Below are 112,766 nucleotides of genomic sequence, written 5' to 3' on the forward strand. Positions count from 1 at the left end.
CTCGCTCGCGCGCCGGTTGGCGGTGGGGCTCCCGCCGGCCTCGGCCTAGGGTGGGGCCCCCCCCCCCACGCCCCCCACCCCCACGCCCATCCCCCCCGCCCTCACCACCGCCCACACCGCCGCTGCCTCCGCCCTCGAGAAGCACCACCTCGCCGGCACCCGTGCCAAGGTGTACCTCGCCCTGGACCGCTCCGCGTCCATGCGCCCGTACTACAAGGACGGCTCCGCCCAGGCCCTCGCCGAGCAGACGCTGGCCCTCGCCGCCCACCTCGACCCCGAGGCCACGGTGAAGGTCGTCTTCTTCTCGACCGAGCTGGACGGCACCGGCGACCTCACCCTCGGTGACTTCGAGGACAGGATCGACACGCTGCACGCGTCCCTCGGGCGGATGGGCCGCACCAGCTACCACGCGGCCGTCGAAGAGATCCTCGCCCTGCACGACAAGTCGGGCCCCGGCCCGGACACCCCCGCTCTGGTGGTGTTCCAGACGGATGGCGCCCCGGACGCGAAGACCCCGGCGACGCAGGCGCTCACCGCGGCCGCCACGTCCCACCCGGCGGTCTTCTTCTCCTTCGTCGCCTTCGGTGACCCGGAGAACAAGGCGTTCGACTACCTCCGCAAGTTGAAGACGCCGAACACCGCGCACTTCCTCGCCGGGGCGACGCCGAGAGAGCTCACGGACAACGAGCTCTACGAGGGCGTCCTGGCGTCCTGGCGCCCGTAGGCAGCTTCTGCCGCCGAGGGCGCGGGAGCCACACCCCCCGGGGGGGTGGGCGGGATGGGCCGGTGCCCTCCCGTCCACCCCCCGAAACGCGTGTGAGTCGATCACCGGGCGCCCAGTAGGATTTCGACCATGGCGGCCACTGGATCAGAGAAGCAGGGGGCGAAGACGTACTACGTCACGACCCCCATCTACTACGTCAACGACGCTCCTCACCTGGGCCACGCCTATACGACCGTCGCAGGCGACGTGCTCACCCGCTGGCACCGCCAGCGCGGTGAGAAGGTGTGGTACCTCACCGGCACGGACGAGCACGGTCAGAAGATCATGCGCACGGCCGAGGCGAACGGGGTCACCCCGCAGGCCTGGGCCGACAAGCTCGTCACGGAGGCGTGGAAGCCCCTGTGGGAGCACCTGGAGATCGCGAACGACGACTTCATCCGCACCACGCAGAAGCGGCACACCGACCGCGTCCAGGAGTTCGTGCAGGACCTGTACGACCGGGGCGAGATCTACAAGGGCGGCTACGAGGGCCCGTACTGCGTGGGCTGCGAGGAGTACAAGTCCCCCGACCAGCTGCTGGACGGCGAGGGTGAGTACGCGGGCCTGCAGATCTGCGCGGTCCACAAGAAGCCCGTGGAGATGCTGAAGGAGGAGAACTACTTCTTCAAGCTGAGCGAGTACGGCGAGAAACTGCTCGCCCACTACGAGGCCAACCCGGGCTTCATCCAGCCGGAGTCCGCGCGCAACGAGGTCGTGAACTTCGTCCGTCAGGGCCTGCAGGACCTGTCGATCTCCCGCTCCACGTTCGACTGGGGCGTGCCGGTCCCGTGGGACGACAAGCACGTCATCTACGTGTGGATCGACGCGCTGCTGAACTACGCGACGGCGGTCGGCTACAACGAGAACCCGGAGAAGTTCGAGTCGACGTTCCCCGCCGACGTGCACCTGGTCGGCAAGGACATCCTGCGCTTCCACGCGGTGATCTGGCCGGCCATGCTGATGGCGCAGGGCCTCCCCCTCCCTGGGAGGATCGCCGCCAACGGCTGGCTGATGGTCGGCGGCGAGAAGATGAGCAAGTCCAACCTGACCGGCATCAAGCCGCAGGACCTGACGTCGCACTTCGGCGTGGACGCGTACCGCTGGTACTTCCTGCGGGCCATCGCCTTCGGTCAGGACGGCTCCTTCTCCTGGGAGGACTTCTCCGCCCGCTACACCAGCGAGCTGGCCAACGACTACGGCAACCTCGCCTCCCGCGTGGCGGCCATGGTCGGCAAGTACTTCGGCGGCGAGCTGCCGGAGGCGACGGCGTCCGGCGAGGCCGAGAAGGCGATCCACGACGGCCTCGCCGAGGCGGTCGCACGGGCCGACCGGAGCATCGGCGACGAGCTGGACTTCCAGAGCGGCATCCTCGCCGTCTTCGACTTCGTGAAGCAGGTCAACGGCTACATCACGGAGCAGGAGCCCTGGAAGGTCGCCAAGGACACCTCCGACGAGGGCAAGGCCCGCCTGGCGACGATCCTGTACACGGCGGCGGAGTCGCTGCGCGCGGTGGCGGTCCTGCTGAACCCGGTCATGCCGGAGACGTCCCAGAAGCTGTGGGACTCCCTCGGCGCGGAGGCGGGCCTCGGCGCGCTCGCGGACCAGAAGGTCCAGGATTCCGGCACCTGGGGCCTGCTGCCCGTCGGCTCCACGGTCACGAAGGGCGCGGCGCTCTTCCCCCGCCTGGAGGAGAAGCCGACCGCGTAACACGCACGCCACAGCCGGGGCCCGGGAGGACGACATCCTTCTCCCGGGCCCCGCGCGTTTGCGAGGATCGACGGGACAGCGGCCGTCCGGCCGCCGACCACTCCCGGGGGGCCTCCATGGCACTGTTCGGCAACGCGCACACCGTCAATCCCGCGCAGGCGCAGCAGGACTACGCCCGTCTGCTGGGCCACGGGGAGCAGGTGCACGCCGCGTTCCTGCTGATCCGCGACACCATCCTGTTCACCGACCGCCGGCTGATCCTGATCGACAAGCAGGGCATCACCGGCAAGAAGACCGAGTACCACTCGATCCCGTACCGCAGCATCTCCCACTTCGCGGTGGAGACCGCCGGCCACTTCGACCTCGACGCCGAACTGAAGATCTGGATCTCCAGCTCCCCGACCCCGATCCAGAAGACCTTCACCAAGGGCGTCGACATCTACGAGGTGCAGGCCATCCTCACCCAGTTCGTGGCGCGGTAGCAGGACACGTCACTCGACGGACCGGCTCCCCGACGCGCACGCCACGAAGCCCGCCCACGCCTCCGGCGCGACGGCGAGCCGGGGGCCGATGCCCAGCACATACCTCTCCGCCATCGTGCACAGTCAGAGTTCACGAGCCGCGGCCATACTGGAGACGGTCGCCCGCGGGCTCCTGTCCTTCGCGCCGGACGTCACGAAGTACTGGTTCGAAGTGGTGGAAGTCGGCCTGGAGTCCACTCCGGCCAGGAAGAACTGGAGGAAGCTGATGCAGGACGTCGTCACCCACTTCCCGGGGCACGGGACGCTGTTCGAGGAGAAGTACCTGGAGGGGAAGGCCGAAGGCGAGGCGAGGGGCATCCTTCGTGTCCTGGAGGTGCGGGGCATTCCTGTGTCGGACGAAGTCCGTCAGCGCATCACCGACTGCACCGATCTCGACGTCCTCGGCGACTGGCTCGACCGCTCCGGCACGGTGGAGCGTGCCGAGGACCTGTTCGACGGCCGGGAACCGGCCGGATAAGGCCGGCGGCACAGCGGCAACGGCGAAGGGGCCCGGAAGCGGTGCACGCTTCCGGGCCCCTCGCACGGTCGGCGAGCCGGTGCCGTCTACTTCGGCTGCGGCTTGCGCACCGAGAGGTGCAGTTCCTTCAGCCGGGCCTCGTCCAGCTCCGTCGGGGCGCCCATCATCAGGTCCTGGGCGTTGCCGTTGAGCGGGAAGGCGATGGTCTCGCGGATGTTGGGCTCGTCGGCGAGGAGCATCACGATGCGGTCGACGCCGGGGGCGATGCCGCCGTGCGGCGGGGCGCCGAAGCGGAACGCGCGGAGCATGCCGGCGAACTGTTCCTCGACGGTCTCCCGGTCGTAGCCCGCGATCTCGAACGCCTTGAGCATGATCTCCGGCTCGTGGTTCCGGATCGCGCCGGAGGACAGCTCGACGCCGTTGCAGACGATGTCGTACTGCCAGCCCAGGATGTCCAGCGGGTCCTGCGTCTGCAGGGCCTCCATGCCGCCCTGCGGCATGGAGAACGGGTTGTGCGAGAAGTCGATCGTGCCGGTGTCCTCGTCCCGCTCGTACATCGGGAAGTCGACGATCCAGCAGAAGCGGAAGACGTTCTCCTCGAACTGTCCGGCCCGCTTGGCGGCCTCGACCCGGACCGCGCCCATGATCTTCGAGACCTCGTCGAACTCACCGGCGCCGAAGAACACCGCGTGGCCGGGGGCGAGGGCGAGCCGCTTGGTCAGCTCCGCGACGTTCGCCTCGGTGAGGAACTTGGCGATCGGGCCGGTCAGCGAGCCGTCCTCGCCGACGCGCACCCAGGCCAGGCCCTTGGCGCCCTGCGAGACCGCGTAGTCGCCGAGCTGGTCGAAGAACTTGCGGGGCTGGCCGGAGACGTCCGGCACGGCCAGCGCGCGCACGTGCTTGCCGGCGAACGCCTTGAACTCCGAGCCCTCGAAGACGTCGGTGATGTCGACGAGCTCCAGCTTGGCGCGCAGGTCCGGCTTGTCGGAGCCGTACTTCAGCATGGCCTCGCGGAACGGGATCCGCGGGAACGGGGACGTCACGTGACGGCCGTTGCCGAACTCCTCGAACAGCTCGGTCATGAGTTTCTCGATGGGCTGGAAGACGTCCTCCTGCTCGACGAAGCTCATCTCGACGTCGAGCTGGTAGAACTCGCCCGGCGAGCGGTCGGCGCGGGCGTCCTCGTCGCGGAAGCAGGGCGCGATCTGGAAGTAGCGGTCGAAGCCGGAGATCATCAGCAGCTGCTTGAACTGCTGCGGCGCCTGCGGCAGGGCGTAGAACTTGCCGGGGTGCAGGCGGGAGGGGACGACGAAGTCGCGCGCGCCCTCCGGGGAGGTGGCGCTCAGGATCGGCGTGGCCATCTCGTTGAAGCCGAGCGCGGTCATCTTCTGGCGGATGGCCGAGATGACCGACGTCCGCAGCAGGATGTTGCGGTGCATGCGCTCGCGGCGCAGGTCGAGGAAGCGGTACTCCAGGCGCCGCTCCTCGTTGACCCCGTCCTCGGCGTTGATGGTGAACGGCAGGGGGGCCGCGGCGCCCAGCACCTCGACCTCGCCGACCTCGACCTCGATCTCGCCGGTCGGCAGCTCGGGGTTGACGTTCTCGGTGCCGCGGGAGACGACCTTGCCGTCGACCCGGACGACCGTCTCCTTGGACAGCTTGTCCAGCGCCTCGTAGGCCTCCGTGCCCGGCCGGGCGACGAGCTGCGTGATGCCGTAGTGGTCGCGCAGATCGATGAAGAGGATGCCGCCCAGGTCGCGCCGATTGTGCAGCCAGCCACTCAGCCGGACGTCGCTGCCGACGTCAGAGGCGCGGAGCTCGCCGCAGGTGTGGGACCTGTACCGATGCATCGTCGTTCATCCAGTCTTCGCGGATCGGGGCTTTGTTTCACGTGAAACTCCCCCAAGCCTACCGGCCGGGCCAAGATCGGCTCCCCCCGATTACCACTCGCGCACGCGTGCGACAACAGTGGCATCGTTCGGCTGAATCTCCCTAAAGTGGGGCAATGCGCACTGGGGAGCCCCTGCCGTCCGTGGGCGATGTCCTCGCCGCTCTCGACACCGGCCGCTGGCACTGGGACACCGCCGCGGGCACGGTCACGGTCGACGCCGTGGCGGCTCGGCTGCTCGGTCTGCCCGCGGAGCAGGCAGTTCTCACGGAGGCCAGGGTGCGGGCCCGGCTGCACCCCGTCGACTGGAACGAGATCACCGGGGTGGTCCGGCTCGCCCTCGCCGAGGGCACCCTGGGCGAGGTCCGCATCCGGATCATGGGCGACCAGCGGCGCATGGACGGACAGGCACAGGTCCTGCGGGTGGTGCGCAGCCGCTTCCGGCCGTCCTTCGACCCCGAACGCAAGGCCTACGTCCTGACCGGAACCCTCCAGGAGGTCACCGATCCCACCCCGGGCACCTCCGCCGGGCGGAACGCGGTCACCGGCGAATGGCGGCGCTCGCGCGAGGCGTTCCTGCTGGACGCGGGCAGGGCTCTGGCCGAGGCGCGCTCCACGCAGGAAGTGCTGCGGGTCGCGGCGAACCTCTCCATGCCGGGCTTCTCCCCGGACGGGCTCGCGGTGTTCGGCGTCGAGGCCGACCGGCTCACGATCATCGGTCACCACGGACACGAGGCCGGCGACGACAACCCGTTCACCTTCATGCCGCTGGACACCGACTATCCGGCCACCGAGGTGCTCCGCACCGGCCGCGCCGTCTACCTGTCGTCCCCGGAGGAGTACAAGGAGCGCTATCCGCTGACCTGGCCGCTCGCCCAGCGCTTCGGCCGCCAGTCCTGGGCGTTCCTGCCGCTGACCGTGTCCGGCCGGACCATCGGCACGTGGATGGCGGCCTTCACCTACCCGGTCGCCTTCACCCCCGACGAACGGTCCGTGCTGACCACGGTGGCGCGGATGCTGGCCCAGGCGCTGTCCCGCGCGGGCACGGCCGAGAGCGAGCGGGCGCTGACCGACGGACTCCAGCAGTCGATGCTGCCCAGACTGGGGCCGCAGCGCATCCCGGGCATGCGCGTCGCCGCGCGCTACGTGCCCACCGGCGGCGGACTCCAGGTCGGCGGCGACTGGTACGACATGATCCCGCTGCCCGGGGGGAACCGGTTCGCCCTCGTCATCGGCGACGTGCAGGGGCACGACGTCCGGGCCGCGGGCCTCATGGGCCAGCTGCGGATCGCCCTGCGTGCCTACGCCTCCGAGGGGCACCCGCCCGACGCCGTCCTGGCCCGCGCCTCCCGCTTCCTGCACGGGATAGGCGACGGCGACCCGGACGAGCTGCGCTTCGCCACCTGCCTGTACGTGGAGGTCGACCCCAGCACCGGCGTCCTGGAGTTCGCCCGCGCCGGGCACCCCGACCCGGTGATCCGCATGGCCGACGCGACGGTCCTGTCCCGGCCCACCGCGGGCGGCCTGCCGCTGGGCATCGACCCGGACGCCGACTACCCCATCACCCGGCTCATCCTGGAACCCGGCGAGACCCTGCTGATCTGCACGGACGGCCTCATCGAGACCGGCGGTCACGACCTGGACACCGGCTGGCAGCGTCTGCGGACCGCTCTTGAGGGGCACCGGGGCAACCTGGAGGAACTGGCCGACGCCGTGGTCCAGGCCGTGCACGGCCCCCGCTCCCACCACACGACCGGCCCGCTCACCGACCGCCGCGAGGACGACATCGCCGTGCTGCTGCTGTGCCGCGCCGGCGAAGGATGCGGCTGCGGCGCAGACCGGGACCTCGTACGGCCCCCCGTGCGCCGGACGATGCTGACGGTGGCGCAGACCGAACCGGAACAGGTCTCGGTCGCCCGGCAGCAGCTGCGCGAGCTGCTGCACGACTGGTCCTCCCCGGACCAGCTCGACTCGGCGGTGCTCCTGCTGTCGGAGGTGCTCACCAACGTCCTGGTGCACACCGACGCCGACGCCCTGATGGTCGCGGAGGTCACCGGCGGCGGCGAGGGCCGCCGGGTCCGCATCGAGGTCACCGACACCGTCGACGACCTCCCCCACCTCCGCTCCCCCGGCGAGCTGGCCTCCTCCGGCCGCGGGCTGCTCCTCATCGAGATCCTGGCCGACGGCTGGGGGGTGGATCCGCGCGGTCGCGGCAAGAGCATCTGGTTCGAGCTCTACGAGACGGACGAGACGGAGGCGGCGACCGGGGCGACGGCCACCGCCGACGCCGAGCACACCGACGGCACCGACGAGCCGCGCCCCCCGGCCGCCGAGCCGGCCTGAACGCGGCCCGGGACGGACGAGCGCCGACGGCGGGCGGCTCGGCTCAGCCGGTCAGCGGCTGCCCCCGGCCCCGGGAGCCTGCCCCTGCGGAGGCAGGAAACGCAGCCGCCCGTCCGGCTCCGTCACCGGGGTGAAGCCGGCGTCCCGCAGCAGTTCCTCCTGCCGGGCCACGTAGCGCCGGTTGCGGGCGTACCCCACGGGGACGATCGCCGTCACCAGGGCCCAGCCGACGGCGATGACGAGGGCGCCCCGGAGGCCGACACCGAGCTGGATTCCCAGGCACACGGCCAGCACGGTGAGGCCGACGACGGAGACCACGGCCAGCTTCCCGGTGGTGTTCCCGGCGACCAGGTCGTACCCGATGCGGGCCCGGAGCAGCTCGACCTCGGCGGGCACCAGCGGCGGCAGCTCACCGCCGTCGGCGGCACGCGGATGGGCCGCCCGGTGGGCCGCCGCGCGTTCGCGGGCCTCCGGACGGGGGTCGGGCACGATCGAGATCGCGTAGCCGCTGCCCTGCGGCCCGGCGTCCCGCCGCACGTCCTCGTAGACGTAGCCGAACTGTTCGGCGAGAGCCGTGAGCTCCGAGAAGTGGCGCAGGGTGGCCCGGGCGGGCCGCACCTCGACGGGCTCCCCGCTCTCCATCCGCCGCAGCATCCTCCGCGCGTATCGCTTGTTCATTCAGCCCTCCCCGCGCCATGATCGCGCCGCCCCGGCCCGAGGGCACTGCCCGGAGCGGGCAGTCTTCCCGCGGCGTCGTTGCCCGGTGGGCCGCGCGGACCAGGACGTCCGAGCGCATGCCGGGCGCGACACCGCGCGGAACCAGCCACCGGGGCCAGGAAGCCGCGCCCCGGAGCCGAACGGGCCCGGCCCTCACCGTGCGGGTGGGGGCCGGGCCCGTCCGTGCGGGCTCGCAGGGACCTACAGCCCGCCCTCGCTCATCCCGTGGACCGCCGGGATGGTGCCGAGGCGGCCCTTCTGGAAGTCCTCGAAGGCCTCCTGGAGCTCCTGGCGGGTGTTCATGACGAACGGGCCGTAGTGGGCCATGGGCTCGCGGATCGGACGGCCGCCGAGGAGGACGACCTCCAGGTCCGGCGTGTTCGAGTCCTGCTGCTCGTCCGCGCGGACGGTCAGCGAGGAGCCGGTGCCGAAGACGGCGGTCTGGCCCACGTGGACGGGACGGCGCTCGGCGCCGACCGCGCCCTTGCCCGCCATGACGTACGCCAGGCCGTTGAAGTCCTCCCGCCACGGCAGGGTGACCTCGGCGCCCGGGACCAGAGTGGCGTGGATCATGGTGATCGGGGTGTGCGTGATGCCGGGGCCCTGGTGGCCGTCCAGCTCGCCCGCGATGACCCGCAGCAGCGCGCCGCCGTCCGGGGAGGTCAGCAGCTGGACGCTGCCGCCGCGGATGTCCTGGTAGCGCGGGGCCATCATCTTGTCCTTGGCCGGGAGGTTCACCCACAGCTGGAGCCCGTGGAAGAGGCCGCCCGAGACGACCAGGTGCTCCGGCGGCGCCTCGATGTGCAGCAGGCCCGCGCCGGCGGTCATCCACTGGGTGTCGCCGTTGGTGATGGTGCCGCCGCCCCCGTTGGAGTCCTGGTGGTCGAAGACACCGTCGATGATGTAGGTCACGGTCTCGAAGCCGCGGTGGGGGTGCCAGGGGGTGCCCTTGGGCTCGCCCGGCGCGTACTCCACCTCACCCATCTGGTCCATCATGATGAACGGGTCGAGATGGCGGTAGTTGATCCCGGCGAACGCCCGGCGGACCGGGAAGCCCTCACCCTCGAAACCGCTCGGCGCGGTCGTGACGGCGAGCACGGGACGTGCCACGGCGTCGTTCTGCACGGTCACACGGGGCAGCGTCAACGGGTTCTGGACGGTCACTGCGGGCATGGCGTACCTCCTCGGTTGCGGCCATTTTAGTTGAGCGTTGAACTTCCTGCCACCCCGAACGACGAGAGCCCGGAGGGCATTCCCTCCGGGCCACCAGGCGTGCGGGTCGACGGCGGCCGGCCGTCCGCGGGCAACGGCGTCAGCCGTCTGCGTATCAAGGGGCGTCAGCCGTACATCCGGCGCATCGCGAACTCGACCATCTGCTCCACGGCCTTCGCGTCGAACACCATCCGGTGCTCGCCCTCCATGTCGAGCACGAAGCCGTAGCCGGTGGGCAGCAGGTCGATCACCTCCGCCCCCGTGATCACGAAGTACTTGGACTCCTTGCCCGCGTACCGCCGCAGCTCCTTGAGCGAGGTGAACATCGGAATCACCGGCTGCTGGGTGTTGTGCAGGGCCAGGAAGCCGGGATTGTCGCCCCGCGGGCAGTAGACCTTGGACGTCGCGAAGATCTGCTGGAAGTCCTCGGCGGCCAGCTGACCGGTGGTGAAGGCGCGCACCGCGTCCGCGAGCGAGGGCGGGGACGGCTCCGGGTACAGCGGCGGCTGCTGCCCGTACCCGCCCGGCACGTGCTGCTGCGGCGGGACGTAACCCTGTTGCGCTCCGGCGCTCTGGTCGTAGCCGTACATGCCGCACAGACTACTGACCCGCGGGAGGGCTGAGTCACAGATGTCCGGATCGGGGTTGCTTCTTATTACCGACGGGTAGCATCATCGTAGCTACTTGTTGGTACGTGAACTAGCGCGAGGAGTCAGTGCCTCGCCGATCTCTCTCTAACGGAGCCGTCGCCATGGGGCACTACAAGTCGAATCTCCGCGACATCGAGTTCAACCTCTTCGAAGTACTCGGACGCGACAAGCTGTACGGCACGGGTCCCTTCGAGGAGATGGACGTCGACACCGCGAAAAGCATCCTCGAGGAGCTGAACCGCCTCTCGGAGAACGAGCTCGCCGAGTCCTTCGCCGACGCCGACCGCAACCCGCCGGTCTTCGACCCGGAGACCAGCACGGCCCCGGTCCCGGCGTCCTTCAAGAAGAGCTACCAGGCCTTCATGGACTCCGAGTACTGGCGCCTCGGCCTGCCCGAGGAGATCGGCGGCACGACGGCGCCCCGCTCCCTGATCTGGGCCTACGCCGAGCTCATCCTCGGTGCCAACCCGGCCGTGTGGATGTACTCCTCCGGCCCCGCCTTCGCCGGCATCCTCTTCGAGGAGGGCAACGAGGTCCAGAAGCACATCGCGAAGTTCGCCACCGAGAAGCAGTGGGGCTCCACGATGGTGCTCACCGAGCCGGACGCCGGCTCGGACGTGGGCGCCGGCCGCACCAAGGCCGTGCAGCAGGAGGACGGCTCCTGGCACATCGAGGGCGTGAAGCGCTTCATCACCTCCGGTGAGCACGACATGTCGGAGAACATCCTCCACTACGTGCTCGCCCGCCCCGAGGGCGCCGGCCCCGGCACCAAGGGCCTGTCCCTGTTCCTCGTCCCGAAGTACCTCTTCGACTTCGAGACCGGCGAGCTGGGCGAGCGCAACGGCGTCTACGCCACGAACGTCGAGCACAAGATGGGCCTGAAGGCGTCCAACACCTGCGAGATGACCTTCGGCGACAAGCACCCCGCCAAGGGCTGGCTGATCGGCGACAAGCACGACGGCATCCGCCAGATGTTCCGCATCATCGAGTTCGCCCGCATGATGGTCGGCACGAAGGCGATCTCCACGCTGTCGACGGGCTACCTCAACGCGCTGGAGTACGCCAAGGAGCGCGTCCAGGGTCCCGACCTGGCGAACTTCATGGACAAGACCGCGCCCAAGGTCACCATCACGCACCACCCCGACGTGCGCCGCTCGCTCATGACGCAGAAGGCGTACGCGGAGGGCATGCGCGCCCTGGTCATGTACACCGCCTCCGTCCAGGACGCCATCCAGGTCAAGGAGGCGAACGGCGAGGACGCCTCCACCGAGCACGCCCTCAACGACCTGCTCCTGCCGATCGTGAAGGGCTACGGCTCCGAGAAGGCCTACGAGCAGCTCGCCCAGTCGCTGCAGATCTTCGGCGGCTCCGGCTTCCTGCAGGAGTACCCGATCGAGCAGTACATCCGGGACGCCAAGATCGACACCCTGTACGAGGGCACCACCGCCATCCAGGGCCAGGACTACTTCTTCCGGAAGATCGTCCGCAACCAGGGCGCCGCCCTGAACTCGCTCGCCGAGGACATCAAGAAGTTCCTCGCCCTCGGCACCGGCGGCGAGGAGCTGGCCGGCGCCCGCGAGCACCTGGCCAAGGCGGCCGTGGAGCTGGAGGCCGTCGTCGGTCTGATGCTCACCGACCTCGCGGCCACCGAGCAGGACGTCAAGAACATCTACAAGGTGGGCCTGAACACCACCCGCCTGCTGATGGCCTCCGGCGATGTCGTCGTCGGCTACCTGCTGCTCAAGGGCGCGGCCGTCGCGGCCGAGAAGCTCCCGACGGCGAGCGCCAAGGACCAGGCGTTCTACACCGGCAAGATCGCCGCGGCGAAGTTCTTCGCGGCCAACGTCCTGCCCGGCGTGACCCTGGCCCGCAAGGTCGCCGAGGGCGTCGAGCTGGACCTGATGGAGCTGGACGAGGCCGCCTTCTAGGCACAGATCCGGCACCACCGCCGTACGGACCGTGCGAGGGTCCGCTCCCATGGGGGGCGGGCCCTCGTCCTCGTTAAGGTGAACCCATGAGCGAAACCGTCCGCCCCTCCTCCGCCGCCGCTCCCGCCACGAGCTCCACGGGAGCCACCGGGGCGTTCCACCGCGGCCACACCGACGACCTCATGTCCTTCCTGTCGGCCGCCCCCACGCCGTACCACGCGGTCGCCGAGTCCGCCGCGCGGCTGGAGAAGGCGGGCTTCCGGCAGGTGTCGGAGACGGACGCCTGGGACGCGGAGAACACCAAGGCTGGCGGCCGGTACGTGCTGCGCGGCGGCGCCATCGTCGCCTGGTACGTGCCGGAGGGCGCGACCACGCACACCCCCTTCCGGATCGTCGGCGCCCACACCGACTCCCCCAACCTGCGGGTGAAGCCGCAGCCCGACAGCGGGGCGCACGGCTGGCGCCAGGTCGCCGTGGAGATCTACGGCGGCCCACTGCTCAACTCCTGGCTGGACCGGGACCTGGGCCTCGCCGGACGGCTGTCCCTGCGCGACGGCACCACCCGGCTGGTCAACGTCGACCGGCCCCTGCTGCGCATCCCGCAGCTCGCCATCCACCTGGACCGCGCCGTCAACAGCGATGGGCTCAAGCTGGACAAGCAGCGGCACCTGCAGCCCGTGTGGGGCCTGGGCGACGACGTGCGCGACGGCGACCTCATCACGTTCCTCGGTGAGGCCGCCGGCGTCCCGTCGGGCCAGGTCACCGGCTGGGACCTGATGGTGCACCCGGTCGAGCCGCCCGCCTACCTCGGCCGCGACCAGGAACTGCTGGCCGGCCCCCGCATGGACAACCTGCTCTCCGTCCACGCCGGTACGGCCGCGCTGGCCGCGGTGGCCGGACACGCCGCGAACCCGCAGGCCGGCCGGCGCCGCCTGCCGTACATCCCCGTGTTCGCCGCCTTCGACCACGAGGAGAACGGCTCCCAGTCGGACACCGGCGCCGACGGCCCGCTGCTCGGCAACGTGCTCTCCCGCTCGGTGTTCGCGCGCGGCGGCTCCTACGAGGACTGGGCGCGCGCCCTCGCCGGCAGCGTCTGCCTGTCCTCCGACACCGGCCACGGCGTGCACCCCAACTACGCGGAGCGCCACGACCCCACGCACCACCCGCGGGTCGACGGCGGCCCCATCCTCAAGGTCAACGTCAACAACCGCTACGCCACGGACGGTTCGGGCCGCGCGGTGTTCGCCGCCGCCTGCGAGAAGGCGGGCGTGCCCTTCCAGTCGTTCGTCTCCAACAACGCCATGCCGTGCGGCACCACGATCGGCCCGATCACCGCCGCCCGCCACGGCATCAAGACGGTCGACATCGGCGTGGCCATCCTGTCCATGCACAGCGCCCGCGAACTGTGCGGCGCCCGCGACCCGTTCCTGCTGGCGAACGCCCTGGTGGCCTTCCTGGAGGGCTGACTGACGGAGGGTCGGCCGCCGCTCGACGGCATGAGCGGCGGCGGGCCGGGTACCCGGTGTCGACGACCGGAACGACCGGACGGGAAGGCGACACACTCATGGGTCTCGGTGGATGCATACTCCTCATTGCCGTGGGGGCGATCCTCACGTTCGCGACCGACTGGGACATGCAGGGTGTCAACCTTGACCTGGTCGGCGTCATCTTCATGATCGTCGGCCTGATCGGGGTGGCGACCTTCAGCAGCATCGCCCGGCGCCGCCGGGTCGTCGTGCCGCCCGCCACGCCGGTCGTCGACGACACCCGGCCGCCGCACCGCGACGGCTACAGCGACGGGTACGGGGTCTGACCGGGGCAGGCCGTCGGGGGCCCGGGTCAGTGCGGTCGCCGCGGCGGCTGCCTGCAGCGGCCGTCAGCCGTCGGGCCCACCGGCCGTCACGGCGCCCGGCCCGGTCCACTCGCAGCGCCCGTCACGGAGGCCGCACGACGGTGGTCACGAGGGGCGCGCTTCCCGGCCCCGCTCCCCGCGTGGCGCCGAACGGCCTACCCCGCGGCGTTCCGTCCCCGGGGGCGGGGAAGGGCTGGTGGCATGAGATTCCTGGTACGCGAGCGGCTGCTCGGCATCGGTGACGACTACTGGATCGAGGACGACCGGGGCAACAAGGTCTACCTCGTCGACGGCAAGGCGATGCGGCTGCGGGACACCTTCGAGCTGAAGGACACCCAGGGCCGGGTGCTCGTCGACATCCGCAAGAAGATGTTCGCCCTGCGCGACACCATGGTGATGGAACGCGGCGGCGAACCGCTGGCGACGATCCGCCGCAAGCGGCTGTCCCTGCTGCGCAACCACTACCGGGTCGCCCTGGCCGACGGCAGCGAACTGGACGTCAGCGGCAGGATCCTCGACCGGGAGTTCGCCGTGGAGTACGACGGCGAACTCCTCGCCGTGGTCTCCCGCCGGTGGCTGCACGTCCGGGAGACCTACGGCGTCGACGTCGTGCGCGAGGACGCCGACCCGGCGCTGCTGATCGCGGTGGCGGTGTGCGTCATCCACCTCGCGGACAAAGAGCGGGACGACTGACGCGACGCCCGCCGCAGGCACCGGGTGACGGACGCGGCGACCGCCACCGGCACCGGCTGACCGAAGCGGCGACCGCCACCGGCACCAGCTGACCGAAGCGGCGACCGCCACCGGCTCCGGTTGACCAACGCGGTGACGGCCGCGGCTCCCGGGCCGTCCTCAGCGCCGGGGTTCCGCCAGCCCCAGGACCCGGTCCTTCAGGGCGGGGAAGCGCGCGCGGGTGCCCGCCACCGCGGCCGGGTCGAAGTCCACGGTGAGGACCTGCTCCCCGGGCCCGGCCTCGGCGAGCACCTCGCCCCAGGGGTCCACCACGAGCGAGTGGCCCGCCTGCGGGATGCCGCCGTGCGTCCCGGCCGTGCCGCAGGCCAGGACGAACGCCTGGTTCTCCACCGCCCGCGCCCGCGCCAGCAGCGTCCAGTGGGAGCGGCGGCGCTCCGGCCAGCCCGCCGGGACGACGAGGGTCTCCGCGCCCTCGTCGACGAGGGCGCGGAAGAGTTCCGGGAAGCGCAGGTCGTAGCAGGTCGCGAGCCCGAGCACCGTGTCCGGCAGACGTACCGTCACGAGCGTGTCGCCCGCGCCCATCAGCACGGCCTCGCCCTTGTCGAACCCGAAGCGGTGGATCTTGCGGTAGGCGGCGGCCAGGTCGCCGGAGGGGGAGAAGACGAGCGAGGTGTTGTAGAGGACGCCCTCCCCGGCGCCGTCCTCGGCGGGCGCCCGCTCCGGGACGGACCCCGCGTGCAGCCACACGCCCGCGTCGCTCGCCGCCTTGGCCATCACCTCGCGGGTGGGCCCGTCGAGCGGTTCCGCCGCACTCGCGAACTCCTCGAACGCGAAGGCACCCGTGGTCCACAGCTCGGGCAGCACCACGAGATCGGCCCCGGCCTGTTCCCGCACCAGGGCGGCGGCCCGCTGCCGACGCGATTCGACCGATTCGCCCTCGTTCACGGCGATCTGGAGGAGAGAAGCGCGCACACTACCACCGTCCTGGCATTCGACCCGCGGCCACGGGCCTACGATCGTCACACCAAAGCACTGCCGGGGTGCCCCACAGCAGCGTAACTTGGGGGTCCCGCCGAGTGCAGCCACCGCCCACAGGCACCGCCGCCACAAAATGCCCGTGTACCGACCGCCGAGGGGTCCCAGTTCCGTGAGCCTGCATCCCGCCCTTCAGTCCTACGCCGACGCCTGGACGCACTCCATCGACGCGATATCCGAGCTGGTGCAGCCGCTCGTGGAGGCCGACTGGAACCGGCGGACGCCCTGCCCGGGCTGGTCGGTCCGTGATGTGGTGTCCCACGTCATCGGACTGGACACCGAGATGCTCGGCGACCCGCGTCCCATCCACACGCTGCCGCGCGACCTGTTCCACGTCACCAACGACCACCAGCGCTACATGGAGATGCAGGTCGACGTGCGCCGCCACCACACGGCGCCGGAGATGACGGCCGAGCTGGAGTACGTCGTCATCCGCCGCAACCGCCAGCTGCGCAACGAGTCCCGCGACCCCTCCACCCTGGTCCGCGGCCCGCTCGGCACCGAGCTCACGCTCGAGGAGTCCATGCGCCGGCACGCCTTCGACGTGTGGGCCCACGAGCAGGACCTGCGCGCGGCCCTCGGCCGCCCCGGCAACCTCGACTCCCCCGGCGCGCACGTCGCCCGGGACGTCCTGCTCGGCGAGCTGCCCCGGGTGGTGGCCGAGGAGGCCCAGGCGCCCCGCAGCTCGGCCGTGGTCGTCGACGTGCACGGCCCGCTGGAGTTCCTGCGCACGGTCCGCGTCGACATCCAGGGCCGCGGCACACTGGAGACCGCGCCCGCGCTGGGCCCGGCCGTCACCCTCACCCTCGACTGGGAGACGTACGTCCGCCTGGCCTGCGGCCGGGTGACCCACGAGCAGGTGGCCGACCGCATCAAGACCGAGGGTGACCCGGACCTCGCGGAGGCGATCCTGCGCCACTTCGCCGTGACCCGGTAACGCCCGGTCGTCCCGCGGGGCGGCTCGCCCCGGTACGGGTGCGGGTGCCCGCGGACGGCACCCGCACCGGAGCCCTTTCACCGGAGCCCTAGACGGGCACGTGCTGCGTCTCCACCCTGCTCGCCACCAGCCGCTCCCGTTCGCGGCGCACCGCCCGGCGGCGCAGCCGCAGGATCTGGCTGACGCCGAGCGCCTGGAGCACGAAGACGGACGAGAAGGCGACCGTGTAGTCGTCGTCCGTGGCGTCCAGCAGCACGCCCACGGCGAAGAGGGTGGTCATCGAGGCGATGAAGCCGCCCATGTTGGTGATCCCGGACGCCGTGCCCTGCCGCTCGGGCGGGTTGGCGGGCCGGGCGAAGTCGAAGCCGATCATCGACGCCGGTCCGCAGGCCCCCAGCACCGTGCACAGCACGACGAGCAGCCACATCGGCGCGGTCGCGGCCGGATGGGCGAGCGTGGCGGCCCACACCAGCGCCGTGACCCCGACGGTCCCCAGCGCCAGCGGCAGCCGGGCCCCGTGGTGCCGGGCGACGACCTGGCCGTAGACGAGCCCGACGGCCATGTTGGACAGCACCACGAGCGTGAGCAGCTCACCCGCGGTGGCCCGGGACAGCCCCTGCGCCTCCACGAGGAACGGCATGCCCCACAGCAACAGGAACACCATCGCCGGGAACTGGGTGGTGAAGTGCACCCAGAGGCCGAGCCGGGTGCCCGGCTCCCGCCAGGAGGCCGCGATCTGGCGGCGCACATAGGCGACACCCTGCTGCCTCACCGGTTCCGGGGCGTGCCCCTCCGGATGGTCCTTGAGGAACAGCACGACCAGCACGAACACCACGGCACCGGCGAGCGCGCTGCCGCCGAAGGCCGCCGTCCAGCCGATGTCGTGCAACAGCCGGGAGAGCACCAGCGTGGACACGAGGTTGCCGGCCATGCCGACCAGGCCCGCCATCTGCGCGACGAACGGGCTGCGCCGGGCCGGGAACCACCGGGTGCCCAGCCGCAGCACACTGATGAACGTCATCGCGTCGCCGCAGCCGAGCAGCACCCGCGCGGCCAGCGCCATCCCGTACGACGGGGACAGCGCGAAGCCCAGCTGCCCCACCGTGAACAGCACGGCGCCCATGCCCAGCACCTTCTTCGTACCGAGCCGGTCGACCAGCAGGCCGACGGGTATCTGCATGCCCGCGTAGACCATCAGCTGCAGGATGGAGAACGTGGACAGGGCGGAGGCGTTGACGTCGAAGCGGTCCGCAGCGTCGAGCCCCGCCACGCCCAGCGAGGTGCGGAAGATGACCGCGACGAAGTAGACGGAGACGCCGATCCCCCATACGGCGAGGGCGCGCCGCCCTCCGGGCGGATCGGCCGGCCGGGCGGCGGCGGTCCGGTCGGTGCCGCTCATCGCACCTCGCCCCGGGCCAGGTGCGAGAACCAGCCGACGTGCCGGTGGACGGCGCCCACGGCGGCCTCCGCGTCGCCCGAGCGCAGGGCCCGGAGGATCTCCTCGTGCTCGGCGAGGGTCTTGGCGATGCGGTCCGGGTGGGAGTGCATGACGGCCACCCCCATCCGCAGCTGGCGGTCGCGCAGCTGGTCGTAGAGGCGGGAGAGGATCTCGTTGCCGCCGCTGCGGACGATCTCCGCGTGGAAGCAGCGGTCGGTGACGGACGCCGCCGCGAAGTCCCCGGCGGCGGCCTGCTCCTTCTGGCGCGCCAGCAGCTCCTCCAGGCGCTCCACGAGCGCGGGCGGCGCGGGTACGGCTTTGCGTGCCGCGTGCTCCTCGACGAGCAGCCGGGTCTCGACGACGTCGGCGATCTCCTGCGCGGAGACGGGCAGCACCAGGGCGCCCTTCTTCGGGTAGAGCCGGATCAGGCCCTCGGCCTGAAGCCGCAGCAGCGCCTCGCGCACGGGCGTACGGGAGACCCCGACGGCCCCGGCGAGCTCCCCCTCGGTGAGGAGCGTCCCGCCCTCGTACCGGCGCTCCAGGACGCCCTGCTTGACATGGGTGTAGACGCGGTCGGCGGCAGGGGGTTGCTTCACGTCGGCCAGGCTCATGCCGACAGGATAGATACAACAGGGACACATCCCGGAACCCGTTCCACGATGCGGACCGAGCAGCCGGAGTGTGACGACCCCGGGCTTTTCACGACACCCGCACAACCATCACCCCCCGACGTGAGTCAGACACGTGCGGCCCCCTTACCGGCCGCACCCTCAACTCGGCCGCACCGTACGGCCATTCACGGTAATCGGGGTACCTCAGTTGAAAACCGGCATTAAGGGCATCCGTCTGAGCAGAGCCGTCGGCGTGGCCCTGACGACGGGCGCCGTGATCGCCTCCGGAGCCCTCTACGCTGCACCCGCCCAGGCCGCCGCCGTCCCCACGATCGTCGCCAAGGGCGGCTACGTGATGAACAACGGGAACGGCAAGTCGCTGTACAGCAAGTCCGCGGACATCCGCCGCTCGACCGGCTCCACCACGAAGATCATGACCGCGAAGGTCGTGCTGGCGCAGAAGAACCTGAACCTCGACGCCAAGGTCACGATCCAGAAGGCCTACAGCGACTACATCGTCTCCAAGAACGCCTCCTCCGCCCGCCTGATCGTCGGCGACAAGGTCACGGTGCGCCAGCTCCTCTACGGACTCATGCTGCCGTCCGGCTGCGACGCGGCCTACGCCCTCGCCGACAAGTTCGGCTCGGGCACGACCCGTGCGGCCCGCGTGAAGTCCTTCGTCGGCAAGATGAACGCCGACGCGAAGAAGCTGGGCCTGAAGAACACCCGCTTCGACTCGTTCGACGGCATCGGCAACGGCAACAACTACTCCACGCCGCGCGACCTGACGAAGATCGCCAGCAGCGCGATGAAGAACTCCACGTTCCGCTCGATCGTCAAGACCAAGAAGTACACGGCCAAGACGAAGACGAAGACGGGCAGCACCCGCACGATGGCGCCGTGGACCAACACCAACACGCTGCTCAGCAACTACAGCGGCACGATCGGCGTGAAGACCGGCTCCGGCTCCGTCTCGAAGTACTGCCTGGTCTTCGCCGCCACGCGGAACGGCAAGACGGTCATCGGCACCGTCCTCGCCTCCTCCTCGGGCGCCCAGCGCGAGAAGGACGCCAAGAAGCTCCTGGGCTACGGCTTCGGCAAGATCTGACCCCGCCGCCGGCGGCCACGGATCACGCACAGGGGCTCACCCATGGGGTGGGCCCCTCGGCGTCGTACGGCCCGGCCGGCGAACGACCTGACCGACAGGGATGACGCAGTCCTTCCGCACTCGACGTGATAGGACGTGGATCATGAGCAACGTCTTCTTCGACATCACGGTCGACGGTCAGCCGGCCGGCCGCATCGTCTTCAAACTCTTCGACGAGGTCGTCCCGAAAACCGCCCGGAACTTCCGCGAGCTGGCCACCGGCCAGCACGGCTTCGGTTACGCCGGCTCGCCCTTCCACCGCGTGATCCCGGACTTCATGCTGCAGGGCGGTGACTTCACCCGGGGCAACGGCACCGGCGGGAAGAGCATCTACGGCGAGAGGTTCGACGACGAGAACTTCACTCTCAAGCACGACCGCCCGTACCTGCTGTCGATGGCGAACGCGGGCCCGAACACCAACGGTTCGCAGTTCTTCATCACCACGGCCGTCACCTCGTGGCTGGACGGCAAGCACGTCGTCTTCGGCGAGGTCGTCGAAGGCCAGGACCTCGTGGACACAATCGAAGGCCTGGGCAGTTCCTCTGGTCGCACCAGCAAGTCGGTCAAGATCGCGGATTCCGGCGTCGTCGAGAGCTGATCCAGCGACAGGAGGGGCACCGCAACTCGGACTTGCGGCGCCCCTCCGGCGTCAACCCACCCGTATCGTGGCCGTCAGGCCCAGGTGATCAGCCTCTTCGGCTGTTCCAGGATCGCGGCCACGTCGGCCAGGACCTTGGAGCCGAGTTCGCCGTCGACCAGGCGGTGGTCGAAGGACAGGGCGAGGGTGGTGACCTGACGCGGCTTCACCTTGCCCTTGTGGAGCCACGGCTGGAGCTTGATCGCCCCGACCGCGAGGATCGCGGACTCGCCGGGATTGAGGATGGGCGTGCCGGTGTCGACGCCGAAGACGCCGACGTTGGTGATGGTCACCGTGCCGCCCTGCATCGCGGACGGGGAGGTCTTGCCCTCCCGTGCCGTGGACACCAGTTCACCGAGGGACTCGGCGAGCTGCGGCAGGGTCTTGGCGTGCGCGTCCTTGATGTTCGGGACGATCAGGCCGCGCGGGGTGGCCGCCGCGATGCCCAGGTTCACGTAGTGCTTGAGCACGATCTCCTGGGCCGCCTCGTCCCAGGAGGCGTTGACGTCCGGGTTGCGGCGGATCGCGACCAGCAGGGCCTTGGCGATCAGCAGCAGCGGGTTGACCCGCAGACCGGCGAACTCCTTGTCCTGCTTGAGCTCCTCGACCAGCTTCATCGTGCGCGTGACGTCGACCGTCACGAACTCCGTGACGTGGGGCGCGGTGAAGGCCGAGCCGACCATCGCCGCCGCCGTCGCCTTGCGCACGCCCTTGACGGGGACGCGGGTCTCGCGGGCGGTGTCGTACGCCGCCGGTGCCGGGGCGGCCGGCGCGGGAGCCGGTGCCGGGGCGGTGGTGGCGGGCGCCTGGGGCTCGGGGGCCTTCGGCTGTGCCGCCGCGTGCACGTCGTCGCGGGTGATGATGCCGTCCGGGCCGGTCGGCACGACCGTGGTGAGGTCGACGCCGAGGTCCTTCGCCAGCTTGCGCACAGGCGGCTTGGCCAGGGGGCGCTGCCCCCCGTCGACCGGTCCGGCGGCGGGTGCCGGTGCCGGTTCCGCCGCGGCGGCAGGTGCCGGGGTGTGGCCGTTCAGCTCCGGCTGGGCGCCGGCCGCCGGCTTGCGCGGGCGGCGGCGGGTGGAGGACGTGGCCACGCCGTAGCCGACCAGCACGGGCTGGCGGCCCGAGCCCTTCGGCTCCGGCTCCGGCGCGGGCTCCGCCGCGGTGTCCGGCGCGGGCGGCGCCGCCTCCTCGGCCGGGGCCGCGCCGCCGGAGACGTCCACCGCGATGATGGACGTGCCCACGTCGACCGTGGTGCCCTCCGGGAAGTGCAGGGCGCGGACCACACCGTCGTAGGGGATGGGCAGTTCGACGGCCGCCTTCGCCGTCTCGACCTCGCAGACCACCTGGCCGTCGGTGACGGTGTCACCGGGCTGGACGTACCACTTGAGGATCTCGGCCTCGGTGAGGCCCTCGCCCACGTCCGGCATCTTGAACTCGCGTACGGACGCGTTCGTCATCGTCGTCACGACCCCCTCCTCAGTACGCCATCGAGCGGTCGACGGCATCGAGCACCCGGTCCAGGTCCGGGAGGTAGGACTCCTCCAGGCGGGCCGGCGGATACGGCGCGTGGTATCCGCCCACCCGCAGGACCGGAGCCTCCAGGTGGTAGAAGCAGCGCTCCGTGATCCGCGCGGCGATCTCCGCGCCGGAACCGAAGAACACCGGTGCCTCGTGGACGACGACCAGGCGGCGCGTCTTCTCCACGGACGCCTGGATCGCGTCGAAGTCGATCGGGGAGACCGAGCGCAGGTCCAGTACCTCCAGGGAGCGGCCCTCCTCGGCGGCCGCGTCGGCGACCTCCTGGCAGAGCTTCACCATCGGGCCGTAGGCCACCAGCGTCAGGTCGGTGCCCTCGCGGGCCACGCGCGCGGTGTGCAGCGGGCCGGGGATCGAGTCGGTGTTGACCTCGGCCTTGTCCCAGTAGCGCCGCTTCGGCTCGAAGAAGATCACCGGGTCGTCGCTCTGGATGGCCTGCTGCATCATCCAGTACGCGTCGGACGCGTTCGACGGCGAGACGATCTTCAGTCCGGCGACGTGCGCGAACAGCGACTCCGGGGACTCGGAGTGGTGCTCCACCGCGCCGATGCCGCCGCCGTAGGGGATGCGCACGACGACGGGCATCTTGACCTTGCCCAGCGCTCGGGCGTGCATCTTCGCGAGCTGCGTGACGATCTGGTCGTAGGCCGGGAAGACGAAGCCGTCGAACTGGATCTCCACCACCGGGCGGTAGCCGCGCAGGGCCAGGCCGATCGCCGTGCCGACGATGCCCGACTCGGCGAGCGGGGTGTCGATGACGCGGCTCTCGCCGAAGTCCTTCTGCAGCCCGTCCGTCACCCGGAACACGCCGCCCAGCTTGCCGACGTCCTCTCCCATGACGAGGACCTTCGGGTCCGTCTCCAGGGCGCGGCGCAGCGACTCGTTGATCGCCTTGGCCAGGGCCATCTTCTCTGCCATGTCACTTACCCCCGTCCGCGTCGGCGAAGGACGCCTGGTAGGCGGCGAACTGCGCCCGTTCCTCGTCGACGAGGGCGTGTCCGTCCGCGTAGACGTTCTCGAAGATGGCGAAGTGGTCCGGGTCCGGCATGGCACGGACCGCTTCGCGCACTCGTTTGCCCAACGCCTCGGACTCGGTCTCCAGTTCCGCGAAGAATCCCTCGTCCGCGTGGTTTGCGAGCTCGAGATGGCGGCGCAGGCGCAGGAGCGGGTCCTTGGCCTCCCAGGCGATCCGCTCGTCGTCGTGGCGGTAGCGGGTGGGGTCGTCGGAGGTGGTGTGGGCGCCCATGCGGTAGGTGAACGCCTCGAGCAGGGTCGGGCCCTCACCGTTGCGGGCCCGCTCCAGGGCCCACTTGGTGGCGGCGAGCGTCGCCAGGACGTCGTTGCCGTCCACGCGCACGCCCGGGAAGCCGAAGCCGCGGGCGCGCTGGTACAGCGGCACCCGGGACTGCTTCTCGGTCGGCTCGGAGATCGCCCACTGGTTGTTCTGGCAGAAGAAGACGACCGGGGCGTTGTAGACCGCGGAGAAGGTGAACGCCTCGGCGACGTCGCCCTGGCTGGAGGCACCGTCGCCGAAGTAGGCGACGACCGCGCTGTCCGCGCCGTCCTTGGTGATGCCCATCGCGTAGCCGGTGGCGTGCAGCGTCTGGGAGCCGATGACGATCGTGTACAGGTGGAAGTTGTTGCTGTTGGGGTCCCAGCCGCCGTTGTTCACACCGCGGAACATGCCGAGCAGGTTGGTGGGGTCGACCCCCCGGCACCAGGCGACGCCGTGCTCGCGGTAGGTGGGGAAGACGTAGTCGTCGTCGCGCAGCGCCCGGCCGGAGCCGATCTGTGCCGCCTCCTGCCCGAGCAGCGAGGCCCACAGGCCCAGCTCGCCCTGGCGCTGCAGCGAGGTGGCCTCGGCGTCGAAGCGACGGGTGAGCACCATGTCGCGGTACAGCCCGCGCAGGTCGTCGGCGGTGATATCGGCGACGTACGGGTCGAACTCGGCGTTCTTGACGCGCTTGCCCTCGGGCGTCAGCAGCTGGACGAGGGCCGGCTCGGCGCTCTGTGCGGCACCCGCCGCCTTCCTGGCGGTGGTGGCCTTCTTGGCGGCACCGGTGGCCTTCTTGGCGGTGGCGCCGCCCTTGGTGCCGGTGGCGCCGGCCTTGCTTCCGGCGCTGCGTCGCGGTGTGCGCGGGGCAGTGCTCTCCACGGTCACGTGTGCTCCTCCGTCGGTCCGGCCCCCGGGGTTGCCGGGTGACCTGGGGGTCCTCCCCGCTCAGGAGCGGGGAAGGCTCACCTGTTTTCGGCCACCGGGCACGGGGTGGGTGCCACTCGACCGGGAACAGGCGTGACAGGTGCCCCGGCGAGCGCCCTGCAATGTGCACGTTACCCAGTGCGACACATTTCTGTGAAACCCCACCTGACCTGGGATTTTGCTTGGATTTCCAAGTAAATCGGGAAGGTCGGGAAGGTGCACTGGTCACAGCCTTGCAGGAGGCCGGAGCAACGGCACGTTATCCCGGCCACCCCGGACTCGGGAAGAGCCGAGCCGTTCCGTCGACGCCAGAACGAGCACGGAGTGCGACCGGAAACGACTGAGTGTGACATCGCGCAGCTCACGGGGGCGCGCGTTCCCCTAGCATCCGGCGCGTGTCGCAACTCCGTGTACCACCGCCCGTACCGCACGCGCCCCCGCTGCGCGCCTTGCTCCGCCGGTACGCCGCCGGTTCCGCCGTCTCCTGTGCACCCGTCGACGAGGGGCTGCTGAACCGCGGCTACCGCCTGTGCACGAGCCGCGGCCGCTACTTCCTGAAGCACCACTTCGACCCCGAGACGGCCGACCCGGCCGCGATCACCCGGCAGCACCGGGCCACGCTGCGCCTGGCCGGCCTCGGTGTCCCGGTCGCTCCGCCGCTTCCCGCGCGGGACGGGCGCACCGTCGTGGTCGTCGGCGGCCACGCCTTCGCCCTGCACCCGTGGATCGACGGCCGGCACCGGCACGGCGGGCAGCTCTCCCCGGCCCAGTGCGGGCGGCTGGGGGCGCTGCTCGGCGCGGTGCACGCCGGACTGGAGCGCGTCATGCCGGCCCACGGCAGGACGGCCGCCGCCCCGGCCCGCAGCGCCGACCCGGCCGACACCCTGGCCCTCATCGACGACCTGCTCGCGCGCGTACGCCGCCACCGGCCCGCCGACTCCTTCGACGCGCTCGCCCGCCACCGGCTGCTGGAGCGCCGCGTCCTCCTGGAGCGCCACGCGCACCGGCGGCCTCCGCGGGGCGGTGCCGTGGGGTGGGTGCACGGCGACTTCCACCCGTTCAACGTGCTCTACCGGGGGGACGCGCCCGCCGCGATCGTCGACTGGGACCGGCTGGGCGTGCAGCCCCGTGCGGAGGAGGCGGTCCGGGCCGCGGCGATCTTCTTCGTGCGGCCCGCGGGCACCCTCGACCTGCCCCGGGTGCGCTCGTTCGCCCGCGCCTACCGCGGCGCCTCGGCGGCCACACCCTCGGACCTGGCGGCGGCCGTCCACCGGGTCTGGTGGGAGCGCCTCAACGACTTCTGGATGCTGCGCTGGCACTACGAACGCGCCGACACCCGCGCGGACGGCCAGTTCCCCGCCGCGGCCGCGCTGGCCGTGTGGTGGACCCGGGAGTACGACGCGGTGTGCGACGCGTTCGTGGACTGAACCCGTGCGGGGGGCGGTCAGAGGCCGCCGTCTCCGGTGCCGCCGCCGTCCTCCCCGCCGCCGGTGGCGCCCTCTGCGGCGCCGCCCCCCGTCGGCTGCGTCGCAGGCGGCGTCGTCGGCTCCTCCGGCTCCGTGGTCGGGTCGTCCGGCGTCGTCGGGTCCTCGCCCGTCGGGTCGCCCGTCGGGTCCTGGGTGGGCTGCTGCGTCGGCTGCTGCGTCGGCTGCTGGGTCGGCGTCCAGTTACCGCCGGAACCCGTGCCGGTGCCGGTGTCGGTGTCCTGGCTCGGCGCCTCGCTGGCGTCGTCGCTGGGGCTCTCGCTGGCCTTCTCGTCCTCGGTGGTCTGGGACGTCGTCGGGGACTTCTCGGGCCGGTCGCCGCCCCCCTTGTCACCGGTGTTGTTCAGCGCCAGCGCGACCCCCGCCGCGATGGCGATCACCGCGAGCACGGCCAGGACCCACAGCTTGCCGCGCCCGCCGCCCCGGTTGCCGTTGCCCTCGAAGCCGCCGTCGTCCCCGCCGCCGTACCCGGCGGGCAGGATCGGCTGCGGGATCGCGGTGGTGCCCGCGGCGTCGGGGTGCTGCATCACGGCCGTGCCGGCGAAGCCGCCCGCCGGGGTGCTGCGGCCGTCGTGCATGTCGACCGGGCCGGTGTTCCAGGTGCCGGTGTGGCCGCCCTGGTCGTAGAGCATCTGCAGCGCGTACTGGACCAGTCCGCGCATCTCCTCGGCGGTCTGGAAGCGGTCGTCCGGCTCCTTGGCGAGCGAGCGCATCACCAGCCCGTCCAGCTCCGGCGGGGAGACGTCGGACGCCTCGGACGGCGGCGTGGGGATGTCCTGGACGTGCTGGTACACCACCGACAGCGGCGTCTCGCCCGTGAACGGGGGCCGCAGTGCGAGGAGTTCGTACATCAGGCAGCCGGTGGCGTACAGGTCGGAGCGGTGGTCGACGGCCTTGCCGAGCGCCTGTTCCGGCGAGAGGTACTGCGGGGTGCCCATGACCATGCCGGTCTGCGTCATCGTCGTGGACGCGCCGTGCAGGGCGCGGGCGATGCCGAAGTCCATCACCTTCACGGCGCCGTTGTTGGTGATGATGACGTTTGCGGGCTTGATGTCACGGTGCACGATGCCGTGCTGGTGCGAGTAGGCGAGCGCCTCCAGGACACCGGAGACGATGATCAGCGCCTGCTCGGGGCCCGGCGCCTCGGCGTTCATCAGCAGATCGCGGATGGTGCGGCCCTCGACCAGCTCCATGACGATGTACGGCACGGGCTGGCCGCCCATGACGTCCTCGCCGGAGTCGTACACGGCCACGATGGCATGGTGGTTGAGGCCGGCCACCGACTGCGCCTCGCGCGTGAAACGGGCTTTGGCGACCGGGTCCTCGGCGAGGTCGGAACGCAGCAGCTTGACGGCGACGGTGCGTCCCAGACGCACGTCCTCGGCGGCGAACACCTCGGCCATGCCGCCCCGGCCGAGCCGGTGCGTCAGCCGGTACCGGCCGTCGCCCACGAGCCCGCCGTTGCCCCAGTTGTCCGGCGCGTCCGACATGCCGCCGCCAGTCGCCTCGGGGTCGGACGGGCCCTGGGCGCGCTGCTGCTGTGCCATCAGTCCTCGCCGTCGTTTCTGCCCGCGGTACGCGCGGTGTTGTCACGGTCTCTCCGTCGAGCCACGCTACAGCCTTTGCGCAAGCCTTCGGTCCGGGACGGGCTGCCGGGACCGGGACGAGACGGACCGGTCATGAAACCCGCACTCCGTACTGTCGTGCAAATCCCGTGTACCGGCCGTACGCCTGCTGTAACGCTTCCGCGACGCTTCTTTCGCGTACGGTCACGGAACGGGCACCGCGCTTGACGTGTCGGTGACCTGCGGCAGACTTGGCCGGGAATAGCACATGGGATCTACGACGGATCGGTCACCGACGACGGCGCCGGAGAGGCTACGGGGGAAGCGGAACATGAGCCAGGACGGCGCACAGGGCCACCACGCGGGACGGTCGCTCGCCGGCGGACGTTACCAACTGCGGGACCTGCTCGGCCAGGGCGGCATGGCCTCCGTCCACCTCGCCTACGACAGCGTGCTCGACCGTCAGGTCGCCATCAAGACACTGCACACCGAACTCGGCCGGGAACAGGCCTTCCGTGAGCGCTTCCGCCGCGAGGCGCAGTCCGTGGCGAAGCTCACGCACACCAACATCGTGTCGGTCTTCGACACCGGCGAGGACGACGTCGACGGCATGACCACGCCGTACATCGTCATGGAGTACGTCGAGGGACGCCCGCTGGGCTCGGTGCTCGACGAGGACGTGCGCCAGCAGGGCGCGATGCCCGCCGACAAGGCCCTGAAGATCACCGCGGACGTGCTCGCCGCCCTGGAGATCAGCCACGAAATGGGCCTGGTCCACCGGGACATCAAGCCGGGCAACGTCATGATGACCAAGCGCGGCGTGGTCAAGGTCATGGACTTCGGCATCGCCCGCGCCATGCAGTCCGGCGTCACGTCGATGACCCAGACCGGCATGGTCGTCGGCACCCCGCAGTACCTCTCGCCGGAACAGGCGCTCGGCCGCGGCGTCGATGCGCGCTCCGACCTGTACTCGGTCGGCATCATGCTGTTCCAGCTGGTCACCGGGCGGCTCCCGTTCGACGCCGACTCCCCGCTGGCCATCGCCTACGCGCACGTGCAGGAGGAGCCGCCGGCCGCCTCCTCCATCAACCGCTCGCTGCCCCCGGCCGTGGACGCGCTGATCGCCCGCGCCCTGAAGAAGAACCCCAACGAGCGGTTCCCCAGCGCCGAGGCGATGCGCGGGGAGTGCCTGCGGGTCGGCCAGTCCTTCCAGGCGGCCCCGCCGAGCATCGTCCCCGGCACGCAGGCGCCCGCCGGCTCGGGCGTCGGCTCCGCGGTGTTCCCGCCGGTCGACCAGACCAACCAGGCGCAGTCGGGCAACGTCCAGACCCCGTACCAGCCCGGCCCCGCGCCCACACCGCACCCGTACGGCACTCCGGCGCCGTCCCCGTCGTACGGCTACCCGCAGCAGGGTGGGTACGCGACGCCGCACCCGGCGGCCTACTCCTCACAGCCGGGGCCGTCGACCCCCGCGCCGTACACGATCTCCCCGCAGGCCGGCGCCCCGGGCGGCCAGGGCGGCGGGCGGAGCAACCGGCCGGTGATCATCGGTTCGATCGCCGTCTCCGTGCTCGCGGTCGGCGGCCTGATCGCCGCGCTGACGCTGAACGGCGGCGGCGGTGAGGAGGACAAGGGCGGCGGCAGCTCACCGTCGGCGTCCGCCACCAAGGCGGAGGGCTACCGCGGGCCGGACACCTCGAAGACGATCGACAAGGAGGAGTGCGAGGAGCCGCAGGAGTCCTACAACGACCCCGACAAGATCCGGCTCCCGAACTTCAAGTTCAAGTACATCAAGTCGGTCAAGGAGTGCTTCCAGGCGGCCGGCTGGGGCGACCTGAAGATCGTCAACGTGGACGAGAACGTCTACGGCGAGGGCTCGGTCCGCGAGCAGTTCCCGCCGGCCGGCACCGATGTCGACCCCGAGGACATGCCGGAGATCACCCTGAAGGTCTCCACGGGCAACCCGCCCTGACCGGGCGGGGCCGGGGGCAAGTCCCGGGCCCGGCAGCACGGACGGCGAAGGGGCCCGGAGATCCGGGCCCCTTCCTGTTGTCCGGGCGGTCGGCGGGCCGTTACAGGTACGGGCCGCCCGAGCGACCGCCGAGGTGGGGGTCCTCCTGGCCGTCGCCGGCACCGGGCGGGAGCGCCCTGCGCATCTGCTCCAGCTGGGCACGCGCCGCCATCTGCTGGGCGAACAGCGTGGTCTGGATCCCGTGGAACAGACCCTCCAGCCAGCCCACCAACTGCGCCTGCGCGATCCGCAGTTCGGCGTCGCTGGGGGTGGCCTCGTCGGTGAAGGGCAGGGAGAGCCGCTCCAGCTCCTCGACCAGTTCGGGGGCCAGACCGTCCTCCAGCTCCTTGACCGAGCTGGCGTGGATCTCCTTGAGCCGGGCCCGGCTGGCCTCGTCCAGAGGCGCGGCGCGCACCTCCTCCAGCAACTGCTTGATCATGCTGCCGATCCGCATGACCTTGGCGGGCTGCTCGACCTGCTCCGTCACCGGGGTCTCGCGGGAGTCCTCGTCCCCGGTGCCACCGCCGAGCGCCATGCCGTCCTGGCCGACGACCAGGATCTGCGGTTTCTCCGGTGACCGTTCGTTCCTCGGCATCTCCATGCAGCCATTCTCTCGCACCCCGTGCCCCGCTCGGGTGGTGCCCCCGCGGACCGGCCCGGCGGGGCCCGGGCTCCTGGGCGGACGGGGCCCGGGTTCCCCGGTCGGAAGGTCACGATTCAGCCGACCGGCACCGCCCGGCATGCCGGGAATGCCAGAAAATGCGAATCTTTTGGGGTCCATCCGGCCCAACTCTGCCGACGGTGCCCGCGCACCCGTCGGCGCGGGAGGTCACGGTCGTGACTCCATGGCTGCGTGCAGTGCGGGCGAACGGGGCGGCGGCCGCCCTGCGAGCGGGTGTCGTCCTGGGGACGGGGATCGCCCTGGGAATGGGCACGGTGGTGCCCTGGGGCGCCGGTGTGATGCCGGTCGGGGCGTCCGTGGCCCATGCGCACGACCGGGCACCCGGTGCGGCCGACGGGGGCGGACGGGGTGTCCGCCGTGCCGGACCGGACCCGGACGAGGGCGGGCGACCGGGCCCGCACGCACCGGCCCGCGAGGAGGGCCGCACCGGCGCCGGACCGGCGCAGCACCGTCCCGCCGCAGCGTCCGCCTCCCCGTCGTCGTCCCCGTCGCCCTCCGCCGAGCCGTCCCGGGCGGGGGCCCGCCCCGGAGAGGGCCGTGAGCGGCCCGGACGGCGCCCGGACCCCGACGCGCCGAGGGGTACGGCCGACGACCGCCGGGACGACGGCGCGTCCCCCACGGCGGACGCGCCGCGCGCGAGCACGTCTCCGGACACCCGGCCGCCGGAAACCGCCGGCGGCCGGGAGGAGCCGCCCGGGCAGCGGGACGGCACGCCCGCCCCCGAGGCGTCCTCCGCGGCGGACGCGGCGGCCCGGGCACCGGCGTCGGAGGCCGCCGTGCCGATGCCCTCCGCGTCGACGACGGCGCCGAACGCCCTGGGCGGCCCCGGCCGCCCCGTCGAGCCCGTCCTGCGGATCCTGCCGCTGGGCAGCGGCCTGGTCCTCATCGGCCTGGGCCTCGGCCTCGCCTTCATCGGGCTGCGCATGCGGCAGTCGCCGGGGTGAGGAGGGGGCGGGCGGCGCTGGCGGCGTGAGGGCAGCCCGCCGGGTCGGACCACCACAGCACGGCACTGGCCGACGGCACGCGCGGGGGCGGGACGCTGCGCTCGACACGGCATGGACAACGGCACGGCAGCGACCCGGGCGGTAGGGCCGCAGGCCGTACCGCTGTACCGCTGTACCGCTGTACCCCGTGCCGCCGTTGCACGCCACCGGGCGGGGCCGCGGGGTACGGTCCGTGCCCTGGGCGGAGCCGGCCGGCCGCTCGCCACCAGCCGGCAGACGGGCCGGAGCGGCCCGGCGCGCCGGGCCGGCAGGCGGCCGGGCGACGGTACGGGCGTGGGGCGGGCCGGGCGACCATGCGGGCGGGAGGGGACCGCGCAACCATGCAGACGTGAGGCGGACCGGGCGACCATGCAGACGTGAGGCGGACCGGGCAACCATGCGGGCGTGGGGGGACCGCGCGACCATGCGGGCGTGAGGCGTACCGGGCGACCATGCAGGCGTGAGGCGTACCGGGCGACCATGCAGGCGTGAGGCGGACCGGGCAACCATGCGGGCGTGAGGCGTACCGGGCGACCATGCAGACGTGAGGCGGACCGCGCGACCATGCGGGCGTGAGGCGGACCGGGCGACGGTGCGGGCGTGGCGCGGACCGGTGCCCGCCCACGCTCCGCGCCCCGACACCCGGCACGGCACCGACGGCGCCGCAGCGACCGGGGCACGCGTGCAGCCGCGTACCCGTGGCGCCGCACCGGGCGGGACACCCCGCGCCGGGCGGCCGCCGACCCGCGCCGGCGGTCAGGCCGGGGCGATCAGCAGGACCTTGCCGATGTGGCCGCTGTCCTCCACCACCCGGTGGGCCGCGGCGGCGTCGGACATGGGGATCTCCCGGTCGATCACCGGACGGACGTGGCCGCCGGCCACCAGCGGCCAGACGTGCTCCCGTACGGCGGCCACGATCGCCGCCTTCTCCGCCAGGGGGCGGGCCCGCAGAGAGGTCGCGCTGAGAGCGGCGCGCTTGGTGAGCAGGGCACCGATGTTCAGCTCGCCCTTGACGCCGCCCTGCATCCCGATGATCGCGAGGCGGCCGTTGACGGCGAGGGTGCGGACGTTGCGGTCCAGGTACTTGGCACCCATGTTGTCGAGGATGACGTCCGCTCCCGCACCGTCCGTGGCCTTCTCCACCTCGGCCACGAAGTCCTGCTCGCGGTAGTTGATCAGGACGTCGGCGCCCAGCTCGGCACAGCGCTCCAGCTTCTCCTTGGTGCCGGCGGTGACGGCGACCCGGGCCCCGACCGCCTTGCCCAGCTGGATCGCCATGGTGCCGATGCCGCTGGAACCGCCGTGCACCAGCAGCGTCTCGCCCGGACGCAGGTGGGCGATCATGAACACGTTGGACCAGACCGTGCAGGTCACCTCGGGCAGCGCGGCGGCCTGCCGCACGTCCAGCCCTTCCGGCACGGGGAGCAGCTGCCCGGCCGGTACGGCGACCTTCTGGGCGTAGCCGCCGCCCGAGAGCAGGGCGCAGACCTCGTCGCCCACGGCCCAGCCGGTCACTCCCGGCCCCAGGGCGGTGATCCGCCCGGAGCACTCCAGACCGGGATACGGCGATGCGCCGGGCGGCGGGTTGTAGAAGCCCTGGCGCTGCAGGATGTCGGCCCGGTTGACGGCCCCGGCCACCACCTCGACGAGGACCTCGCCCTCGCCGGGCTCGGGGTCGGGGACCTCGTCCCAGACCAGTGCCCCGGGTCCACCGGGTTCGGGAATCGTGATCGCATACATGAGGGCGACGGTACTCCGCCACGGTCCTCCGTCCTGGACCTCCGGGCGGACGGCGGTCCGCCGTAGGACCGAAGTGCCGAAAAAGCATGTGCGGCAGCGATGACTTCGCGCGACGGTGTAGGTCTGATCCTGCGTGACGCACGCATGCGGAAGGAACCGAGCATGAGCACGCAATCGTCCGGCCTGGCGATCGAGACCACGGGCCTGGTCAAAACGTTCGGTGAGACACGGGCCGTCGACGGGGTCGACCTCACGGTGCCGGTCGGCACGGTGTACGGGGTCCTCGGCCCCAACGGCGCCGGGAAGACCACCACCGTCAAGATGCTCGCCACGCTCCTGCGGCCGGACGGCGGCGAGGCCCGGGTGTTCGGCCACGACGTCGTGCGCGAGGCGGACGAGGTGCGGTCCCGGGTGAGCCTCACGGGGCAGTACGCCTCCGTGGACGAGGACCTCACGGGTACCGAGAACCTGGTCCTGCTGGCCCGCCTCCTCGGGCACCGCAAACAGGCCGCCCACACGCGCGCCGCCCAGCTCCTGGAGGCGTTCGGCCTCACGGACGCGGCCGGGAAGCAGGTCAAGCACTACTCGGGCGGCATGCGCCGCCGCATCGACATCGCCGCGTCCATCCTCAACACGCCCGACCTGCTGTTCCTGGACGAGCCGACGACCGGCCTGGACCCGCGCAGCCGCAACCAGGTGTGGGACATCGTCCGCGCGGTGGTCGCCCAGGGCACCACGGTCCTGCTGACCACGCAGTACCTGGACGAGGCGGACCAGCTCGCGTCCCGGATCGCCGTCATCGACCGCGGCCGGGTGATCGCGGAGGGCACCAAGGGCGAGCTGAAGGCGTCCGTCGGTGCCGGTTCGGTGCATCTGCGGCTGCGCGACCCCGACCAGCGGCCGCTGGCCGCGGACCTCCTGCGCCGCGCCTTCGACGCCCGGGTGCAGGCCGACGCCGACCCGGTGGCGCTGACCGCCCGCCTGAGCAGCGCCGCCGGCGAGGACACCGCCGCCGAACAGGCCGCCCGCGCCCTGAGCGAACTGGCCGGGGCCGGCATCACCGTCGACAACTTCTCGCTCGGCCAGCCCAGCCTGGACGAGGTCTTCCTGGCCCTCACCGGGCACGACACCCACGAGCCCGGCCCCCGGCCCGCGTCCGGGGCCGACGACCAGAAGGACGAGGTGCCGGCATGAGCACCACGACGACCACCGAGAGCATCGAACTCGCCCCGGTCAGCACCGATTCGCTCGCCGAGCTGCTGGTCGCCAAGGAGCGTCCGCCGCGGCCCAGCGCGTGGTCGGCCTCGCTGACCTTCGGCTGGCGCGCCGTCCTCAAGATCAAGCACGTGCCCGAGCAGCTCTTCGACGTCACCGCCTTCCCGATCATGATGGTGCTGATGTACACGTACCTGTTCGGCGGGGCGCTGGCCGGCTCGCCGAAGGAGTACATCCAGTTCCTGCTGCCGGGCATCCTGGTGATGTCGGTCGTGATGATCACGATGTACACCGGGGTCTCGGTCAACACGGACATCGAGAAGGGTGTCTTCGACCGCTTCCGCACCCTGCCGATCTGGCGGCCGTCGACGATGGTCGGCTACCTGCTCGGCGACGCCCTGCGCTACACCCTGGCGTCCGTCGTGATGCTGACCGTCGGCATGATCCTCGGTTACCGGCCGGACGGCGGGGTGGCCGGTGTGCTCGCCGGGATCGCGCTGCTGGTGCTGTTCGCGTTCGCCTTCTCGTGGATCTGGACGATGTTCGGCCTGATGCTGCGCACCGAGAAGTCGGTGATGGGCGTCAGCATGATGGTGATCTTCCCGCTGACCTTCCTGTCCAACGTCTTCGTGGACCCCTCCACCATGCCGGGCTGGCTCCAGGCGTTCGTCAACAACAGCCCGGTCACCCACCTGGCCTCGGCCGTGCGGGGGCTGATGGCGGGCGACTGGCCGGCCGGCGAGATCGCCTGGTCGCTGGGCTGGGCGGGCCTGTTCGTGCTCGTCTTCGGCCCGATCACGATGCGGCTGTACAACCGCAAGTAGCGCCGCACGCGCCGTTTCCGACTGACGCGGGCCCCGGCGACGCCGGGGCCCGCGTCAGTCCCGGAGGAGCGGGGCCCGCGTCAGTCCCGGGGGAGCGGACGCATGTCCGGGGCGACCTGCCGGCCCTGCGTGACCCGCACGATGGTGATCAGCCGGTCCGTCAGTTCCAGGGTGCCTACGGCCGCGTCGTCGTAGCCGAGGACGCGGTGACCGCGCAGCACGCTCACCACGAGGTCGTCGATCTCCCGCGGTGTCTTGCCCACCTCGGCCTTTATGACGGGGCGTTCGACGATGTCGAGTCCCGTGCCCTGCTGGATGAGGTCCTCCATCACCATGCCGGCGGCGGGGCTGAGCACGGAGAGGCCGAGCAGCCGGCCGGCCGCGCTGGCGCTGGTGATGACCGCGTCGGCGCCGGACTGCTTCAGCAGCGGGGCGTTCTCCTCCTCGCGCACGGCGACCACGATCTTCGCGCCCCGGTTGAGCTGGCGGGCCGTCAGCGTGACCAGGACGGCGGTGTCGTCCCGCTGGGTCGCGATGATGATCTGCTTCGCCCGGAACACCTCGGCACGCTTGAGCACCTCGCTGCGGGTCGCGTCCCCGACGACCCCGGCGTAGCCGTCGGCCGCGGCGGCCTCGATCGCCTTGGCGCTGGGGTCCACCACCACGACCTGCTCCTTGCGGAGGCCCGTCGCACAGACGGTCTTGATCGCCGAACGGCCCTTGGTGCCGAATCCGACGACGACGGTGTGATCACGCAACGTGGACCTCCAGCGGTTCAGTCGCCACTCCTCCCGGGTGCGTTCGGTGAGGGCCTCGAGGGTGGTGCCGACCAGGATGATCAGGAACAGCACGCGCAGCGGCGTGATGACGAAGATGTTGGTGAGCCGGGCCGCGTCGCTGACCGGGGTGATGTCGCCGTATCCGGTGGTGGAGAGGGTGACGGTCGCGTAGTAGAACGCGTCGAGCAGGTCGACCGTGCCGTCGGCGTTGTCGGTGTAGCCGTCGCGGTCGACGTAGACGACCAGCGCCGTCACCACGAGCACCACCAAAGCCACCGACAGCCGTTTGGCGACCTGGCGGATCGGGTGCTCCACCACCTTCCTGGGCAGCGTCACCCGATGGGTCACCAGGTGTTCGTCCGCCTGGCGGGCGATGGCGTCCTGGCCCGGAAGTTTCACGTGAAACACACCCCGATTCCGCCGGCCGCCCACGGCAGATCGAGCAGTTCCGCCTCCTCCCCGGGCCGCACACCGCCCGGCGGGACCACCGCGAGCGCGTCCGCCGCCGCGACACCGCGCAACATGGCCGGACCGTTGTAGTGCAACGGCACGGCGTGGTCTCCGCGCAGGGCGACGGGCACGAGCCGGGTGTCGCGCGGATGCCCCTGCACCGCGTCCCGCAGCGGCACGGTGTACGGCTCGGGCGCGGGGCGCGCCGCGAGGGTCCGCAGCAGGGGCTCGGCGAGCGTGAGCAGCGCCGAGACAGCGGCGAGCGGGTTCCCGGGCAGGCCCACGAGGTGCTGGGTGTCGTGGACGCGGGCCAGGAGCATGGGGTGGCCGGGGCGCACCGCGACCCCGTCCACGAGCAGTTCGGCGCCGATGCGGCGCAGGGTGGGGTGGACATGGTCGACGGGCCCGGCGGCGGTGCCGCCGGTGGTGACGACGACCTCGGCCTCGGACGCGGTGAGCGCGTCGTGGAGCGCCGCCGCGTCGTCGCCGATCCGGCGGACGGCCGTGACCTCGGCGCCCAGCGCCCGCAGCCACGGCGGCAGCATCGGGCCGAGCGCGTCCCGGATCAGGCCGTCGTGCGGCCGCCCCTCGGTGAGCAGTTCGTCGCCGAGGACGAGCACCTCGGCACGCGGGCGGGGGACGACGGTGAGCGTGTCGTACCCGGCGGCCGCCGCGAGCCCGAGCACGGCCGGGGTCACCAGGGTGCCGACGGCCAGGAGCTGGTCCCCGCTGCGGCACTCCTGGCCGCGGGGGCGGATGTCCTGGCCGTGGGCGAGTGTGTGCGGTGCGTGGTCCGCGTCGATGTGCAGCCGCCCCTGGGCGTCGGCGCGGCCGTGTTCGCTGCGGAGCACCGCGGTGGTGTCCGCGGGGACCCGGGCGCCGGTGGCGATACGGACGGCCTCGCCGTCGGTGAGCGGCGCGTGCGCGGCATGCCCGGCGAGCACCCCCTCGTCCCGCACCTGCCACGGCCCGGGGCCGGCGACGGCCCAGCCGTCCATGGCGGACGTGTCGAAGGAGGGCAGGTCGGTGAGGGCCGCCAGCGGGGCGGCCAGGGTCAGACCGAGGGCCGTGTCGAGCGGGACGGACACCGGGGCGCGCCGTCCGGTGCGGCCGGGACGCCCGGCGCGCTCGGCCAGAGCACGGGCCTCGGCCCAGGCGGTGGCGTGGGCGCGCCGGCCGGGTGCGCGGGCGGGCTCGTCGCGCGGGGGCCGCCGGTCCGCCGCGGGAGCGGGCGGGCGTCCGGCCGGGCCGGGGTCGTCCTTCACGAGGGCGAGCACCTCCTCGACGTCGAGGTCGTCGGCGTCCTGGCTGCCCCGTGTGCGGTGCGCGGTCATCCCGCGTCCGGGCGGGTGCCGGGGGCGTCGTCGTCGGGCGCCGCCCCGGGGGTGGTGCCGGGGGGCGGCGTCGGCGGGTCGTCCCCGGTGTCCTCCGCGGCCCAGCGGTCGGCGAGGGCCGCCGCCCTGCGGGCCGCGTCGACGACGGCTTCCCGGCCGCCGCCCGCGCGGGCGGCGGCATAGCCGACGAGGAAGGTGGTCAGCGGTGCCGCGGGCCGGGCCACGCCGTGTGCGGCGTCGCGGGCCAGGTCGAGCAGCAGGGTGGTGTCGACGTCCAGGTCGATGCCCAGCTCGTCCTTGACTGCGGAGATCCATTCATCCAGCACGTGTCCATGCTCCCTGATGCGTGCCCTGGCGGCGGCGATGTCGTCCCAGGTGTCGCAGTCGAACGACGCCACCGGGTCGAAGAGGCGGGTGAGGTCGAGCGCGGCGGTCAGCCGGCGCAGCGGCAGCCCGGTCAGGCCGCCGTGCCGGTCGGTGAGGGCGGCCAGTGCACGGCGCAGGGCACGGGTCCGGTAGGCGGCCACGAGCGGCTGGTCGTGGCCCTCGGCGTCGGTGAGCACGACACCGTCGGCGGTGCTCGCGTCGAGTGCGGTGACCAGCCGTTCCACGGCGTGCGGGCCGAGGAAGGGCAGGTCGGCCGAGAGCAGCACGGCCACGTCGGCGCCGGTGTGCCGCAGTCCCGCGTCGAGGGCGGCCAGCGGGCCTCCGCCGGCCGGCTCCTCCCGGGCCCACACGACGGGCCGTGCGGTGGGCCGGGGATCGGCGACCACCACGGTGGTGCGGGCGCCGGCACACGCGGCGAGCACTCGGTCGATCAGGGCCCGCCCGCCCACGCGCACCCCGGGCTTGTCGGCGCCGGAGAGCCGCCGGGCGGCACCGCCGGCGAGGACGACGGCGTCGTACGGGGTGTGCTCCGGGTCCGGCGCACGCCGGGCGCCGGAGCCGGGTCCGGCACCGGGATCACCCGGAGGCTGGTACTCGGTCACCCCCCGAGTATGCGCGGCCCCCGCGATCACGGGGAACGCGGGGGCGCGGGAACGGCGGCGGGGGTCAGGGCCCCGCCGGACACCGGGGTGTCACAGGGTGCGCAGCAGCACCGCCGGCTGCTCCACGCAGTCCGCCACGTGGCGCAGGAAGCCGCCCGCGGTCCCGCCGTCGCAGACCCGGTGGTCGAAGGTGAGCGACAGCTGGACGACCTGCCGTACGGCCAGCTCGCCGTCGTGGACCCATGGCTTCGGCACGATGCGGCCGACGCCGAGCATGGCCGCCTCCGGGTGGTTGATGATCGGCGTGGAGCCGTCGACGCCGAACACGCCGTAGTTGTTCAGCGTGAAGGTGCCGCCGGTCAGGTCCACTGGCGTCAGCGTGCCCGCCCGGGCCTTCTCGGTCAGCCGGGCGAACTCCGCCGTGAGCCCCTCCGCGTCCCGCGTGTGCGCGTCCCGGACGACGGGGACGACGAGCCCCCGGTCGGTCTGCGCGGCGAAGCCGAGGTGGACGCCCTCGTGCCGGACGATCTCCCTGGCCGCCGTGTCGACGGAGGAGTTCAGCTCGGGGAAGCGGGCCAGGGCCGCGGTGCAGATCCGGGCCAGCAGCGCCAGCACGGAGATCTTCGGCCCGCCGGACGCGTTCATCGCCGCCCGCGCCCGCATCAGCTCCGTCGCGTCGGCGTCCACCCAGCAGGTGGCGTCCGGTATCTCGGAGCGGCTGCGGGTCAGCTTGTCGGCGACGGCGCCGCGGATGCCCTTGAGCGGCACCCGGGTGCCGGCGACCGGTTCCCCGGTCCCGCGCGCCGCGCCGGCGGTGACCTCGGCGGCGCGGGGCATGCCCGGCGCGTGGTCGGTGCCGTCGAGGCGCTGAACGCCGTCCGTGCCACCCGGTGCGCCGGCGGCGCGCAGGGCGTGCTCCACGTCCGCCCGCAGGATCAGCCCGTCGGGCCCCGTCCCGGTGAGCCGGCGCAGGTCCAGGCCGTTCTGGCGGGCCAGTCGGCGCACCAGAGGCGAGATCACCGGCACCGGTCCGTCCGCCCGCGCGGGCGCGGCGGGAACGCCGCCGGCGGCGGGAGACGCAGGCGTCACGGAGGCCGGGGAGAGCGGGGCTCCCCGGCGCACGCGGCGGCGCCGGGCGGGCGCCTCGGACGTGCCGTAGCCGACGAGCACGTTGCCCGAACCCTCGGCGCGGGCCTCCGGCTCACCGGATCCCCCGGCGCGGGTGGCCCCCGCGGTGCCCGCCGCGGTCTTCGGCGCGTCCTTCTCCGGCCCGCCCACCGCGACCGTCAGCAGCGGGGAACCGACGGGCAGTTCGGTGCCCTCCTCGCCGAAGCGGGCGGTGACCACCCCGCCGTAGGGGCAGGGCACCTCGACCATCGCCTTGGCCGTCTCGACCTCGACGACCGGCTGGTCGACGGCGACGACGTCGCCGACCTCGACCAGCCAGCGCACGATCTCCGCCTCGGTGAGACCCTCACCGAGGTCGGGCAGCTTGAACTCCAGCACCTGTGTCATCAGCTCTCGGCCTCCCACTGCAGGCGCCCCACCGCGTCCAGGATCCGGTCGACGCCGGGCAGGTGGTGGCGTTCCAGCATCGGCGGCGGGTACGGCAGGTCGAACCCGGCCACCCGCAGCACCGGCGCCTCCAGGTGGTGGAAGCAGCGCTCGGTGACGCGGGCCGCGATCTCGCCGCCCGGGCCGCCGAAGCCGCCCGACTCGTGGACGACCACCGCGCGTCCGGTCCGGCGCACCGAGGCGCACACGGTCTCGTCGTCGAACGGCACCAGCGACCGGAGGTCGACGACCTCGAGGTCCCATCCCTCGGCGCGCGCGGCCTCGGCGGCCTCCATGCAGACGGGGACGGAGGGGCCGTAGGTGACGAGTGTGGCGCTGCGGCCCGGGCGCCGCACCACCGCACGGCCGATCGGCTCGACGGGCGACGGCTCGTCCGGGTTCCAGGAGTCCTTCGACCAGTACAGCCGCTTGGGCTCCAGGAAGACCACCGGGTCGTCGGAGGCGATGGACGCGCGCAGCAGCCCGTAGGCGTCCGCAACGGTCGCGGGCGTGACGACATGCAGGCCCGGGGTCGCCATGTAGTACGCCTCGGAGGAGTCGCTGTGGTGCTCGACGCCGCCGATGCCGCCCCCGTAGGGGACACGGATGGTGATCGGCAGGGGCATGGCCCCGCGCGTGCGGTTGCGCATCTTCGCGACATGCGACAGCAGCTGCTCGAACGCCGGGTAGGCGAACGCGTCGAACTGCATCTCCACGACCGGGCGCAGCCCGTACATCGCCATGCCTACGGCCGTGCCGAGGATGCCCGCCTCGGCCAGCGGGGTGTCCGTGCAGCGCTCGTCGCCGAACTCCTTGGCGAGGCCGTCCGTGATCCGGAAGACACCGCCGAGGGTGCCGACGTCCTCGCCCATGACGTGCACGGACGGGTCGGCGGCCATGGAGTCGCGCAGCGCGCGCGTGAGCGCCTGCGCCATGGTGGCCGGCTTGACGGCGACGGTGGTCATCGGTGCGTTCCTTCCGACTCGGCCTCGGCCGCCAGCTCGGCCCGCAGCTGCTCCCGCTGCTCCAGCAGCTGGGGCGTGGGCTCCGCGTAGACGTGGCTGAAGAGGTCCATGGGGTCGAGTACGGGGTCCTGGTTCATGCGCTCGCGCAGGTCCGCGGCCAGCGTCTCGGCGTCCTGGCGGGCGGTCTCGCTGCCGTCCTCGTCGAGCAGGCCGCGCGCGGTGAGCTCGCGCTCCAGCAGCACGACGGGGTCGTGGCCCTTCCAGGTCTCCACCTCGGCGTCGCCGCGGTAGCGGGTCGCGTCGTCGGCGTTGGTGTGCGCCTCCATGCGGTAGGTGACGGCCTCGACCAGGGTGGGGCCGCCGCCCTCGCGGGCCCGCCAGACGGCGTCGGCCAGCACCTCGTGCACGGCCGCGGCGTCGTTGCCGTCGACCAGGCGGCCCGGCATGCCGTATCCGACGGCCTTGTGGGCCAGCGACGGCGCCGCGGTCTGCTTGTCGAGCGGCACGGAGATCGCGAAGCCGTTGTTCTGGACGAGGAAGACGACCGGGGTCTGCCACACGGCGGCGAAGTTCAGCGCCTCGTGGAAGTCGCCCTCACTGGTGCCGCCGTCGCCGACCATGGCCAGCGCCACCACGTCGTCCCCCTTGAGCCGGGCAGCGTGGGCGAGGCCGACCGCGTGGGGCAGCTGCGTGGCCAGCGGTGTGCTCAGCGGGGCGACCCGGTGCTCGTGGGGGTCGTACCCGGTGTGCCAGTCGCCGCGGAGCAGGGTGAGCGCCTCGACGGGGTCCACCCCGCGTGCGACGACGGCGAGCGTGTCGCGGTAGCTGGGGAAGAGCCAGTCCTGGTCCCGCAGGACGAGCGCGGCGGCGACCTCGCACGCCTCCTGGCCGGTGCTGGAGGGGTAGACCGCCAGACGGCCCTGCTTGGTGAGGGCGGTCGCCTGCGCGTTGTAGCGGCGGCCCTTCACCAGCTCCCCGTACAGCCGGCGCAGCAGCTCCGGGTCGGCCTCGGCGGCCGCCGCGGTGCCGAGCACCCGGTACGGCTCCGCGTCCGGCAACAGCGGCGCGGGGTCCGTACGGGGCTGCCAGGCGGGCGGCGGGGTCGGCCGGTAAGCGCCCCGCTGCTCCATGACCGTCATGACGCACCTCCTCGTGGGAGCGGCTCAGGAAGGCGCGGCGTCTGTGACGCGCCTCACCAACCGATTGTTCGGTCGCCGGCACATTTTGGCTACGGGTGACGCCAGGCTGTGGACAAACGGTCCTCCACAACCTGAGATGGATGCAGGACGTCCATCGTGGAGAGGCGGGGGCGGGTGTCGTCTGAACAAATGGCCGAGGGATCGGAGCCCGTCGGACCCCTGCGGCCCGCGCGCCCCCTCGACGCCATCGATCAGGACATCCTGCGCATGCTCCAGGTGGACGGCCGTGCGTCGATACGGTCGGTGGCCGAGCGGGTGCACGTGTCGCGGGCGAACGCCTACGCCCGGATCAACCGGCTCATGGAGGACGGTGTCATCCGCGGCTTCGGCGCCCGGGTGGACCACGAACGGGCCGGGCACGGCACGTCCGCGTACATCACCCTGAAGATCGTCCAGAACTCCTGGCGCACCGTCCGGGAGCAGCTCAGACAGCTGCCGGGCGCCTCGCACATCGCCCTCGTCGGCGGTGACTTCGACGTGCTGCTGCTGGTGCACACGCCGGACAACCGGACCCTGCGCGAACTGGTGCTCACCCGGCTCCAGGCGATCCCGGAGGTGCTCAGCACACGCACCCTGCTGGTGTTCGAGGAGGAGGACCTGGAACCGCAGGGCTGAACCGCGACCCTGCGGCGACAAGCGGGCGCGGACGCCCGGGTGGCGGGGCCGGCTGCTCGGCTCAGGGCGCCTTGCGCAGCCCGTCGAAGGCGAGCCGGACCACCGCGTCGGCGACCTCCCGCTCGCTCGAACCGCGGCCGTCGGGCCGGTACCACTCGACAATCGAGTTGATCATGCCGAAGACCAGCCTGGTCACGAGCCGGCCGTCTATGTCCTCGCGCACGTCCCCGTCGGCCGCGGCGGCCCTGAGCAGGGCGGCCACCCGGTGGTCGAACTCGCGCCGCCGCTCCAGCGCCCACCGTTCGGTGCCGGTGTTGCCGCGCACCCTCAGCAGCAGCGTCACGTACGGCAGTTCGGCCGTGAGCACCTCGACCATGCGGCGCACGACGTACTCCAGGCGGTCGGCCGCCCGCCCCTCACGCGCGGGCTCCTCGTCGAGGATGCCGAAGAGCCCGTCCAGCGCCCGGCTCACCGCACGGCGCAGCAGCTCCTCCTTGCCGGCCACGTGATGGTAGATCGACGACTTGGAGATGCCGGCCGCCCTGGACAGGTGCTCCATGGAGGTGCCGTCGTAGCCGCGTTCGTTGAACACCTGGACGGCGACGGACAGCAGGGTCTCCGGGGTGTAGGTGTCGCGCCGGACGGTGGTCATGGGGTGCTCTCCCGCTTCTCGGTGGCCCGCGCGTGCCGGTACAGCGCCAGGGACGGGGCATGGCGGCCGGACGGGTCGCGCTCGTGCAGCTGCCGGAGGAGGGCGTGGGCCCAGTCGCGGCCGAGGCGGCGGCTCCACTCGAAGGGGCCGAGCGGGTAGTTGACGCCCAGGCGCATCGCGGTGTCGATGTCCTCCTCGGTGGCCACCGCGTGGGCGACGGCGTCGTGCGCGAGGTCGATGATCCGCGCCACCGTGCGGGCGACGATCATGCCGGGCACGTCACCGATGACGCTGACCCGCTTGCCGAGCGCCTGGAACAGGCCGGTGGCCTCGCCGACCGTCCGGGCGGGCGTGTCGGGGCCGGCCGAGAGCGCGATGCGGTTCGCGCCGCGGTAGTCCAGGGCGAGGTCGAACTGGACGGTGTCGCGGCGTTCCACGGCCGTCCGGCCGTCGGCGAGCACCAGGTGGCCGCCGCCGGGCAGCACCAGCCGGCCGTCCCCGTCCGCGCTGCCCTCGCGCACCTCGATACCGGCCTCGCGGATCAGCGGCAGGAGGTCCGAGGCGGGGCCCAGGCCCCCGTCGGCGACGACGTACGCGGGGGCGGGCTCCGGCCCCGCGGTGTGCGGTGCGGGCCGCTCGGCGCCGTCGCGGTGGTCGTACCAGCCGCGTCCGCTCTTGCGGCCCAGGCGGCCGGACTCGACCAGGCGGCGCTGGGCCAGGGACGGCGTGAAGCGCACGTCGTGGAAGAACGACTGCCACACCGAGTGGGTCACGGACTCGTTGACGTCCTGCCCGATCAGGTCGGTCAGCTCGAAGGCGCCCATCCGGAAACCGCCGGACTCGCGCAGGACCGCGTCCACGGTCGCCGGATCGGCACCCCGCGCCTCGTACACCGCGAACGCCTCGGCGTAGAAGGGCCGGGCGATGCGGTTGACGATGAAGCCGGGGGTGTCGGCGCAGGCGACCGGCGACTTGCCCCAGGCGCGGGCGGTCTCCTGCGCGCGGGCGGCGCAGTCGGCGTCGGTCGCGAAGCCGGAGACCACCTCGACGAGCGGCAGCAGCGGGGCGGGGTTGAAGAAGTGCAGGCCCACGAACCGGCCGGGCACGCGCAGGGCGCCGCCGATGGCCGTGACCGACAGGGAGGAGGTGTTGGTGGCGAGCAGACAGTCGTCGGAGACGATCTTCTCCAGCGCGCCGAACAGCTCCTGCTTGACGTCGAGCCGCTCCAGGACGGCCTCGACGACGAGGGCGCAGTCCGCGAGGTCGGACAGCTCGCCGGCGGGCAGCAGGCGCGCGCGGGCCGCGTCCCGGTCCGCGGCGGTGAGCCGCTCCTTGGCGACCAGGCGGTCGAGCCGCGCGCCGATCGCGTCGGCGGCCTCCCGCGCCCGGCCCGGGACGGCGTCGTACAGCCGCACGGGATGGCCCGCGACCAGCGCGACCTGGGCGATTCCCTGGCCCATGGTGCCGGTGCCGACCACGGCCACGGGACTGCTGAGGTCGAGTGCTGTCATGTGCGCGATCCTCCCGCACGACGTTTTCCACAGATGCGGCGGACCCCCTTGTCCCGACCGATCGTTCGGTTACTCTAACTCTGACCGCCCGTCCCTGCCCATGTTTCTGCCCAGGTCCATGAACTCGCCGACGAGTTCCTGAGACGAGGAGTTGGTCCCCATGGCCGCCGAACTCACCGCGCACGAGCTGATCACCCGGCACCGGCCCACGCTGGACGGGGCCCTCGAAGCGATCCGCACGCGCGCGTACTGGTCCCCCCACCCCGAACATCCCAAGGCCTACGGGGAGAACGGCAGCCTGGACCTGGCGGCGGGCAAGGCCGCCTTCGACGCCCTGCTCGGCACCCGCCTGGACCTCGGCCAGCCCGGCACCGACGACTGGGTCGACGGCGAGGTCTCCCCCTACGGCATCGACCTGGGCGTGAGCTACCCGCACGCGGACCTCGACGAGCTGCTGCCCGCCATGAAGGCCGGCATGCGGGCCTGGCGGGACGCGGGCGCGGAGACCCGCGCGGTGGTCTGCCTGGAGATCCTCAAGCGGATCAGCGACCGGACGCACGAGTTCGCCCACGCGGTCATGCACACCTCCGGGCAGGCGTTCATGATGGCGTTCCAGGCGGGCGGCCCGCACGCACAGGACCGCGGCCTGGAGGCCGTCGCCTACGCCTACGTGGAGCAGGTCCGCACGCCCGACACCGCGGAGTGGACCAAGCCGCAGGGCAAGCGCGACCCCCTGGCACTGACCAAGACGTTCACGCCGGTCCCGCGCGGCATCGGCCTGGTCATCGGCTGCAACACCTTCCCCACGTGGAACGGCTACCCGGGCCTGTTCGCCTCCCTGGCCACCGGCAACGCGGTCCTGGTCAAGCCGCACCCGCGCGCGGTCCTGCCGCTGGCGCTCACCGTGCAGGTGGCCCGCCAGGTGCTCACCGAGGCCGGCTTCGACCCGAACCTGGTGGCGCTGGCCGCCGAGCGGCCCGGCGAGGGCATCGCCAAGACGCTCGCCACCCGCCCGGAGATCCGGATCATCGACTACACCGGCTCGACCGAGTTCGGCGACTGGCTGGAGGCCAACGCCCGCCAGGCGCAGGTGTACACCGAGAAGGCCGGCGTCAACACGGTGATCGTCGAGTCCACCGACGACTACCAGGGGATGCTGTCCAACCTGGCGTTCTCCCTGTCGCTGTACAGCGGCCAGATGTGCACCACCCCGCAGAACCTGCTCATCCCCCGTGAGGGCATCGCCACCGACGCGGGCCACAAGACCTTCGACGAGGTCACCGCCGACCTGGCGAAGGCGGTCGACGGCCTGCTCGGCGACGACACCCGGGCCAACGCCCTGCTCGGCGCGATCGTCAACCCGGACGTCAAGGCCCGCCTGGAGGCCGCCGCCGGTCTCGGCGAGGTGGCCCTCGCCTCCCGGGAGATCACCCACCCCGAGTTCCCGGGCGCGGTGGTCCGCACCCCGGTGATCGTGAAGCTGGACGGTTCGAAGCCGGACGCCGAGGCCGCCTACATGAGCGAGTGCTTCGGCCCGGTGTCCTTCGCCGTCGCGGTCGACTCCGCCACGGACGCGGCCGACCTGCTGCGGCGCACCGTCCGCGAGAAGGGCGCCATGACGGTCGGCGCGTACACCACCTCCCCGGAGGTCGAGGAGGCCGTGCGGGAGGTCTGCCTGGAGGAGGCCGCCCAGCTCTCCCTCAATCTGACCGGCGGGGTGTACGTGAACCAGACGGCCGCCTTCTCCGACTTCCACGGCTCGGGCGGCAACCCCGCGGCCAACGCGGCCCTGACCGACGGCGCGTTCGTCGCCAACCGGTTCCGGGTGGTCGAGGTGCGCCGGGAGGCGTAGGCACGGGACGCCGGTGCCGTGTGAGGTGCGGTGTGGCGGTGCCGTGTGGCGGTGCCGTGCACCGGCGCCGTCCACAGGTGCCTGCCACTCGCGCCCTCCGCCGGTGTTGTCGCCGGGCGGAGTTCCTCAGGCGGGGGCTCCCCCGGTGGCGCTCCAGTGGTACAGCGCCATGGCCACACTGGTCGCGAGGTTGTAGCTGGACACCTGGGGACGCATGGGCAGCGCGACCAGGTGGTCCGCCCGCTCCCGCAGCTCCGGCGAGAGACCGCTGCGCTCGGAGCCGAACGCGAGCAGCGCGTCGTCGGGCAGCTTGATACCGCGGATGTCCTGGCCCTCGGGATCGAGCGCGAACACCGGCCCGGCGGGCAGTTCGGCAACGGCCAGCCGCTCCACCGTCGTCGCGAAGTGCAGCCCGGCTCCGCCGCGCACCACGGTGGGGTGCCAGGGGTCCAGCGTGCCGGTGGTGACGACACCGGTCGCCCCGAATCCGGCGGCCAGCCGGATCACCGCCCCGGCGTTGCCCAGGTTGCGCGGCTGGTCCAGGACCACGACGGGAGCGGTGCGCGGGGTGCGCGCCAGCGCCTCCAGACGCCCCGCGCGCGACGGCCGGACCGCGAGGGCGGCCACGGCGGTGGGGTGCGGGCGCGGCACGACCGACGCGTACGCCTCGTAGGACACCTCGGCCAGCAGCACCTTCAGCGGCTCCCGGACGTCCGGGGCCAGCTCGCCGGCGAGGGCGAGAGCGGCATCCCGGTCCGCGGTGACCGCCACCCGGATCTCCGCGCCGAAGCGCAGGGCGTGCTTGACCGCGTGGAAGCCGTCGAGCAGGACCACCTCCTCGGTTCCGGCCTGCCGACGCCAGACGCCCAGGGCGTCGGGCGAGGAAGAGGAAGAGGAAGAGGAAGAGGAAGGGGCAGGGGGAGGGGGAGGGGACGCGGGGGAGCCGGCGGTGGGGTGGAGCGCGGGAGCGGGGCGGTCGAGAGCGGGTCGGTCGGGGTCGGGCACGGTCATGTCCGGCAGCCTACGTGCGCTCCGGGCGAGGTCCGGCGCGGTCCGGGCTCGCTCGGTGTCCACGGTGCCGGCCCTCCGCGGGGCGTGCGGGCGTTTGCCTTCGGGTGCGGTCCGCCCGCGCGGCAACGGCAAGCAGCTCAGGGCTTCCCCTGAGTGCGGTCGCCGGGGGCGCCACGGGGCGCGGGGAGGACGGGCCCCCGGTCGGGCGGGGGCCCGGATGCCGGCTCGGCAGTGGGGGCGGGACCGGGGCCGGGGTGGCCTGGGTGGCCGATGCCAGCACCGGCCCGGGGGTGGGGGTCAGGGCTCGGGTTCGGGTTCGGGTCCGGGTCCGGGTCCGGGTCCGGGTTCGGGTCCGGGTTCCGGCCAGCGTTCAGGTCCTGGGCCGGTGCTCGATCGGGACGTAGACCGGAGTCGGTGCCGGAGCCAGTGCCGGACGCGGTCGTGTCCCGGCTGCGGCGCACGTGACCGGGCCCCCACCGGAGTCCCCGCAGCCCCGTCGCCGCGCGGCCCAGGCGGCGCAGGAAGGACGTCGGCAGGAAGACGGCGTCGGCCGCGATCATCGCCAGGGAGAAGAACGGCAGCCCCAGGACGACTGCGATCGCGGCGTGCTCGGCGATCATGGCGGCCAGCAGGACGTTCTTCACCCGCCGGTTGAACAGCGTGAACGGGAAGGCGACCTGCACGGCCACCGTCCCGTAGGTGACCAGCATGACCAGGGTGCCGCTGGCGGAGAGCAGGTCCCCGAGCGCGGGCCAGGGCGAGAAGTACTCGAGCTGCAGCGGGTAGTAGACCGCGGTGCCGTCCTGCCAGCGCGATCCCTGGACCTTGTACCAGCCGGCCGTGGCGTAGATCAGACACGCCTCGGCCATGATCACGAGCAGCGCACCGTTGTGCACGATGTTGGCGATGACGTCGAGCAGGATCCGCGGTTGCCCGTTCCCGGCCCGGCGGCCTGTCAGCCACCACAGGCCCTGGGCCGCCCACACGGTCCACAACAGCACCGGGACGAACAGCTCGCCGTCCATCCTCCCCGCCAGTGTCGCCACCAGCAGCAGGAAGCCGAGCACGCCCCAGAGCACGGGTCCGGTCCGGTCCCGCGGTTCCTCGCCGCGCGCGTGTGCCTCCGCCGCGCGCCGGGCCCGCCGGGCGTCCAGCGACCAGACCTGGCCGCAGCGCGTGAACACCAGGTAGATCGCCATCAGGTGCAGCACGTTGTCGCCGCCGTCGCCCATGAAGACGCTGCGGTTCTGCAGGGAGAGCACGCCCACCATGAACAGCACCGACATGGTGCGGGTGCGCCAGCCCAGCAGCAGCAGAAGGCTCCACACCATCGCGAGCACGTAGAGGACCTCGAACCAGCCCTGTCCGTCCGACCAGAGCAGGGCGGTGAAGGCGCCGTTCGTCCCGACCAGCTGCTGGGCCAGGTCCCACGCCCAGGGGCTGTCGGGCCCGTACAGCTCCTGGCGGTGGGGGAACTCGCGGAGCAGGAACAGCAGCCAGGTCACACTGAAGCCGATGCGTATGACGGCACTCTGGTAGGGGCCCAGAGGGGCGTCGGTCACGCGCGCGATGCCGCGCGAGAGCGTCAGCGAGAAGCGGTTCACCCGATGCCTCCCCGGGCCTCGTCGTCGGGCACCGGCCACCAGGGCAGGATGCGGTCGACCGGGGTGGTGGAGACCTGTTCGTCGCTCCATTCGGGCGGCGGCACGTTCCTGGTGCGCGAGCGGACCTGCACCCGGTCGACGACGTCGCCCTCGCCGGCCGCGTCCGCCCGGTCCAGACGCATCACGACGATCCGGCGGAGGTAGGACTCCGACAGCGCTCCCCGTCCGCCCACCGGACGGTTCTCGTCGTCGTGGGTGGCGACGAAGAAGTCCCAGGCCCTGCGCAGCTCGTTCTGCTGGGTGTGGCTGGGCAGCAGGTTGCCGTCGATGGCCCGCCCGTCCTCGGCGGACAGGTCGTACCAGCGGGTGGTGCGCACGCCCCCGTCGGCGGTGCGGATGTCGGCCCGCACCTGGAGGGAGATGTTCTGCTGCAGCGGGTTCGGCGCGAACAGCTTCCAGTTCTGTTCGAACTCCGGGTAGATCCACTGCTGGATCGCCTCGCCGTGTTCCTTGCTCACGGTGTTGGCCGGGGCGACGTGCAGGAAGGTCATGCCCAGGTGCACGCACACGCCGATCGCGACGACGGCGAGCGCGAGGGCGGCCCCCAACCGGTACCGCAGCGACAGCGCGGCCACACCCGTGCGCGGTCCGCCGACGGAGGCGCCGGTCGCGACACCGGCGACGGCAGTGCCGGGAGCAGCGCCGGGGCGGGTGCCGGGGCCAGGAGCAGCGCCGGGGCGGGTGCCGGGGCCAGGAGCAGCGCCGGGCCGGGTGTCGGGGCCGGGAGCAGTTCCGAGGTCGGGGTCGGGGCCGGGGCGGGCCTCGGGGCCGGGGCGGGCCTCGGGGCCGGGGCCGGGGCGGGCCTCGGGGCCGGGGCCGGGGTCGGTGCCGAGGCTGGACTCGGGGCCGGGGCCGAGGCGGGGGTCGGGGCCGGGGCCTGCCTCGGGGCCGGGGCGGGGGTCGGGGTGGGAAGCGGCGACGACGGCCGGAAAGGGCAACGGGGGAGTGGGCCCGGTGGCCGGGGGAGTCTCCCCCGGGTCCGAGCCGCTCGGCCCCGCCGGCCCGCGCCGGGCCGGGGAGCCGTCGTCGTTCGCGTCCATTCCGCCCCGTTCCACCCTGAGGTCCGTTCACCGCCCCGCCGCGCGCGGGACCGGTCACCCCTGCCGCACCGCTGTCGCCGCAGTGCGGTGCCTCGCGGCGCCGTCACGGTGCGCCGGACGGAACGGTACTCAGCACCGGTAGCACTGGCACACCCCCGACGGGCTCCGCTTGCCGTGGCCGTCACCACATCCGCACATCGGCCGGTCGTGCCGGCGCCCGGGCCGGCCGGGTACGTGGCGGGCCCCCGCCCCTGCCGGCCAAGGGACCGAAAGCGCCCCCGGCGAGGTTGTCCACAGCGGTTGACACCTCGCGACGGCCGTCTCACCATGGAATCGCACGAACCGAACGATCGGTCGGGAGCAGATCCGCCGCCGCAGGGCGGACCGGCCGAGAAACCAGGCCAGAACACCAGGTCGAGGGGGACCCCATGGCGACAGCAGCCGCCCGCGATACGGCACGCGGCCCGGTGGACGACGCGCTCGACGGCGCCACCGACACCACCGAGTTCGAGCGTGCCTTCGACGCGGCCGTCGCCGCCGACGAGCGGATCGAGCCGCGCGACTGGATGCCGGACGCCTACCGCGCCACCCTCGTGCGGCAGATCGCCCAGCACGCCCACTCCGAGATCATCGGCATGCAGCCCGAGGCCAACTGGATCACGCGTGCGCCCTCCCTGCGCCGCAAGGCCATCCTGATGGCCAAGGTGCAGGACGAGGCCGGACACGGCCTGTATCTCTACAGCGCCGCCGAGACGCTCGGCACCGGCCGCGACGAGCTGCTCGACAAGCTGCACTCCGGCCGCCAGAAGTACTCCTCGATCTTCAACTACCCGACGCTGACCTGGGCGGACGTCGGCGCGATCGGCTGGCTGGTCGACGGCGCGGCGATCACCAACCAGGTCCCTCTGTGCCGCTGCTCCTACGGCCCCTACGCCCGCGCGATGGTCCGTATCTGCAAGGAGGAGTCCTTCCACCAGCGCCAGGGCTACGAGCTGCTGCTCGCGCTCAGCAACGGCACGCCGGAGCAGCACGCCATGGCGCAGGACGCCGTCGACCGCTGGTGGTGGCCGTCATTGATGATGTTCGGCCCGCCCGACGACGAGTCGCAGCACTCCGCGCAGTCGATGGCCTGGAAGATCAAGCGGCACTCCAACGACGAGCTGCGCCAGCGCTTCGTCGACATCTGCGTCCCCCAGGCCGAATCCCTCGGCCTCACCCTCCCCGACCCCGACCTGCGGTGGAACGAGGCCCGGGGCCACTACGACTTCGGCGCGATCGACTGGTCCGAGTTCTGGGACGTCCTCAAGGGAAACGGCCCGTGCAACGAGCAGCGGCTGTCCCAGCGCCGGAGGGCGCACGAGGAGGGCGCCTGGGTCCGCGACGCGGCCGCGGCCCACGCCGCCAAGCACACCCGGCGGACACCGGCCGCAGCCGGCGCCACCGTTGAGACAGGCACGTACAGCGAGACAGGAGCGGCCCGCGCATGACCCACACCGACTGGCCCCTGTGGGAGGTCTTCGTGCGTTCGCGCCGCGGCCTGTCCCACACCCACGCGGGCAGCCTGCACGCACCCGACGCGGAGCTGGCGCTGCGCAACGCCCGGGACCTGTACACCCGGCGCGGCGAGGGCGTCTCCCTGTGGGTCGTGCCGTCCTCCGCGATCACCGCCTCCTCGCCCGACGAGAAGGACCCCTTCTTCGAGCCTTCCGCCGACAAGCCGTACCGGCACCCCACCTTCTACGACATCCCCGAGGGGGTGCAGCACCTGTGACGACGACACCCGCGAAGGACACCGCCGTCACGGCGGCCGCCCTGGCCCTCGGCGACGACGCCCTGGTGCTCTCCCACCGGCTGGGCGAGTGGGCCGGCCACGCCCCCGTCCTGGAGGAGGAGGTCGCCCTCGCCAACATCGCCCTGGACCTGCTCGGCCAGGCCCGGGTGCTGCTGTCCATGGCGGGCGACGAGGACGAGCTGGCGTACCTGCGCGAGGAGCGCGCCTTCCGCAACCTCCAGCTCGTGGAGCAGCCCAACGGCGACTTCGCCCACACCATCGCCCGCCAGCTGTTCTTCTCCACGTACCAGCATCTGCTGTACACCGAACTGGCCTCCGGTGACGGTCCGTTCGCCCCGCTGGCCGGGAAGGCCGTCAAGGAGACGGCCTACCACCGCGACCACGCCGAGCAGTGGACCCTGCGCCTGGGCGACGGCACCGAGGAGAGCCACGGCAGGATGCAGCGGGCCGTGGACGCCCTGTGGCGGTACACCGGGGAGATGTTCCGGCCCGTCGAGGGTCTCGACACCGACCCGGCCGGCCTGGAGTCGGCCTGGCTGGAGCAGATCGGCCGGACTCTCCAGCAGGCCACGCTCACCGTGCCCGGCACGCCCCGCACGGGCGCCTGGACGGCCGGCGCGGGCCGCCAGGGACTGCACACCGAGCCGTTCGGCCGCATGCTCGCCGAGATGCAGCACCTGCACCGCAGCCACCCGGGGGCGACATGGTGACCGTCACGCCCCTGGAGGCGGAGCTCCTGGACATCGCCGGCTCGGTGCCCGACCCCGAGCTGCCCGTGCTGACCCTGCGCGAGCTGGGCGTCGTCCGCGCGGTCCACGCCCGGGGCACCGACGCTGTCGAGGTGGAGCTGACCCCGACCTACACCGGCTGCCCGGCCATCGAGGCCATGTCGCTGGACATAGAGCGCGCGCTGCTCGACCACGGGGTGCGGGAGGTCACCGTCCGCACGGTGCTCGCGCCCGCCTGGTCGACGGACGACATCACCGACGAGGGGCGGCGCAAGCTGCGCGAGTTCGGCATCGCCCCGCCGCGCGTGCGGGAGACGTCCGGTCCGGTGCTCGTGGACCTGGGCCCGACCCGCGGCCACGGATCCCCGCCGGTGGGCGGGCCGGAAGTGCCCCTGGAGGCGATCAGCTGCCCGCACTGCGGCTCCGCCGACACCGAGCTGCTCAGCCGCTTCTCCTCCACGGCGTGCAAGGCGCTGCGCCGGTGCCTGGCCTGCCGTGAACCGTTCGACCACTTCAAGGAGCTGTGATGGCCCGCTTCCACCGGCTCCGGGTGGCCGCGGTCGACCGGCTCACCGACGACTCCGTCGCCCTCACCCTCGCCGTCCCCCCGGAGCTGCGCGAGGCGTACCGCTACGTCCCCGGCCAGCACCTGGCCCTGCGGCGCACGACCGAGGGCGCGGAGATCCGGCGCACGTACTCCATCTGCTCCCCCGCACCCGACGGCCGGGCTCCGGACACGCTGCGGGTGGGGGTACGGCTCGTCGAGGGCGGCGCCTTCTCCACGTACGCGCTCAAGGAGATCAACATCGGGGACGAGCTGGAGGTGATGACCCCGGCGGGCCGGTTCACGCTGCCGCCCGCACCCGGGCTGTACGCGGCGGTCGTCGGCGGCAGCGGCATCACCCCGGTGCTGTCGATCGTCTCGACCCTGCTGGAGCGCGAGCCCCGGGCCCGGTTCTGCCTGATACGCAGCGACCGGACGTCCGCGTCGACGATGTTCCTGGAGGAGGTCGCCGAACTTAAGGACCGCTACCCGGAGCGGTTCCAGCTGGTCACGGTGCTCTCCCGGGAGGAACAGCAGGCGGGGCTGCCGTCCGGGCGGCTCGACCGGGAACGGCTGACCGCCCTGCTTCCGGCCCTGCTCCCCGTGGAGCGGGTGGACGGCTGGTTCCTGTGCGGGCCGTACGGCCTGGTCGAGGGCGCCGACCGGGCGCTGCGCTCCCTGGGGGTGGACCGGTCCCGGGTCCACCAGGAGATCTTCCACGTGGACGCCGCCCCGGTGCCCGCGGGCGGCAGGGGCACCGCCCCGGCTCACAGCACCGTCACCGCCCGGCTCGACGGACGCGGCGGCACCTGGCCCGTGCAGGACGGCGAGTCCCTGCTGGACACGGTGCTGCGGAACCGGCCGGACGCGCCCTACGCCTGCAAGGGCGGAGTGTGCGGGACGTGCCGTGCCTTCCTCGTCTCGGGCGAAGTGCGGATGGACCGCAACTACGCACTGGAATCGGAGGAGACCGAGGCGGGCTACGTCCTGGCCTGCCAGTCCCGCGCGGTGACGGAGCGGGTGGAGCTGGACTTCGACCGGTAGCCGGAGAAGGGGACGGGGCCGATCGCCTCGGCGGGAGGAAGCACCAAGCCGGTCATTTGCCCCTCCCCCGAGCGGTCGGCCCCGTTCCCTTCTTATAGAACCTGTTCTATCTTGACGCTCCGTCAGTTCAGCGGCCGGCCGGCACCGCTGCGGGCGGGACCGGCTCGGACCGTTTCCGTCGGCGGCGCGGAAGGACAGGACCGTGGATTTCACCTTCACCGAGGAGCAGCAGGCGGCGGCCGAGGCGGCCCGGGGCGTCTTCGCCGGGGTCGCCCCGGACGCGGTGCCCAGCCCCGCACTCGTCCCGGGTGCCGTCGCCGACACGCTGGACCGGCCCCTGTGGGCCCGGCTCGCCGCCGGCGACCTGCTCGGCCTGCTGCTGTCCGAGGAGCACGGCGGCTCCGGTCTGGACGCCGTCGCGCTGTGCCTGGTGCTGCGGGAGTCGGCGAAGGTGCTCGCCCGCGTCCCGCTGCTGGAACACAGCGCCGCGGCAGCGGTCGTCCAGGCCCACGGTGGACCGGAGGCACGATCCGCGCTGCTCGCCCCGGCCGTCCGGGGCGAGACCGTGCTGACCGTGGCGCCGCACGGACGTACCGGCCACGACCGGGCCGAGCGTGCCGTCACCGCACGACGGGACGGCGCGGCGTGGGTGCTGGACGGGATGCAGACGACGGTGCCGTGGGCCCACGACGCCGACGTCGTCGTCGTGCCCGCGCACACGGACACCGACCGGACCCTGCTCGCCCTGGTGCCACGGGAGCACGACGGCGTCGCGGTCGCCGAGCAGTTCTCCACCAGCGGAGAGCGACTGGGCGAGCTGCGCCTGTCCTCCGTGCGGATCGGTGCAGGGCACGTGATCGACGCCGACGGGGCCTGGCCGTGGCTGCGCGACCTGCTGGCCACGGGCACGTGCGCGCTGGCCCTCGGGCTGGGGGAGCGGGTCCTGAGGATGACCAGCGAGTACACCGGCCGGCGCGAACAGTTCGGGCATCCGCTCGCCACCTTCCAGGCGGTGGCCGTGCAGGCCGCCGACCGGTACATCGACCTGCGGGCGATGGAGGCCACGCTGTGGCAGGCCGCCTGGCGGCTCAGCCCCGGGGCGACGGGCGTGCTGCCCGCCACCGGAGATGTCGCCGTCGCCAAGATCTGGGCGGCGGAGGGGGTGCGGCGGGTGGTGCAGACGGCGCAGCACCTGCACGGCGGCTTCGGCGCCGACGTGGAGTACCCGCTGCACCGCTACCACGCGTGGGCCAAACACCTGGAGCTCGCCCTGGGACCGGCCGCGGCACACGAGGAAGCACTGGGCGACCTGCTGGCCGCGCATCCCCTCGGCTGAGGAGCGGGTCCGCCGGGCGGGGGGCGGCAGGGCGGGCGATGGGCCCGAGCCCGTTCCGACCCCGGGCGCCCGTCATCCGCGCCACGCCGCACTCGCTCCGGCTCGCACCGGCGGCAGCCGTAGCCGTAGGGCACGGGCTCTCGGACGCCGGCCGTCCCCGTCGCCCCACCGCAAGGACACGCGTCCGGGCGACACCGCTCCCGGCTACAGCACGTGCCCCGGAGCGCCGCCGTCGGCCACCACGGCACGACCGCTGTCCTGCCAGGCCTGCATGCCACCGTCCACGTTCACGGCGTCGAGACCCTGCTGGACCAGGTACATCGCGACCTGGGCCGAGCGGGCGCCGGAACGGCAGATGACGTGCACCCGCCCGTCCTGCGGGGCCGCCTCGGTCAGGTCGGCGTAACGCGCCACGAACTCACTCATGGGGATGTGCAGCGCCCCTCGGGCGTGACCGGCCTTCCACTCGTCGTCCTCGCGGACGTCCAGCAGGAAGTCGCCGTCCTTGAGGTCCGCGACCCCGACCGTGGGCACACCAGCTCCGAAACTCATGTCCCCGACGCTACCGGACGGGCCCGGTCCGCAGCTCAGTCCAGCAGCCGGGCCAGCTCCGCCTCGCGTTCGGCGAGCTGGGTGCGCAGCTGCTCCGCGATCTCGTCCAGCAGACCGTCCGGGTCCTCGGGAGCGAGCCGGAGCATCCCGCCGATGGCGCTGTCCTCGAGCTCCTTGGCCACCGCGGTGAGCAGTTCCTTGCGCCGGGCCAGCCACTCCAGGCGGGCGTAGAGCTCGTCGGCGGGGCCGGCGACGCGCTTGGGCTGCGGTCCGGCCGCCCATTCCTCGGCGAGCTCGCGCAGTTCCGAGGCGTCGCCCCGGGCGTAGGCCGCGTTGACGCGGGTGATGAACTCCTCGCGCCGACGGCGTTCCGAGTCCTCCTGGGCGAGGTCCGGGTGGGCCTTGCGGGCGAGGTCGCGGTACAGCTTGCGGGCCTCCTCCCCGGGACGCACCCGCTGCGGGGGCCGGACCGGCTGGTCGGTGAGCATCGCCGCGGCCTCCGGGTAGAGGCCGCCGCCGTCCATCCAGCCGTTCAGCAGTTCCTCGACACCGGGGATGGGCGCCAGCTGGGCCCGGGCCTCGTCGGCCCGCCGCCGGTCCTCGGGGTCGCCGCTGCGTTCGGCCTTCACCTCCAGGATCCGGGCGTCCAGTTCCTCGAGCCGGGCGTACATCGGGCCCAGCTTCTGCTCGTGCAGCCGCGAGAAGTTCTCCACCTCGACGCGGAAGGTCTCCACGGCGATCTCGAACTCGATCAACGCCTGTTCGGCGGCCCGTACGGCCTGTTCCAGGCGCTCCTCGGGCCGCGGCGCACCCGCACCGGCCGGCTCCCGCCGCGCGTCGGCGCCGCCACCCTGCTCACCTTGCGAGGTCGTCACCCGGACAGCCTAGGGCACCTACCGGACCCGGTGCGTCCGTCCCGGGGCGGGAGCGGACCGGACACCGGGCCGAGCAGGCCGAGCAGCGGGCCGAGCCCCGGCGCCCGGCGCCGCTCCCCGGGGTCTAGACGCCCAGCTCGGCCGCGATGCGTCCCGACCGCACCGCCGTCACCAGGTCGGCGTGGTCGGCCTCGGTGCGGTCGGCGTAGCGGACCGCGAAGGCGGCCACGGCCTCGTCCAGCTCCTCGTTCTTGCCGCAGTAGCCCGCGATCAGACGGGGGTCGGCGCTGTGCGAGTGGGCGCGGGCCAGGAGGGCGCCCGTCATCCGGGCGTAGTCGTCGACCTGGTCGGCGGCCAGGGCCGCCGGGTCGACGCTGCCCTTGCGGTTGCGGAACTGGCGCACCTGGTAGTGGCGCCCGTCGACCGTCGTCCAGCCCAGCAGGTTGTCGCTGACCACCTGCATCCGCTTCTGTCCCAGGACCACGCGGCGGCCCTCGTGGCCGGCCCCGGCATCCGCGTCCCCGCCGGCGCCGGTCAGCGGTCCCGCGGCCTCGAAGCCGGCGGCCCGCAGATGCGGCGCCAGGGCCGAGGGGCGGGCCTCCTTCACCTGCAGGATCAGCGGTTCGCCCCGGTGGTCCAGGAGCAGGACGACGTACGAGCGGGTGCCGACACTGCCCGTGCCGACGACACGGAAGGCCACGTCGTGCACGGCGTACCGGGCCAGCAGCGGCAGGCGGTCCTCGGGAAGCGTGGTGACGTACTCCTCGAGGGACGCGGCCACGGCGGCGGCCTCGGCGTCCGGCACCCGGCTCAGCACGGGCGGGGCGTCGACGAAGCGCCGCCCGCCGTCCTCGGTGGCCTCGGTCGACTTGGCGGCGAAGCGGCCGCTGGTGTTGGCGCGCGCCTTCTCGTAGACCCGCTCCAGGGTGCCCAGCAGGTCGTGGGCGTCGGTGTGGGAGACGAGTTCCTCGTCCGCGATGGCGTTCCAGGCGTCCAGGACCGGCATCTTCGCCAGCAGCCGCATGGTGCGGCGGTAGGCACCGGCCGCGTCCTGGGCGGCGGCCCGGCAGGTGTCCTCGTCCGCCCCGGCCTCCCGGCCGGCGAGGACCAGGGAGGCGGCGAGCCGCTTGAGGTCCCACTCCCAGGGGCCCGACGCGGTCTCGTCGAAGTCGTTCAGGTCGATGACCAGGCCACCGCGCGCGTCGCCGTAGAGGCCGAAGTTCGCCGCGTGGGCGTCCCCGCATATCTGGGCCCGTATCCCGGTCACGGGGGTGCGGGCCAGGTCGTGGCCCATGAGACCCGCGGAGCCGCGCAGGAAGGCGAAGGGCGTCGCGGCCATCCTGCCCACCCGTATCGGTGTCAGCTCGGGCAGCCGGCCACGGCTGGACTCCTCGACCGCCTGCACCGCGTCCGGGCGGGAGGCGTCCAGGTCGAGGAGGGCGTGGTCGGTGCGGGGAATCCGCCCGCGCAGCGCCTTGCCGTCCGCCTTGGCGGAGCCCTCGGCCGGCCACCCGGCGAATCCCTTCACCCGCGGCAGCCGCGGTCCCGCTCCGGTCTCCCGCGCGCCCGGCACCTGCTCACGCTGCGCGGCCCCGCCCGCTCGGGCACCCTGTTCGCTCACAGCAACCTTCTCCCCCCCTGCGGGGTGCGCCCGCCCGCGCACCGCCCCGGCACGCCACCCTGTCGCCTGCGCCTGCGGATCCGCCGGCGGCGCGAGGAACGGCCTCGACGACGCAGACGCTACAACCGGGGGCGGAAACACGTCACACCCTGTGGACAACTCCCGAGCCCCACGGCTGTGGACCACTCCCGCACCCCCGTCTGTGGACGAGCCCACAGCCGGCCGCCCGCCCTGTCCGACGGGTCGGTGACGACTTGCTTCAGAAGTCGTTCACAAGGAAACGTTGATCACCGAGATCAGCAGCTCGAAAGAGCAGGTGGCGGCGTGCGGGCCAAGGTGGGAGACCGGATCCCGGATCACGGCAGCGATGGAAGTGACCGGGGTCAACTGGGAGAGATCATCGAGGTACGCGGTGCGGGCGGAGGACCTCCCTACGTGGTCCGCCACCCCAACGGGAACCAGACCCTGGTGTATCCGGGGCCGAACTGCGTGATTCTTCCGCCCTCCGAGGAGCAGCGGCCGGCGGCGTTGTCGACGCGGCTGATGAGCGCGTGTCCGCCCGGTGTGGCGGACACCGCCTAACCCGCCTCCGCCATGGGCTCGGACCGCCCCTGGGCGAAGACCCGCTCCGCCCGCTCCGCGGAGATCTCCAGCCGGGCCAGCACCGCGGGCACCGCGATGCCCGGCAGCATGTGGTGGAACAGCACGACCACCCGGTGCTCCAGGTCCCGCCGCTGGCAGCGCAGCTGCGACAGCAGCTGCACCCCCGAGAAGCCCGCCACCAGCAGTTCGGCGGTCTCGGTCGGGTCGACGTGCGGCAGCAGTTCGCCCCCCGTCTTCGCCTCGGTGAGCGTCCGGGTGGTCTGGTCGATCCACATCCGGAACGCCGGCGTGCGGTCCAGTCCCAACGCCCCCTGGTCCAGGGCCAGTCCGACACTCGCCCGGACCAGTGGTTCGGTGCGCAGCCGCAGCGCCAGCACCAGGCCCGAGTCGACGAGCTCCTGCAATTTGCTGGACTGCGGCGGCAGGGTGAGCGCCAGCTGCTCCTCGAAGACGCCGAGCGCCAGCTCCTCCTTCGAGCCGAAATGGAAGTACAGCGCGCCCTTGGTCACCCCGGCCCGTTCCAGGATCTCCCCGATGGTCGCCGACGTGTAGCCGCGTTCGTCGAAGACGGCCGCGGCCGCCTCCAGGATCGTCCGCCGCGTGCGGATCGCGCGCTCCTGTCGCGCCATCGGGTGCCTCCTGATCTGGCGTGAATCTCTGATCGCCCCCGGTGCCCCGCGATGTCACCCGGCATGCGGGCGCGGTCGTCGGGGCGGCCGCCGTGTCGGACGGGCGCGTGAGCACATCTTCAGTGATGCGGGGCGATCGGCGACGCAGATCACTTTGAAAAAAACCGGCTCGTCCGTATCTTAGTGCGAAGTTGACCGGAACCAGGCCGTTGATCCCGGGGGTCCGCAATGCCGCAGACAGGTGACTTAGGCGCATCCGCGGAGGACCCGACCGGGCCGCCGCGAGGCGTTACGGGCACCTCGGCACCGTCCGGCGCACCCACGCCGGTCACGCCGGAACTCGCGCACCGGTCCCGCGCGTCGGACGTCTTCCCCGCCGAATGGGTCCGGCTGTCCGGACACCGATTCCGCATCACCGCCCACTGGCCCGCCGAGCACGCCTTCTTCGCCCCGGTGGACGACCGCCACCAGGACCCGATGGTCGTCGGTGAAACGTTGCGGCAGGCCTCGATGGTGCTCGCTCACGCCGAGTTCGGTGCCCCCGCGGACACCCATTTCGTCATGCGCGACCTGAAGGTGCTGACGGACCCGTCCGGGCTGCGGCTCACGGAGGCCGGTGAGCCCGTCACCGTCGACGTGGTCTGCTCCGAGGTCCGGCGACGGGGCCAGGGCCTGCACAGCATGCGCACCACCATGGAGTTCCACCGCGCGGGACGGCTCGTGGCCCGCGGTACCGGCAGCACCGGCTGCACCTCCCCGGCCGCCTACCGCCGCCTGCGCGCACGCCAGTTGACGGCCCTCGGCGCCCGCATACCCCTGCTGCCGGCGATACCCCCCGCCCGGGCCGGCCGCGACCGCGAGGACGACGTCGTCCTGGCCCCCGCCGACCGGGAGGGCACCTGGCGGCTGCGCGTGCACACCGGTCACCCCGTCCTGTTCCAGCGGCCCAACGACCACGTGCCCGGCATGGTGCTGTTCGAGGCGGCCCGTCAGGCGGCGACCGCGGCGTCGGGCAGGCGGCCCTTCCTGCCGTCCGCGATGGCCGTCGCCTTCAGCCGCTACGCCGAACTGGACTCGCCCTGCCTGATAGAGGCCGAGGTGCTCGACAAGACCGAGGACGAGGCGACGGTCCGGGTCACCGGCCGCCAGGACGACGAACCCGTCTTCACCGCCACCCTCACCGCCGCTCCCCCGGCCCCGGTGCAGCCCCTGTCATGACGGTGAACCTCCTGCTCACGGGCGCGACCGGCTTCATCGGCGGCAGGGTCGCCGCGGCGGCGCGGCAGCAGCCCGGCGTGCGCCTGCGCCTGCTGTCCCGCCGCCCGGCCGGGGGCACCCCGGAGGCCGCGCACATCCGGGCCGACCTCGCCGATCCGTCCACCCTGCACGGCTGTTGTGCGGGCGTCGACGTCCTCGTCCACTGCGCCACGCGCGTCGGCGGGGACCCGGAGACCGTCACCGCGGTCAACGACCTCGGCACCCGGACCCTGGTGGCGGAGGCGGTGCGCAGCGGCGTGCGCCGCATCGTGTACGTGAGCACCGCGGCGGTCCACGGCCGCGGGCCGTTCCGCGGGGTGCGGCCCGGCGAGGTGCCGATCGCTCCGGCCTCCGCGACCAGCCGCAGCCGGGCGGCGGCCGAACGGTACGTCCTCGACGCGGGCGGCGTCGTGCTGCGTCCACACCTGGTGTACGGGCGGGGCGACCGCTGGGTGGTCCCCGGACTGGTGGGTCTGCTGCGCGAGTTGTCCGCGACGCTCACCGGCTGCGACGCACGTCAGTCCATGATCGACGCCGACGCGCTGGGCCGGGCGGTCGTGGCGGCGGCGCTGCCCGGCACCGGCCCGCGGCCCGGGAGCATCCACTACGTCAACCACCCCGATCCGGTGCCCGTCCCGGAGCTGCTCGCCGCGGTCGGAGCCCTGGTGGAGCACCGGCCCGGTGATACCGCCCCGGTGGACGTCGAGACCGCGCTGGCACGGGCCGCCGGGTCCCCGCGGGCGCTGCACCACCTCGGCATGCTGACCGTGGACCACTGGTTCACGGACGACGCCTTCTGGCGGGAGCTGGACTGTTCGCCGGGCCCGCGCTTCGCGGAGGCGTTCGCGCGCGCCGCCCCCTGGTACCGGACGATCATGGCGGGTAATTGACGTCCCCCGCGGACCCTACCGAACCGACCGCGCGGTTTGATTCGGTGGGGGTGGGAGGCGTGCGGGATGGGAGGAGTGAGTGGGACGGGCGGGACCGGCCGGTGGGGGCCGGCGCCGTCACGCCTTGGTCCAGCCCCGCAGGACCGGGCTGGCGAGGATGTCGTCGAGGGTGCGGTCGACCGCCGGCGGGGTGAGGCCGTCGGGCACGGTGAGCTTCAGGGTCGCCGTGCCGCCGTGGCAGTCGAGGACGGTGGCTCTCCGGCCCGTGGGCAGCAGGGCGATCAGGCGGATCGCCGCGGTTTCCGGGGCAGCGTCGTCCGGGCCGCTGATGCGGACGGGGTGCTCGGTGGGCATGGAAGCCTCCACTGGAGGGGGGTGTCCGGCCGGGGCCGCTCGGGGGGCGGGGGCGGCCCCGGCCCGGGGGCGAACGCGTGCGGCGGGATCAGCGGGTGCGGCGGGTCCGGCTCAGCTGGAAGACGCACGCGACCAGGGCGAGGAGGAGCACGGCGCCCAGACCGTACCGGACCGTGTTGCCCATGTCGCTGGTGATGACCGCCACTTCGGCGCCGCACAGGATGGCGATGAGGGCGGCGTACAGGACGGTGTTGTTGGGGCGGTTCGTGTCGCTCATGACGTGTCTCCTCGGGGAGTTGCTCCGGTCCTTCGGACCGGGTGGACGGGGTTGCTCCGCCGGGTGTCCGGCGGCCATGCCGCCGGCCGGCGTCTGGATGGTAGGGACGCGCTCGCGTCCGCCGGAGCGGTTCCGGCCAGGCCGGGCGGGAGTGCCACCCGGCGCCGGTTCAGTCGGCCGGCTTGAAGGCCTGACGGAAGGACAGCTTGCGGCCGGTCTGCATCAGGGCCCTGCGGTAGACCCGCTCGGCGGCCAGGACGACGAGGGTGGCGGCCGCCGGCGAGACCAGGAGCGAGGCTGGGGGCTCCCACCAGGCGGTGTCGCCCGCGATGATCCGGGCCGGCATGGTGATGGTCGAGGTCAGGGGGGGCGAAGGACAGGAGGCTCTGTGCCGTGCCGGTGGCCGTGATGCCGCCCTGCTCACGCGCGAGCCCGGCCTGGTGGCCGCCCTCGTCACCCTCTTCGACCGGATGTGGGCCATGGCCCAGGAACTGCCCACCCCGGCCGACGTGTCGCCCACCGAGATCGAGCGCAGGATCCTCAAGACCCTCCACAGCGCCGACAAGGACGAGAGCGGCGCCCGGGACCTGGGCATCTCGGTGCGGACGTACCGCAAGCACGTGGCCAGCCGGATGACCCGCCTGCACGCCACCAACCGCTGCCAGGCCGCTCTGTCGGCCCGCGAGCGCGGCTGGTTCTGAGGGGAGGGGGCGCCGCGTCGCGCGCCTGCGCCCTGCGCGGGCGCGTCACTCGGCCCAGGGCAGGGGAATCCGTTCCTGTCCGTCCGGCAGCACGGCACGGCCTCCGGCGGCCATGGCGACCAGTGCCTGCGCCGGCCCGCCTGCGGCCGTCAGCCGCCGCACCGAGCCGGCGGGCAGAACCACGGCCTGGCCCGCACCGGCCATCTCGCTCCTGCCGTCCACCTCGACCTCGAACGAGCCGGACAGCGGCATCCACACCTGCTCCCGGTCGATGACGTGCACCGGCGTCGCCGCGTCCGCGCCGAGCTCCACCCGCCAGATGCTGAGTTCGGCGCCGCCCTGGCTGGGCGCCGCCAGTCCGTACATCACGCCCGCGGAGGTGCGGGTGGTGCGCTGTTCGCTCTCACTGATCACATGCACGGCGGACCTCCTGTATAAAGTCACTTTACTCACGGCGAGTAAAGTGACTTTATACAACTGTGTCAAGATGACCCGATGGAGACGTCAGACCCCCTGGAGCGGACCGAGCTCACCTTCCTGCTCGGGATGGCCTTCCAACTGGTCCTCACCGAATTCGTGAACCGTCTGGACGCCGCCGGGTACGCCGACCTGCGTCCCGTCCACGGCCTGGCCTTCCAGGCGCTGCGCGGTGAAGGCGCGACCAGCAGCGAGCTGGCCGAAGAGCTCGGGGTCACCAAGCAGGCCGCCGGCCAGATCGTCGACGACCTGGAGAAGCGCGGCTACGTCGAGCGCCGCCCGCACCCCGCCGGCGGGCGCCGCAGACTGGTGGTCCTCACCGACCGGGCGCGAACCCACCTGACCGTGGCCGGGCGCACCCTGCACGAGCTGGAGGCGCAGCTGTCCGAGCGGCTCCGGGCGGCGGACCTGGAGGTGCCCCGGGCGGAACTCGCCACCATGATCAGGGCGTTGGCGGGAGACACGGTCCCTCCGCTCCGCCCTTTGTGGTGATCCCCACAGCGCGCGGTGCGGCCGTGCCCGCCGGACGCACCGCTCACCCCATGCACACCCGGGGCCCGCGAGCCCGGCGAAATCCGAAACGAGAGGCCCGGGCGCCCCGCCTCAGACGCGTCCCATCGCGCGCGTCACCGTGATCTCGATGGCGACGCGCTCGGGGTTGGGGCTGGGCATGCGGCCGTAGCGCTCCGCGTACCGCTCGACCGCCTCGGCGATCGCCTCCGGCTCGGTGCGCACCCGCGCCACACCCTCCAGGGTCGCCCAGCGGCCCACGTCCACCTGGCACACCGCGACCCGCGCGCCGTCCGGCTGCGCCGCCCCGACATGGGCCGCCTTCCGGCTCGTCCGCCGGGTGATGATCCGGGCGAGCCGGTGCTCCGGGTCGTACGTCACCCCGACGGGGACGACATGGGGGCTGCCGTCGGGCCGCATGGTGGTGAGGGTGGGGAACAGCCGCTCCCGCCAGAACGAGAGGAATTCCGGACCGGGATCACTCAGGTCAATAGCCATTCCGGGAGGCTAGCCGGTCCGGCCGGGCACCCCGTCGGCACCGGCGGCGGACGCCGGCCGGTGCGCGCGGCCCGGCCCCGGCGGGCGGATCCACCCAGGCGATGGGGGGGCGCGCCGCCCGTGATATTGCTCACGGTGCGGCAACTGGCGGCGGAGGCCGACCGGCTGAGCCACGGCACCGATGGCTGACCGGTCCGGTTCGCCCTGAAAGGGCTGGGCGCGGTCTGCCCGGAGAGGGGACCGCACCCAGCCCTGGCGGTGCCGGCAGCCGGCTGCCGGCGACGCGAGATCACTTGGTGCGCAACGGCATGAACAGGTACCGGTAGCTGGGGTCGTGCTCGCCCTCCGGCTCCTGCAGAGCGGTGAAGACCGCGGGCTTGCTGGTCGTCGTGTAGCTGAACTCGACGAAAGGCGCGCTGATCGCGCTCAGGCCCTCCACCAGGAAGCTCGGGTTGGCGGCAAGGCCGAATTCCTCGCCCTCGTAGTGGGCGGCCACAGCCTCCCGGCCGCGGGCCTCGACGGCGTTCCCGGCGTCCAGCACGATCCGGCCCTCGGACAGCGTCATCCGCAGTGGGGCATGCCGCTCGATCACCAGCGAGACACGCTTGGCCGCCTCCAGCAGCGCCACCCGCTCGATGACCGCGCTTCCGGTGTACTCGCTCGGGAAGATGCTCTTGTACTTGACGAACGAGCCGTCCATGAGCCGGGTGGTCGCCCGGCGGGGACCGGCCTCGAAACCGATGATCCCACCGCCCGCGGCGGATTCCGACGCGTCGAGGCACAGCGTCACGGTCTCACCCTTCGACAACGAACGGGCGATCTCGTGCAGGGCCTTCGCCGGAACCAGCGCGTTCGTGCTGAGCTCGACGTCCGGGGTGACGGGGTTCCACGGTATGTCCCGTACCGCGAGGCGATACCGGTCCGTGGACACCATGCGCAGCGTGGACTCGGTGACTTCGAGCCGGACGGCGGTGAGGATCGGCAGTGTCTCGTCGCGCCCGGTGGCGACCGCCGCCTGTGCGACGGCCTCCGCGAACAGGGCGCCGTCGACCGTGCCCAGGACCTGCGGCATCTCGGGCAGTGCGGGGTAGTCCTCCAGCGGCATGGCGGGGAGGTCGAACTGGGACGCGCCACACAGCAGCACCGCCTCCGACTCGTCGGCCGAGATCTCTACCGGCAGGTTCGGAAGCGACTTGGACACCTCGGAAAGGAGCCTGCCGGAGACGACGATGGAACCCGGCTCCAGGACATCCGCCTCCACGCTGAATTTGGCGGAGACCTCGTAGTCGAAACCCGACACGGTGAGGACGTTGTCCGCGGCGGTCAGGAGAAGACCGGCGAGCGTGGGGACCGGCGGCCGTGAGGGGACGGCGTGAAAGGCCCAGGCGACTGCTTCGGCCAGGGCGCTGCGATCGATACGGATTTTCAACGGGCGGCCACCTTCGGAATGAGTGCGTCAGGAAGATATCGGTTGTCGGATTGGTGTCAGATGTACCGAAGGGCCCCGCCGTCGACCGGGACCATCAGTCCGGTGAGGTACGACGCCGCCGGCGACGGCAGGAAGGCGGCCACCTTCCCGAATTCCTCGGGCCGCCCATACCGGCGCAACGGAATAGCTGCCGAGTTCCGTGCACGCACCGCCTCGGGATCTCCGTTCAGGGAATCGAGTTCCAGGACCCGCTCGGTATCGATCTGCGAAGGGAGCAGCCCGAACACGCGTATTCCCCGGGGCCCGAGTTCGTCGGCGAGTTCTTTCGCGGTCATGGCGAGGCCGGGCCGCAGCCCGTTGGACAGCACAAGACCGGCCACCGGCTGACGTACCGTGCCGGACAGCACCAGTCCGAGGGCGCCGCCCTCCTCCATGGCGCTCACCGCGGTACGGACCAGCCGTATCGTGCCGAGGAACAGCGATTCGAAACTGCGGCGCCACTGCTCGTCGTCGAGCTCCGTCGCCCCTCCCGGCTCGGGGCCGCCGGCCGCGTACGCCTCATGCAGCAAATCACTCATTGCCCCCCGGGTCAGGCCACATCCACGCGCTCTTCTCACACACGCGATCCGCAGGGCGGCCCTCCTCGCGACCGTCTGCCGACCATCGCCCTATATTACCGAAGACTTGTTCGATTCGGTGGATGCAGCGAATGAGGATGAGGGGAATGTACACAATGATTCGAACATCAAGACTGGCTGAAAATCACCCCCGTAACTTCAGGCAGACGCCTCTGTAGGTATCGAATGATGAACGCATCCGACCACATGTCGTTTTGCGCCAGTCTCAGCCCGCCCTGCTGCTCGCCCACTTGGCAGACCACCCACCGCCTTTACGCAACGGCGTTGCACACGGCGGGACGCCGTCGTCGCGCCGCCGACGTCAGTGGGCTTTCCGGTGTCCCCTCCATTCGGGCATGCTCGATCGACCAGGTGCCGAAGCGAAGAAGACCGAGGTCACTGCCTACCGCTGGAAGGCGCTCGCCCAGTCCAACTTCACCCGCTCCGGAGTCGCCGGCCTCGGCTTCGCCACCGGCCTGGCCGGGTAGTGGCCGCGACCTGGCTGCGCGGAGTGCGCTGGATCGCCATCCCGGCCACCGTCCTGGCGATGGTGGACGTGGCCCTCGGCGGCAAGACCGGCATCCATACCGCCGAGGGCAAGAACCTGGTCCCCGACGGCTTGGCCAAGCCCACCGTCCTGGATGGCCCCGCCCCGGCCGTGCTGCTCGCCGCGTACGGCGAAGTGGGCGCGTAGACAAAGGTCACCCACCTCGGGGCATCACCGGACCAGATCGCGTGGGACGTCGCAGGGGTATGGGAGGAGCTGGGGTGTCGTCGTCTGGTTCCTCGAAAGGTGTCTTCGTCTGCATCGTGACGGCTGTGGAAGCGCCGGGTGCCGTGACACTGGCGCCAGCCTGTGCGTGTCCAGCCGGGACGGCATCGTGAACCAGCCGCAGTCCGGGGCGCGGTGCCGCCGAATTCCTTCCTCCGCCCGGGACGCTGATGGGTACGAGTCCGAAGACGTAGTCGCTCAGGTCGTCGGGATGAACACCCAACTGGGCCGCGGCCTCGGCGGCGGTCATGCCCTTGGCACGCAGGGCCTCACAGACCTTGGCCAGAAGCTGGCTGCTCTCTCGGGCCAGCAGGGAGCCAGGTTCGCCGCCGCGGTATCCCATCTGGGCGAGTTTCCTGACGGTCTGGGTGTGACGCCACTCGGACAGCAGGCCGAAGGCGCGGAGTCGGTAGGCCAGGGCCATGACGGAGACGCCCCAGCGGCGCTTGGCGTTGAGGATCCGCTCCACGGAGGCGTCGTTCAGGCGGTCCGGCGCCAGGGAGAACACTCGCACGCCGTTGGCCTCGCCCGATGAGTGAGACTGCTCACACTTCAACAGCCCACTGAAGATCAACAACCACGACGGCCCGGCGGCTCGCCAGCCGCCGGGCCGTCGTGCGTGTAAGCACCATCACACCGCGTCTGACCTGACCGGGTATAGCGAAATGGGCCCATCGTGATCACGATGGGCCCGCTTCGTCGGTGCAATCAGAGCACTTTCGTCGGTGCTCCGTGGTGCGCGAGGGGGGAGTTGAACCCCCACGCCCTTGCGGGCACTGGAACCTGAATCCAGCGCGTCTGCCTATTCCGCCACCCGCGCATTGGGTGTGTCATCGGGCCCTTCCCCGTAGGGGTGCGGCGCCTTCCGACACGAGAACATTAGCACGCTGGCCGGGGTGGATTCACATCCCTTTCCGCCGCCTCCGGCACCCGGCCCGCGCCGAGCAGCGCCACCGCACCGACGGCCCCGGCACGGCCCTGCGGGACGCAGCGGGAGGGCCGCCCGGGGCCGTCACGTACCGGCCAGGACTGCTTCACGTATCAACCTCGTACCGGTCCTTCCCGTCCACCCAGGAGCAGGCGGAGTCCACAGCCGGGTGCGGGACACTGGTCTTCGGCCCCCTCTACGATCCATGGCAGAAACGGCGCGCACGAAGGCGACGTGCAGGGCGGAGGAGTTCGAAGGGGAGTCCCGGAGGGAACTTCGTCAGGCGTCGACACCCGTCGACGGGGCGGATCAGGGGGAACCAGCCGATCGGGCGGCGCGTGGATACGATCAGTAAGCAGTACCAGGTAAGCGGTGCACGGCACGGTGCACGGGGCAGTACACAGGACGGCAGCGACGGAGGAGGTGCCCCATGGGAGTCCTGAAGAAGTTCGAGCAGCGTCTCGAAGGTCTGGTCAACGGCACCTTTGCCAAGGTGTTCAAGTCCGAGGTGCAGCCCGTGGAGATCGCGGGAGCGCTCCAGCGGGAGTGCGACAACAACGCCACCATCTGGAACCGCGACCGGACCGTCGTCCCCAACGACTTCATCGTCGAACTGAGCACCCCGGACTTCGAGCGGCTCAGCCCGTACTCGGGCCAGCTCGGCGACGAGCTGGCCGGCATGGTGCGGGACTACGCCAAGCAGCAGCGCTACACCTTCATGGGCCCGATCAAGGTCCACCTGGAGAAGGCCGACGACCTCGACACCGGCCTGTACCGGGTGCGCAGCCGCACCCTCGCCTCCTCCGCCAGCCAGGCTCCCGGTGCCCCCGGCGCCGGCCCGGCCCCGGCCGGCCGCCCCGGCGGCTACGGCTACCCGCCGGCCGCGCCCGCGGGCGCCCCGCCCATGCCGGCCGCGCCGCCGCCCGGCGCGCGCGGCGGCGGTTACGGCTACCCGCAGCCCGCGGGCGGCCAGCGGCCCCCCGCCGCACCCGTGTCCGCCGGACGCACCCGCTACTGGATCGAGATCAACGGCACCCGCCACCAGATCTCCCGGGCGACGCTCGTCCTGGGCCGCAGCACCGAGGCCGACGTGCGGATCGACGACCCCGGCGTCTCCCGCCGGCACTGCGAGATCCGGACCGGAACGCCCTCGACGATCCAGGATCTCGGGTCCACGAACGGCATCGTGGTGGACGGACAGCACACCACCCGCGCTACGCTCCGCGACGGCTCGCGGATCGTCGTGGGCAGCACCACCGTTATCTATAGGCAAGCCGAAGGGTGAAGCGGGGGCAATGTCAGAGCTGACCCTCACGGTCATGCGGCTGGGGTTCCTGGCCGTACTGTGGCTGTTCGTGATCGTGGCCGTGCAGGTCATCCGGAGCGACCTGTTCGGTACGCGGGTCACCCAGCGCGGAGCACGGCGGGAGGCCGGCCGCGCGCAGCAGGCCGCCCGGCAGGCGCCGCCGCCGCAGCGCCAGCAGTCGGGCGGCGGCCGTCGCGGCGGCCGGAACGCCCCCACCAAGCTGGTGGTGACCGAGGGGACCCTCACCGGCACCACCGTCGCGCTGCAGGGCCAGACCATCACCCTGGGCCGCGCGCACGACAGCACGATCGTGCTGGACGACGACTACGCCTCCAGCCGTCATGCCAGGATCTACCCGGACCGCGACGGCCAGTGGATCGTCGAGGACCTCGGCTCCACGAACGGCACCTACCTGGACCGGAACCGGCTGACGACCCCCACGCCGATTTCGCTGGGCGCGCCGATCCGCATCGGCAAGACCGTCATCGAGCTGCGGAAGTAGTGCTACACCAATGAATGAGCGCGAGCGGAGCGAGCACGCATCGCCGGCCCCCACCCAGGGCCGCGGCGCGCTCCCGACCGGAGGGTGGGCAGTGTGGCTCGACACGACCGGCTGTACCCGGAGCCGACTGGCGAGGTGCGCATGAGCCTTTCCCTGCGCTTCGCCGCCGGATCGCACAAGGGGATGATCCGGGAGGGCAACGAGGACTCCGGTTACGCCGGTCCGCGCCTGCTCGCCATCGCCGACGGCATGGGCGGCGCCGCGGCCGGTGAGGTCGCCTCCTCCGAGGCGATCTCCACCATCGTCGCGCTCGACGACGACGTCCCCGGCTCCGACCTGCTCACCTCGCTCGGCACGGCCGTGCAGCGGGCCAACGACCAGCTGCGCATGATGGTCGAGGAGGACCCGCAGCTCGAGGGCATGGGCACCACCCTGACCGCCCTGCTGTGGACCGGTCAGCGGCTCGGCATGGTGCACGTCGGCGACTCCCGCGCCTACCTGCTGCGGGACGGCGTCCTGACGCAGATCACCCAGGACCACACCTGGGTGCAGCGGCTGGTCGACGAGGGCCGGATCACCGAGGAGGAGGCGACCACCCACCCGCAGCGGTCCCTGCTGATGCGGGCCCTCGGCAGCGGTGAGCACGTCGAGCCCGACCTGTCGATCCGTGAGGTGCGGGCCGGCGACCGGTACCTGATCTGCTCCGACGGCCTGTCCGGCGTGGTCTCCCACCAGACCCTCGAGGACGCCCTGGCCAGTTACCAGGGCCCCGAGGAGACCGTCCAGAACCTGATCGAACTGGCGCTGCGCGGCGGCGGACCCGACAACATCACGGTGATCGTCGCCGACGTCCTCGACCTAGACACCGGGGACACCCTGGCCGGGCAGCTGTCCGACACCCCCGTCGTGGTCGGCGCCGTCGCCGAGAACCAGAGCCAGCTGCACGACAACGGCATCATGCAGACCCCGGCCGGACGCGCCTCCGGGCTCGGCCGCCGGCGCTCCCAGGGCGGCGGCGAGTTCGGCCCGCCCGGCAGCGGCGACGTGACCGGTTTCATCCCCACCGACGGCTTCGGCTACGGCGACGACGACTTCACCAAACCGCGCAAGGGCCGCAAGTGGCTCAAGCGGTCCTTCTTCGGCCTGCTGGCCCTCGCCGTCGTCGGCGGCGGTCTGTACGGCGGCTGGCGCTGGACGCAGACGCAGTACTACGTCGGCACCAACGAGGACCACGTCGCGCTGTACCGGGGCATCAGCCAGGACCTGGCGTGGGTGTCGCTGTCGAAGGTCCAGCAGGACCACCCCGAGATCGAACTCAAGTACCTGCCGCCCTACCAGCAGAAGCTGGTCGAGGGCACCATCCCCGAGAGCGACCTGGCGGACGCCCGGGCGAAGATCGAGGAACTGTCGGTGCAGGCCTCCGCCTGCAAGAAGGCGGCCGAGCGGCGTGCCGCCGAGAGCGAGAACAACGCGAAGACCGGTGAGGGCGAGGCCGGGGGCACCACGGGAACCACTCCCGCCTCCTTCACGTCCAAGGTCACGCCGACGCCCGACCCCTCGGGGTCGACGAAGGCGCCGGAGAAGTCCACGCCCCCGTCCACGACCGCACCTGATCCCAGCCCCGGCCCCAGCCTCTCGGAGGAGGAGCAGAAGGTCGTCTCGCTGTGCGGTAAGCAGTAGGCAAGCCGTGAGAGGCCCTGTCACACGATGAGCAGTACTACCAACCCGTCGGCGCAGCACACGTCCACGATCGGCGCGATCGGCGCCCCGAGCCGGCGCAACACCGAGCTGGCGCTGCTGGTGTTCGCCGTCGTCATCCCGGTCTTCGCCTACGCCAACGTGGGCCTCGCCATCGACGGCACCGTGCCCTCCGGGCTGCTCGCCTACGGGCTGGGCCTCGGGCTGCTGGCGGGCGTCGGCCACCTCGTGGTGCGCAAGTTCGCGCCCTACGCCGACCCGCTGCTGCTGCCCCTGGCGACCCTGCTGAACGGTCTGGGGCTGGTGGCCATCTGGCGGCTGGACCAGTCGGAGCGGCTGCAGCAACTGGCCAAGCGGGCCTACGGCGCGTTCAGCCCGTCCGCCCCGAACCAGCTGCTGTACTCGGCCATCGGCGTCGCCCTGTTCGTCGCCGTGCTCGTCTTCCTCAAGGACCACCGCATCCTGCAGCGGTACACCTACATCTCCATGGTGGCCGCCCTGGTCCTGCTGCTGCTGCCGCTGGTGCCGGGCCTCGGCGCCGACGTCTTCGGCGCCAAGATCTGGATCCGGGTCGCCGGATTCTCCATCCAGCCCGGCGAGTTCGCGAAGATCGTCATCGCGATCTTCTTCTCCGGCTACCTCATGGTGAAGCGGGACGCCCTCGCCCTGGCCAGCCGCCGGTTCATGGGCCTGTACCTGCCGCGCGGCCGCGACCTCGGTCCGATCATCACCATCTGGGCGGTCAGCCTCCTCGTCCTCGTCTTCGAGAACGACCTCGGCACCTCCCTGCTGTTCTTCGGCCTGTTCGTCGTCATGCTGTACGTCGCCACCGAGCGGACCAGCTGGATCGTGATCGGTCTGCTGATGTCCGCCGCCGGCGCGGTCGGCGTGGCCTCGTTCGCCAGCCACGTCCAGGCGCGTGTGGACGCCTGGCTGGACCCCTTCGGCTGCTACAAGACCTCCGGCGCCTGCGAGCAGATCGGCCAGTCGATCATGTCGTTCGGCTCGGGCGGTGTCATGGGCACCGGCCTCGGCCAGGGCAACTCCGACCTCATCGGCTTCGCCGCCAACTCCGACTTCATCTTCGCCACCTTCGGCGAGGAGCTCGGCCTGGCCGGCGTGATGGCGATGCTGCTGCTCTACGGGCTGATCATCGAGCGCGGTGTGCGGACGTCGCTGGCCGCGCGCGACCCGTTCGGCAAGCTGTTCGCGATCGGCCTGTCCGGCGCCTTCGCCCTGCAGATCTTCGTGGTCGCCGGCGGTGTCATGGGGCTCATCCCGCTGACCGGTATGACGATGCCGTTCCTCGCCTACGGCGGTTCCTCCGTCATCGCCAACTGGGCGCTGATCGGCATCCTGCTGCGCATCAGTGACACCGCCCGACGCCCGGCGCCCGCGCCCGCCACCAACCCAGACGCCGAGATGACCCAGGTGGTCCGACCGTGAACAAGCCCCTGCGCCGCATCGCGATCTTCTGCGGGCTCCTCATCCTCGCCCTGATGATCCGGAACAACTGGCTCCAGTACGTGCAGGCCGACGCCCTGCAGAAGAACGAGAACAACCGCCGGATCGCCATCGAGCGGTATGCGCAGCCTCGCGGCAACATCATCGTCGACGGCGATCCGATCACCGGCTCGAAGCAGACCTCGGGCAGCGACTTCGAGTACAAGCGCACCTACAAGAACGGCCCGATGTGGGCGCCGGTCACCGGCTACGCCTCGCAGGCCTTCGGCGCGACCCAGCTGGAGAGCATCGAGGACGACATCCTCACCGGCAACGCCGACCAGCTGTTCTTCCGCAACACCCTGGACATGCTGACCGGGAAGAAGAAGCAGGGCGGCAACGTCGTCACCACGCTGAACTCCGCCGCGCAGAAGGCCGCCTACGAGGGGCTGAAGCGGCAGGGCGGCAAGGGCGCCGTGGCCGCCATCGAGCCGTCCACCGGCAAGATCCTCGCCCTCGCCTCCTACCCGTCCTACGACCCGTCGTCGTTCGCCGGGAACTCCACCACGACGGACACCGAGGCCTGGCAGAAGCTGCAGAAGAAGAACAACCCGGACGACCCGATGCTCAACCGGGCCCTGCGCGAGGTCTACCCACCCGGATCGACCTTCAAGGTCGTCACCGCGGCCGCGGCCCTGGAGCACGGTCTCTACAAGGACGCCGACGAGAAGACGGACACGCCCCTGCCCTGGGTGATGACGGGGACCCGCACCGAGCTGAAGAACGACGGCAACCTGCCCTGCAAGGACGCCACCCTGCGCGAGGCGCTGCGGGTGTCCTGCAACACCGTCTTCGGCAAGATCGGCGCCGACCTCGGCAACGACAAGATGCTCGAGACGGCCGAGAAGTTCGGCTTCAACGAGGAGCAGTTCACGCCGGTCCGCGCCAACGCCTCCGTCTTCTCCGACGACATGGAGCCCTCGCAGGTCGCGCTGTCCTCCATCGGCCAGTTCAACACCGCCACCACGCCGCTGCAGATGGCCATGGTCACCGCGGCCATCGCCAACAACGGCTCGATGATGCAGCCCTACATGGTCGACGCGCTGCAGGCACCGAACCTGGACACCGTCGAGAAGACCAAGCCGGAGGAGCTGAGCCGGCCCATGCAGGCCAAGAACGCCCAGATCCTCCAGTCGATGATGGAGACGGTCGTCGAGAACGGCACCGGCGGCAACGCCCGCATCCCGGGCGTCACCGTCGGCGGCAAGACCGGCACCGCCCAGCACGGTGTCGCCAACAGCAAGAACCCCTACGCCTGGTTCATCTCCTACGCCAAGACCGGTGACGGCGGCTCCCCGGTCGCGGTGGCCGTCGTCATCGAGGACGACGACGCCGTGCGCGGAGACATCTCCGGTGGCGGGCTCGCCGCCCCGATCGCCAAGGACGTGATGGAGGCGGTCATCAAGGGCAAGCAGTGACACCGGTCACGTCCGCTTCACATCGGTGCACGTTGCGGTACCGGTCCTGTATCGGCTGACGCACTTGGCCAGGTCACACAAAACGAGCCGGGTACGGTAGGCCCGGAACGCAGCCTCCGGCCGCACGTACGTGCCGGCCGGGACCGACGGAGAGGGCTGGTAGGTAGCTATGGAAGAGCCGCGTCGCCTCGGCGGCCGGTACGAACTGGGCCAGGTGCTCGGCCGCGGTGGCATGGCGGAGGTCTACCTCGCGCATGACACCCGCCTCGGCCGCACCGTGGCGGTGAAGACGCTGCGCGCGGACCTCGCGCGCGACCCGTCCTTCCAGGCCCGGTTCCGCCGGGAGGCCCAGTCGGCCGCCTCGCTCAACCATCCCGCGATCGTCGCGGTCTACGACACGGGCGAGGACTACATCGACGGGGTCTCCATCCCGTACATCGTCATGGAGTACGTCGACGGCTCCACGCTGCGTGAGCTTCTCCACAGTGGCCGCAAGCTGCTGCCGGAGCGGACGCTGGAGATGACCATCGGCATCCTCCAGGCCCTGGAGTACTCGCACCGCGCGGGCATCGTGCACCGCGACATCAAGCCGGCCAACGTCATGCTGACCCGCAACGGCCAGGTCAAGGTCATGGACTTCGGCATCGCCCGCGCCATGGGCGACTCCGGCATGACGATGACCCAGACGTCGGCCGTGATCGGCACCGCCCAGTACCTCTCCCCCGAACAGGCCAAAGGCGAACAGGTCGACGCCCGCTCCGACCTCTACTCCACCGGCTGCCTGCTCTACGAGCTGCTGACCGTCCGCCCGCCGTTCGTGGGCGACTCCCCGGTCGCCGTCGCCTACCAGCACGTCCGTGAGGAACCGCAGGCGCCCAGCGTCTTCGACCCCGAGATCACGCCCGAGATGGACGCCATCGTCCTGAAGGCGCTGGTCAAGGACCCCGACTACCGGTACCAGTCGGCGGACGAGATGCGCGCCGACATCGAGGCCTGCCTGGACGGACAGCCGGTCGCGGCCACCGCGGCCCTCGGCTCGGTGGGCTACGGCGGCTATCCGGACGACCAGCCGACCACGGCCCTGCGCCAGGACGCCGGCGGTGCCGCGGCCACCTCGATGCTGCCGCCCATGAACCCGGACGACGGCGGCTACGGCTACGACGACCGTCAGGGCCGCCGCCGCCAGCCGAAGAAGAACAACACCTCGACGATCCTGCTGGTCGCGGCGGGTGTCCTGGTCCTGATCGGCGCCATCCTGATCGGCCGCTGGGCGTTCGGCGGCGACGGCGGGGTGGGCAACGAGGACGTGGTGGTCCCGAACTTCATAGGTGAGACCAAGGCGAACGCCGAACGTCTCGCCGAGAACGGCGACCTGAAACTCGCCTTCACGTCGAAGCCCTGTGAGAACGAGACCAAGGGCAAGATCTGCGACCAGGACCCGAAGCAGGGCGCCAAGGTCAAGAAGGACACCACCGTCAACCTGGTGGTCTCGACCGGTGCCCCGAAGGTGGCGGTGCCGAGCGTGATCGGTCTGAGCCTGGAGGACGCCACCACCAAGCTGGAGGGTGACGACTACCAGTTCAAGATCGAGACCGAGTCGCGGGTCTCGACGGAGGAACCGAACAGCGTCCTCGACCAGAACCCGACCTCCGGCAAGGAGGTGGAGAAGGGCTCGACGATCACTCTGATCATCGCCAAGGAGCAGGAGAAGGCGACCGTCCCGGACGTCACCGGCAAGACCTGCGACGAGGCGAAGACCCAGATGACGGGCAACGACCTGGTGGGCAACTGCACCGAGCAGGAGACCGACGACCCGAACCAGGTGGGCAAGGTCATCTCGACCACGCCGGGCCCCAACTCGACGGCCGACAAGGGCTCCCAGGTCACGATCGTCATCGGCAAGGCGAAGCAGCAGGAGAACAAGTTCGCCATGCCGCGCGTCACCCAGATGACGGTCGGCCAGGCCAAGCAGGTCATCGCCCAGGCGGGCCTCCAGCTGGATCGGGTCCAGGGCGCGAACGACGACAACGCCGTGGTCGTCGGCAGCAACCCGCAGGAGGGCCAGGAGGTCAAGCAGGGCGACAAGGTCGTGCTGATCGCCATAGGAGGCCAGCAGGGCGGGCCGAACGGCGGTGACAACGGAGGCATCTTCGGCGGCCTCACGGGCGGCCGCGACTGACGCACCGCCCGCCGCACCAACGGCACGACGAACCCCGGCCCTCCAGGTGAGGGGGCCGGGGCTTCGTCGTGCGCGGGACCGGACGCGTCCGGATCCTTTGGCGCCGCCCGCGGCACCGGCGAGGCCGACCACCGCCGTGCGTCACACGCGAGGGGCGCGGGGCGGCCGGGACGGCGCGGGCGGAGGGTGCGCGGTGGTGGGCCGGGGCGCGGGGACGCCGGTCAGCGCAGTTCCTCGGGCGGCGTCCGCTGCTCGTCGACCTTCTCCGTGCGGACCAGTTCGCCCCACACGACGTAGCGGTACTTGCTCGTGTACACGGGTGTGCAGGTCGTCAGCGTGATGTAGTGGCCGGCCTTCTTCACCCCGGACTCCTCGGGGACCGGGGCGAGGACCTGGACGTTGTACTTCGACGTCTCGGGGAGGACCGCGTAGGTCTTGTAGACGTACCAGGTGTCCTTCGTCTCGAAGACGATCGCGTCGCCCTTGCCGATCCGGTGGATGCCGTGGAACTTCGCACCGTGGCCGTCCCGGTGCGCGGCGAGGGAGAAGTTGCCCTTCTTGCCGGACGTCGGCAGGGTCGCCTTGACGGGGTCGGTGTAGTAGCCGGCGACGCCGTCGTTGAGGACCTTCATCGACGTGCCCTTCTCGACGAGGATCTCGTCGTCGCTCATCGCGGGCACGTGCAGGAAGCCGATGCCGTCCTTGCTGTCGAAGGAGACGGGACCGCCGCCGTCCACGCCGCCCTCCCGGGCCCAGGAGTCGCGCACCTTGTCGGCCTGCTTGCCCGCCGCCCAGTCCGCGACGACGTTCGTCCACCACAGCGAGTAGACGACGAACAGGCCGAGGACCAGGCCCGTCGTGATGAGCAGTTCGCCGAAGACGCTGACCGCGGTCGCGACGGGACCCATGCGGCGGCGTGCCGGACGCCGCCGTGACGGGGGCACGGCGGTCTGCTGTTCGGTGTCGTCGGTGGTCGTTGCCACGTTCCCCTTGCCCCTAGTTGACGAGCGCATCCGGCTTGCCCTTGCTGCGCGGCCGTTCCTCCGCCATCTTGCCCCAGACGATCATGCGGTACTTGCTGGTGAACTCGGGGGTGCAGGTCGTCAGCGTGATGTAGCGGCCCGGTCCGGTGAAGCCCGAGCCCTTGGGGACCGGCTCCAGGACACTGATGTTGCTCGGCGAGGTCACCGGCAGGATCGACGCCATCTTGTACACGAAGTACGTGTCCTGCGTCTCCACGACGATGGGGTCGCCCGGCTCCAGCCGGTTGATGTAGCGGAACGGCTCCCCGTGCGTGTTGCGGTGGCCGGCGAGCCCGAAGTTGCCGGTCTTGTCCTCGGGCATGGCCGTCTTCAGCGCGCCCTCGGCGTAGTGGCCGACCATGCCCCGGTCGAGCACCTTCTTGCTGTTGATGCCCTCGGCGATGGGGACGACCACGTCCAGCTTCGGCATGTGCAGCAGCGCGAAACCCTGGCCCGGCTCGAAAGCGCCCGGATTCCGCTTGCCGTTCGCCCAGTCGTTCTGGAGGTCGCTGACCTCCTTGCCAGCCTGCGCCTGCGCCCGCACGTTCGTCCACCACAGCTGGTAGGTGACGAACAGCAGCATGAGCACGCCGAAGGTGATGAACACCTCGCCGATCGCGCGGCTGGCGACCACGGCCGCACCCGGTTTGCTCGCACGGGCACGGCGGCGCGCCTCGACCCGTGACAGGGGCGTGTGCGGCTCGCCGGAGCCCCGGGACGCCTCGCCCGGCTCGTCATACCCCGGGGCGGCGCCGCGGCGGCCCTGACCCCGTCTGGCGGCCTTCCTGCGGGCCGCCCGGCCGCCTTCCGCGCCGTCGGCGGCCGTCGCCGTCCCGGTCGGCTCACGGGTCGCGGGCTGCGGCGGGTCCGGGATACGCAGCGCGACCGTCTCGTCGTCCACGGGCGGGAGATATGCCGTCTCCGCGGCGGGCCCCCCGGACGCTGCACCGCCGTAGTCGGCTCCGCCCTGCGCGGGTCCGGCGTACGCGGCAGCAGCCGGGGCGCCGTTGTACATGGTCCCGTCGTAGGCGGTGCCGTCGTAGGCGGTGCCGTCGTAGGCGGTACTGCCCTGGGCCGTTGCGCCGTAGGGCGCCCCGTCGGGGCCCGGGCCCGTGCCGTCGTAGCCCGTGCTGTCATGGCCCGTGCCCCCGTAGGCCGCGACGTAGGCCGCCCCGCTGTAGGAGCTGTCGGGCACGCCGGCGCCGTAGGAGGCACCGCCCGCGGGCTCCCCCGGGTGCGCGGCGCCATGGTGGGCGGCCCCGTTGTGCGCGGCCCCGCCGTAGGGGTCTCCGCCGAACGAGCCCTCGCTGTAGGAGGTGCCGCCGTAGGGGTCCTGCGGGGGGTCGCCGTACCAGGCGTCCCCGAGCGTGCCGGGCGCCCCGTACGGCTGCTGCCCGTACGGGGTCCCCTGCCCGCCGCCGGAGCCGTAGGAGGAGCCGTCGGTGAACGACTCCCCGTACTCGGCACCGGACTCGCGCTCGGGGCGCAGCGCGGTCACGCCGTGGACCTGCCCACGACGGGCGCGAGCCCCGCCGACCTCGCCACCGCGTCCCGGTCGCCGCACTCCGTCAGCCAGTTGGCGAGCATCCGGTGCCCGTGCTCGGTGAGGACCGACTCGGGGTGGAACTGCACACCCTCGACGGGCAGTTCACGGTGGCGCAGCCCCATGACGATGCCGTCGGACGTGCGGGCCGTCACCTCCAGCTCCGCCGGGACCGTCGTCGGCTCCGCGGCCAGCGAGTGGTAGCGGGTCGCCGTGAACGGGGACGGCAGACCGGCGAAGACGCCCTTCCCCTCGTGGGTCACGGGCGAGGTCTTGCCGTGCAGCAGCTCGGGGGCGCGGTTCACGACACCGCCGTAGGCCACCTGCATCGACTGCATGCCGAGGCAGACGCCGAACACGGGCACGCCGGTCGCCGCGCAGTGCCGCACCATCTCCACGCAGACACCGGCCCGCTCGGGGGTCCCGGGGCCGGGGGAGAGCAGCACGCCGTCGAAACCGTCCTGCGCGTGCGCGGTCGACACCTCGTCGTTGCGCAGGACCTCGCACTCGGCGCCCAGTTGGTACAGGTACTGGACCAGGTTGAAGACGAAGCTGTCGTAGTTGTCGACGACGAGAATGCGCGCGCTCACTGGTTGTCCACCGTCACATCGTTGAAGGGCAGCAGCGGCTCGGCCCAGGGGAAGACGTACTGGAAGAGGACGTAGACCACGGCGACGATCAGCAGGAGCGAGATGAGTGCCCGCACCCACCCGTTGCCCGGCAGATGCCGCCAGATCCAGCTGTACATGCCGTCCCTTCCGTCGTACCACGGCACCGGACCCACGCCGTACCGCCACCAGACTAACGGCGCAACGCCTCCGGTTTCCCGGCCTCCACGGGCTGGGTGGAGTCCAAGTGCGCCCAGACGATCAGGCGGTGGCTGTGACCCCATTCCGGTTCGCACGTCGTCAGCGTCAGGTAGCGGCCCGGCCGCTTGTACCCGGACATACGTGGCACGGGGTCGATTACCTCGATGTCCGAGGGCACGGTTTTGTAGGGGCCCTTGTCGATCCGATACGTGAACCACGTCGTCCCGTCCGTGAGGACCACCGCGTCACCCCGTCCGAGCTGGGGAAAGTCCTTGAACGGGTCGCCGTGGGTACGGCGGTGTCCGGCCACCGAGAAGTTTCCCCGCTCCCCTAGGCGGGCGGTGCCGGCGTAGTGGCCGAGGCCCTTCTTCAGCGTGCCCGTGTCCGTGCCCTCGAGAACGGGCTTGTTCCACGTGAAACCAAGACGCGGGATGTACATGATGGCGAAGGGACGGCCCTGCGCGTACGGCTTCTGCCGCGGCGGGCCGCTGTCGGCCGCGCCCGTGGAGTTCCCGGCGCCGCCGGTATCCGCGGTACGGGCCCGCTCCTGCGCCCACTGTTCGCGCAGCCGGCCGATCTCGTCGTCCATGACGCCGTCGGCCCGCACCCCGGTCCAGAAGAGCACGTAGGCGACGAAGAGGACGATCACGGCGCCCACGGTGACGCACAGTTCGCTGAGGGTCCTGACGATCACTCGCACCGGCGGCTCCCTGTGCGGGCCTTCACTCCACGGCGGTCACTCCACGGGCTTTGCGTAGTGCAGGTCCACTGTGCCCGAGTAGCCGGGGAGAGTCACCGGGCCGTTGTCCTCGACCTTCCAGCCGAGCCCGTAGACGTTGACGTACACCATGTAGTTCTGGATCGCCGGGGATGCCGTGAGCGCCTTCCGCAGCTTCCCGGGGTCACCGACCGCCGTGATCGTGTACGGCGGTGAGTAGACCCGGCCCTGGAGGATCAGGGTGTTGCCCACGCAGCGCACGGCGCTGGTGGATATCAGCCGCTGGTCCATGACCTGTATGCCCTCGGCCCCGCCCTGCCACATCGCGTTCACCACGGCCTGGAGATCCTGCTGGTGGATGACCAGGTAGTCGGGCTGCGGCTCCGGGTAACCGGGCAGCTTGGCGGTGGCGTCCGGCGGGGCGTCGTTGAGCGTGACGGTGATCGCCTCGCCCTTGAGCTTCTTCGTCCCCGCGCGCTTCTCCAGGGAGGCGAGGCGGTCGTCGTCCGCCTCGGTGCTGCCGTCGTCGCGCTGGGCGAGCGCTTCCACGTCCCGGCGCAGCGCTCCGTTGGACTCCTCCAGCTCGCCGTTCTTGCGGCTGCGCTCGTGCACGAGGTCGGACAGCTTCAGCAGGGAGGCGTCCGTCCGGATGTTGGTGCCCTTGGCCGTGTCGAAGCTGGTGAAGAAGATGAGCCCGGCGAGAGCGAAGACGCCCGCGGTGAGCACCCGCACGGGCCGCAGACGGCGTCGGCGGACAGGACTGGATTCCGAACCCGGGGAGTAGGCAGAATTGCTCAACGTACCCTTATCTCCTTCGGCGCCGCGGAAGCACTACGCTAACGGACGCCCGGGGGAGCGCTCAGAGTCCCCTTGTACGCTGCTTTGAGCCCGACCCAGTTCTCTGCGCGGCCACGCAGCGCATCGACAGGAGAGACCCTCGTGCCGAAGTCACGTATCCGCAAGAAGGCCGACTACACGCCGCCGCCCGCGAAGCAGGCGACCGCGCTGAAGATGAACAGCCGTGCCTGGGTCGCGCCCGTGATGCTGGCCCTGTTCGCCATCGGCCTGGCCTGGATTGTCGTCTTCTACGTCACTGACAGCAGGCTCCCGATCGAAGCCCTGGGCAACTGGAACATCGTGGTGGGCTTCGGGTTCATCGCCGCCGGATTCGGCGTCTCCACTCAGTGGAAGTAGCCCGCACCGGACTGTGAGCAGGGCCCTGCCCGAGCCGTTCCACACCTCTGGGCAGGGCTATCCACTGAGTTATCCACAGGCCTTTCCACAGCGTGGGGAAAAGAACGACGATCTGTGGATAACCCATCGGACGTTGACGCCGGTGTGACAGAACCACCGGCAATCGAAAGTGTGTTCAAACACGTCTTGACCTGCGGAAACACGTCCCAGCGACAGCAGGAACAGGTGTTCCCGCACACTGTGCACAAGATCCGCCACACACTGTGGACAACGGCCTCCCACCGGCCCGGTCCCTGATCGGGTGGGGCCTCACCGCCCCGGTCCCTGACCAGGTCGGACTCCCGACCGGCTCGGCCCCTGGCCAGGTGAGGTCTCCGACCCGGTGGGCCTCAGATCAGCTGGGACGTTCTCACCAGGGTCATGATCACCACGGCGGCGAGCACGACGGCGCACGTCCCGTACTGGATCAGCGTCCGCTTCTCACGCGGGGCATGGATCATGGCGTACCCCATCACCACACCGGCCACGAGCCCGCCGAGGTGCGCCTGCCAGGCGATGTTGAACCCCGGGCTGAAGGTGATGATCAGGTTGATCACCAGCAGGGCGATGATCGGCCGCATGTCGTAGTTCAGCCGCCGCATCAGCACGGCGGTGGCGCCGAACAGCCCGAAGACCGCCCCGGAGGCACCGAGCGAGGGCTGGTTCGGGGCTGCGATCAGGTAGCTCAGCGCACTGCCCGCGAGGCCGGACACCACATAGAGGGTCAGGTAGCGGGCCCGGCCGAGGGCCGCCTCCAGCGGACCGCCGATCCACCACAGGCTCAGCATGTTGAAGATGATGTGGATGTAACTGCCGTGCAGGAACATCGACGTCAGCAGCCGGTAGTACTGCCCTTCCGCCACACCCTCGAGCGATCCGAGGTGCGGGACGAAGGCCCGGCCGATGAGGTCGAAGCGGTCCGTGAAGGTGTCCCCGACGGACAACTGCACCAGGAAGGCCGCGAGACAGATCCCGATGAGGATCTTGGTGACCAGCCGCGGGTCCTCGGTGACGGTGCCCCCGGCGATCGTGCGCGGCGCGGAGGCGGACGGGGCATGCCCGGTGCCCGAACCGCCCCGCACACACTCGGGGCACTGGAATCCGACCGACGCGTTGACCATGCACTCGGGGCAGATCGGCCGGTCGCAGCGGGTGCAGCGGATACCGGTCTCGCGGTCCGGGTGGCGATAGCAGGAGGGGACGCTGTGGGCGTCCCGCGGGCTGCCGGCAGCCTGGTCGTCCATGGAATCCCCTCGGTCGTCGAGAAACCCCGCCCCGCCCATCCTTACGGACGAGCGGGGCGATTGGTTCCCCCCGAACGCTTTCGCGCCCCGGGGAGCTCCGGGCCGGGTGTCTCAGCCCTCGCGGATCTCGACGGACTCGATGACCACGTCGGTCAGCGGGCGGTCGGTGCGCGGGTTGGTCTGCGCGGAGGCGATGCCGTCCACGACCTTCTGGCTGGCCGCGTCGGTGACCTCACCGAAGATGGTGTGCTTGCGGGTCAGCCACGCCGTCGGGGCGACGGTGATGAAGAACTGCGAGCCGTTGGTGCCGGGGCCCGCGTTGGCCATGGCCAGCAGGTAGGGCTTGTCGAAGCGCAGGTCCGGGTGGAACTCGTCCTCGAACTGGTAGCCGGGGCCGCCGGTGCCGTTGCCCAGCGGGTCACCGCCCTGGATCATGAAACCGCTGATCACCCGGTGGAAAACCGTGCCGTCGTAGAGCTTGTCCGTGGACTTGGCACCGGTCTGCGGGTGGGTCCACTCCCGCTCGCCCTTGGCGAGCTCGACGAAGTTCTTGACCGTCTTCGGCGCCTGGTTCGGGAACAGCCGAACCTCGATGTTGCCGTGGTTGGTCTTCAGGGTGGCGTAGAGCTGCTCAGCCACGATGTGCCTTCCGTTGTCTTTCGGTGACTCCCCGATCCTCGCACGGACGGGGCCCTCAGTCGCCCGGCGCCCGTTCACAGGATGCGACCGGGCCGATCGGCTTGCGGGAAAGACCCAGGAGTGGTCCCGCGACGGGGGCGCATGACGACGATCCGTGGCATTGTCGACCACAAGTGACCACAAGCCCCTGATGCCCCCTTCATCCGCTACCGCATTCGATCGGCTTCATCGGCACCCGGATGCCCGCCCGCGCATGCCTCACGGCCGCTCGCGATGCATGATCCGTAAAAGGGTGGAAAGTCGAAATACCGTACGCCACCGAGGAGGAGGAACCCGTGACCCGCATCGACAGCGTGCGCGCCGCGACCGGTTCGGCGAAGGACAGCGTGCTGCACGCCGCGGAAGTGGTGGCGCCCTACGCCGACACGGCCAAGGTAAGGGCCGCGCACTACGCACAGGAAGCCCGCGTACGGCTGGCGCCCAAGGTGACGCAGGCCGCAGGGCAGGCTCGCGTCCAGTACGGCGCGCACATCCAGCCGTACCTGGAGCAGGCCCGGACGCATGTGCCGCCGAAGGTCGACCAGGCCGCCCACGACGCCGCCGCCCGTACGCGCCAGGCCGCGCGCCAGGCGGCCGACTACTCCCGGCCCCGGATCGAGCAGGCGATCGCCGTCGCCGGCCCGGCCACGGAGGAAGCGGCCGCGCGCAGCGCTGCCGCACTGGCCGCCCTGCGCGGTCAGGTCACCGCCCAGCAGATCCAGAAGCTGGTCCGCAAGCAGCAGCGACGGGCCAGGGCCGGGCGGGCCGCCAAGGTGATCGCGCTCGCGGGCCTCGTCGCCGGCGGCGCCTTCGCCGCCTGGAAGTGGTGGGACAAGCAGGCCAACCCGGACTGGCTGGTGGAACCGCCGGCCGCGACGGACGTCCCCGAGGGAGCCACGCTGACCTCCGTGGACGGCAGCGGCGCCACCCTGGACCCGGAGGTCCAGGCCAAGGAGGCCGAGGAACAGGCCGCCAAGCGCGACGAACAGCCCTGACGCCCTACGGCATCACAGCGCGGTGGGCCGGGAGATCTTCGAGATCTCCCGGCCCACCGCGCTGTTTCACGTGAAACGAAGGACCCCTCCCCTCTGCTGTCCGCAGAGGGGAGGGGTCCGGATTGTGGAGCCTAGGGGAGTCGAACCCCTGACATCTGCCATGCAAAGACAGCGCTCTACCAACTGAGCTAAGGCCCCGGAAACGAAGCGTCCGCCCGGAAAAGGTGCATCCCGGCGGGCGCCGCACACCAGAGTACCGGGTCACCCCGGGGATTCCGCAAAAGGATTGGGGTCCCCGTGACCAACCACGCTCCGTAAGATGCTCGGACGTGGTTCGCTACAGCGAACCGCGGTTCTTGGGGAAGCGATGGGGAGACGCAATGGACGCCGCACAGCAGGAAGCCACCGCAAGAGCGCGGGAACTGCAGCGGAACTGGTACGGGGAGCCACTGGGGGCGCTCTTCCGTAGGCTCATAGACGACCTGGGCCTCAACCAGGCTCGTCTCGCGGGTGTACTCGGACTGTCCGCGCCGATGCTGTCACAACTCATGAGCGGCCAGCGGGCCAAGATCGGCAACCCCGCGGTCGTGCAGCGGGTCCAGCTGTTGCAGGAACTCGCGGGACAGGTCGCGGACGGAAGCGTGAGCGCGGCCGAGGCCACCGAGCGCATGGAGGAGATCAAGAAGTCGCAGGGGGGTTCGGTGCTCAGCAACACCACGCAGACGACGAGCAGTTCGGGGGCGCCCACGGTCAAGCGGGTCGTCCGGGAGATCCAGTCCCTGCTGCGCTCGGTGGCGGCCGCCGGCGACATCATCGAGGCAGCCGACTCCCTCGCCCCCACGCACCCGGAACTGGCGGAGTTCCTCCGCGTCTACGGCGCCGGCCGCACCTCCGACGCCGTGGCGCACTACCAGTCCCACCAGAACTGATCCCGGCCCGGCCGCGGGAGACGAAGGGCGACGGCACAGGGGGAGGGGCGGGGCACAGCCATGGGTGAGGTGTTCGCCGGCCGGTACGAACTGGCCGATCCGATCGGACGCGGGGGTGTGGGCGCCGTATGGCGTGCCTGGGACCACCGGCGGCGCCGCTATGTGGCCGCCAAGGTGCTGCTGCAGAGCGACGCCCACTCCCTCCTGCGCTTCGTACGCGAGCAGGCACTGCGCATCGACCACCCCCATGTGCTCGCCCCCACCAGCTGGGCCGCCGACGACGACCAGGTCCTGTTCACCATGGACCTGGTCGCCGGCGGCTCGCTGGTCCACCTGGTCGGCGACTACGGCCCGCTGCCGCCGCCCTTCGTCTGCACGCTGCTGGACCAGTTGCTGGCCGGGCTCGCCGCCGTCCACGCGGAGGGCGTCGTGCACCGCGACATCAAGCCCGCCAATGTGCTCCTGGAGGCGACCGGCACGGGTCGGCCCCGCCTGCGTCTCTCCGACTTCGGCATCGCGATGCGCCTGGGCGAGCCCCGCCTGACCGAGACCAACCTCGTGGTCGGCACGCCCGGCTATCTCGCGCCCGAGCAGATGATGGGCTCCGAGCCGGACTTCCCCGCCGACCTCTTCGCCGTGGGACTGGTCGCCCTGTACCTGCTGGAGGGCGCCAAGCCGGACACCAAGGCCCTCATCCAGTACTTCGCCGACCACGGGACACCGGGGGCTCCCCAGGGCATCCCCGAGCCCCTGTGGCAGGTCGTGGCGACGCTGCTGCAGCCGGATCCCGACGCCCGCTTCCGCACGGTCACCGGGGCACGCAAGGCGCTGACCTCGGCCGCTGAGCTACTCCCGGAGCCCGGACCGGACGACGAGCTGATCGAGATCTTCGACCAACTCGGCCCGCTCCCACCGGGGTTCGGACCGGCCGGCCCGCTGAAGCTCGCCTCCGGGGTGCGGGTCGGCGGCAGCGGCACGTCCACGGCGACCACAAAGGCCGGCCGACCACCTGCGGAGAATCCCCGGCCGGTGGCCGACCCGGACCCCGAGGGCTCCCCGGGCCCCCCGGGCGTCCCTGAGCCCCGGCACGGGAACGGTGCGGAGGTCGGTCTCACGGGCACGGGCACGGGCGAGGGCGAGAGTGAGGACAGCGCGTCCGGAGCCCCGGCCCACGGGCCGACGCCGCACAGCACCCCGGGCACCGGCACGGGCGCGGACGCAGGCGCGGGCGCGGGGACGAGGAGGCGGGCGGGGACGGACGCCGCACCCACCGATCCACGCCGGGCCTCCCCCGTCACCGGCACGCAGCCCCCCGCACCCCCACAACAGCTCCCGCCCCACCATCCCCAGCAGCCACAACCACACCCGTCGCAGTGGCAGTCGCAGTCGCAGTCGCAGTCGCAGTCCAGCATGTCGGACACCGGGAGCTTCCATCTGCCTCCGCCCGAGGCGACGTCGCCCGCCCCCGCCCCGTCGGCTCCGCCTCCGCCCGCTCCCCAGCCGCCGGGGATCCCCCCGCACGCGTACGCGAACCAACGCGCGCAAGAGCAGGCACAGGCGCCAGACCAGGCACAAGCCCGGGCCCAGCAAGCCCTCCACACTCAACGGTCCCCCGCCACCGCCCCCGGCGTCCCCCCGCACGACCCCACTCACCCGCTGCGCACCCCCCTGCCGCCGCGCCCTCCGGCGTATTCCGCACCGGCCCGGCTGCCTCTTGCCGAGCCCTCTACTGCTGAATACACCGCCCGAGACCCGCAGGTTCCACCTCCCGGCGCCGCGTTTTCTCCCGACCGTCCCGCTCACCGTGCCCACCGCCGCAGGTCCCGCCCCGGCCCGCCCGCGAAGGTGGCCGTCCCCCTCCTGCTTCTCGCCCTCGCCTGCTACGCCGTGGGCTTCTGGGCGCTCGGCCGGATCTGATCGGCCCCACGCGGCCAGGCCCGAGCAAGGGCCCCACCCCGCCAACGGCCTGCCCGCCTCACACCGGACCGGCCCGCCAGGAGGCGGCCCTCCGACGCGCCACGACCGTCCACACGCCGAGCCCCAGGAGCAGCGCGCTTCCCGCCCCGAAACCACTCACCGCCAGCACCCTCATCGCCGTGCTGTCGCCGTCCGTGCCCTCGGCGGCCGCTTCCCGGTCCGCCTCCGTCACCGCGAAGACGCCGGCGGGCACGGGCTCTCCCGCGTAGGCGGGCCCGTACTGGGCCGCACCGTCCAGGCGTATCCGCAGCGTCAACGGCACCGGCCCCGTACCGAAGTCGTCGGCCACGTCCGCCGCGAGGTGGGCCACGAGGTAGTAGGACCCGGCGACGCGCATCGCCGCCACCCGGCCGACGGCAGCATGGCGGTTGGCGTGAGCGACCGGCGGCAGGGGCGGTAGGCTGCCCGCCTTCTGGCCGCCGTCGTAGGAGACGCGCACGTCCGCGACAGGGCTGCGGGCGGGGTTGTGGAGATCCAGGTCCAGCGCCGCGGCGACGAAGCCCCTGCCGTCGCCGCGCACGCTGCCCAGTTCGGCGGTGACGGACAGCTGCTGGCCCCAGTCGACGGGCACCTTGTAGAAGAGCGTGGCGCCCGGGCGGACGTCGTCCCGCCAGACGCCTTCGCCGAGGGGGGTGGCCTGCGCGAATCCGGAGCCGCCCGCCCGCCGTTGGGCCGCTCCGGCGACCGGCTCGGGGGAGGCGGAGTTCCACTCCCGGGGCGCGTTCGTCGCACCGGCCGCCTCCAGCGGCGGCTCCGTGACCGCGGCGAGTTCGAGTTCCCAGGCAGCGGGCGACGTGGCCGCGCCGTCGGGGTCGGCGCGCTCCACGGCCACGTAGTAGATGCCGGCCTCCTGGCACAACGATCTGCGGCGGGCCGTCTCGCGCACGGCCGACGCGGTGACCGGGCGCGGGCTGCCCGCGGCGCCGAAGCCGGCTGTGTCCACGTCGCAGGAACGCCCCCGCGCGTCCTGGAGGGTGACCTTGACCCCGTCACGGACGGAGGAGGCGCCCAGTTCGGCCGGTGGAACAGCGGTGGCGGCGACGTAGGCGGTCGAGGCGGCATCCAGTTCCAGGCTGTAGTACACGGTTCCCCGGGCCGGGAGGGTACTGCGGTAGACCCGGCCCGGCTCCAGCCGTGCCGCGTCCGCGGTGCTCGGCGTGCCCTCCACCGTCGCCGCTCCCTCGGCGAAGGCGTAGCTCCCCGGGGCACCGGACGCCGCCGCGGCCGGCGGGGTGCCCACCGCGCCGAGCGCGAGCAGGGACACCAGCGTCACCGCACCCATGCGCCGGATCACCGGCGAACGGCCGCGTCCGGCCGGTGCGCGCCCCCCTCCTCTACACCGCCGTCCCCTCACGCGCCACCCCTCGTCGTATCGGACGTCGATCCGGCGCCCATCCTGCCGCGCGGACCGGGTCCGCGGACAAGGCCCCGTCACACACAAAACCCCGACCGCCGGGGCGGTCGGGGCCTGTTCAGCGTTGGCTGTCGGTACTCACGAACCCGTGGGCACGGAGTCAGTCGCCTCCGTCCACAGATCCTGCTCGGCGCGATCCGCCTGGATCTGGCGGTACACGAGGAGCCCGCCGATGGCGGCCAGTGCGACCAGGAGAAGCTTCTTCACCGCGCGACCTCGTCTTTCCTTGACGTAGGGGACCTCTGGCGCCCGACTATACACACCGGCCGATACCAATCGGTGACCTGCCCGGGCGCCTCAACTCGCCCTCTTCCCGGCCGAGTAGAAGCGGAATTCGTCGATCCGACCAGAGGGTGATGACACCCGCACGGACGGTGATTTTGACCGCTTCTCGCCCGGCTCCCCTTATTTTCACCCCTCTTGCGCCCATCCGGGTGGTGTTCATCTGAACATCGACGCGCCACGGGCGTCGGTCCACCACTTCGTCGCGCTCATACACATCATGGGGAAAGTACGCAAATCGCCCAACCCGAAAGTGAGGGACCGTGGCCAGGAACAAGGTCATGAAGCTCTGGACCGTCATCGTCACCGCCTTCCTCGCGCTGTGCACGGCGCTCGGCCTGATCACCACGACGGCCTCCGCCGCTGTACAGCAGAGCGAGACGAGCCGCAACAACGAGCGCGCTCTTGAGACGACGGCACCGGCTTCGTCCCTCCGGGTCCATCCGCAAGCCAGGTCCCTGCCCCCCACCATGAAGCAGCGCATCCGCGCCGAGGCCCACGGCACGTCGCCCGGCTGCCGCCAGCACCCGTTCGCCGACTCCGCGGCCGCACCGGCCGATCCGGACTGCGCCGACGGCGCCACCGCCCCGGACGACGTCACGGCATCGGCCGGCCCCCTCACCGGCCATCGCATCCCCCTGCAGCGCTGAGCCCCCTGGGGACGCCTCATCCCGTGCCGTTCCGCTCCCCCGAGTCCTGGCGAACTTGCGTACAGCACCGCACGGCACGCCACAGGCCCGGCAGCCCTTAGAGCTGCCGGGCTTTCCCCATGCCCACCCGCATACCGGCACCCCGAACCGCCCGCAGCACGCGCGGTCCGGCTCCCTCGTGCTTCCGGAGCGCACCCATCGGTTCCCGTCGGAACGCAGGGCTGCAAAGCCCGCCGCACTTGCCTTCACGGCGGTACGCGGCTGGAGTCGCGGTGCCGAAGGATCGCGGTGATCCTGTCAGTGAGGCGTTGCCGGCGTCGCACGGCCTGTGTGCGTCGGTGACCATGCTGTACAGGAAGGTGGCGGCCATGGCAGCGATGCCGAGCGAGACACGGCGAGGGCACGGAGGGCCGGGCGACAGCGAAGGGCTCAGCGGCGCGTCCCTCTTCGCCGGCGCCGTGATGATGCTCAGCGGGCCGCTCAGCATTCTCATGGGGGCATCCGGCATCGCAGGGGACAACCTGTTCGCCGCGTCCCAGTACGCCTATCGGTTCGACCTCACGGCATGGGGCTGGATTCACATCGTGGTCGGGCTGGCACTTGTGATTGCCGGCTTGGGCGTCGTGACAAACCAGAGTTGGGGGCGTGGGGCCGGCGCAGTGGCGGCGGGAATCAGCCTGATCACCCAGGTCATGTTCGTTCCGTACTACCCGCTGTGGGCCATCCCCGTGATGACACTCGACCTCTTGATCGTCTTTGCCCTGACGAGGTTCCATGCCGGAATCAACGGCAGTCGGTGAACCCTCGGCCCACCACTCACCCCAGCCCGGTGACGGCGCGCGCGTGGATTTCCGGGCCTCGGCAGCCCGTGGGCGACCTCCGTAGAGCCCGGCCGGCATGCCCATGGATGTCTACACACACGCGGTCGGCGACGGTGAGCGCGAAGCGGTGGGCCTGCGCATCGAGCTCCTGGAGGACCGCTCATCGGCTGACCGCCGCCGTTGGTGTCAGCCGTGGACGCCGAAGACCCCCGGTCGTATCGACCGGGGGTCTCCGTGCTGGTGGGGCTAACTGGATTTGAACCAGCGACCTCATCCTTATCAGGTCGATCATGCGGCGCCAGTAGCCGTGACCGTACCGGCTTCCATCTCGCCTTAGGGTCCGCCGAGCTTCGGCGTCGATCGCCTCTGTCCGTACCTGTTGGTGTCAGTTGTTGATGTCAGAGCATTGAGACACCCTTGACAAGCTGAATGGCCTCACCAGCACGGGTGGCTTCCATGCTTGGCGTCAGGCCGTCCCGCTATACCTGATGGATCCAGGCGACGACGAACACTGCGCCGCCCGCACATGCCAGCAGCGCTGTGGGCAGTACCCAGACGCCGGTTCGTTCACCGCGCACGAACCGGGCACCAAGCCGATCGTGCAAACCAGCGATGCACCAGAGTAAGGCCAGGGCTGCGACCGCAATGGGTAAGCCGACTGCGAAATGCGCCAGCCACGCCCCAGCGAGCGTCGGCCCACCCCAGGATGTGTCATAGGGCCCGCCGTCGAACAACCCGTACAGCACCCCACGGGCGACGAAGAAAAACTCAATGCCAACGGCGACGAGCGACAGCGCGCCAAGGCACATTCCCATCACGGCGTGCAGCAGCCTCCGGAAAGGCTGTGAGTGGCGGCCCGCCAGCGTCACGCAGATCTGAGCCAGGCTCGTAGGCAGCAGCACTGCCGCACGTCCGATGTCCGTAGCAACCGCTTTGGTCGAAGTCATGCCAGGACGCTATGCCGCTGATCGCAGCCCAGCGTCCTGCTACGGGAGCAGCTACGCCCTAGCCACCGGCTCGGGGTTCCCTTACGGCATCCACTCCGCGGCCTGTGGTGCCTGCTGTCGTCTTCAACTGCGAGCGGTCATGACGCCTTCGCTCCCGTGCAGGAGGCGCGGTCGAAAGTCCGTCCTCAGCCCACCACTCACCCCAGCTTCCATCCCGTGTGCCGTCGACCCACACTCCGTGGAGCAGGCGCGGTGCCTGGCGTCCAGGTGGAGCGCGCCACTGTACGAACGACCTGGATGCCAGGTGCCGTGTCTGCTCGGCTCTGCCTGGGTCGACGGCACGCGGGATGGAAGCTCCCTACGCTCGCCACACTCGGCCGGCACTCGGCAGCAGCGCCCCCGCCATCCCGGCGTCGGCCGATCCCCCGCCGGAGGCATGTCCTTCACTGCGGCCCGGTTGTGCGGTACTCGCCTTGCAGTCCCAGCCCTATCCCCCGTCGTGGGCGCGCGTCGGCGCAGCGTGCGCGGAGCGGGCCGAAGGCAGGAGCGCAGCGCGACGCGGAGCCGGGAGCGCGCCCGTCGGAGCGGAGCGCAGCCGGGGCTTGATGAGGTAGAGAAATCCGCCCCTGGCCAAGCTCACCCCGGCGCAGATCCGGGCGTTCATGGCCACGCTGACGCGGGAGAAAGTGGGCCCCTCGGCTCGCTTCGAGGTGCTGCGGGTCCTCCGCAACGCCCTCAACCGTGCGTGCGCGGGGAGCTGATCATGCGGAACGTCGCTCTCCTGGTCGACATGCCCAAAGTCAGCAAGGACAGGGGCACGGCGTGGAACGCCCGGTAAGCGGTCGCCTTCCTGCGCTCGGCGCGTGCCCACCGGCTCTACGCGGCCTGCGTCCTCGTCCCGGTCCTTGGCCTTCGACGCAGTGAGGTGCTCGGGCTGCGCTGGCAAGACATCGACTTCGAGTCCGGCCGCTTTACACCGGTCAAGCAGGGTGACCTGATCTTCTCCTCTGAGCACGGCGGCATGATCGACCCGGTGGGCTTCTCGCGCACCTTCGATCGGCTCGTCGAGCGCGCCGGCGTCCGCCGGATCACGGTCCGCCTCGCCCGGCATACCTGCGGGACCCTGCTGGCCTTCTTGAAGGTGCACCCCAAGGTCGCACAGGCGATCCTCCGGCACAGCCAGATCAGCATGACCATGGACGTGTACACGCACGTTGTGGGCGACGGTGAGCGCGAAGCGGTGGGCCTGCGCACCGAGCTCCTGGAGGACCGCTCATCGGCTGACCGCCGCCGTTGGTGTCAGCCGTGGATGTCAAAGACCCCCAGCCGGTACCGACTGGGGGTCTTCTCGCTGGTGGGGCTAACTGGATTTGAACCAGTGGCCTCATCCTTATCAGGGATGCGCTCTAACCAACTGAGCTATAGCCCCGCCGCGCTCTGCGGTACATGTCCCGCGCGCTGACTCCTGAAGATTAGCGCACGACCGGGGCAGTCCCAAAATCGGTTGGCGGGGGACCGTCCGAGCAGGCCGGACCGGCTCCCCGCCCCGCTCACTCGTCCTCGGCCAGCGTCAGCTCGACGCCGCCCACGAAGCCCGCGGAGAGGTTGTAGATGAAGGCGCCGAGCGTCGCCAGGGCCGTCGCCAGGACGACGTCGATGACCGCGATGATCGTGGTGAAGAGCAGGACGTTGGGCAGCGACAGGAACGCCTGGAGATCGAACCCGTTCGACTCGTTGGAGCCGGTCGCCTCCGAGATGGTGCCGCCCACGGTCGAGAACACGCCCATGGCGTCCATGACCATCCACAGCACGGCCGACGCCACGATGGTGCAGACGCCGAGCGCGATGGAGAGCAGGAAGCTGACCTTCATCACCGACCACGGGTCGGCCTTGGCCACCCGCAGCCGCGCCTTGCGGACGCGCGGGGTGGTGCGGGCCCCGGTGCGCGCGCGGCGCACCGCGCCGGCCTGGCCGCCGGCCGTCCCGCCCTGCGCCGGGTAGGCCTGCGGCGGGTGGTACGGGCCGGACTGCTGCTGCGACTGCCGTTCTCCCGGCAGCGGCGACGCCGACTGGGGGGCCTGCTGCGGGCCCCGGCTGTCCGTCACACGTTCCCCCTGGGATCCCTGCGGGCCGGACGCGCGCGTGTCGTCGGCCTTGATCGGCTTGAGGTTGGTCGTGTGCGGATCCGTCGCCTGCGCGGCTGAGCCACGGGCACCGCCGTCCGTCCCCGTACTGGTACCGGTGGGTCCGGCGCCCGTGGCTCCGCTCACGCTGACTCACTCCTCGTCCTACTCGGTCGAGGGCGCCTCACCCTCGACCGCGCCGGTGGTCGCGGCACTCTCGTCGGTCTCGTCCACGGCCACGTCGCCGTCGACTTCCTCCGCCTCGCGTCCCGCCTCGGCGTTACGGGCGATGCCGACCACGGCATCGCGCTTGCCCAGATTGATCAGTTGGACGCCCATGGTGTCACGGCCCGTCTCCCTGACCTCGTTGACTCGCGTACGAATCACGCCGCCGGACAGCGTGATGGCGAGGATCTCGTCGGTCTCCTCGACCACCAGCGCGCCGACGAGGGTTCCGCGGTCCTCGACGATCTTGGCAGCCTTGATGCCGAGGCCGCCGCGACCCTGGACGCGGTACTCGTCGACAGCGGTCCGCTTCGCGTACCCGCCGTCGGTGGCAGTGAACACGAACGTACCGGGTCGAACAACATTCATCGAGAGCAGCTCGTCCCCTTCGCGGAAACTCATGCCCTTGACGCCCGAGGTCGCACGGCCCATGGGACGCAACGTGTCGTCCGTGGCGGTGAACCTGATCGACTGCGCCTTCTTGCTGATCAGCAGAAGGTCGTCGTCGGACGACACGAGTTCGGCCCCGATCAGTTCGTCGTCGGAACCGTCCTCCTGCTCGCGCAGGTTGATCGCGATCACACCACCGGAACGCGGAGAATCGTAATCCTTCAGCGCGGTCTTCTTGACCAGACCGGCCTTGGTGGCGAGCACCAGGTACGGCGCGGCCTCGTAGTCGCGGATCGCCAGGATCTCGGCGATCACCTCGTCCGGCTGGAACGCCAGCAGGTTGGCCACGTGCTGGCCGCGGGCCTCCCGGCCGGCATCGGGCAGTTCGTACGCCTTCGCGCGGTAGACGCGGCCCTTGTTGGTGAAGAACAGCAGCCAGTGGTGCGTCGTGGACACGAAGAAGTGGTTGACGATGTCGTCTTCCTTGAGCTTCGTGCCGCGCACGCCCTTGCCGCCGCGCTTCTGCGCCCGGTAGTCGTGCGTCTTGGTGCGCTTGATGTAGCCGCCGCGGGTGACCGTGACGACGATGTCCTCCTCGGCGATCAGGTCCTCGATGGACATGTCGCCCTCGTAGGGGATCAGCTTCGTCTTGCGGTCGTCGCCGTACTTCTCGACGATCGCGGCCAGCTCCTCGCTCACGATGCCGCGCTGACGCACCGGGGAGGCCAGGATCTCGTTGTACTCGTCGATCTTCGCCTGGAGCTCGTCGTGCTCCTGGACGATCTTCTGCCGCTCCAGGGCCGCCAGCCGGCGGAGCTGCATCTCCAGGATCGCGTTGGCCTGGATCTCGTCGATCTCCAGGAGGTCCATCAGGCCCCCGCGCGCGATCTCGACGGTGTCACTGCGCCGGATCAGCGCGATGACCTCGTCGATGGCGTCCAGGGCCTTCAGGAGGCCACGCAGGATGTGGGCGCGCTCCTCGGCCTTGCGCAGCCGGAAACGGGTCCGGCGGACGATGACCTCGATCTGGTGGGTGACCCAGTGGCGGATGAACGCGTCCAGCGACAGCGTGCGCGGCACGCCGTCCACCAGCGCCAGCATGTTGGCGCCGAAGTTCGTCTGCAGGTCGGTGTGCTTGTACAGGTTGTTCAGGACGACCTTGGCGACCGCGTCCCGCTTGAGCACGATGACCAGGCGCTGGCCGGTGCGCGAGGAGGTCTCGTCGCGCACGTCGGCGATGCCGCCGATCTTGCCGTCCTTCACCAGGTCGGCGATCTTCTGCGCGAGGTTGTCCGGGTTGACCTGGTAGGGCAGCTCGGTGACCACCAGGCACTGACGGTTCTGGATCTCCTCGACCTCGACCACCGCGCGCATGGTGATCGAGCCGCGGCCGGTGCGGTAGGCCTCCTCGATGCCCTTGCGGCCCACCACCAGGGCGCCGGTCGGGAAGTCGGGGCCCTTGATGCGCTCCATCAGCGCGTCGAGCAGGTCCTCCTGGGACGCCTCGGGGTTCTCCAGGTACCACTGGGCACCGGCGGCGACCTCGCGCAGGTTGTGCGGCGGGATGTTGGTCGCCATGCCGACCGCGATGCCGGCCGAGCCGTTGATCAGCAGGTTCGGGAAGCGGGCGGGCAGGACGGTCGGCTCCTGGGAGCGGCCGTCGTAGTTGTCCGTGAAGTCGACGGTCTCCTCGTCGATGTCGCGGACCATCTCCATCGACAGCGGCGCCATCTTGCACTCGGTGTACCGCATGGCCGCCGCGGGGTCGTTGCCCGGGGAGCCGAAGTTGCCGTTGGAGTCCACCAGCGGCATGCGCATCGACCACGGCTGCGCGAGGCGGACCAGCGCGTCGTAGATCGAGGAGTCGCCGTGCGGGTGGTAGTTGCCCATGACGTCGCCGACCACGCGCGCGCACTTGTAGAAGCCGCGCTCGGGGCGGTATCCGCCGTCGTACATGGCGTACAGCACCCGGCGGTGGACCGGCTTGAGGCCGTCACGGACGTCCGGCAGCGCACGCGAGACGATGACGGACATCGCGTAGTCGAGGTAGGAGCGCTGCATCTCCGTCTCGAGCCCGACCGGCTCGACGCGCAGCGCGAGGCCGTCCTCTTCGGGCGTGACGGGAGTGTTCTCGTCGGTCATTGCTGGTGAAGATCCTTCCTGATGCGGTCAGCTGAGACCGACTCAGATGTCGAGGAAGCGGACGTCCTTGGCGTTGCGCTGGATGAACTGGCGGCGGGCCTCCACGTCCTCGCCCATCAGGACCGAGAACAGGTCGTCGGCCTGCGCCGCGTCGTCCAGGGTGACCTGGCCGAGGACGCGGTGCTCCTGGTCCATGGTCGTGATGCGCAGCTCCTCGGCGTTCATCTCGCCGAGGCCCTTGAAGCGCTGGATGGAGTCCTCGCGTACCCGCTTGCCGCGCTGGCGTCCCATCTCGATCAGCGCGTCGCGCTCGCGGTCGGAGTAGGCGTACTCCACCTCGTCCCGGCCCCACTTGATCTTGTAGAGCGGGGGACGCGACAGGAACACGTGCCCGGCCTCGACCAGCGGACGCATGAAGCGGAACAGGAACGTCAGCAGCAGGGTGTTGATGTGCTGGCCGTCGACGTCGGCGTCCGCCATCAGGATGATCTTGTGATAGCGGAGCTTCTCGATGTCGAAGTCCTCGTGCACACCGGTGCCGAAGGCGGAGATCAGCGCCTGGATCTCCTGGTTCTGCAGGATCTTGTCGATCCGCGCCTTCTCGACGTTGAGGATCTTGCCGCGGATCGGGAGGATCGCCTGGTACTCGGGGTTGCGGCCGGACTTGGCCGAGCCGCCGGCGGAGTCACCCTCGACGATGAAGATCTCGCACTTGGTGGGGTCGTTCGACTGGCAGTCGGAGAGCTTGCCCGGCAGGGACGCGGTCTCCAGCAGACCCTTGCGCCGCGTGAGGTCGCGGGCCTTGCGGGCAGCGACGCGCGCGGTGGCGGCCTGGATGCCCTTGCGGACGATGTCCGCCGCCTCGTTCGGGTTGCGGTCCAGCCAGTCCGCGAGGTGCTCGTAGACGACCTTCTGCACGAAGGTCTTCACCTCGGTGTTGCCCAGCTTGGTCTTGGTCTGGCCCTCGAACTGCGGTTCGCTCAGCTTGACCGAGATGATCGCCGTGAGGCCCTCGCGGATGTCGTCACCCGTGAGGTTGTCCTCCTTGTCGCGCAGCAGCTTCCGGTCGCGCGCGTACTTGTTGATCAGCGAGGTGAGCGCGGCGCGGAAGCCCTCTTCGTGCGTACCGCCCTCGTGCGTGTGGATGATGTTGGCGAAGGAGTACACGCCCTCGGTGTAGCCGCCGTTCCACTGCATGGCGACCTCGAGGGACAGGTGCTTGTCCTTGTCCTCGGCCTCCAGGTCGATGACGGTGGGGTGCACCACGTCACCCTTGCGGGAGTTGAGGTACTTCACGAAGTCGACGATGCCGCCCTCGTAGTAGTACGAGACGTGCTTGACCTCGTGCTTCTCGTCCTCGCCCGCCTCGTCCGCACCGGCGGTGGCCTTCGCCGACTCCCGCTCGTCGGTGAGGTTGATGCGCAGACCCTTGTTGAGGAACGCCATCTCCTGGAAGCGCCGCGAGAGCGTCTCGAAGGAGTAGTCGGTGGTCTCGAAGATGTCGGGGTCGGCCCAGAAGGTGACCGTGGTGCCGTGCTCGTCCGTGGCCTCGTGCTTGGCGAGCGGGGCGGTCGGAACGCCCAGCTTGTAGTCCTGCGTCCAGCGGTAACCGTCGGTCTTGATCTCGACGGACACCTTGGTCGACAGGGCGTTCACGACGGACACGCCCACGCCGTGCAGACCGCCGGACACCGCGTAGCCGCCGCCGCCGAACTTTCCGCCCGCGTGCAGGACCGTCAGCACGACCTCGACGGCCGGCTTGCCCTCGGAGGGGACGATGCCGACCGGGATGCCACGCCCGTTGTCGACGACCCGCACGCCGCCGTCAGCGAGGATCGTGACGTCGATGGTGTCCGCGTGACCGGCCAGCGCCTCGTCGACGGAGTTGTCCACGACCTCCTGCACCAGGTGGTGCAGGCCTCGCTCACCGGTCGAGCCGATGTACATGCCGGGTCGCTTGCGGACCGCGTCCAGGCCCTCGAGGACGGTGATGGCGCTGGCGTCGTACGAGGCGGTGGCCTCGGCGTCGTCAGCGTCGATGGACGGGATGATCTCGTTGGGGTTGCCGGAATCGGCCACGAAGCGCCCTTTCTGGCACAGCACGAGCCGAACTCCTGGGGGTACCCCCTTTGGGGGAGGGTCGCCGGAGCGGCTGCGGCATGTTGCGTTGGTAAGCCTTGATCAGCGTTGCTCAGCTTTTCCCGGGCGGTCCCCACGATCGGGGCGGGATTGGCTCCAGTCTACCGGTAGCGCTGACATCGATGGGGGTTTGCCGGTACCTGGATCCGCATGTGCCGCCCTCAACCGGCCTCTCGCGACTCCCGATATGCGGATGGGGGCCCCAGGCGGCTCACGAGGGCACTCAGCGCTTCTGACCGTCAACCCTTTGCTACTTAGGAGTCAGGTGACGATTCGCCCTCGTGTGCGATGCGCGGGCGAAGGGGTCGAGACCGCCCCGATCAGGGGGTTGAGAACCCCTGATGTGATGTCAATCACGTGATGCGGACGGGCCGGAAATCGACGTTCTCTCGTCCGTACGTGTCACCGGGGCCCGTGCTCCCGGCGTGCACGGGGGGCCGAAAGTGACGCCGCCGTGACGATCATGTCGTGTTAGCGTCAAAGCTCGCGCCCTCAGCCGCCGACGGTGCGGCCGCCCTGCGGTTGACCATGCAGGTCGAGCCTGTGGTTGACGTCCGGCCGGGCGCGGGTTCTTGTTCAAGAATCAATGAAACGGGGATAAGTGAATATACGAAAGCGTTCTCTGTCCAAGGCAGCCGTCGTCCTCGGCGCGGCGGCACTGGTGATGGGCACGGCATCGGGCGCCTGGGCGGACGGTGACCCCATCACGGTCAAGACCACGGACGACAACCCCGGCGGCTGGGCGACCTTCTGGCCCAACGGCGAGAAGTTCACCGTCACCGATCACCAGGCCGACGGCATGCGCGCCTCCGGCTACATCCGGTTCAACGGCAAGACCTACCGCCTGGACGACGCCAACGGCGCGAGCACGGGGTCCAGCGCCGGCGGGGTGTCGCGCGACTTCTCGATCGCGGAAGGCACCAAGGTCGAGATCAAGGTCTGTCTCCGGGACGGAGCCAACGGGGCGGCCAAGTTCTGCAGCGCATGGCGTGCCGCTCTCGCCTGACCACGCATGACGGTCCGACACCGCCCGGTGATCCGGACGGCGTCGGACCGGTCGGCCATGCCCGGCCCGAGGGCCTGCGGTGCACCCACCACGGGCCCTCGGACCACCGGGGCGGCGCGGCGCCGGTGCCCGGCTAGCCGTACGTGTCACCGGGACCGGTGCTGCCCGGTGCGCGCAGGGGTCCGTAGCGGCGCGCGGGACCGCCGGGACCGTTGACCTTGATCAGCTTCACCGTGCCGTGCCCGAGGTCCTGGTTCAGCCGGGCGACCAGGGTCGGCGCGAGCAGCCGCAGATTCGTCGCCCAGGCCGTGGAGTCGCAGCGCACGAACAGGACCCGCTCGTCCTCGTCGTACCGCTCGGGCGCACAATGCTTGGCCACGTCCTCGCCGACGATCTCCGGCCAGCGCCCCATCACCCCGCCGACCGCGGCCGGCGCCTCCCAGCCCCGCTCCGTCAGCAGACGGTTGATCGCCGCACCGAGCGCCATGGGGTCCCGCCGGTCGGCACCCGCGCCGGAGCGCAGACCACCGCGTCGCACCTGCTTCTTCTGCCGGGCCGCGTCACCACGCGCGCGGGCCGCCTCCCTGGCCGCCCGCAGCGCCACCCGCGCGAGATCGACACCGGACTGCTGCGGCACGCCCCCCGGGGCGTCCCCGGGCTCACGGCGCTCACTCATGCGCGCTCCACCGTCCCCTCCGCCACCCGGAACCGCGTCCCGGTCAGGACGTGGGGGACGTCGTCGTCCACCGCCGCGGTCACCAGTACCTGCTCACCGGGCGCCACGAGCTCGGCGAGCCGCTCACGGCGACGCGTGTCCAGCTCCGCGAAGACGTCGTCGAGCACCAACACCGGTTCGTTGCCCTCGGCGCGCAGCAGGTCGTACGACGCCAGCCGCAGGGCGAGCGCGTAGGACCAGGACTCCCCGTGGGAGGCGTACCCCTTCGCGGGCATCTGGCCCAGGCGCAGCAGCAGATCGTCGCGGTGCGGGCCGACCAGGGTGACGCCCCGCTCGATCTCCTGCTTCCGCACGTCCGACAGCGCCGCCATGAGCTGCTCGAACAGGTCTTCACGCGTGTGCGCCTCGCCGGGCGCGGACGGCTTGTACTCCAGCGCCAGCGGCCCGCCCCCCGGCGCGAGCTGTTCGTACGCCTTGTCCGCCAGCGGCTGGACCGCCGCGATCAGGTCCAGGCGCTGCGCGAGCAGCTCGGCACCGGCCCGCGCGAGGTGCTGGTCCCAGACGTCCAGCGTCGACAGATCCAGGGTGCGGCCGCCGTGCCGACGGGCCAGCGCGGCCGACTTCAGCAGAGTGTTGCGCTGCTTGAGCACCCGGTCGTAGTCGGAACGGACGCCGGCCATGCGCGGGGCACGGGCGGTGATCAGCTCGTCCAGGAAACGGCGCCGCTCGCCCGGGTCCCCCTTGATCAGGGCGAGGTCCTCGGGCGCGAACAGCACGGTGCGGACGATCCCCAGCACATCGCGCGGCCGGACCTGCGAGGAACGGTTGATGCGGGCCCGGTTGGCACGCCCCGGGTTCAGCTCCAGCTCGACGAGCTGCTGCCGCTCCCCCTGGCGGACCTGCGCCCGGACGATCGCGCGGTCGGCCCCCATCCGCACCAGCGGGGCGTCGGAGGAGACTCGATGACTGCCGAGGGTGGCGAGGTAGCCGACGGCCTCGACCAGGTTCGTCTTGCCCTGGCCGTTGGGACCGACGAAGGCCGTCACCCCCGGGTCGAGCGGGACCTCGACCCGGGAGTAGGACCGGAAATCGGCCAGCGACAGGTGCGTGACGTGCATGGTCGTTCGCCGACCTCCCCCGGCGCCGTGGGCCGCCGTGCGGCCCTGTGGATGACTGCTTCTCCTGTGGATTACTTCTTCTCGACCGCGTGACCACCGAACTGGTTGCGCAGAGCCGCGATCATCTTCATCTGCGGCGAGTCCTCCTGTCGCGAGGAGAACCGCGCGAACAGCGACGCGGTGATCGCGGGCAGCGGGACCGCGTGGTCGATGGCCGCCTCCACAGTCCAGCGTCCCTCACCCGAGTCCTGTGCATAACCCCGGAGCGCGTCCAGGTGCTCGTCCTCGTCGAGCGCGTTCACCGCGAGGTCGAGCAGCCAGGAACGGATGACCGTGCCCTCCTGCCAGGAGCGGAACACCTCGCGGACGTCCGTGACGGAGTCGGCCTTCTCGAGCAGCTCCCAGCCCTCGGCGTACGCCTGCATCATGGCGTACTCGATGCCGTTGTGGACCATCTTCGCGAAGTGGCCGGCGCCCACCTTGCCGGCGTGCACCGAGCCGGAGTCGCCCTCCGGCTTCAGGGCGTCGAAGACCGGCTGCACCTTGGCGACGTGCTCCTTGTCGCCGCCGTACATCAGCGCGTAGCCGTTCTCCAGGCCCCAGACGCCGCCGGAGACACCGCAGTCGACGAAGCCTATGCCCTTGGCTGCCAGCTCCTCGGCGTGCTTCTCGTCGTCCGTCCAGCGGGAGTTGCCGCCGTCCACCACGACGTCGCCGGGCTCGAGCAGCTCGGCCAGCTCGTCGATCGTGGCCTGGGTGCCCTCGCCGGCCGGGACCATCACCCACACCACGCGCGGGGCAGCCAGCTTGTCCACCAGCTCGCGAAGGCTGTGGACGTCGGCGAGATCGGGATTGCGGTCGTATCCGACGACGGTGTGACCTGCGCGGCGGATCCGCTCGCGCATGTTGCCGCCCATCTTGCCGAGGCCGACGAGACCGAGCTCCATCAGTTGTGTTCCTTAGGTTGCGACGTGACGTGGCGTGGCGGCACGGACGTGCCGTGGCACTGATGTACCGTCCCGAGCCTAAACCCGGACGCTCACGCACATCTGTGGGCGTAAGCGCTCATACGCACGCCCTCACCTGCGGGTTCGTCCCCAGGCGCTTCCGGGCCCGGCCGATCCGGCGGGAGCCGGTGGTCCACCGGACCCGGAAGCGTGGTGCACACCTGTGGACGGTGCCGCCGCTCAGCCGCTCAGCCGCACCGGCATGATCAGGTACTTGTAGGCGTCGTCCGCCTCCGCGTCCACCGCGGGCCGCCCGCTGAGCAGCGCGGGCTTGGTGGACGTGGTGAAGGACAGCTGCGCCACCGGGGAGTCGATCGCGCTCAGGCCGTCCAGCAGGAACGTCGGGTTGAAGGCGATGGAGATGTCGTCACCCTCCAGCTGGGCGTCGACCCTTTCCACAGCCTGTGCGTCATCGCTGGAGCCGGCCTCCAGGATCAGCACACCCTGCTCGAAGCTGAGCCGCACGGGAGTGTTGCGCTCGGCGACCAGCGCCACGCGCTTCACGGCCTCCACGAAGGGGGCGGTCTCGATCACGGCGACGCTGTTGAACTCCGTCGGGAACAGCGTGCGGTACTTCGGGAGGTCGCCCTCCAGCAGACGGGTCGTGGTGCGGCGGCCGGCGCCCTCGAAACCGATCAGGCCCTCGCCCGCACCCGAGCCGGAGAGCGCCAGGATCACCTGGTCACCGCTGGTCAGGGCCTTGGCCGTGTCCAGCAGCGTCTTGGCGGGCACCAGGGCGACCGCGGAGGCCTCCGGGTTCTCCGGCTTCCACAGGAACTCGCGGACCGCGAAACGGTAGCGGTCGGTGGAGGCGAGCGTCACCGTGTCGCCCTCGATCTCGATGCGCACACCCGTCAGGACGGGCAGCGTGTCGTCGCGCCCGGCGGCGATCGCAACCTGCTGCACGGCGGAGGCGAAGACCTCGCCGGGAACCGTGCCCGTGGCGTTCGGCATCTGCGGCAGGGCCGGGTACTCCTCCACGGGCAGGGTGTGGAGCGTGAACCGCGAGGAGCCGCACACCACCGTCGCCCGTACACCGTCTGTGGAAATCTCCACCGGCCGGTTGGGAAGGGCGCGGGAGATGTCGGCGAGCAGGCGGCCGGAGACGAGCACCGTGCCCCCCTCCTCGATCTCCGCCTCCACCGAGACCCGCGCGGAGACCTCGTAGTCGAAGCTGGAGAGGCTGAGCTGACCGTCCTCGGCCTTCAGCAGCAGGCCGGCGAGGACAGGCGCCGGCGGACGGGCCGGGAGGCTGCGTGCCGCCCAGGCCACTGCCTCCGCGAGTACGTCGCGTTCCACCCGGATCTTCACTGTTGCCGCCTCCTGCTGTTGCCGGCGCTTCTCGCCCTGCCTGGCTCCGTCGTCTGACTCGGTGTCATCGCTCCCGGTACTGGGAAGGACACCGGGGACCAGTCTGACGCACGGCACTGACAGTAGGTGCCTCTCGGGGTCAAGTCGTGACGAGGGGCAGCCGGGGTCGAAGCATCGAGTTGTGCACAGGACCCCCTTCGAAACGAATTCCTCGCTCTCTCTAGTTGGGAGTAGTAGTAGGGCCTGTGGATACCGTGGATAACCCCGTTTCCGCAGGTCAGCACCCAGATTTTGTCCACTGGCCCTGTGGGCGGTGGCAGTGGACAACTAGGGGCTTCTGTGGAGAACGGAAAGTTCTGCACATCCCGTGCACAGGTCGGGGTGAGTTCTCCCCAGCACCGTCCCCAGGTTTCGGCGTCTTTCCCACAGGGCCTCGCGGCACCTTGATGTGACGCCTTTCACTCGACCCGGTGAGGGCGGGCGTCACGTTGCCGAACAGTGGACAGGCATGTGGAGAAAACGGTGATCGCTGGGGACAACAGCCCCCAGCCTGTGGGTTGTCGGTGGACAACTCTGTGCACAGGCTGTGGATCACTTCCTTGTCCACAGTCTGTGGAGATCGCTCGTCCACGAATCCACAACCGGCTGACCTGGCTCGATCCTCCCTCACCAGGGTCGCCTGTGGACGGCGTCGGGACAACTTCCCAGTCCCCAGGATGTGGACGCGAAAAAGTAGCCGAATCTGTGGAGAGAGGCCGTAACCAGGCCATTAATCGAACAGCGGTCACGGAGCGCCGGTCGCCGCCATAGGCAGGGCGAGGCGAGGTGGGCGAGCACGGAAGGAAGACGCAGGGCACGGCAACGGGGGCGGCGGAGGGCTCGGGAACGAGCTCGGCGGAGGCCTGTCACCCGTCCCGGCCGATCAGAGACGGGCTCATGCCCGACGGGCCGGCTCCGGCCCCGGGGGGCCCGCGCGGCCACGGAGGCGCTGACCCACGGGCAGACGGCCCCGGTCCTGGGCACGACGGCCCCCGGCCCGGCGTATGACGAAGGGCGCCACCGGATCTGCTCCGGAGGCGCCCTCGACGGGTCGTGGCCGGCCCTCAGCCCGCCTTGATGCGGTTGGTGAGCTCGGTGACCTGGTTGTAGATCGAGCGCCGCTCGGCCATCAGATTGCGGATCTTGCGGTCCGCGTGCATCACCGTGGTGTGGTCCCGGCCGCCGAACAGCGCGCCGATCTTCGGCAGCGACAGATCCGTCAGCTCACGGCACAGGTACATCGCGATCTGCCGCGCGGTCACCAGCGCGCGACCGCGCGAGGTGCCGCACAGGTCCTCGACCGTGAGGCCGAAGTAGTCGGCGGTCGCGCTCATGATGGCCGTCGAGGTGATCTCGGGCGCCGAGTCGTCGCCGCCGGGGATCAGGTCCTTCAGGACGATCTCCGTCAGGCCCAGGTCCACCGGCTGGCGGTTGAGCGAGGCGAAGGCCGTCACGCGGATCAGCGCGCCCTCCAGCTCACGGATGTTCCGCGAGATGCGCGACGCGATGAACTCCAGCACCTCCGGCGGGGCGTTGAGCTGTTCCTGCACCGCCTTCTTGCGCAGGATGGCGATGCGCGTCTCCAGCTCGGGCGGCTGGACGTCCGTGATCAGCCCCCACTCGAAACGGTTCCGCAGCCGGTCCTCCAGCGTCACCAGCTGCTTGGGCGGCCGGTCGCTGGACAGCACGATCTGCTTGTTGGCGTTGTGCAGCGTGTTGAAGGTGTGGAAGAACTCCTCCTGCGTCGACTCCTTGTCCGCCAGGAACTGGATGTCGTCGACCAGGAGGATGTCCATCTCGCGGTAGCGCTTGCGGAAGCTGTCGCCCTTGCCGTCGCGGATGGAGTTGATGAACTCGTTGGTGAACTCCTCCGAGCTGACGTAGCGCACCCGGGTGCCCGGGTAGAGGCTGCGCGCGTAGTGCCCGATGGCGTGCAGCAGGTGCGTCTTGCCGAGTCCCGACTCCCCATAGATGAAGAGGGGGTTGTACGCCTTGGCGGGCGCCTCCGCGACGGCGACCGCGGCCGCGTGTGCGAACCGGTTGGACGCGCCGATCACGAACGTGTCGAAGAGGTACTTCGGGTTCAGCCGCGCCGTCGGTTCCCCGGGGCCGGTGGCCGGCGCGGGCTGCGCCGCCAGCGGGCCGGGAGCGCCGGTGGTCGGCAGGTTCGGGCCGACCGGTCCGCCCCGGTGGACGTGCCCGGAACCGGCCGGGGGCTCGGGCCGCTCGCGGCGCCCGGCGTCACGCGGGTCGTAGTCGCCCCGGTCGTAGTCACCGCGGTCGTAGTCGGCGCGCGGCGGTTCGTACTCGGAGCGCTGCGGGTCGTAGGAGGGGCGCTCCATCGGCTGGGGGCGGTAGTCCTGCGGAGGCGGGCCCCCGTAGCCCTCCTGACCTCCGTACCCGTCCTGCGACGGCGACGCGTACGGGTCCCGGTCGGGAAAACCGAGACGCTGCTGCTGCCAGCCGTACTCGTCCTGTGCGGGCCGCGGCCAGGACCCCGGCTCGGGCCGCTGGTACTCGGCCGGGTAGGCAGGGCGGGCGGTGGGGAGCTGGTCGCCGGGGGGACCGGGCTGCTCGGGACGGCGGCGGCCGTACCCCTCATAACCGTCGTAGGAGCCCTCGTACTGTTCGCGCTCGTAGCTCTCGCGGTCCGGGCGCGCCGTCGGGAGCTCGGGCTCCTCGTACCGGGGCTGGGGACGGGGCCCTGGGGCAGGGGCGGGAGCGGCCGGGGGCTCGCCCGCCGACTCGTCGACGGTGATGGCGATCCGGATGGGGCGTCCGCACTCGCGGCTCAGGCTCTCGCTGACGACCGGCGCGAGGCGGCCCTCGAGCACGCCCTTCGCGAACTCGTTCGGCACGGCGAGCAGCGCGGTGTCGGCGACCAGGGCCAGCGGCTGGCAGCGCCGGATCCAGTGCTCGTCCTTCCCCTCGACCCCGTGACCACGGCCCTCACCGAGAAGCTGTTCCAGAACGCGTGGCCACACTGCGGCAAGATCGGCAGGTACGTCAGCCACAGGGCACGCTCTCTCACAGGTCCCTCGAACGTGTGATTCGGGGACGGGTCGGTAGATCAAAGGGTGGTGAAGGGACACAGGGGAACGAGTCGAAGTCCAGTCACGGTAGTCAGGGCGGCCGGTACGGTTCAAGTTGTTGTCCCCAGGCTGTGGACAAGTGTCTCCCGGCGAGCAGTGGTTTGACCGAATGGCGCAGCCGCGCGTACCGTGACGAGGTCGAGTTGTCGATGGCTGCTGCCGCCTGCCTCCGATGGGCACAGATCGCACAAGGTGATCGGTCAGCGGTGCACTCGGGCGTAACGCGAGCTACTCGTGGGCGCACGGTGACAGCCAGGACGGCATCCCGCAGACCCCGATCTTTTTCTGGAGCCCCCGAGTGAGCAAGCGCACCTTCCAGCCGAACAACCGTCGTCGCGCGAAGACCCACGGCTTCCGGCTGCGTATGCGCACCCGTGCCGGCCGCGCGATCCTCGCGTCCCGCCGTAGCAAGGGTCGCGCCCGCCTGTCCGCCTGATCCCGATCAGGTCATGACGTCGTGCTGCCCACCGAGAACCGGCTGAGGCGGCGCGAGGACTTCGCGATCGCCGTACGACGAGGACGCCGGGCCGGGCGCCAGCACCTCGTCGTACACCTTCGTAGCGGTGCCACGGACCCGCACGCGCCTGGGGAGAGCGCTCCCCCGACGCGTGCGGGTTTCGTCGTGAGCAAGGCTGTGGGGGGTGCGGTCGTGCGCAACAAGGTGAAGCGCAGGCTTCGCCACCTGATGCGCGAGCGAGTCGACCGGTTGCCCCCCGGTAGCCTGGTAGTCGTACGAGCGCTGCCCGGTGCGGGCGACGCCGACCACGCAGAACTGGCCCGAGACCTGGACGCCGCCCTGCAGCGGCTCCTGGGAGGGGGCACCCGATGAAGTACCCGCTGCTGGCCCTGATCAAGCTCTACCAGTGGACGATCAGTCCGCTGCTGGGCCCCGTGTGCAAGTACTACCCATCGTGTTCCCACTACGGCTACACGGCCATCGACCGGCACGGTGCCATCAAGGGCACAGCACTCACGGCCTGGCGCATCCTGCGGTGCAATCCGTGGTCGCTCGGTGGTGTGGACCATGTCCCTCCGCGCAAGCGCCCGCGGTGGCACGAGATGCTGCGAAGCGCCTGGCGTGCACGCAAGGGCGGGCCCTCCGCCGCCGAACCGGCCACCGAAGGACAGACTTCCCCCACAGGTCCGACGAGTCCTTCGAGCCCGGCCGCTGAGACCTCGTCCCATGCCCAAGGAGCATGATTAGTGGACACGATTGCCAGCTTCTTCAGCTTCATCACGACACCCGTCTCCTGGGTCATCGTCCAGTTCCACACGGTGTACGGCGCCATCTTCGGCCCCGACACCGGATGGGCCTGGGGCCTGTCCATCGTGTCCCTGGTGATCCTCATCCGTATCTGCCTGATCCCGCTCTTCGTGAAGCAGATCAAGGCGACGCGCGCGATGCAGACGCTCCAGCCGGAGATGAAGAAGATCCAGGAGCGCTACAAGAACGACCGGCAGCGCCAGTCCGAAGAGATGATGAAGCTCTACAAGGACACGGGCACCAACCCGCTGTCCTCGTGTCTTCCCATCCTGGCGCAGTCCCCGTTCTTCTTCGCGCTGTACCACGTGCTCAACAGCATCGCGTCGAACAACACCATCGGTGTGATCGACGAGAGCCTGCTCCGGAGTGCGCAGAAGGCCCACATCTTCGGCGCCCCGCTCGCCGCGAAGTTCACGGACAGCGCGGAGAAGGTCCAGGAGCTCAGCTCCTCGCTCACCGACGTGCGGGTCGTCACGGCGGTCATGATCGTCCTGATGTCGCTGTCGCAGTTCTACACGCAGCGCCAGCTGATGACGAAGAACGTCGACACCACGGTGAAGACGCCGTTCATGCAGCAGCAGAAGATGCTGATGTACGTCTTCCCCGTCATCTTCGCCGTCTTCGGTATCAACTTCCCGGTCGGTGTCCTCGTCTACTGGCTGACCACCAACGTGTGGACCATGGGCCAGCAGATGTACGTCATCCACAACAACCCGACCCCGGGTTCCAAGGCCCAGGCCGCCTACCTGGAGCGCCTTTCCAAGCACATCCTGAAGAACGGCGGGACCCGCAACCGTCGTCAGCGCGCCATCATCAAGGCCATCGTCGCCAAGGGCCGGGACCGCAACGAGCACGAGCGCAAGTTCATCACCGGTCTGAGCAAGAACGGCCTCGTCGCCCAGGCCGACGGCGCCGTGGTCAAGGGCGAGGCCACGGTCGACGAGGACGGCACCCAGACCGGCGGGACGGCGACGCCCAGGCGACAGCAGCCCAAGCGGCAGAGCAAGTCCCAGCGCCAGTCCGGCGTGACCAAGCCCGCCGGCGAACCCACCTCGCTCACCAAGTCCGACGAACAGCAGAGCAAGGCCAAAACGGCGGCCGGTGCCAAGAAGGGCACAGGCAAGCAGCCCGGCGGCGCCACCCGCAGCAAGGCCCAGTCCGGACAGCGCAAGGGCCCGCAGCGGCCCAAGTCCCCGTCCAAGAAGTAAGAAGGAGTCCATCCCGTGACGGAAGGCACCATCTCCACCGCTGCCGAGGGCACAGACACCCTGACCCGCCTGGAGCAGGAGGGTGAAATCGCTGCGGACTACCTGGAGGGCCTGCTCGACATCGCCGACCTCGACGGCGACATCGACATGGATGTCGAGGCCGACCGCGCCTCCGTATCGATCATCAGTGACACGGGCAGCCGTGACCTGCAGAAACTGGTCGGCCGCGACGGCGAGGTGCTGGAGGCGCTGCAGGAGCTCACGCGTCTGGCCGTGCACCGGGAGACCGGTGACCGAAGCCGCCTCATGCTCGACATCGCCGGTTACCGGGCCCGGAAGCGGGAGGAGCTCTCCGAGCTCGGTGCGAAGGCAGCGGCGGACGCCCGGAGCAGCGGCGAACCCGTGAAGCTGGATCCGATGACGCCGTTCGAGCGCAAGGTCGTGCACGACGCCGTCAAGGCCGCAGGTCTGCGCAGCGAGTCCGAGGGTGAGGAGCCGCAGCGCTTCGTCGTTGTGCTTCCCGCCTGAATCGGCTCCGTGCTCCACCGGCCCCGTCTGTTGCGCAGGCGGGGCCGGATTTTGTCAGCCTGATAGTTCGTGGTTCTGGTGTCGGCGCGTGTCGCCGGCACGGTACGGAAGGACGGTTCCCCGTGACCGAGGCAGCGGAGCTTCCCCCCGCGCCCGAGCAGGCACGCGAGGTGTTCGGTGCCCGCTTCGCAGACGCGGTCCGGTACGCGGAGCTGCTCGCCGAGGCAGGTGTGCAGCGAGGTCTGATCGGTCCGCGAGAGGTGCCCCGCCTGTGGGAGCGGCACCTGCTGAACTGCGCCGTGCTCTCCGAGGTCGTCCCCGAGGGAGTGACGGTCTGCGACGTCGGGTCGGGTGCCGGCCTGCCGGGCATTCCCCTGGCGCTCGTCCGGGAGGATCTTAAGATCACCCTGCTCGAGCCGCTGCTGAGGCGCACCACCTTTCTGACCGAGGTGGTGGAGCTGCTCGGACTGGATCACGTGACCGTGGTCCGCGGCCGGGCCGAAGAGGTCATGGGGAAGATCCCTCCCGTGCATGTCGTGACGGCACGGGCCGTGGCTCCCCTCGATCGTCTGGCCACCTGGGGTATCCCCCTGCTGCGGCCCTACGGGGAGATGCTGGCCCTCAAGGGGGACACCGCGGAGGAAGAACTCAAGAGCGCGGCGACCGCACTGAGCAAGCTGGGCGCCGTGACGACCTCGATCGTGCACGTCGGCGGTGGCGTCGTGGATCCGCAGTCGACGGTGGTGCGGGTCGAGGTGGGGGAGAGTCCCGGGGGTGTGCGCTTCGCGGCGAAGCGCGCCAAGGCGGCCCGCACCGGCCGCGCCCGCCGGCGCCGCGGGTAGGACAGCCGCCCCGTCTGCAGGGGGCCAGAAGGACTCCACCCAAGCTGCCGAACCGGCGTATGCCGGAGTGTCGCGGCGATACGGCTCTTGGGGCTGTGCATCGTGTTTCACGTGAAACGTCGCTCACTGCTGCACGGCATCATCAGTCGCGGCCGCGCTGCGGCCGAACCCCGCGACCGTAAGCCTCTCGGTTCACTCGGGGAGGGTCCTGTTCCGGAAGAAACTCCGCCCCCTGCGTCCCCCGAGGGGGGCACGGAGTTGTCCACAGAGGTGGATTTCTCCACAGAACGCCAGGCCTCACTGGTTCGCGACCCCGAAGACATGGGAGGCTCTGTTCATTGCGAGCCTGAAGTCGAGGAGAGTGAATCCTTGCGGTCCGACGCCAACATCGCGGGACCGATGACCGATCCGGTCCCCGGTCCCCGTACCGAGTCGATGGGGGCGGATGTTTCACGTGAAACACCGCCGCCTATGGACGACACTCCCATCGGTCGTGCTGCCCAGCTGGCAGTGGAGGCACTGGGACGCGCCGGTGAGGGCTTGCCACGGCCCGAACAGACCCGCGTCATGGTGGTGGCCAACCAGAAGGGTGGCGTCGGCAAGACGACGACTACCGTCAACCTGGCTGCCTCGCTGGCTCTGCATGGTGCTCGTGTCCTGGTGGTCGACCTCGACCCTCAGGGCAATGCGTCCACGGCGCTGGGCATCGACCACCACGCCGAGGTTCCGTCCATCTACGACGTCCTGGTGGAGAGCAAGCCGCTGGCGGATGTCGTTCAGCCCGTCCCTGACGTCGAAGGTCTCTTCTGCGCCCCCGCCACGATCGATCTCGCCGGTGCAGAGATCGAGCTGGTGTCCCTGGTCGCGCGGGAAAGCCGGTTGCAGCGGGCGATCCAGGCCTATGAGCAGCCGCTGGACTACATCCTCATCGACTGCCCGCCG

Annotated in this window: 103 protein-coding genes, 3 tRNA genes and 4 pseudogenes (1 of these 110 only partly in view); 52 read left to right on the plus strand and 58 right to left on the minus strand. The window is 71.2% G+C overall.

Annotated features, from left to right (window positions below; genetic code table 11):
* The 4 genes and pseudogenes from ACIRPP_RS17540 to ACIRPP_RS17555 all read left to right on the plus strand — a co-directional run.
* Positions 1-724: pseudogene (locus tag ACIRPP_RS17540) on the plus strand (VWA domain-containing protein); the annotation flags it as partial.
* Positions 725-853: 129 nt separating this feature from the next.
* A complete protein-coding gene (gene metG, locus ACIRPP_RS17545) occupies positions 854-2,470 on the plus strand; it encodes a methionine--tRNA ligase (RefSeq protein WP_403643265.1) in 1,617 nt (538 codons plus the stop codon).
* 116 nt (positions 2,471-2,586) lie between these two features.
* On the plus strand, positions 2,587-2,952 hold the full coding sequence (locus tag ACIRPP_RS17550) for a PH domain-containing protein (protein WP_403643268.1): 366 nt from the start codon (positions 2,587-2,589) through the stop codon (positions 2,950-2,952).
* Between the two features lie 88 nt (positions 2,953-3,040).
* Complete coding sequence (locus tag ACIRPP_RS17555) at positions 3,041-3,469, plus strand: hypothetical protein (protein ID WP_403643271.1); 429 nt, start codon at positions 3,041-3,043, stop codon at positions 3,467-3,469.
* Positions 3,470-3,555: 86 nt separating this feature from the next.
* On the opposite strand, the gene aspS is transcribed toward ACIRPP_RS17555, so the two are convergent.
* On the minus strand, positions 3,556-5,319 hold the full coding sequence (gene aspS / locus ACIRPP_RS17560) for an aspartate--tRNA ligase (RefSeq protein ID WP_403643273.1): 1,764 nt from the start codon (positions 5,317-5,319) through the stop codon (positions 3,556-3,558).
* A 155-nt stretch (positions 5,320-5,474) separates the two neighbouring features.
* Here aspS and ACIRPP_RS17565 point away from each other — a divergent pair, with 155 nt between their 5' ends.
* The gene (locus tag ACIRPP_RS17565; protein ID WP_403643276.1) at positions 5,475-7,700 is read left to right on the plus strand and encodes a SpoIIE family protein phosphatase; all 2,226 of its coding nucleotides are present in this window, start codon (positions 5,475-5,477) and stop codon (positions 7,698-7,700) included.
* Positions 7,701-7,751: 51 nt separating this feature from the next.
* Here the strand turns inward: ACIRPP_RS17565 and ACIRPP_RS17570 are convergent, their stop codons facing one another.
* From ACIRPP_RS17570 to ACIRPP_RS17580, 3 genes are all read right to left on the minus strand, one after another.
* Complete coding sequence (locus tag ACIRPP_RS17570) at positions 7,752-8,378, minus strand: hypothetical protein (protein ID WP_403643278.1); 627 nt, start codon at positions 8,376-8,378, stop codon at positions 7,752-7,754.
* 240 nt (positions 8,379-8,618) lie between these two features.
* Positions 8,619-9,590 (minus strand): pirin family protein, encoded by a 972-nt coding sequence (locus ACIRPP_RS17575; RefSeq protein ID WP_403643281.1) that lies wholly within the window; start codon positions 9,588-9,590, stop codon positions 8,619-8,621.
* A 164-nt stretch (positions 9,591-9,754) separates the two neighbouring features.
* Entirely contained in the window at positions 9,755-10,219 is a 465-nt protein-coding gene (locus ACIRPP_RS17580; protein ID WP_164334620.1) for an SseB family protein, read from the minus strand.
* A gap of 161 nt (positions 10,220-10,380) precedes the next feature.
* Here ACIRPP_RS17580 and ACIRPP_RS17585 point away from each other — a divergent pair, with 161 nt between their 5' ends.
* The 4 genes from ACIRPP_RS17585 to ACIRPP_RS17600 all read left to right on the plus strand — a co-directional run bounded on the left by ACIRPP_RS17585 (position 10,381) and on the right by ACIRPP_RS17600 (position 14,752).
* A complete protein-coding gene (locus tag ACIRPP_RS17585; RefSeq protein WP_164334619.1) occupies positions 10,381-12,207 on the plus strand; it encodes an acyl-CoA dehydrogenase in 1,827 nt (608 codons plus the stop codon).
* An 86-nt stretch (positions 12,208-12,293) separates the two neighbouring features.
* Positions 12,294-13,673: a M18 family aminopeptidase gene (locus tag ACIRPP_RS17590; protein WP_403643285.1), complete on the plus strand. Its 1,380-nt coding sequence runs from the start codon at positions 12,294-12,296 to the stop codon at positions 13,671-13,673.
* A gap of 98 nt (positions 13,674-13,771) precedes the next feature.
* Complete coding sequence (locus ACIRPP_RS17595; protein WP_164334617.1) at positions 13,772-14,020, plus strand: DUF6458 family protein; 249 nt, start codon at positions 13,772-13,774, stop codon at positions 14,018-14,020.
* 240 nt (positions 14,021-14,260) lie between these two features.
* The gene (locus ACIRPP_RS17600) at positions 14,261-14,752 is read left to right on the plus strand and encodes an LURP-one-related/scramblase family protein (RefSeq protein ID WP_164351399.1); all 492 of its coding nucleotides are present in this window, start codon (positions 14,261-14,263) and stop codon (positions 14,750-14,752) included.
* Positions 14,753-14,911: 159 nt separating this feature from the next.
* Here the strand turns inward: ACIRPP_RS17600 and ACIRPP_RS17605 are convergent, their stop codons facing one another.
* The gene (locus tag ACIRPP_RS17605) at positions 14,912-15,724 is read right to left on the minus strand and encodes a carbon-nitrogen family hydrolase (RefSeq protein WP_403643289.1); all 813 of its coding nucleotides are present in this window, start codon (positions 15,722-15,724) and stop codon (positions 14,912-14,914) included.
* A gap of 175 nt (positions 15,725-15,899) precedes the next feature.
* Here ACIRPP_RS17605 and ACIRPP_RS17610 point away from each other — a divergent pair, with 175 nt between their 5' ends.
* Entirely contained in the window at positions 15,900-16,724 is an 825-nt protein-coding gene (locus ACIRPP_RS17610; RefSeq protein ID WP_403643292.1) for a maleylpyruvate isomerase family mycothiol-dependent enzyme, read from the plus strand.
* An 88-nt stretch (positions 16,725-16,812) separates the two neighbouring features.
* On the opposite strand, the gene ACIRPP_RS17615 is transcribed toward ACIRPP_RS17610, so the two are convergent.
* Together ACIRPP_RS17615 and ACIRPP_RS17620 are read right to left on the minus strand one after the other, a co-directional pair.
* A complete protein-coding gene (locus ACIRPP_RS17615; RefSeq protein ID WP_403643295.1) occupies positions 16,813-18,123 on the minus strand; it encodes a nitrate/nitrite transporter in 1,311 nt (436 codons plus the stop codon).
* Positions 18,120-18,773, minus strand: coding sequence for a GntR family transcriptional regulator (locus ACIRPP_RS17620; protein ID WP_403643298.1), 654 nt, complete (start codon positions 18,771-18,773; stop codon positions 18,120-18,122). Before ACIRPP_RS17620 ends, ACIRPP_RS17615 begins: the two co-directional genes overlap by 4 nt.
* A gap of 208 nt (positions 18,774-18,981) precedes the next feature.
* On the opposite strand from ACIRPP_RS17620, the gene ACIRPP_RS17625 reads away from it, so the two are divergent.
* Entirely contained in the window at positions 18,982-19,881 is a 900-nt protein-coding gene (locus tag ACIRPP_RS17625; RefSeq protein ID WP_403643301.1) for a D-alanyl-D-alanine carboxypeptidase family protein, read from the plus strand.
* 139 nt (positions 19,882-20,020) lie between these two features.
* The gene (locus tag ACIRPP_RS17630) at positions 20,021-20,518 is read left to right on the plus strand and encodes a peptidylprolyl isomerase (RefSeq protein ID WP_403643947.1); all 498 of its coding nucleotides are present in this window, start codon (positions 20,021-20,023) and stop codon (positions 20,516-20,518) included.
* 74 nt (positions 20,519-20,592) lie between these two features.
* Here the strand turns inward: ACIRPP_RS17630 and ACIRPP_RS17635 are convergent, their stop codons facing one another.
* The 3 genes from ACIRPP_RS17635 to pdhA (ACIRPP_RS17645) are packed head-to-tail and all read right to left on the minus strand — an operon-like array spanning position 20,593 to position 24,254.
* Entirely contained in the window at positions 20,593-22,023 is a 1,431-nt protein-coding gene (locus ACIRPP_RS17635; protein WP_403643304.1) for a dihydrolipoamide acetyltransferase family protein, read from the minus strand.
* Positions 22,024-22,033: 10 nt separating this feature from the next.
* Positions 22,034-23,011, minus strand: coding sequence for an alpha-ketoacid dehydrogenase subunit beta (locus ACIRPP_RS17640; protein ID WP_403643307.1), 978 nt, complete (start codon positions 23,009-23,011; stop codon positions 22,034-22,036).
* Position 23,012: 1 nt separating this feature from the next.
* A complete protein-coding gene (gene pdhA, locus ACIRPP_RS17645; protein WP_403643309.1) occupies positions 23,013-24,254 on the minus strand; it encodes a pyruvate dehydrogenase (acetyl-transferring) E1 component subunit alpha in 1,242 nt (413 codons plus the stop codon).
* 434 nt (positions 24,255-24,688) lie between these two features.
* On the opposite strand from pdhA (ACIRPP_RS17645), the gene ACIRPP_RS17650 reads away from it, so the two are divergent.
* Complete coding sequence (locus ACIRPP_RS17650; RefSeq protein ID WP_403643312.1) at positions 24,689-25,720, plus strand: phosphotransferase; 1,032 nt, start codon at positions 24,689-24,691, stop codon at positions 25,718-25,720.
* 17 nt (positions 25,721-25,737) lie between these two features.
* On the opposite strand, the gene ACIRPP_RS17655 is transcribed toward ACIRPP_RS17650, so the two are convergent.
* The gene (locus ACIRPP_RS17655; protein ID WP_403643315.1) at positions 25,738-27,324 is read right to left on the minus strand and encodes a protein kinase; all 1,587 of its coding nucleotides are present in this window, start codon (positions 27,322-27,324) and stop codon (positions 25,738-25,740) included.
* Between the two features lie 349 nt (positions 27,325-27,673).
* Between ACIRPP_RS17655 and ACIRPP_RS17660 the strand changes: the two genes are divergently transcribed.
* On the plus strand, positions 27,674-29,314 hold the full coding sequence (locus tag ACIRPP_RS17660; RefSeq protein ID WP_403643318.1) for a protein kinase: 1,641 nt from the start codon (positions 27,674-27,676) through the stop codon (positions 29,312-29,314).
* Between the two features lie 100 nt (positions 29,315-29,414).
* Here the strand turns inward: ACIRPP_RS17660 and ACIRPP_RS17665 are convergent, their stop codons facing one another.
* Positions 29,415-29,954 (minus strand): bacterial proteasome activator family protein, encoded by a 540-nt coding sequence (locus ACIRPP_RS17665; RefSeq protein WP_164338445.1) that lies wholly within the window; start codon positions 29,952-29,954, stop codon positions 29,415-29,417.
* A gap of 200 nt (positions 29,955-30,154) precedes the next feature.
* Between ACIRPP_RS17665 and ACIRPP_RS17670 the strand changes: the two genes are divergently transcribed.
* Positions 30,155-30,979, plus strand: a complete 825-nt coding sequence (locus ACIRPP_RS17670; RefSeq protein ID WP_403643321.1) for a hypothetical protein — start codon at positions 30,155-30,157, stop codon at positions 30,977-30,979.
* A 795-nt stretch (positions 30,980-31,774) separates the two neighbouring features.
* Here the strand turns inward: ACIRPP_RS17670 and ACIRPP_RS17675 are convergent.
* A complete protein-coding gene (locus ACIRPP_RS17675) occupies positions 31,775-32,758 on the minus strand; it encodes an NAD(P)H-quinone oxidoreductase (RefSeq protein WP_403643324.1) in 984 nt (327 codons plus the stop codon).
* Between the two features lie 162 nt (positions 32,759-32,920).
* On the opposite strand from ACIRPP_RS17675, the gene ACIRPP_RS17680 reads away from it, so the two are divergent.
* Entirely contained in the window at positions 32,921-33,952 is a 1,032-nt protein-coding gene (locus ACIRPP_RS17680) for an ATP-binding cassette domain-containing protein (RefSeq protein ID WP_403643327.1), read from the plus strand.
* Positions 33,949-34,797, plus strand: coding sequence for an ABC transporter permease (locus ACIRPP_RS17685; RefSeq protein WP_403643330.1), 849 nt, complete (start codon positions 33,949-33,951; stop codon positions 34,795-34,797). Before ACIRPP_RS17680 ends, ACIRPP_RS17685 begins: the two co-directional genes overlap by 4 nt.
* Positions 34,798-34,877: 80 nt before the next feature.
* Here the strand turns inward: ACIRPP_RS17685 and ACIRPP_RS17690 are convergent, their stop codons facing one another.
* From ACIRPP_RS17690 to pdhA (ACIRPP_RS17715), 6 genes are all read right to left on the minus strand, one after another.
* Entirely contained in the window at positions 34,878-35,975 is a 1,098-nt protein-coding gene (locus tag ACIRPP_RS17690; RefSeq protein ID WP_192233104.1) for a TrkA family potassium uptake protein, read from the minus strand.
* Positions 35,972-37,360 (minus strand): molybdopterin molybdotransferase MoeA, encoded by a 1,389-nt coding sequence (locus ACIRPP_RS17695; RefSeq protein WP_403643333.1) that lies wholly within the window; start codon positions 37,358-37,360, stop codon positions 35,972-35,974. The genes ACIRPP_RS17690 and ACIRPP_RS17695 overlap by 4 nt, the downstream gene beginning before the upstream one ends.
* A complete protein-coding gene (locus ACIRPP_RS17700; protein WP_403643335.1) occupies positions 37,357-38,349 on the minus strand; it encodes an NTP transferase domain-containing protein in 993 nt (330 codons plus the stop codon). The genes ACIRPP_RS17695 and ACIRPP_RS17700 overlap by 4 nt, the downstream gene beginning before the upstream one ends.
* A gap of 90 nt (positions 38,350-38,439) precedes the next feature.
* Positions 38,440-39,864, minus strand: coding sequence for a dihydrolipoamide acetyltransferase family protein (locus tag ACIRPP_RS17705; RefSeq protein ID WP_403643338.1), 1,425 nt, complete (start codon positions 39,862-39,864; stop codon positions 38,440-38,442).
* The gene (locus ACIRPP_RS17710; protein WP_403643341.1) at positions 39,864-40,868 is read right to left on the minus strand and encodes an alpha-ketoacid dehydrogenase subunit beta; all 1,005 of its coding nucleotides are present in this window, start codon (positions 40,866-40,868) and stop codon (positions 39,864-39,866) included. The genes ACIRPP_RS17705 and ACIRPP_RS17710 overlap by 1 nt, the downstream gene beginning before the upstream one ends.
* Complete coding sequence (pdhA, locus tag ACIRPP_RS17715) at positions 40,865-42,007, minus strand: pyruvate dehydrogenase (acetyl-transferring) E1 component subunit alpha (RefSeq protein WP_403643344.1); 1,143 nt, start codon at positions 42,005-42,007, stop codon at positions 40,865-40,867. Before pdhA (ACIRPP_RS17715) ends, ACIRPP_RS17710 begins: the two co-directional genes overlap by 4 nt.
* Positions 42,008-42,196: 189 nt before the next feature.
* On the opposite strand from pdhA (ACIRPP_RS17715), the gene ACIRPP_RS17720 reads away from it, so the two are divergent.
* Positions 42,197-42,682 carry an Lrp/AsnC family transcriptional regulator gene (locus ACIRPP_RS17720; RefSeq protein ID WP_164332570.1) on the plus strand — a complete coding sequence of 162 codons (486 nt, stop codon included), beginning with the start codon at positions 42,197-42,199 and terminating at the stop codon, positions 42,680-42,682.
* A gap of 61 nt (positions 42,683-42,743) precedes the next feature.
* Here ACIRPP_RS17720 and ACIRPP_RS17725 read toward each other — a convergent pair whose 3' ends face one another.
* Positions 42,744-43,334, minus strand: coding sequence for a TetR/AcrR family transcriptional regulator (locus tag ACIRPP_RS17725; RefSeq protein WP_403643348.1), 591 nt, complete (start codon positions 43,332-43,334; stop codon positions 42,744-42,746).
* Entirely contained in the window at positions 43,331-44,845 is a 1,515-nt protein-coding gene (locus ACIRPP_RS17730) for a 3-hydroxyacyl-CoA dehydrogenase (protein WP_403643350.1), read from the minus strand. Before ACIRPP_RS17730 ends, ACIRPP_RS17725 begins: the two co-directional genes overlap by 4 nt.
* A 160-nt stretch (positions 44,846-45,005) precedes the next feature.
* Here ACIRPP_RS17730 and paaN point away from each other — a divergent pair, with 160 nt between their 5' ends.
* A complete protein-coding gene (gene paaN / locus ACIRPP_RS17735; RefSeq protein ID WP_403643353.1) occupies positions 45,006-46,697 on the plus strand; it encodes a phenylacetic acid degradation protein PaaN in 1,692 nt (563 codons plus the stop codon).
* A gap of 126 nt (positions 46,698-46,823) precedes the next feature.
* Here paaN and ACIRPP_RS17740 read toward each other — a convergent pair whose 3' ends face one another.
* The 3 genes from ACIRPP_RS17740 to ACIRPP_RS17750 all read right to left on the minus strand — a co-directional run bounded on the left by ACIRPP_RS17740 (position 46,824) and on the right by ACIRPP_RS17750 (position 50,412).
* Positions 46,824-47,708, minus strand: coding sequence for a TrmH family RNA methyltransferase (locus ACIRPP_RS17740; RefSeq protein ID WP_403643356.1), 885 nt, complete (start codon positions 47,706-47,708; stop codon positions 46,824-46,826).
* A gap of 137 nt (positions 47,709-47,845) precedes the next feature.
* Complete coding sequence (locus ACIRPP_RS17745; protein WP_403643359.1) at positions 47,846-49,312, minus strand: HTTM domain-containing protein; 1,467 nt, start codon at positions 49,310-49,312, stop codon at positions 47,846-47,848.
* Positions 49,309-50,412, minus strand: a complete 1,104-nt coding sequence (locus ACIRPP_RS17750; protein ID WP_403643362.1) for a DUF5819 family protein — start codon at positions 50,410-50,412, stop codon at positions 49,309-49,311. The genes ACIRPP_RS17745 and ACIRPP_RS17750 overlap by 4 nt, the downstream gene beginning before the upstream one ends.
* A gap of 428 nt (positions 50,413-50,840) precedes the next feature.
* Here ACIRPP_RS17750 and paaA point away from each other — a divergent pair, with 428 nt between their 5' ends.
* From paaA to ACIRPP_RS17780, 6 genes are all read left to right on the plus strand, one after another.
* The gene (gene paaA, locus ACIRPP_RS17755; RefSeq protein ID WP_403643365.1) at positions 50,841-51,899 is read left to right on the plus strand and encodes a 1,2-phenylacetyl-CoA epoxidase subunit PaaA; all 1,059 of its coding nucleotides are present in this window, start codon (positions 50,841-50,843) and stop codon (positions 51,897-51,899) included.
* Positions 51,896-52,183 (plus strand): 1,2-phenylacetyl-CoA epoxidase subunit PaaB, encoded by a 288-nt coding sequence (gene paaB / locus ACIRPP_RS17760; protein ID WP_164333619.1) that lies wholly within the window; start codon positions 51,896-51,898, stop codon positions 52,181-52,183. The genes paaA and paaB overlap by 4 nt, the downstream gene beginning before the upstream one ends.
* Positions 52,180-52,914, plus strand: coding sequence for a 1,2-phenylacetyl-CoA epoxidase subunit PaaC (paaC, locus tag ACIRPP_RS17765; protein ID WP_403643369.1), 735 nt, complete (start codon positions 52,180-52,182; stop codon positions 52,912-52,914). Before paaB ends, paaC begins: the two co-directional genes overlap by 4 nt.
* The gene (gene paaD / locus ACIRPP_RS17770) at positions 52,908-53,459 is read left to right on the plus strand and encodes a 1,2-phenylacetyl-CoA epoxidase subunit PaaD (protein WP_403643372.1); all 552 of its coding nucleotides are present in this window, start codon (positions 52,908-52,910) and stop codon (positions 53,457-53,459) included. The genes paaC and paaD overlap by 7 nt, the downstream gene beginning before the upstream one ends.
* Positions 53,459-54,520: a 2Fe-2S iron-sulfur cluster-binding protein gene (locus ACIRPP_RS17775; RefSeq protein ID WP_403643375.1), complete on the plus strand. Its 1,062-nt coding sequence runs from the start codon at positions 53,459-53,461 to the stop codon at positions 54,518-54,520. The genes paaD and ACIRPP_RS17775 overlap by 1 nt, the downstream gene beginning before the upstream one ends.
* A 202-nt stretch (positions 54,521-54,722) precedes the next feature.
* Positions 54,723-55,856 (plus strand): acyl-CoA dehydrogenase family protein, encoded by a 1,134-nt coding sequence (locus tag ACIRPP_RS17780; protein ID WP_403643378.1) that lies wholly within the window; start codon positions 54,723-54,725, stop codon positions 55,854-55,856.
* A gap of 204 nt (positions 55,857-56,060) precedes the next feature.
* Here the strand turns inward: ACIRPP_RS17780 and ACIRPP_RS17785 are convergent, their stop codons facing one another.
* The 3 genes from ACIRPP_RS17785 to ACIRPP_RS17795 all read right to left on the minus strand — a co-directional run bounded on the left by ACIRPP_RS17785 (position 56,061) and on the right by ACIRPP_RS17795 (position 58,904).
* Entirely contained in the window at positions 56,061-56,390 is a 330-nt protein-coding gene (locus ACIRPP_RS17785) for a rhodanese-like domain-containing protein (RefSeq protein ID WP_403643949.1), read from the minus strand.
* Positions 56,391-56,443: 53 nt separating this feature from the next.
* Positions 56,444-57,283, minus strand: coding sequence for a hypothetical protein (locus ACIRPP_RS17790; protein ID WP_403643381.1), 840 nt, complete (start codon positions 57,281-57,283; stop codon positions 56,444-56,446).
* Between the two features lie 124 nt (positions 57,284-57,407).
* Entirely contained in the window at positions 57,408-58,904 is a 1,497-nt protein-coding gene (locus tag ACIRPP_RS17795; protein ID WP_403643384.1) for a DUF2252 domain-containing protein, read from the minus strand.
* Between the two features lie 336 nt (positions 58,905-59,240).
* Here ACIRPP_RS17795 and ACIRPP_RS17800 point away from each other — a divergent pair, with 336 nt between their 5' ends.
* Positions 59,241-59,486 carry a DUF1918 domain-containing protein gene (locus ACIRPP_RS17800; RefSeq protein WP_403643952.1) on the plus strand — a complete coding sequence of 82 codons (246 nt, stop codon included), beginning with the start codon at positions 59,241-59,243 and terminating at the stop codon, positions 59,484-59,486.
* On the opposite strand, the gene ACIRPP_RS17805 is transcribed toward ACIRPP_RS17800, so the two are convergent.
* Complete coding sequence (locus ACIRPP_RS17805; RefSeq protein ID WP_403643386.1) at positions 59,483-60,136, minus strand: ScbR family autoregulator-binding transcription factor; 654 nt, start codon at positions 60,134-60,136, stop codon at positions 59,483-59,485. The genes ACIRPP_RS17800 and ACIRPP_RS17805 overlap by 4 nt on opposite strands.
* 228 nt (positions 60,137-60,364) lie before the next feature.
* On the opposite strand from ACIRPP_RS17805, the gene ACIRPP_RS17810 reads away from it, so the two are divergent.
* The gene (locus ACIRPP_RS17810; RefSeq protein WP_403643388.1) at positions 60,365-61,354 is read left to right on the plus strand and encodes a ScbA/BarX family gamma-butyrolactone biosynthesis protein; all 990 of its coding nucleotides are present in this window, start codon (positions 60,365-60,367) and stop codon (positions 61,352-61,354) included.
* On the plus strand, positions 61,351-62,283 hold the full coding sequence (locus ACIRPP_RS17815) for an NAD-dependent epimerase/dehydratase family protein (RefSeq protein ID WP_403643390.1): 933 nt from the start codon (positions 61,351-61,353) through the stop codon (positions 62,281-62,283). The genes ACIRPP_RS17810 and ACIRPP_RS17815 overlap by 4 nt, the downstream gene beginning before the upstream one ends.
* A gap of 117 nt (positions 62,284-62,400) precedes the next feature.
* On the opposite strand, the gene ACIRPP_RS17820 is transcribed toward ACIRPP_RS17815, so the two are convergent.
* The 3 genes from ACIRPP_RS17820 to ACIRPP_RS17830 all read right to left on the minus strand — a co-directional run bounded on the left by ACIRPP_RS17820 (position 62,401) and on the right by ACIRPP_RS17830 (position 63,260).
* Positions 62,401-62,637, minus strand: coding sequence for a hypothetical protein (locus ACIRPP_RS17820; protein ID WP_403643393.1), 237 nt, complete (start codon positions 62,635-62,637; stop codon positions 62,401-62,403).
* 88 nt (positions 62,638-62,725) lie between these two features.
* On the minus strand, positions 62,726-62,914 hold the full coding sequence (locus ACIRPP_RS17825; protein ID WP_164333628.1) for a hypothetical protein: 189 nt from the start codon (positions 62,912-62,914) through the stop codon (positions 62,726-62,728).
* Positions 62,915-63,083: 169 nt separating this feature from the next.
* The gene (locus tag ACIRPP_RS17830) at positions 63,084-63,260 is read right to left on the minus strand and encodes a hypothetical protein (protein WP_403643396.1); all 177 of its coding nucleotides are present in this window, start codon (positions 63,258-63,260) and stop codon (positions 63,084-63,086) included.
* On the opposite strand from ACIRPP_RS17830, the gene ACIRPP_RS17835 reads away from it, so the two are divergent.
* A complete protein-coding gene (locus tag ACIRPP_RS17835; protein ID WP_403643399.1) occupies positions 63,259-63,615 on the plus strand; it encodes a hypothetical protein in 357 nt (118 codons plus the stop codon). The two genes, ACIRPP_RS17830 and ACIRPP_RS17835, sit on opposite strands and share 2 nt — an antisense overlap.
* A gap of 45 nt (positions 63,616-63,660) precedes the next feature.
* Here ACIRPP_RS17835 and ACIRPP_RS17840 read toward each other — a convergent pair whose 3' ends face one another.
* Entirely contained in the window at positions 63,661-64,035 is a 375-nt protein-coding gene (locus ACIRPP_RS17840) for a cupin domain-containing protein (protein WP_403643403.1), read from the minus strand.
* Between the two features lie 75 nt (positions 64,036-64,110).
* Here ACIRPP_RS17840 and ACIRPP_RS17845 point away from each other — a divergent pair, with 75 nt between their 5' ends.
* Complete coding sequence (locus ACIRPP_RS17845) at positions 64,111-64,584, plus strand: MarR family winged helix-turn-helix transcriptional regulator (protein WP_403643406.1); 474 nt, start codon at positions 64,111-64,113, stop codon at positions 64,582-64,584.
* Between the two features lie 111 nt (positions 64,585-64,695).
* Here the strand turns inward: ACIRPP_RS17845 and ACIRPP_RS17850 are convergent, their stop codons facing one another.
* From ACIRPP_RS17850 to ACIRPP_RS17860, 3 genes and pseudogenes are all read right to left on the minus strand, one after another.
* The gene (locus tag ACIRPP_RS17850) at positions 64,696-65,100 is read right to left on the minus strand and encodes a pyridoxamine 5'-phosphate oxidase family protein (protein ID WP_403643409.1); all 405 of its coding nucleotides are present in this window, start codon (positions 65,098-65,100) and stop codon (positions 64,696-64,698) included.
* Between the two features lie 289 nt (positions 65,101-65,389).
* Positions 65,390-66,529, minus strand: a complete 1,140-nt coding sequence (gene dnaN / locus ACIRPP_RS17855; RefSeq protein WP_403643412.1) for a DNA polymerase III subunit beta — start codon at positions 66,527-66,529, stop codon at positions 65,390-65,392.
* Positions 66,530-66,585: 56 nt separating this feature from the next.
* Positions 66,586-67,080 (minus strand): annotated as a pseudogene (locus ACIRPP_RS17860) (SDR family oxidoreductase); the annotation flags it as partial.
* 443 nt (positions 67,081-67,523) lie between these two features.
* On the opposite strand from ACIRPP_RS17860, the pseudogene ACIRPP_RS17865 reads away from it, so the two are divergent.
* Positions 67,524-67,756: pseudogene (locus tag ACIRPP_RS17865) on the plus strand (3-dehydroquinate synthase); the annotation flags it as partial.
* 91 nt (positions 67,757-67,847) lie between these two features.
* Here the strand turns inward: ACIRPP_RS17865 and ACIRPP_RS17870 are convergent.
* On the minus strand, positions 67,848-68,432 hold the full coding sequence (locus tag ACIRPP_RS17870) for a hypothetical protein (RefSeq protein WP_403643415.1): 585 nt from the start codon (positions 68,430-68,432) through the stop codon (positions 67,848-67,850).
* 219 nt (positions 68,433-68,651) lie between these two features.
* A tRNA-Leu gene (locus ACIRPP_RS17875) sits at positions 68,652-68,738 on the minus strand.
* Between the two features lie 538 nt (positions 68,739-69,276).
* On the opposite strand from ACIRPP_RS17875, the gene ACIRPP_RS17880 reads away from it, so the two are divergent.
* The 6 genes from ACIRPP_RS17880 to pknB all read left to right on the plus strand — a co-directional run bounded on the left by ACIRPP_RS17880 (position 69,277) and on the right by pknB (position 77,452).
* Positions 69,277-70,131 carry a DUF3662 and FHA domain-containing protein gene (locus ACIRPP_RS17880; RefSeq protein ID WP_360595644.1) on the plus strand — a complete coding sequence of 285 codons (855 nt, stop codon included), beginning with the start codon at positions 69,277-69,279 and terminating at the stop codon, positions 70,129-70,131.
* A gap of 10 nt (positions 70,132-70,141) precedes the next feature.
* A complete protein-coding gene (locus ACIRPP_RS17885; protein WP_403643417.1) occupies positions 70,142-70,654 on the plus strand; it encodes an FHA domain-containing protein in 513 nt (170 codons plus the stop codon).
* A gap of 141 nt (positions 70,655-70,795) precedes the next feature.
* The gene (locus tag ACIRPP_RS17890) at positions 70,796-72,334 is read left to right on the plus strand and encodes a Stp1/IreP family PP2C-type Ser/Thr phosphatase (protein ID WP_164338736.1); all 1,539 of its coding nucleotides are present in this window, start codon (positions 70,796-70,798) and stop codon (positions 72,332-72,334) included.
* Positions 72,335-72,361: 27 nt separating this feature from the next.
* The gene (locus ACIRPP_RS17895; RefSeq protein WP_403643421.1) at positions 72,362-73,798 is read left to right on the plus strand and encodes an FtsW/RodA/SpoVE family cell cycle protein; all 1,437 of its coding nucleotides are present in this window, start codon (positions 72,362-72,364) and stop codon (positions 73,796-73,798) included.
* Entirely contained in the window at positions 73,795-75,273 is a 1,479-nt protein-coding gene (locus ACIRPP_RS17900) for a peptidoglycan D,D-transpeptidase FtsI family protein (RefSeq protein ID WP_403643424.1), read from the plus strand. Before ACIRPP_RS17895 ends, ACIRPP_RS17900 begins: the two co-directional genes overlap by 4 nt.
* Before the next feature lie 169 nt (positions 75,274-75,442).
* On the plus strand, positions 75,443-77,452 hold the full coding sequence (gene pknB, locus ACIRPP_RS17905) for a Stk1 family PASTA domain-containing Ser/Thr kinase (RefSeq protein ID WP_403643427.1): 2,010 nt from the start codon (positions 75,443-75,445) through the stop codon (positions 77,450-77,452).
* A gap of 221 nt (positions 77,453-77,673) precedes the next feature.
* On the opposite strand, the gene ACIRPP_RS17910 is transcribed toward pknB, so the two are convergent.
* The 6 genes from ACIRPP_RS17910 to ACIRPP_RS17935 form a co-directional block, all read right to left on the minus strand.
* A complete protein-coding gene (locus tag ACIRPP_RS17910) occupies positions 77,674-78,435 on the minus strand; it encodes a class E sortase (RefSeq protein ID WP_403643430.1) in 762 nt (253 codons plus the stop codon).
* A gap of 13 nt (positions 78,436-78,448) precedes the next feature.
* Complete coding sequence (locus ACIRPP_RS17915; RefSeq protein WP_403643955.1) at positions 78,449-79,489, minus strand: class E sortase; 1,041 nt, start codon at positions 79,487-79,489, stop codon at positions 78,449-78,451.
* A 479-nt stretch (positions 79,490-79,968) separates the two neighbouring features.
* The gene (locus ACIRPP_RS17920) at positions 79,969-80,607 is read right to left on the minus strand and encodes an aminodeoxychorismate/anthranilate synthase component II (protein ID WP_403643433.1); all 639 of its coding nucleotides are present in this window, start codon (positions 80,605-80,607) and stop codon (positions 79,969-79,971) included.
* Entirely contained in the window at positions 80,604-80,765 is a 162-nt protein-coding gene (locus tag ACIRPP_RS17925) for a hypothetical protein (protein WP_192231037.1), read from the minus strand. The genes ACIRPP_RS17920 and ACIRPP_RS17925 overlap by 4 nt, the downstream gene beginning before the upstream one ends.
* Positions 80,766-80,818: 53 nt before the next feature.
* Positions 80,819-81,526, minus strand: coding sequence for a class E sortase (locus tag ACIRPP_RS17930; RefSeq protein ID WP_403643436.1), 708 nt, complete (start codon positions 81,524-81,526; stop codon positions 80,819-80,821).
* A gap of 36 nt (positions 81,527-81,562) precedes the next feature.
* On the minus strand, positions 81,563-82,342 hold the full coding sequence (locus ACIRPP_RS17935; protein ID WP_403643439.1) for a DUF881 domain-containing protein: 780 nt from the start codon (positions 82,340-82,342) through the stop codon (positions 81,563-81,565).
* Positions 82,343-82,483: 141 nt separating this feature from the next.
* On the opposite strand from ACIRPP_RS17935, the gene crgA reads away from it, so the two are divergent.
* Positions 82,484-82,738 carry a cell division protein CrgA gene (gene crgA / locus ACIRPP_RS17940; protein ID WP_164338401.1) on the plus strand — a complete coding sequence of 85 codons (255 nt, stop codon included), beginning with the start codon at positions 82,484-82,486 and terminating at the stop codon, positions 82,736-82,738.
* 389 nt (positions 82,739-83,127) lie between these two features.
* Here crgA and ACIRPP_RS17945 read toward each other — a convergent pair whose 3' ends face one another.
* Together ACIRPP_RS17945 and ACIRPP_RS17950 are read right to left on the minus strand one after the other, a co-directional pair.
* The gene (locus ACIRPP_RS17945) at positions 83,128-84,021 is read right to left on the minus strand and encodes a rhomboid family intramembrane serine protease (RefSeq protein ID WP_403643442.1); all 894 of its coding nucleotides are present in this window, start codon (positions 84,019-84,021) and stop codon (positions 83,128-83,130) included.
* A 111-nt stretch (positions 84,022-84,132) separates the two neighbouring features.
* Positions 84,133-84,660 (minus strand): peptidylprolyl isomerase, encoded by a 528-nt coding sequence (locus tag ACIRPP_RS17950; protein ID WP_164344329.1) that lies wholly within the window; start codon positions 84,658-84,660, stop codon positions 84,133-84,135.
* A 335-nt stretch (positions 84,661-84,995) separates the two neighbouring features.
* Between ACIRPP_RS17950 and ACIRPP_RS17955 the strand changes: the two genes are divergently transcribed.
* Positions 84,996-85,694 (plus strand): DUF5324 family protein, encoded by a 699-nt coding sequence (locus ACIRPP_RS17955; RefSeq protein ID WP_403643445.1) that lies wholly within the window; start codon positions 84,996-84,998, stop codon positions 85,692-85,694.
* 125 nt (positions 85,695-85,819) lie between these two features.
* Here ACIRPP_RS17955 and ACIRPP_RS17960 read toward each other — a convergent pair.
* Positions 85,820-85,892: transfer RNA gene (locus tag ACIRPP_RS17960), tRNA-Ala, on the minus strand.
* A gap of 182 nt (positions 85,893-86,074) precedes the next feature.
* Between ACIRPP_RS17960 and ACIRPP_RS17965 the strand changes: the two genes are divergently transcribed.
* Positions 86,075-86,623, plus strand: coding sequence for a DNA-binding protein (locus ACIRPP_RS17965; protein ID WP_192231043.1), 549 nt, complete (start codon positions 86,075-86,077; stop codon positions 86,621-86,623).
* A gap of 60 nt (positions 86,624-86,683) precedes the next feature.
* Positions 86,684-88,540, plus strand: a complete 1,857-nt coding sequence (locus ACIRPP_RS17970) for a serine/threonine-protein kinase (RefSeq protein ID WP_403643448.1) — start codon at positions 86,684-86,686, stop codon at positions 88,538-88,540.
* Positions 88,541-88,598: 58 nt separating this feature from the next.
* On the opposite strand, the gene ACIRPP_RS17975 is transcribed toward ACIRPP_RS17970, so the two are convergent.
* Both ACIRPP_RS17975 and ACIRPP_RS17980 read right to left on the minus strand, forming a co-directional pair.
* The gene (locus ACIRPP_RS17975) at positions 88,599-89,882 is read right to left on the minus strand and encodes a hypothetical protein (RefSeq protein ID WP_403643451.1); all 1,284 of its coding nucleotides are present in this window, start codon (positions 89,880-89,882) and stop codon (positions 88,599-88,601) included.
* Between the two features lie 210 nt (positions 89,883-90,092).
* Complete coding sequence (locus ACIRPP_RS17980) at positions 90,093-90,221, minus strand: DLW-39 family protein (RefSeq protein WP_003999697.1); 129 nt, start codon at positions 90,219-90,221, stop codon at positions 90,093-90,095.
* Positions 90,222-90,559: 338 nt separating this feature from the next.
* On the opposite strand from ACIRPP_RS17980, the gene ACIRPP_RS17985 reads away from it, so the two are divergent.
* Both ACIRPP_RS17985 and ACIRPP_RS17990 read left to right on the plus strand, forming a co-directional pair.
* Positions 90,560-90,946 carry a DUF6344 domain-containing protein gene (locus tag ACIRPP_RS17985; RefSeq protein WP_403643454.1) on the plus strand — a complete coding sequence of 129 codons (387 nt, stop codon included), beginning with the start codon at positions 90,560-90,562 and terminating at the stop codon, positions 90,944-90,946.
* A gap of 272 nt (positions 90,947-91,218) precedes the next feature.
* Positions 91,219-91,746, plus strand: coding sequence for a hypothetical protein (locus ACIRPP_RS17990; protein ID WP_403643456.1), 528 nt, complete (start codon positions 91,219-91,221; stop codon positions 91,744-91,746).
* Positions 91,747-92,246: 500 nt separating this feature from the next.
* On the opposite strand, the gene ACIRPP_RS17995 is transcribed toward ACIRPP_RS17990, so the two are convergent.
* Positions 92,247-92,714 (minus strand): hypothetical protein, encoded by a 468-nt coding sequence (locus ACIRPP_RS17995; protein WP_403643459.1) that lies wholly within the window; start codon positions 92,712-92,714, stop codon positions 92,247-92,249.
* Between the two features lie 1,021 nt (positions 92,715-93,735).
* Here ACIRPP_RS17995 and ACIRPP_RS18000 point away from each other — a divergent pair.
* Positions 93,736-93,870, plus strand: a pseudogene (locus ACIRPP_RS18000) (site-specific integrase); the annotation flags it as partial.
* Between the two features lie 196 nt (positions 93,871-94,066).
* On the opposite strand, the gene ACIRPP_RS18005 reads toward ACIRPP_RS18000, so the two are convergent.
* The 4 genes from ACIRPP_RS18005 to gyrB all read right to left on the minus strand — a co-directional run bounded on the left by ACIRPP_RS18005 (position 94,067) and on the right by gyrB (position 99,673).
* Positions 94,067-94,143, minus strand: a tRNA-Ile gene (locus ACIRPP_RS18005).
* Positions 94,144-94,264: 121 nt separating this feature from the next.
* Positions 94,265-94,984 carry a DUF3566 domain-containing protein gene (locus ACIRPP_RS18010; protein WP_403643462.1) on the minus strand — a complete coding sequence of 240 codons (720 nt, stop codon included), beginning with the start codon at positions 94,982-94,984 and terminating at the stop codon, positions 94,265-94,267.
* 18 nt (positions 94,985-95,002) lie between these two features.
* Entirely contained in the window at positions 95,003-97,594 is a 2,592-nt protein-coding gene (gene gyrA / locus ACIRPP_RS18015; RefSeq protein ID WP_403643465.1) for a DNA gyrase subunit A, read from the minus strand.
* Between the two features lie 42 nt (positions 97,595-97,636).
* Complete coding sequence (gene gyrB, locus ACIRPP_RS18020; protein WP_403643957.1) at positions 97,637-99,673, minus strand: DNA topoisomerase (ATP-hydrolyzing) subunit B; 2,037 nt, start codon at positions 99,671-99,673, stop codon at positions 97,637-97,639.
* Between the two features lie 661 nt (positions 99,674-100,334).
* On the opposite strand from gyrB, the gene ACIRPP_RS18025 reads away from it, so the two are divergent.
* A complete protein-coding gene (locus ACIRPP_RS18025; RefSeq protein ID WP_403643468.1) occupies positions 100,335-100,739 on the plus strand; it encodes a hypothetical protein in 405 nt (134 codons plus the stop codon).
* Between the two features lie 133 nt (positions 100,740-100,872).
* Here ACIRPP_RS18025 and ACIRPP_RS18030 read toward each other — a convergent pair whose 3' ends face one another.
* The 5 genes from ACIRPP_RS18030 to dnaA all read right to left on the minus strand — a co-directional run bounded on the left by ACIRPP_RS18030 (position 100,873) and on the right by dnaA (position 107,904).
* Positions 100,873-101,415 (minus strand): DUF721 domain-containing protein, encoded by a 543-nt coding sequence (locus tag ACIRPP_RS18030; protein WP_403643470.1) that lies wholly within the window; start codon positions 101,413-101,415, stop codon positions 100,873-100,875.
* Complete coding sequence (recF, locus tag ACIRPP_RS18035) at positions 101,412-102,533, minus strand: DNA replication/repair protein RecF (protein ID WP_403643473.1); 1,122 nt, start codon at positions 102,531-102,533, stop codon at positions 101,412-101,414. Before recF ends, ACIRPP_RS18030 begins: the two co-directional genes overlap by 4 nt.
* A gap of 71 nt (positions 102,534-102,604) precedes the next feature.
* On the minus strand, positions 102,605-103,480 hold the full coding sequence (gene gnd / locus ACIRPP_RS18040) for a phosphogluconate dehydrogenase (NAD(+)-dependent, decarboxylating) (RefSeq protein WP_403643476.1): 876 nt from the start codon (positions 103,478-103,480) through the stop codon (positions 102,605-102,607).
* Positions 103,481-103,720: 240 nt separating this feature from the next.
* Positions 103,721-104,851, minus strand: a complete 1,131-nt coding sequence (gene dnaN, locus ACIRPP_RS18045) for a DNA polymerase III subunit beta (protein ID WP_403643479.1) — start codon at positions 104,849-104,851, stop codon at positions 103,721-103,723.
* 1,103 nt (positions 104,852-105,954) lie between these two features.
* On the minus strand, positions 105,955-107,904 hold the full coding sequence (dnaA, locus tag ACIRPP_RS18050; protein ID WP_403643482.1) for a chromosomal replication initiator protein DnaA: 1,950 nt from the start codon (positions 107,902-107,904) through the stop codon (positions 105,955-105,957).
* Between the two features lie 376 nt (positions 107,905-108,280).
* Between dnaA and rpmH the strand changes: the two genes are divergently transcribed.
* From rpmH to ACIRPP_RS18085, 7 genes are all read left to right on the plus strand, one after another.
* Positions 108,281-108,418 (plus strand): 50S ribosomal protein L34, encoded by a 138-nt coding sequence (gene rpmH / locus ACIRPP_RS18055; protein WP_003956500.1) that lies wholly within the window; start codon positions 108,281-108,283, stop codon positions 108,416-108,418.
* 21 nt (positions 108,419-108,439) lie between these two features.
* A complete protein-coding gene (rnpA, locus tag ACIRPP_RS18060) occupies positions 108,440-108,811 on the plus strand; it encodes a ribonuclease P protein component (RefSeq protein ID WP_403643487.1) in 372 nt (123 codons plus the stop codon).
* The gene (gene yidD, locus ACIRPP_RS18065) at positions 108,808-109,182 is read left to right on the plus strand and encodes a membrane protein insertion efficiency factor YidD (protein WP_362094020.1); all 375 of its coding nucleotides are present in this window, start codon (positions 108,808-108,810) and stop codon (positions 109,180-109,182) included. Before rnpA ends, yidD begins: the two co-directional genes overlap by 4 nt.
* Before the next feature lie 3 nt (positions 109,183-109,185).
* Positions 109,186-110,454, plus strand: a complete 1,269-nt coding sequence (gene yidC / locus ACIRPP_RS18070) for a membrane protein insertase YidC (protein WP_403643491.1) — start codon at positions 109,186-109,188, stop codon at positions 110,452-110,454.
* A 15-nt stretch (positions 110,455-110,469) separates the two neighbouring features.
* Entirely contained in the window at positions 110,470-110,982 is a 513-nt protein-coding gene (locus tag ACIRPP_RS18075) for a protein jag (protein WP_403643494.1), read from the plus strand.
* 122 nt (positions 110,983-111,104) lie between these two features.
* Complete coding sequence (gene rsmG, locus ACIRPP_RS18080) at positions 111,105-111,824, plus strand: 16S rRNA (guanine(527)-N(7))-methyltransferase RsmG (RefSeq protein WP_192230952.1); 720 nt, start codon at positions 111,105-111,107, stop codon at positions 111,822-111,824.
* A gap of 321 nt (positions 111,825-112,145) precedes the next feature.
* Positions 112,146-112,766, plus strand: partial view of a ParA family protein gene (locus ACIRPP_RS18085; RefSeq protein ID WP_164335651.1) — the 5' portion only. It continues 456 nt past the right edge of the window; the window shows 621 of its 1,077 coding nt (coding positions 1-621); the start codon lies at positions 112,146-112,148; its stop codon lies beyond the right edge, outside the window.

Source organism: Streptomyces sp. NPDC101219 (assembly GCF_044767675.1).
In the GTDB taxonomy this organism is placed as follows: Bacteria; Actinomycetota; Actinomycetes; order Streptomycetales; family Streptomycetaceae; genus Streptomyces.

Bases quoted from the DNA above. Each gene is read 5' to 3' on its own strand.
- paaN (WP_403643353.1), top strand. From the start codon at position 45,006: ATGGCCGCCGAACTCACCGCGCACGAGCTGATCACCCGGCACCGGCCC.
- ACIRPP_RS17915 (WP_403643955.1), bottom strand. From the start codon at position 79,489: ATGTACAACGGCGCCCCGGCTGCTGCCGCGTACGCCGGACCCGCGCAG.
- ACIRPP_RS17615 (WP_403643295.1), bottom strand. From the start codon at position 18,123: ATGAGCGGCACCGACCGGACCGCCGCCGCCCGGCCGGCCGATCCGCCC.
- ACIRPP_RS17710 (WP_403643341.1), bottom strand. From the start codon at position 40,868: ATGACCACCGTCGCCGTCAAGCCGGCCACCATGGCGCAGGCGCTCACG.
- ACIRPP_RS17720 (WP_164332570.1), top strand. From the start codon at position 42,197: ATGGCCGAGGGATCGGAGCCCGTCGGACCCCTGCGGCCCGCGCGCCCC.
- ACIRPP_RS17845 (WP_403643406.1), top strand. From the start codon at position 64,111: ATGGAGACGTCAGACCCCCTGGAGCGGACCGAGCTCACCTTCCTGCTC.
- ACIRPP_RS17970 (WP_403643448.1), top strand. From the start codon at position 86,684: ATGGGTGAGGTGTTCGCCGGCCGGTACGAACTGGCCGATCCGATCGGA.
- pknB (WP_403643427.1), top strand. From the start codon at position 75,443: ATGGAAGAGCCGCGTCGCCTCGGCGGCCGGTACGAACTGGGCCAGGTG.
- ACIRPP_RS18030 (WP_403643470.1), bottom strand. From the start codon at position 101,415: ATGAGTGAGCGCCGTGAGCCCGGGGACGCCCCGGGGGGCGTGCCGCAG.
- aspS (WP_403643273.1), bottom strand. From the start codon at position 5,319: ATGCATCGGTACAGGTCCCACACCTGCGGCGAGCTCCGCGCCTCTGAC.
- ACIRPP_RS17810 (WP_403643388.1), top strand. From the start codon at position 60,365: ATGCCGCAGACAGGTGACTTAGGCGCATCCGCGGAGGACCCGACCGGG.
- ACIRPP_RS17825 (WP_164333628.1), bottom strand. From the start codon at position 62,914: ATGAGCGACACGAACCGCCCCAACAACACCGTCCTGTACGCCGCCCTC.
- ACIRPP_RS17820 (WP_403643393.1), bottom strand. From the start codon at position 62,637: ATGCCCACCGAGCACCCCGTCCGCATCAGCGGCCCGGACGACGCTGCC.
- ACIRPP_RS17585 (WP_164334619.1), top strand. From the start codon at position 10,381: ATGGGGCACTACAAGTCGAATCTCCGCGACATCGAGTTCAACCTCTTC.
- gyrA (WP_403643465.1), bottom strand. From the start codon at position 97,594: ATGACCGACGAGAACACTCCCGTCACGCCCGAAGAGGACGGCCTCGCG.
- ACIRPP_RS17665 (WP_164338445.1), bottom strand. From the start codon at position 29,954: ATGGAGATGCCGAGGAACGAACGGTCACCGGAGAAACCGCAGATCCTG.
- ACIRPP_RS17660 (WP_403643318.1), top strand. From the start codon at position 27,674: ATGAGCCAGGACGGCGCACAGGGCCACCACGCGGGACGGTCGCTCGCC.
- ACIRPP_RS17570 (WP_403643278.1), bottom strand. From the start codon at position 8,378: ATGAACAAGCGATACGCGCGGAGGATGCTGCGGCGGATGGAGAGCGGG.
- ACIRPP_RS17880 (WP_360595644.1), top strand. From the start codon at position 69,277: ATGGGAGTCCTGAAGAAGTTCGAGCAGCGTCTCGAAGGTCTGGTCAAC.
- ACIRPP_RS17575 (WP_403643281.1), bottom strand. From the start codon at position 9,590: ATGCCCGCAGTGACCGTCCAGAACCCGTTGACGCTGCCCCGTGTGACC.
- ACIRPP_RS17675 (WP_403643324.1), bottom strand. From the start codon at position 32,758: ATGTATGCGATCACGATTCCCGAACCCGGTGGACCCGGGGCACTGGTC.
- paaA (WP_403643365.1), top strand. From the start codon at position 50,841: ATGGCGACAGCAGCCGCCCGCGATACGGCACGCGGCCCGGTGGACGAC.
- ACIRPP_RS17775 (WP_403643375.1), top strand. From the start codon at position 53,459: ATGGCCCGCTTCCACCGGCTCCGGGTGGCCGCGGTCGACCGGCTCACC.
- ACIRPP_RS17890 (WP_164338736.1), top strand. From the start codon at position 70,796: ATGAGCCTTTCCCTGCGCTTCGCCGCCGGATCGCACAAGGGGATGATC.
- metG (WP_403643265.1), top strand. From the start codon at position 854: ATGGCGGCCACTGGATCAGAGAAGCAGGGGGCGAAGACGTACTACGTC.
- ACIRPP_RS17550 (WP_403643268.1), top strand. From the start codon at position 2,587: ATGGCACTGTTCGGCAACGCGCACACCGTCAATCCCGCGCAGGCGCAG.
- ACIRPP_RS17835 (WP_403643399.1), top strand. From the start codon at position 63,259: ATGGTGATGGTCGAGGTCAGGGGGGGCGAAGGACAGGAGGCTCTGTGC.
- ACIRPP_RS17695 (WP_403643333.1), bottom strand. From the start codon at position 37,360: ATGACCGCGCACCGCACACGGGGCAGCCAGGACGCCGACGACCTCGAC.
- recF (WP_403643473.1), bottom strand. From the start codon at position 102,533: ATGCACGTCACGCACCTGTCGCTGGCCGATTTCCGGTCCTACTCCCGG.
- gnd (WP_403643476.1), bottom strand. From the start codon at position 103,480: ATGGAGCTCGGTCTCGTCGGCCTCGGCAAGATGGGCGGCAACATGCGC.
- ACIRPP_RS17895 (WP_403643421.1), top strand. From the start codon at position 72,362: ATGAGCAGTACTACCAACCCGTCGGCGCAGCACACGTCCACGATCGGC.
- ACIRPP_RS17730 (WP_403643350.1), bottom strand. From the start codon at position 44,845: ATGACAGCACTCGACCTCAGCAGTCCCGTGGCCGTGGTCGGCACCGGC.
- ACIRPP_RS17725 (WP_403643348.1), bottom strand. From the start codon at position 43,334: ATGACCACCGTCCGGCGCGACACCTACACCCCGGAGACCCTGCTGTCC.
- ACIRPP_RS17965 (WP_192231043.1), top strand. From the start codon at position 86,075: ATGGACGCCGCACAGCAGGAAGCCACCGCAAGAGCGCGGGAACTGCAG.
- ACIRPP_RS17995 (WP_403643459.1), bottom strand. From the start codon at position 92,714: ATGACTTCGACCAAAGCGGTTGCTACGGACATCGGACGTGCGGCAGTG.
- ACIRPP_RS17555 (WP_403643271.1), top strand. From the start codon at position 3,041: ATGCCCAGCACATACCTCTCCGCCATCGTGCACAGTCAGAGTTCACGA.
- ACIRPP_RS17925 (WP_192231037.1), bottom strand. From the start codon at position 80,765: ATGTACAGCTGGATCTGGCGGCATCTGCCGGGCAACGGGTGGGTGCGG.
- ACIRPP_RS17580 (WP_164334620.1), bottom strand. From the start codon at position 10,219: ATGTACGGCTACGACCAGAGCGCCGGAGCGCAACAGGGTTACGTCCCG.
- ACIRPP_RS17850 (WP_403643409.1), bottom strand. From the start codon at position 65,100: ATGGCTATTGACCTGAGTGATCCCGGTCCGGAATTCCTCTCGTTCTGG.
- ACIRPP_RS17590 (WP_403643285.1), top strand. From the start codon at position 12,294: ATGAGCGAAACCGTCCGCCCCTCCTCCGCCGCCGCTCCCGCCACGAGC.
- ACIRPP_RS17655 (WP_403643315.1), bottom strand. From the start codon at position 27,324: ATGGCACAGCAGCAGCGCGCCCAGGGCCCGTCCGACCCCGAGGCGACT.
- ACIRPP_RS17565 (WP_403643276.1), top strand. From the start codon at position 5,475: ATGCGCACTGGGGAGCCCCTGCCGTCCGTGGGCGATGTCCTCGCCGCT.
- ACIRPP_RS17600 (WP_164351399.1), top strand. From the start codon at position 14,261: ATGAGATTCCTGGTACGCGAGCGGCTGCTCGGCATCGGTGACGACTAC.
- ACIRPP_RS17975 (WP_403643451.1), bottom strand. From the start codon at position 89,882: ATGGGTGCGGTGACGCTGGTGTCCCTGCTCGCGCTCGGCGCGGTGGGC.
- pdhA (WP_403643344.1), bottom strand. From the start codon at position 42,007: ATGACGGTCATGGAGCAGCGGGGCGCTTACCGGCCGACCCCGCCGCCC.
- ACIRPP_RS17830 (WP_403643396.1), bottom strand. From the start codon at position 63,260: ATGCCGGCCCGGATCATCGCGGGCGACACCGCCTGGTGGGAGCCCCCA.
- ACIRPP_RS17705 (WP_403643338.1), bottom strand. From the start codon at position 39,864: ATGACACAGGTGCTGGAGTTCAAGCTGCCCGACCTCGGTGAGGGTCTC.
- ACIRPP_RS17620 (WP_403643298.1), bottom strand. From the start codon at position 18,773: ATGAGCCTGGCCGACGTGAAGCAACCCCCTGCCGCCGACCGCGTCTAC.
- ACIRPP_RS17815 (WP_403643390.1), top strand. From the start codon at position 61,351: ATGACGGTGAACCTCCTGCTCACGGGCGCGACCGGCTTCATCGGCGGC.
- ACIRPP_RS17885 (WP_403643417.1), top strand. From the start codon at position 70,142: ATGTCAGAGCTGACCCTCACGGTCATGCGGCTGGGGTTCCTGGCCGTA.
- ACIRPP_RS17680 (WP_403643327.1), top strand. From the start codon at position 32,921: ATGAGCACGCAATCGTCCGGCCTGGCGATCGAGACCACGGGCCTGGTC.
- ACIRPP_RS17750 (WP_403643362.1), bottom strand. From the start codon at position 50,412: ATGGACGCGAACGACGACGGCTCCCCGGCCCGGCGCGGGCCGGCGGGG.
- ACIRPP_RS17805 (WP_403643386.1), bottom strand. From the start codon at position 60,136: ATGGCGCGACAGGAGCGCGCGATCCGCACGCGGCGGACGATCCTGGAG.
- ACIRPP_RS17640 (WP_403643307.1), bottom strand. From the start codon at position 23,011: ATGGCAGAGAAGATGGCCCTGGCCAAGGCGATCAACGAGTCGCTGCGC.
- paaB (WP_164333619.1), top strand. From the start codon at position 51,896: ATGACCCACACCGACTGGCCCCTGTGGGAGGTCTTCGTGCGTTCGCGC.
- ACIRPP_RS17685 (WP_403643330.1), top strand. From the start codon at position 33,949: ATGAGCACCACGACGACCACCGAGAGCATCGAACTCGCCCCGGTCAGC.
- ACIRPP_RS17945 (WP_403643442.1), bottom strand. From the start codon at position 84,021: ATGGACGACCAGGCTGCCGGCAGCCCGCGGGACGCCCACAGCGTCCCC.
- ACIRPP_RS17740 (WP_403643356.1), bottom strand. From the start codon at position 47,708: ATGACCGTGCCCGACCCCGACCGACCCGCTCTCGACCGCCCCGCTCCC.
- yidD (WP_362094020.1), top strand. From the start codon at position 108,808: ATGAAGTACCCGCTGCTGGCCCTGATCAAGCTCTACCAGTGGACGATC.
- paaD (WP_403643372.1), top strand. From the start codon at position 52,908: ATGGTGACCGTCACGCCCCTGGAGGCGGAGCTCCTGGACATCGCCGGC.
- ACIRPP_RS17595 (WP_164334617.1), top strand. From the start codon at position 13,772: ATGGGTCTCGGTGGATGCATACTCCTCATTGCCGTGGGGGCGATCCTC.